Origin of the sequence: Parablautia sp. Marseille-Q6255 (genome assembly GCF_951230155.1) — a bacterium.
In the GTDB taxonomy this organism is placed as follows: domain Bacteria; phylum Bacillota; class Clostridia; order Lachnospirales; family Lachnospiraceae; genus Choladousia.
This window is the reverse complement of sequence record NZ_CATNVD010000005.1, coordinates 1-115,343: the sequence shown is the minus strand read 5'-3', so window position 1 is coordinate 115,343 and position 115,343 is coordinate 1. Positions and strand designations below refer to the sequence as shown.

Annotated in this window: 104 protein-coding genes, 2 riboswitches and 1 other annotated feature (1 of these 107 running past the window's edge); of the genes, 18 read left to right on the top strand and 86 right to left on the bottom strand. The window is 49.7% G+C overall.

Annotated elements, in window-relative coordinates:
* From QOX44_RS05135 to QOX44_RS05115, 5 genes are all read left to right on the top strand, one after another.
* On the top strand, positions 1-908 hold the 3' portion of the coding sequence (locus QOX44_RS05135) for an ABC transporter ATP-binding protein (RefSeq protein WP_283681810.1). It extends 19 nt beyond the left edge of the window; 908 of the gene's 927 nt are visible here — the last part of the coding sequence; its start codon lies off the left edge, out of view; it ends in the stop codon at positions 906-908.
* Positions 901-1,692, top strand: a complete 792-nt coding sequence (locus QOX44_RS05130; RefSeq protein WP_283681808.1) for an ABC transporter permease — start codon at positions 901-903, stop codon at positions 1,690-1,692. Before QOX44_RS05135 ends, QOX44_RS05130 begins: the two co-directional genes overlap by 8 nt.
* Complete coding sequence (locus QOX44_RS05125) at positions 1,689-2,459, top strand: ABC transporter permease (protein ID WP_283681806.1); 771 nt, start codon at positions 1,689-1,691, stop codon at positions 2,457-2,459. The genes QOX44_RS05130 and QOX44_RS05125 overlap by 4 nt, the downstream gene beginning before the upstream one ends.
* Positions 2,460-2,782: 323 nt before the next feature.
* Complete coding sequence (locus QOX44_RS05120; RefSeq protein ID WP_283681804.1) at positions 2,783-3,097, top strand: PadR family transcriptional regulator; 315 nt, start codon at positions 2,783-2,785, stop codon at positions 3,095-3,097.
* Between the two features lies 1 nt (position 3,098).
* Positions 3,099-3,635: a DUF2812 domain-containing protein gene (locus tag QOX44_RS05115; protein WP_283681802.1), complete on the top strand. Its 537-nt coding sequence runs from the start codon at positions 3,099-3,101 to the stop codon at positions 3,633-3,635.
* Between the two features lie 102 nt (positions 3,636-3,737).
* Here QOX44_RS05115 and QOX44_RS05110 read toward each other — a convergent pair whose 3' ends face one another.
* The 4 genes from QOX44_RS05110 to QOX44_RS05095 all read right to left on the bottom strand — a co-directional run bounded on the left by QOX44_RS05110 (position 3,738) and on the right by QOX44_RS05095 (position 7,993).
* Positions 3,738-4,799: a helix-turn-helix domain-containing protein gene (locus tag QOX44_RS05110; RefSeq protein WP_283681800.1), complete on the bottom strand. Its 1,062-nt coding sequence runs from the start codon at positions 4,797-4,799 to the stop codon at positions 3,738-3,740.
* Between the two features lie 223 nt (positions 4,800-5,022).
* A complete protein-coding gene (locus tag QOX44_RS05105; protein WP_283681798.1) occupies positions 5,023-6,876 on the bottom strand; it encodes a serine hydrolase in 1,854 nt (617 codons plus the stop codon).
* A gap of 72 nt (positions 6,877-6,948) precedes the next feature.
* Positions 6,949-7,623: an HAD family hydrolase gene (locus QOX44_RS05100; RefSeq protein WP_283681795.1), complete on the bottom strand. Its 675-nt coding sequence runs from the start codon at positions 7,621-7,623 to the stop codon at positions 6,949-6,951.
* A gap of 91 nt (positions 7,624-7,714) precedes the next feature.
* Positions 7,715-7,993, bottom strand: a complete 279-nt coding sequence (locus tag QOX44_RS05095) for a hypothetical protein (RefSeq protein ID WP_283681793.1) — start codon at positions 7,991-7,993, stop codon at positions 7,715-7,717.
* A 313-nt stretch (positions 7,994-8,306) separates the two neighbouring features.
* Between QOX44_RS05095 and QOX44_RS05090 the strand changes: the two genes are divergently transcribed.
* Positions 8,307-9,872, top strand: coding sequence for an ASKHA domain-containing protein (locus QOX44_RS05090; RefSeq protein ID WP_283681791.1), 1,566 nt, complete (start codon positions 8,307-8,309; stop codon positions 9,870-9,872).
* A gap of 102 nt (positions 9,873-9,974) precedes the next feature.
* Here QOX44_RS05090 and QOX44_RS05085 read toward each other — a convergent pair whose 3' ends face one another.
* The gene (locus tag QOX44_RS05085; RefSeq protein WP_283681789.1) at positions 9,975-11,669 is read right to left on the bottom strand and encodes a MutS-related protein; all 1,695 of its coding nucleotides are present in this window, start codon (positions 11,667-11,669) and stop codon (positions 9,975-9,977) included.
* 89 nt (positions 11,670-11,758) lie between these two features.
* Entirely contained in the window at positions 11,759-12,517 is a 759-nt protein-coding gene (locus QOX44_RS05080; protein ID WP_283681788.1) for a GNAT family N-acetyltransferase, read from the bottom strand.
* A 137-nt stretch (positions 12,518-12,654) separates the two neighbouring features.
* On the opposite strand from QOX44_RS05080, the gene QOX44_RS05075 reads away from it, so the two are divergent.
* Positions 12,655-13,623 (top strand): ABC transporter substrate-binding protein, encoded by a 969-nt coding sequence (locus QOX44_RS05075; RefSeq protein WP_283681786.1) that lies wholly within the window; start codon positions 12,655-12,657, stop codon positions 13,621-13,623.
* Positions 13,624-13,633: 10 nt separating this feature from the next.
* On the opposite strand, the gene QOX44_RS05070 is transcribed toward QOX44_RS05075, so the two are convergent.
* A complete protein-coding gene (locus QOX44_RS05070; protein ID WP_283681785.1) occupies positions 13,634-14,509 on the bottom strand; it encodes a YitT family protein in 876 nt (291 codons plus the stop codon).
* 254 nt (positions 14,510-14,763) lie between these two features.
* Between QOX44_RS05070 and QOX44_RS05065 the strand changes: the two genes are divergently transcribed.
* The 5 genes from QOX44_RS05065 (at position 14,764) to folK (ending at position 19,389) form a co-directional block, all read left to right on the top strand.
* Positions 14,764-16,227, top strand: a complete 1,464-nt coding sequence (locus QOX44_RS05065) for a phospholipase D family protein (RefSeq protein WP_283681783.1) — start codon at positions 14,764-14,766, stop codon at positions 16,225-16,227.
* A 94-nt stretch (positions 16,228-16,321) separates the two neighbouring features.
* Positions 16,322-16,426, top strand: a riboswitch (THF riboswitch).
* 109 nt (positions 16,427-16,535) lie between these two features.
* Positions 16,536-17,090 (top strand): GTP cyclohydrolase I FolE, encoded by a 555-nt coding sequence (folE, locus tag QOX44_RS05060; protein WP_283681781.1) that lies wholly within the window; start codon positions 16,536-16,538, stop codon positions 17,088-17,090.
* Positions 17,087-17,617, top strand: a complete 531-nt coding sequence (locus QOX44_RS05055) for an HD domain-containing protein (RefSeq protein ID WP_283681779.1) — start codon at positions 17,087-17,089, stop codon at positions 17,615-17,617. Before folE ends, QOX44_RS05055 begins: the two co-directional genes overlap by 4 nt.
* A gap of 81 nt (positions 17,618-17,698) precedes the next feature.
* The gene (gene folP, locus QOX44_RS05050; RefSeq protein ID WP_283681778.1) at positions 17,699-18,505 is read left to right on the top strand and encodes a dihydropteroate synthase; all 807 of its coding nucleotides are present in this window, start codon (positions 17,699-17,701) and stop codon (positions 18,503-18,505) included.
* A 68-nt stretch (positions 18,506-18,573) separates the two neighbouring features.
* On the top strand, positions 18,574-19,389 hold the full coding sequence (folK, locus tag QOX44_RS05045; RefSeq protein ID WP_283681777.1) for a 2-amino-4-hydroxy-6-hydroxymethyldihydropteridine diphosphokinase: 816 nt from the start codon (positions 18,574-18,576) through the stop codon (positions 19,387-19,389).
* A gap of 27 nt (positions 19,390-19,416) precedes the next feature.
* On the opposite strand, the gene QOX44_RS05040 is transcribed toward folK, so the two are convergent.
* The 10 genes from QOX44_RS05040 to QOX44_RS04995 form a co-directional block, all read right to left on the bottom strand.
* The gene (locus tag QOX44_RS05040; protein ID WP_283681775.1) at positions 19,417-20,691 is read right to left on the bottom strand and encodes a chloride channel protein; all 1,275 of its coding nucleotides are present in this window, start codon (positions 20,689-20,691) and stop codon (positions 19,417-19,419) included.
* 107 nt (positions 20,692-20,798) lie between these two features.
* Entirely contained in the window at positions 20,799-21,773 is a 975-nt protein-coding gene (locus QOX44_RS05035; RefSeq protein ID WP_283681772.1) for a putative ABC transporter permease, read from the bottom strand.
* A gap of 53 nt (positions 21,774-21,826) precedes the next feature.
* Positions 21,827-23,347, bottom strand: coding sequence for an ATP-binding cassette domain-containing protein (locus QOX44_RS05030; protein ID WP_283681770.1), 1,521 nt, complete (start codon positions 23,345-23,347; stop codon positions 21,827-21,829).
* A complete protein-coding gene (locus QOX44_RS05025; RefSeq protein WP_283681935.1) occupies positions 23,344-24,384 on the bottom strand; it encodes a sensor histidine kinase in 1,041 nt (346 codons plus the stop codon). Before QOX44_RS05025 ends, QOX44_RS05030 begins: the two co-directional genes overlap by 4 nt.
* Before the next feature lie 51 nt (positions 24,385-24,435).
* On the bottom strand, positions 24,436-26,106 hold the full coding sequence (locus QOX44_RS05020) for a response regulator (RefSeq protein WP_283681768.1): 1,671 nt from the start codon (positions 26,104-26,106) through the stop codon (positions 24,436-24,438).
* 92 nt (positions 26,107-26,198) lie between these two features.
* Positions 26,199-27,227 carry an ABC transporter substrate-binding protein gene (locus tag QOX44_RS05015; protein WP_283681766.1) on the bottom strand — a complete coding sequence of 343 codons (1,029 nt, stop codon included), beginning with the start codon at positions 27,225-27,227 and terminating at the stop codon, positions 26,199-26,201.
* A 57-nt stretch (positions 27,228-27,284) separates the two neighbouring features.
* Positions 27,285-28,304, bottom strand: a complete 1,020-nt coding sequence (locus tag QOX44_RS05010) for an ABC transporter permease (RefSeq protein WP_283681764.1) — start codon at positions 28,302-28,304, stop codon at positions 27,285-27,287.
* A 16-nt stretch (positions 28,305-28,320) separates the two neighbouring features.
* Positions 28,321-29,832, bottom strand: a complete 1,512-nt coding sequence (locus tag QOX44_RS05005) for a sugar ABC transporter ATP-binding protein (protein WP_283681762.1) — start codon at positions 29,830-29,832, stop codon at positions 28,321-28,323.
* Between the two features lie 240 nt (positions 29,833-30,072).
* Positions 30,073-31,029, bottom strand: a complete 957-nt coding sequence (locus tag QOX44_RS05000; protein ID WP_283681760.1) for a bile acid:sodium symporter family protein — start codon at positions 31,027-31,029, stop codon at positions 30,073-30,075.
* Between the two features lie 78 nt (positions 31,030-31,107).
* Positions 31,108-31,351, bottom strand: a binding site (T-box leader).
* Positions 31,352-31,406: 55 nt separating this feature from the next.
* Positions 31,407-31,976 (bottom strand): GNAT family N-acetyltransferase, encoded by a 570-nt coding sequence (locus QOX44_RS04995; protein WP_331488322.1) that lies wholly within the window; start codon positions 31,974-31,976, stop codon positions 31,407-31,409.
* A 138-nt stretch (positions 31,977-32,114) separates the two neighbouring features.
* Here QOX44_RS04995 and QOX44_RS04990 point away from each other — a divergent pair, with 138 nt between their 5' ends.
* Positions 32,115-32,936 carry a Cof-type HAD-IIB family hydrolase gene (locus QOX44_RS04990; RefSeq protein WP_283681759.1) on the top strand — a complete coding sequence of 274 codons (822 nt, stop codon included), beginning with the start codon at positions 32,115-32,117 and terminating at the stop codon, positions 32,934-32,936.
* 34 nt (positions 32,937-32,970) lie between these two features.
* Here QOX44_RS04990 and QOX44_RS04985 read toward each other — a convergent pair whose 3' ends face one another.
* The 22 genes from QOX44_RS04985 to QOX44_RS04880 form a co-directional block, all read right to left on the bottom strand.
* Positions 32,971-33,825 (bottom strand): NifB/NifX family molybdenum-iron cluster-binding protein, encoded by an 855-nt coding sequence (locus QOX44_RS04985; protein WP_283681757.1) that lies wholly within the window; start codon positions 33,823-33,825, stop codon positions 32,971-32,973.
* Positions 33,826-33,889: 64 nt separating this feature from the next.
* Complete coding sequence (locus tag QOX44_RS04980; RefSeq protein WP_283681756.1) at positions 33,890-35,002, bottom strand: aldo/keto reductase; 1,113 nt, start codon at positions 35,000-35,002, stop codon at positions 33,890-33,892.
* A 137-nt stretch (positions 35,003-35,139) separates the two neighbouring features.
* On the bottom strand, positions 35,140-36,219 hold the full coding sequence (locus QOX44_RS04975) for a hypothetical protein (RefSeq protein WP_283681754.1): 1,080 nt from the start codon (positions 36,217-36,219) through the stop codon (positions 35,140-35,142).
* Between the two features lie 79 nt (positions 36,220-36,298).
* A complete protein-coding gene (locus tag QOX44_RS04970) occupies positions 36,299-37,912 on the bottom strand; it encodes a recombinase family protein (protein ID WP_009300057.1) in 1,614 nt (537 codons plus the stop codon).
* A gap of 111 nt (positions 37,913-38,023) precedes the next feature.
* Complete coding sequence (locus tag QOX44_RS04965) at positions 38,024-38,251, bottom strand: hypothetical protein (protein ID WP_021391127.1); 228 nt, start codon at positions 38,249-38,251, stop codon at positions 38,024-38,026.
* A gap of 648 nt (positions 38,252-38,899) precedes the next feature.
* Positions 38,900-40,066, bottom strand: a complete 1,167-nt coding sequence (locus QOX44_RS04960; protein ID WP_283681750.1) for an XRE family transcriptional regulator — start codon at positions 40,064-40,066, stop codon at positions 38,900-38,902.
* A gap of 325 nt (positions 40,067-40,391) precedes the next feature.
* Positions 40,392-40,661 carry a winged helix-turn-helix domain-containing protein gene (locus QOX44_RS04955; RefSeq protein ID WP_227097444.1) on the bottom strand — a complete coding sequence of 90 codons (270 nt, stop codon included), beginning with the start codon at positions 40,659-40,661 and terminating at the stop codon, positions 40,392-40,394.
* 196 nt (positions 40,662-40,857) lie between these two features.
* Positions 40,858-41,049, bottom strand: a complete 192-nt coding sequence (locus QOX44_RS04950; protein ID WP_009320126.1) for a DUF4177 domain-containing protein — start codon at positions 41,047-41,049, stop codon at positions 40,858-40,860.
* Between the two features lie 16 nt (positions 41,050-41,065).
* Positions 41,066-41,287 carry a hypothetical protein gene (locus tag QOX44_RS04945; protein ID WP_009320125.1) on the bottom strand — a complete coding sequence of 74 codons (222 nt, stop codon included), beginning with the start codon at positions 41,285-41,287 and terminating at the stop codon, positions 41,066-41,068.
* A gap of 239 nt (positions 41,288-41,526) precedes the next feature.
* Positions 41,527-42,048 (bottom strand): ABC-2 transporter permease, encoded by a 522-nt coding sequence (locus QOX44_RS04940; protein ID WP_283681929.1) that lies wholly within the window; start codon positions 42,046-42,048, stop codon positions 41,527-41,529.
* A 94-nt stretch (positions 42,049-42,142) separates the two neighbouring features.
* Positions 42,143-43,870 (bottom strand): IS1634 family transposase, encoded by a 1,728-nt coding sequence (locus QOX44_RS04935; RefSeq protein ID WP_283681748.1) that lies wholly within the window; start codon positions 43,868-43,870, stop codon positions 42,143-42,145.
* Between the two features lie 87 nt (positions 43,871-43,957).
* Entirely contained in the window at positions 43,958-44,209 is a 252-nt protein-coding gene (locus tag QOX44_RS04930; RefSeq protein ID WP_283681747.1) for an ABC-2 transporter permease, read from the bottom strand.
* On the bottom strand, positions 44,206-45,057 hold the full coding sequence (locus QOX44_RS04925) for an ATP-binding cassette domain-containing protein (RefSeq protein ID WP_004611556.1): 852 nt from the start codon (positions 45,055-45,057) through the stop codon (positions 44,206-44,208). The genes QOX44_RS04930 and QOX44_RS04925 overlap by 4 nt, the downstream gene beginning before the upstream one ends.
* Positions 45,058-45,060: 3 nt before the next feature.
* Entirely contained in the window at positions 45,061-45,432 is a 372-nt protein-coding gene (locus QOX44_RS04920; protein WP_004611555.1) for a GntR family transcriptional regulator, read from the bottom strand.
* A gap of 192 nt (positions 45,433-45,624) precedes the next feature.
* On the bottom strand, positions 45,625-45,795 hold the full coding sequence (locus tag QOX44_RS04915) for a helix-turn-helix domain-containing protein (RefSeq protein ID WP_283681739.1): 171 nt from the start codon (positions 45,793-45,795) through the stop codon (positions 45,625-45,627).
* Positions 45,796-46,062: 267 nt separating this feature from the next.
* Positions 46,063-46,794, bottom strand: a complete 732-nt coding sequence (nagB, locus tag QOX44_RS04910; protein WP_283681737.1) for a glucosamine-6-phosphate deaminase — start codon at positions 46,792-46,794, stop codon at positions 46,063-46,065.
* A gap of 35 nt (positions 46,795-46,829) precedes the next feature.
* A complete protein-coding gene (locus QOX44_RS04905) occupies positions 46,830-48,179 on the bottom strand; it encodes a glucose-6-phosphate isomerase (RefSeq protein ID WP_283681735.1) in 1,350 nt (449 codons plus the stop codon).
* A gap of 144 nt (positions 48,180-48,323) precedes the next feature.
* Complete coding sequence (ptsP, locus tag QOX44_RS04900; protein WP_283681733.1) at positions 48,324-49,928, bottom strand: phosphoenolpyruvate--protein phosphotransferase; 1,605 nt, start codon at positions 49,926-49,928, stop codon at positions 48,324-48,326.
* 1 nt (position 49,929) lies between these two features.
* The gene (locus QOX44_RS04895; RefSeq protein ID WP_176850670.1) at positions 49,930-50,193 is read right to left on the bottom strand and encodes an HPr family phosphocarrier protein; all 264 of its coding nucleotides are present in this window, start codon (positions 50,191-50,193) and stop codon (positions 49,930-49,932) included.
* A 171-nt stretch (positions 50,194-50,364) separates the two neighbouring features.
* Positions 50,365-50,655 (bottom strand): septation regulator SpoVG, encoded by a 291-nt coding sequence (spoVG, locus tag QOX44_RS04890; RefSeq protein ID WP_283681729.1) that lies wholly within the window; start codon positions 50,653-50,655, stop codon positions 50,365-50,367.
* 50 nt (positions 50,656-50,705) lie between these two features.
* Positions 50,706-51,824: a glucose-1-phosphate adenylyltransferase subunit GlgD gene (glgD, locus tag QOX44_RS04885; RefSeq protein WP_283681727.1), complete on the bottom strand. Its 1,119-nt coding sequence runs from the start codon at positions 51,822-51,824 to the stop codon at positions 50,706-50,708.
* Positions 51,821-53,095: a glucose-1-phosphate adenylyltransferase gene (locus QOX44_RS04880; protein WP_283681725.1), complete on the bottom strand. Its 1,275-nt coding sequence runs from the start codon at positions 53,093-53,095 to the stop codon at positions 51,821-51,823. Before QOX44_RS04880 ends, glgD begins: the two co-directional genes overlap by 4 nt.
* Before the next feature lie 350 nt (positions 53,096-53,445).
* Between QOX44_RS04880 and murC the strand changes: the two genes are divergently transcribed.
* The 4 genes from murC (at position 53,446) to QOX44_RS04860 (ending at position 58,480) form a co-directional block, all read left to right on the top strand.
* A complete protein-coding gene (murC, locus tag QOX44_RS04875; RefSeq protein ID WP_283681724.1) occupies positions 53,446-54,822 on the top strand; it encodes a UDP-N-acetylmuramate--L-alanine ligase in 1,377 nt (458 codons plus the stop codon).
* Positions 54,823-55,114: 292 nt separating this feature from the next.
* Complete coding sequence (locus tag QOX44_RS04870) at positions 55,115-56,197, top strand: DnaD domain protein (RefSeq protein ID WP_283681723.1); 1,083 nt, start codon at positions 55,115-55,117, stop codon at positions 56,195-56,197.
* A 13-nt stretch (positions 56,198-56,210) separates the two neighbouring features.
* Complete coding sequence (locus QOX44_RS04865; protein WP_283681721.1) at positions 56,211-57,209, top strand: ATP-binding protein; 999 nt, start codon at positions 56,211-56,213, stop codon at positions 57,207-57,209.
* A gap of 89 nt (positions 57,210-57,298) precedes the next feature.
* Positions 57,299-58,480, top strand: coding sequence for a ribose-phosphate pyrophosphokinase (locus QOX44_RS04860; protein WP_283681719.1), 1,182 nt, complete (start codon positions 57,299-57,301; stop codon positions 58,478-58,480).
* 77 nt (positions 58,481-58,557) lie between these two features.
* Here QOX44_RS04860 and QOX44_RS04855 read toward each other — a convergent pair whose 3' ends face one another.
* The 26 genes from QOX44_RS04855 to QOX44_RS04730 all read right to left on the bottom strand — a co-directional run bounded on the left by QOX44_RS04855 (position 58,558) and on the right by QOX44_RS04730 (position 89,299).
* A complete protein-coding gene (locus tag QOX44_RS04855; protein WP_283681718.1) occupies positions 58,558-59,394 on the bottom strand; it encodes a deoxyribonuclease IV in 837 nt (278 codons plus the stop codon).
* Between the two features lie 19 nt (positions 59,395-59,413).
* Complete coding sequence (locus QOX44_RS04850; protein WP_283681717.1) at positions 59,414-59,938, bottom strand: histidine phosphatase family protein; 525 nt, start codon at positions 59,936-59,938, stop codon at positions 59,414-59,416.
* A 47-nt stretch (positions 59,939-59,985) separates the two neighbouring features.
* Positions 59,986-61,485: an ATP-binding protein gene (locus tag QOX44_RS04845; protein WP_283681715.1), complete on the bottom strand. Its 1,500-nt coding sequence runs from the start codon at positions 61,483-61,485 to the stop codon at positions 59,986-59,988.
* A gap of 32 nt (positions 61,486-61,517) precedes the next feature.
* Entirely contained in the window at positions 61,518-62,570 is a 1,053-nt protein-coding gene (locus QOX44_RS04840) for a metallophosphoesterase family protein (protein WP_283681713.1), read from the bottom strand.
* A 20-nt stretch (positions 62,571-62,590) separates the two neighbouring features.
* Positions 62,591-63,193 (bottom strand): GNAT family N-acetyltransferase, encoded by a 603-nt coding sequence (locus QOX44_RS04835; protein WP_283681712.1) that lies wholly within the window; start codon positions 63,191-63,193, stop codon positions 62,591-62,593.
* A 154-nt stretch (positions 63,194-63,347) separates the two neighbouring features.
* Entirely contained in the window at positions 63,348-64,628 is a 1,281-nt protein-coding gene (locus QOX44_RS04830; protein WP_283681710.1) for an O-acetylhomoserine aminocarboxypropyltransferase/cysteine synthase family protein, read from the bottom strand.
* Between the two features lie 67 nt (positions 64,629-64,695).
* Positions 64,696-65,358, bottom strand: coding sequence for a J domain-containing protein (locus tag QOX44_RS04825; RefSeq protein ID WP_283681709.1), 663 nt, complete (start codon positions 65,356-65,358; stop codon positions 64,696-64,698).
* Positions 65,359-65,436: 78 nt separating this feature from the next.
* Positions 65,437-66,294 carry a DUF5685 family protein gene (locus QOX44_RS04820; RefSeq protein ID WP_283681707.1) on the bottom strand — a complete coding sequence of 286 codons (858 nt, stop codon included), beginning with the start codon at positions 66,292-66,294 and terminating at the stop codon, positions 65,437-65,439.
* Between the two features lie 5 nt (positions 66,295-66,299).
* A complete protein-coding gene (locus QOX44_RS04815) occupies positions 66,300-66,695 on the bottom strand; it encodes a zinc ribbon domain-containing protein (protein WP_283681706.1) in 396 nt (131 codons plus the stop codon).
* Between the two features lie 99 nt (positions 66,696-66,794).
* Positions 66,795-69,128, bottom strand: a complete 2,334-nt coding sequence (locus QOX44_RS04810; protein WP_283681703.1) for a HAMP domain-containing sensor histidine kinase — start codon at positions 69,126-69,128, stop codon at positions 66,795-66,797.
* A 78-nt stretch (positions 69,129-69,206) separates the two neighbouring features.
* Positions 69,207-69,905 carry a response regulator transcription factor gene (locus QOX44_RS04805; RefSeq protein ID WP_283681701.1) on the bottom strand — a complete coding sequence of 233 codons (699 nt, stop codon included), beginning with the start codon at positions 69,903-69,905 and terminating at the stop codon, positions 69,207-69,209.
* Positions 69,906-70,012: 107 nt separating this feature from the next.
* Complete coding sequence (gene pyk / locus QOX44_RS04800) at positions 70,013-71,449, bottom strand: pyruvate kinase (protein WP_283681700.1); 1,437 nt, start codon at positions 71,447-71,449, stop codon at positions 70,013-70,015.
* Between the two features lie 33 nt (positions 71,450-71,482).
* A complete protein-coding gene (locus tag QOX44_RS04795) occupies positions 71,483-72,223 on the bottom strand; it encodes a sigma-70 domain-containing protein (protein WP_283681699.1) in 741 nt (246 codons plus the stop codon).
* Between the two features lie 36 nt (positions 72,224-72,259).
* Positions 72,260-73,630, bottom strand: coding sequence for a S41 family peptidase (locus tag QOX44_RS04790; RefSeq protein WP_283681698.1), 1,371 nt, complete (start codon positions 73,628-73,630; stop codon positions 72,260-72,262).
* Between the two features lie 210 nt (positions 73,631-73,840).
* Complete coding sequence (locus QOX44_RS04785; protein ID WP_283681696.1) at positions 73,841-74,929, bottom strand: PucR family transcriptional regulator; 1,089 nt, start codon at positions 74,927-74,929, stop codon at positions 73,841-73,843.
* A 146-nt stretch (positions 74,930-75,075) separates the two neighbouring features.
* A complete protein-coding gene (gene lon, locus QOX44_RS04780; protein WP_283681695.1) occupies positions 75,076-77,346 on the bottom strand; it encodes an endopeptidase La in 2,271 nt (756 codons plus the stop codon).
* Positions 77,347-77,526: 180 nt separating this feature from the next.
* Complete coding sequence (locus QOX44_RS04775) at positions 77,527-79,638, bottom strand: glutamine synthetase III family protein (protein ID WP_283681693.1); 2,112 nt, start codon at positions 79,636-79,638, stop codon at positions 77,527-77,529.
* Between the two features lie 211 nt (positions 79,639-79,849).
* Positions 79,850-80,812 carry an allose kinase gene (gene alsK / locus QOX44_RS04770; protein WP_283681692.1) on the bottom strand — a complete coding sequence of 321 codons (963 nt, stop codon included), beginning with the start codon at positions 80,810-80,812 and terminating at the stop codon, positions 79,850-79,852.
* An 11-nt stretch (positions 80,813-80,823) separates the two neighbouring features.
* Positions 80,824-81,843, bottom strand: a complete 1,020-nt coding sequence (locus tag QOX44_RS04765) for a Gfo/Idh/MocA family protein (protein ID WP_283681690.1) — start codon at positions 81,841-81,843, stop codon at positions 80,824-80,826.
* The gene (locus QOX44_RS04760; RefSeq protein ID WP_283681688.1) at positions 81,815-82,852 is read right to left on the bottom strand and encodes a Gfo/Idh/MocA family oxidoreductase; all 1,038 of its coding nucleotides are present in this window, start codon (positions 82,850-82,852) and stop codon (positions 81,815-81,817) included. Before QOX44_RS04760 ends, QOX44_RS04765 begins: the two co-directional genes overlap by 29 nt.
* A gap of 103 nt (positions 82,853-82,955) precedes the next feature.
* On the bottom strand, positions 82,956-83,696 hold the full coding sequence (locus QOX44_RS04755) for a DeoR/GlpR family DNA-binding transcription regulator (protein ID WP_283681686.1): 741 nt from the start codon (positions 83,694-83,696) through the stop codon (positions 82,956-82,958).
* 95 nt (positions 83,697-83,791) lie between these two features.
* Positions 83,792-84,697 (bottom strand): ribokinase, encoded by a 906-nt coding sequence (locus tag QOX44_RS04750; protein ID WP_283681684.1) that lies wholly within the window; start codon positions 84,695-84,697, stop codon positions 83,792-83,794.
* Positions 84,698-84,710: 13 nt separating this feature from the next.
* Complete coding sequence (locus QOX44_RS04745) at positions 84,711-85,682, bottom strand: ABC transporter permease (protein WP_283681683.1); 972 nt, start codon at positions 85,680-85,682, stop codon at positions 84,711-84,713.
* Position 85,683: 1 nt separating this feature from the next.
* Positions 85,684-87,183, bottom strand: a complete 1,500-nt coding sequence (locus tag QOX44_RS04740; RefSeq protein WP_283681682.1) for a sugar ABC transporter ATP-binding protein — start codon at positions 87,181-87,183, stop codon at positions 85,684-85,686.
* A 93-nt stretch (positions 87,184-87,276) separates the two neighbouring features.
* On the bottom strand, positions 87,277-88,329 hold the full coding sequence (locus QOX44_RS04735; protein WP_283681680.1) for a substrate-binding domain-containing protein: 1,053 nt from the start codon (positions 88,327-88,329) through the stop codon (positions 87,277-87,279).
* 49 nt (positions 88,330-88,378) lie between these two features.
* A complete protein-coding gene (locus QOX44_RS04730) occupies positions 88,379-89,299 on the bottom strand; it encodes a sugar phosphate isomerase/epimerase family protein (protein WP_283681678.1) in 921 nt (306 codons plus the stop codon).
* A gap of 385 nt (positions 89,300-89,684) precedes the next feature.
* On the opposite strand from QOX44_RS04730, the gene QOX44_RS04725 reads away from it, so the two are divergent.
* Positions 89,685-90,371, top strand: coding sequence for a 5'-methylthioadenosine/adenosylhomocysteine nucleosidase (locus tag QOX44_RS04725; protein ID WP_283681676.1), 687 nt, complete (start codon positions 89,685-89,687; stop codon positions 90,369-90,371).
* A gap of 443 nt (positions 90,372-90,814) precedes the next feature.
* Here the strand turns inward: QOX44_RS04725 and thiC are convergent, their stop codons facing one another.
* The 21 genes from thiC to QOX44_RS04620 all read right to left on the bottom strand — a co-directional run.
* Complete coding sequence (thiC, locus tag QOX44_RS04720) at positions 90,815-92,119, bottom strand: phosphomethylpyrimidine synthase ThiC (RefSeq protein WP_283681674.1); 1,305 nt, start codon at positions 92,117-92,119, stop codon at positions 90,815-90,817.
* Entirely contained in the window at positions 92,116-92,946 is an 831-nt protein-coding gene (thiD, locus tag QOX44_RS04715; RefSeq protein WP_283681672.1) for a bifunctional hydroxymethylpyrimidine kinase/phosphomethylpyrimidine kinase, read from the bottom strand. Before thiD ends, thiC begins: the two co-directional genes overlap by 4 nt.
* A complete protein-coding gene (gene thiE, locus QOX44_RS04710; protein ID WP_283681670.1) occupies positions 92,943-93,608 on the bottom strand; it encodes a thiamine phosphate synthase in 666 nt (221 codons plus the stop codon). The genes thiD and thiE overlap by 4 nt, the downstream gene beginning before the upstream one ends.
* Positions 93,595-94,416 (bottom strand): hydroxyethylthiazole kinase, encoded by an 822-nt coding sequence (gene thiM, locus QOX44_RS04705; protein WP_283681667.1) that lies wholly within the window; start codon positions 94,414-94,416, stop codon positions 93,595-93,597. The genes thiE and thiM overlap by 14 nt, the downstream gene beginning before the upstream one ends.
* Before the next feature lie 14 nt (positions 94,417-94,430).
* The gene (gene thiW / locus QOX44_RS04700; protein WP_283681665.1) at positions 94,431-94,946 is read right to left on the bottom strand and encodes an energy coupling factor transporter S component ThiW; all 516 of its coding nucleotides are present in this window, start codon (positions 94,944-94,946) and stop codon (positions 94,431-94,433) included.
* 69 nt (positions 94,947-95,015) lie between these two features.
* Positions 95,016-95,124: riboswitch (TPP riboswitch) on the bottom strand.
* 42 nt (positions 95,125-95,166) lie between these two features.
* A complete protein-coding gene (gene mmsB, locus QOX44_RS04695; RefSeq protein WP_283681663.1) occupies positions 95,167-96,342 on the bottom strand; it encodes a multiple monosaccharide ABC transporter permease in 1,176 nt (391 codons plus the stop codon).
* Positions 96,343-96,345: 3 nt separating this feature from the next.
* Positions 96,346-97,884: a multiple monosaccharide ABC transporter ATP-binding protein gene (mmsA, locus tag QOX44_RS04690; RefSeq protein WP_283681662.1), complete on the bottom strand. Its 1,539-nt coding sequence runs from the start codon at positions 97,882-97,884 to the stop codon at positions 96,346-96,348.
* A 95-nt stretch (positions 97,885-97,979) separates the two neighbouring features.
* The gene (gene chvE, locus QOX44_RS04685) at positions 97,980-99,035 is read right to left on the bottom strand and encodes a multiple monosaccharide ABC transporter substrate-binding protein (protein ID WP_283681660.1); all 1,056 of its coding nucleotides are present in this window, start codon (positions 99,033-99,035) and stop codon (positions 97,980-97,982) included.
* A gap of 152 nt (positions 99,036-99,187) precedes the next feature.
* Entirely contained in the window at positions 99,188-100,420 is a 1,233-nt protein-coding gene (locus tag QOX44_RS04680) for a substrate-binding domain-containing protein (protein WP_283681657.1), read from the bottom strand.
* A 27-nt stretch (positions 100,421-100,447) separates the two neighbouring features.
* Complete coding sequence (locus tag QOX44_RS04675) at positions 100,448-102,043, bottom strand: response regulator (protein WP_283681656.1); 1,596 nt, start codon at positions 102,041-102,043, stop codon at positions 100,448-100,450.
* Entirely contained in the window at positions 102,028-103,563 is a 1,536-nt protein-coding gene (locus tag QOX44_RS04670) for a sensor histidine kinase (protein WP_283681654.1), read from the bottom strand. The genes QOX44_RS04675 and QOX44_RS04670 overlap by 16 nt, the downstream gene beginning before the upstream one ends.
* 15 nt (positions 103,564-103,578) lie before the next feature.
* Positions 103,579-104,601, bottom strand: coding sequence for a sugar ABC transporter substrate-binding protein (locus tag QOX44_RS04665; protein WP_283681653.1), 1,023 nt, complete (start codon positions 104,599-104,601; stop codon positions 103,579-103,581).
* A gap of 13 nt (positions 104,602-104,614) precedes the next feature.
* Entirely contained in the window at positions 104,615-105,664 is a 1,050-nt protein-coding gene (locus QOX44_RS04660) for an aldose epimerase family protein (protein WP_283681651.1), read from the bottom strand.
* Positions 105,665-105,909: 245 nt separating this feature from the next.
* A complete protein-coding gene (locus QOX44_RS04655; RefSeq protein ID WP_283681648.1) occupies positions 105,910-107,394 on the bottom strand; it encodes an L-fucose/L-arabinose isomerase family protein in 1,485 nt (494 codons plus the stop codon).
* A gap of 97 nt (positions 107,395-107,491) precedes the next feature.
* Positions 107,492-108,109, bottom strand: coding sequence for a DUF4867 family protein (locus QOX44_RS04650; protein WP_283681646.1), 618 nt, complete (start codon positions 108,107-108,109; stop codon positions 107,492-107,494).
* Positions 108,110-108,189: 80 nt separating this feature from the next.
* Positions 108,190-109,659 (bottom strand): xylulokinase, encoded by a 1,470-nt coding sequence (xylB, locus tag QOX44_RS04645; protein ID WP_283681644.1) that lies wholly within the window; start codon positions 109,657-109,659, stop codon positions 108,190-108,192.
* Positions 109,660-109,677: 18 nt separating this feature from the next.
* A complete protein-coding gene (locus tag QOX44_RS04640; RefSeq protein WP_283681642.1) occupies positions 109,678-110,601 on the bottom strand; it encodes a diacylglycerol/lipid kinase family protein in 924 nt (307 codons plus the stop codon).
* 107 nt (positions 110,602-110,708) lie between these two features.
* Positions 110,709-112,541, bottom strand: a complete 1,833-nt coding sequence (locus tag QOX44_RS04635) for a glycoside hydrolase family 2 protein (protein WP_283681641.1) — start codon at positions 112,539-112,541, stop codon at positions 110,709-110,711.
* A 229-nt stretch (positions 112,542-112,770) separates the two neighbouring features.
* On the bottom strand, positions 112,771-114,264 hold the full coding sequence (locus QOX44_RS04630; protein WP_283681640.1) for a sodium-dependent transporter: 1,494 nt from the start codon (positions 114,262-114,264) through the stop codon (positions 112,771-112,773).
* 272 nt (positions 114,265-114,536) lie between these two features.
* The gene (locus QOX44_RS04625; RefSeq protein ID WP_283681638.1) at positions 114,537-114,869 is read right to left on the bottom strand and encodes an ABC transporter substrate-binding protein; all 333 of its coding nucleotides are present in this window, start codon (positions 114,867-114,869) and stop codon (positions 114,537-114,539) included.
* Positions 114,870-115,024: 155 nt separating this feature from the next.
* Positions 115,025-115,343: SPOR domain-containing protein (locus tag QOX44_RS04620; protein WP_283681634.1), on the bottom strand; the 319-nt coding region annotated here is incomplete at its 5' end.

Below are 115,343 nucleotides of genomic sequence, written 5' to 3'. Positions count from 1 at the left end.
TTGAAACAAAGCATCTGACAAAACAGTACGGCTCTCAGAAAAGCGTCGCCGACCTGAATATCCATGTGCAAAAGGGGCGGATCTACGGCCTGCTTGGAAGAAATGGCGCCGGAAAAACTACCACAATGAAAATGCTGCTCGGATTGACAAAGCCTACGTCCGGATCGGTCCGGCTATGGGGAAATTCTCTGCAGGGGAATGAAAAGGAGCTGCTGCCCCGCATCGGCAGCCTGATCGAGTCACCCGGATTTTATCCGAATCTGACTGCGTCAGAAAATCTGCGTATCTTTGCAGCTTTGCGCGGAGTACCGAACCGCCACGCGATCAGGGACGCTTTAGACCTGGTCCGTCTGCCCTGTCAGGACAGAAAACTGTTCTCACAGTATTCACTTGGAATGAAGCAAAGACTTGCCATTGCGCTTGCCGTTATGCATGACCCGGAGCTTCTGATCCTGGATGAGCCGATCAACGGGCTTGATCCGATCGGAATCGCAGAGGTTCGCTCTTTTATCCGCGAGCTGTGTGACAGTAAGGGGAAGACAATCTTAATTTCCAGCCATATACTGTCGGAGATCGCTTTGCTGGCAGATGACATTGGTATTATCGACCACGGAGTATTGCTGGAGGAAGAAAGTCTCGTTGAATTAGAGAAGAAAAGCAGCAGGCATATCCACTTTACGCTTTCTGACACTGCACAGGCGGCAAGGATCCTGGAACATATCTTCCACGAAACTTCTTTTTCTATACAGGATGACCATAATCTGTGTCTGTATAACCTGGATCTGCCTGTAGGAAAAATCGTAGCTGCTTTCGTAGAAAATGGTCTGGAGCTGTCAGAGGTCCACACCTGCGAGGAAAGTCTGGAGGATTATTTTAAACGCGTAACGGGAGGTGAGGGAATTGCTTAAACTCATCCCATGCGAATTCTGGAAATTAAAACGAAAAAAATTTATCCCACTGGTTATTTTATCTGCCTTTCTCTTTCCGATCCCGCTGACCTTTCTCATGACAACGCCATCTGTGATGGAGCGGTATACCGATCGGGCAGACGCCTTTGACGGCCTTTTCAACATGGTGCTTGGATATGGCGTCCAGTTTTTACTTCCCTGTGTCATTGGGGTGATCGCTGCCATCCTGTTTTTTATGGAGCGGGATAACGGCACTTTCAAAAATCTGCGTGTGATCCCTGTAACCAGCACGCAGATGGTACTCGCCAAAATCCTTGTGCTGTTCCTGTTTGGAATCCTTTTTTGTGTGTCCTCTACTGCTGCTACAATTTTCTGCGGTCTGGGGACACTGAAGGTTTACGGCATCGGTTACAAACTTTTCCTGGCAGTCGAGACAGGAATTTTTATTACGGCAGGTACGCTTCCGCTTGTTGTCCTTATTGTCTTTTCCAGCAGGACCTATGTTTTTTCTGTTCTGCTGTGCGTCTTTTACAGTGTGCTCAATATGAGCGCAACCGCATTATTTGACGCGCTTCCAAAAGCAGTGCTGTGGATCCTGCCCGCGCCGCTTACTACTTTCTGGAGCGCCGGAGACATGGCTGCGCATGGGATAAAAATGGATCTGGAACAGATGACAGGTCTCATTCCTTCCACCGCACAGGTCGCACTGATCCTGGGGAGCATGGCTGTCATCTCATTGCTTCTGATTGATCGATTCTATAAACAAAGGGGAGGCTTATCATGATCTGTATCGTAAAAACTGAATTTTATAAACTGAAAAGATATCGTATCCTCTGGGCAGGCGCTGCACTCATGCTGCTTTGTGTTGTACTGACTCTGTTTACATCCATGGCAAACGACGGCTCTGTCTGGGATTTTACCTATCTCACCGAACAGGTGATCAAAAACAATATGTCCATGATTTTTCCTGCATGCATCAGTCTGATCGCCGGACATATGATCTCCCGGGAGGAGACAGATGATACCCTGAAAAATATCCTGACCGTACCGGTTTCTTTTAAGAAGCTGCTGACTGGAAAACTGATCGTATGCGGCGTATTATCCATTGTCTTTGGTCTGATATGCAGCCTGTTTACCATATTGGCAGAAATGATCGCAGGATTTCCGGGCTTTCAGCTCTCATCTGCCTTAAAAGCAGGCTTCCAGATAACTGCGGTCAACTTTTTCTTATACCTTGCAGTCCTTCCCGTCATCGTGATCACCTGCCGCCAGGCAGGCGGCTCTTTCATCGGTGTCATTCTTGCCTTTGTGTACGGATATGGCGGAATGTTTGCTGCCGGAAATATGACACTGGCAAATCTCTATCCGATAACAGCAAGTCTTGGAATGGTCAGCTACCGCAGCTATGACGCCGCAGTCTGTTGGAACAAAATGATGTGCCTGGGCAGTCTTGCATTTTCAGTTGCTCTTTCAGCAGTATTTTGCAGCCTTCAGTGCAACAATAAGAATAATTTTTACAAGAGCCGGGCAAAAAACAAAAGTGGAAAATAGGAAGGGAATGGATACGAACGAAGAATATGAGTTAACCTCTTATGAGACAAGGGAAATCCTGTTTTATAAAACTGATAATGGTGAAGTTCGGGTTGAAATCCTTTGATATCAGGAAAAATATCTTTGAATCCGGCGAATTGTATAAAGAAGCAGCTATTTCCAAAATGAAAACAACTGAGGCAGACGGAAAAATGGTGGCAGGGAGAATTTTCTCTCTGCCATATATTTATTTTACGAAAGTTATTGACTTTCATATTACACTGTGATATCTTTTCTATATCGAAGTGCGATACATCGCACTGAAATTTAAGGAGATGAGTAAAGTGGATCAACATATAAAAAAAGTGTATGTTCCTATGACTGAAACTGCTTTTTTCATTTTACTGTGTTTACGAAAACCTAATCATGGATATGGTATTGTTCAAATGGTTGAAAAAATGACTGATGGTGCTGTCAGACTTACCCCCGGCACGATGTACGGAAGTTTATCAAAAATGGAAAAAGACAATATAATCCGTTTTATTCGTGAAGAAGATAAACGAAAGATCTATCAAATCACAGATCTAGGATTAGAAGTTTTATATCTTGAACGAAAACGAATTGAACGCTTATATAAGATAGCCCAGGAGGAGATGTAGAATGGAAGTAAAAAAACAGTTCAAATGGTTTTCAATATTTGAATATGAAAAAGAACAAGATTATTTACGAGAAATGCAAAAGGCAGGTTGGAAATTTGTTAAAGTAACTGGATTGGGAATGTACCATTTTGAAAAATGCCTTCCTCAAGATGTGGTCTATCAGCTGGATTATAATAAAGATGGACTTGCTCATAAAGATGAATATTTGAAAATGTTCGATGATTGCGGTTGGGAATACATACAGGATTATTTTGGTTTCAGTTATTTTAGAAAGATTGTTTCTGACGACGGTATAGAAGAAGAAATTTTTTGTGATGATGAATCGAGACTTCAGATGAAGAAACGGATATTAAAAGGAAGAATGCTGCCGCTGTCGATTATATTTTTCCTCGTATTGTTACCGCAGTTTCTTACTAACTTGTTTGACACACACAATTATTTTATAGCTACATTTATTGGTGCTGTTTTAAGCATGTACATTGTGATATTCACCATATTCATTGTGAAATATAGTCAGTATAAAAGTGACAGAAAATAATTTAAGTAAAGAGGACACATATAAATGATTCTGTATGCCGCCGCTATGGGAGATGCCATAACGGCGGTTTTGAACTAAACTCAGAAAATCCATACTATTCCGTTACTCTTGCTCCATATCAATTTCCTTTATTAGTTCATGCCATTCTGGACTGTCTTTTAAAAACTCGGTTTCTTCATCTAAGTTAATTGACTGAATAATAGCTTTTTGAAGTTTTGGTCCAAATGCTTTATCAACTTCTTTTGTTTGGATGTGCCGGTATAATGGCGATTTATTAATATCCCATTTTTTTGTGAGCGATTTTAGCATAGGCAATAGTATCTTCAAAAATTTAACCCTGTTTTTCGTAGCTTCATACAGCTGAAAATGTGCAACATAAGAATTATATTCCCACAAATCAAATACTTGAGCCGCCTGCTTATCAACATCAGCGATATACTCTGCATCGTCCATTCGTTTTTCTTTAAGCGCAATCTCCATTAAAGTCCCCAACGCTGCATGAATTTCATTTGTGGCAGATAATAGTTTTTCCTCTATCATTTTCGCTGCCTTTTCTAAATCTCCTTGTGCAATATATATATTTGCCTGAAGCTGCTCTTTGTCCACAGGACTTTTCCCGGGGAGTGCATTAAGCATTTCCTGCGCTTGCTCATAATCTTGTTTCCCCATCAATTTAGAAATCAGACACACTTGTGCCTGCTCTCTGATAGCTGCATCTTCACTTTGTGCTGCACGATAGTATAAAGAATCAATTTTTTCCCGATACATTTCGTTTGACTTGTTTTTGCTGCCATAAAGCATCAATGCACCATCTAACAGCATGGCTAAATTGCTTACCAGTAAATCACAGGTAGGGTATTCTTTTAACTTTTCAGTAGCAAGCAAATATCCTTCTTCAAAACCGTTTTTATCCATCTTTTCAGAAACTTCATTCATAAACAGTGCGACTTCTTTTTCTGACAAATCATCCTGAAAAGATAATAGCGTATTCAGGTCTGTATCGAGCAGTCGGGCAAGTGCTGGTAATAGGATTATGTCAGGATACGAGGTTCCTTTTTCCCACTTATTTACAGCAGGTGCAGAAACCCCAAGATAATTGGCAATCTGTTCTTGAGTAAAGCCCTTCGCTAAACGCCGATCGCGAATTATTTCATTTATTTTCATAACGCTATCCCCTTTACGATCTAACTTTTTCGTACCTTTATGGTAGCATTAATTACTTACATTTTCTATTTACCGCTTATTAACTTTCGAGAAGAAATATTAACCGGTAATTAAATTCTGATCAAACAAGCGGTGTTCCTGCTCTTCAGACAGAAACACCGCTATGATTTTATTGATAAATAATTTTCTGCGTGGAGCTTTTCTGTCACCTTTCTGTCTTATGTCATCGAATGTCTGTGACTGTCTCGCTGCCACATTCCAGCTCGTATACAGCTTCTGAAAGCGCTGCGATCTTTTCGATAGCTGCGCCGTTGTCCTTTAAATCGCTGCTAAATACACACAGCACGTACGCACAGTCTCCACTTTCCACAATTGCAATATCATTTTCCACATAATCTCCGTAATCACCGGCAAGTTCTCCCGTCTTATTTGCGACAACAGCCGAAGTACCTTCTAACCCTGCCGGTATCTTGCTCTGTCTTGTCTGAGCAGCCAGATACTCATACATTTTCTGTGACGCTTCTTTATTTACACAGGTACCGTTGTAAATACTCTCCAGCAGCCGCAGACAGTCGTTGGCAGAGGTGACATTATCTCCGGAAGGGTTTTCCTCCAAAAATGTCCTGCCAAGTCTGGTCTTTGTGTACCCGTTTTCCTGGCAGAACTGGTTCACGATCTCCATCCCCTTTCGGGCATCTCCCAAGCCCAGCCACTCGATGATCGTATTCGCCGCATCATTATCGCTGTACGTGATCATATCGGTGATCAGCTGCTTTAATTCTCCATCGCCGGACTCTTCAAATGGAATGTAGCGGTCTGGAGAGGATGGATAGCAGACGCGGTCATAGACTGCTGCCATGATAAAGACCTTGATCACACTCGCAGCCTTCATCTGCTGATCCCCGTCAATGCTCCCCTGCGCTCCTGTGACCAGATCTTTTATGCCAAATGTCCACGTCTCCGTCTCCTTTGCCGGATAAATATAGTCCTCACCGATCTGCTCGATCAGCGCGTTCATCCGGTCCTTTTCCTGCGCGGACACTTCTTTTTTCTTCATTCCCTTTTCGGTAAAATACCGGTCGATCCCATCCGCAATGCCCTCTGCCATAAGCGGCTGTACTGATGGATCTGCCATCCTCGCGTCGTCCGACTGATTTGTCATAAATCCCATCTCAAGGATCATAACCGGGATCTGGCTCCAGTTGATCCCCGTCATATTGTCGTAGTACTGGACCCCAAGTGACTCAAAGGACGCCTTGCTGCAATAGGCTTCGAGAATACACTGTCCCAGCAGATAGGAATCCTCTGCCAGATATCCCACATACGGATTCTGTGCGGACGGCACCATGGCAAGCGCTCCGCTCACACCAGGATCATCGGAGCCATTTGCATGAATCCGCACATAAATATCACCGCCCTGCTCGTATGCCATCTGCGCACGCTCTGCATTGCTTATGGCGGTATCGTGGTCCTCGCGAGTCAGGATGACCTCATATCCACGCGCTTCCAGCTCATCTCTAAGAAGCAGGGAGATCTCAAGGTTCAGCTCATACTCCGTCTTGTCGGAAAAAGAGCTCTGCGTACCTGTTGTCGCTTTTGCCTTCATCTCCAAAGAGCCCGGCCCATTCGGCTCGGTATCGCTCATATTCACCCAGCTTCCCTGATGCCCCGGATCGATCGCCACAACGAGCCGTTCCTGCGGCTCTGTTTCCTGTTCTGTTTCTGTTTCCTGCTCTGTCTCCTGCGTCTGTGGTTCCGTGGCCTGTGGCTCCGTGGTCTGTGATTCTGCGGTCTGTGGCTCCGTGGTCTGTGGTTCCGTAGCCGTCTGCGCCATTGATGAACGGTCCGTTTCCTGCTCCTGCCCAAGCGCCCCGGTCTCCTGCTGCGCATGACCTGGCCCGCCCGCTCCCTGCCCTTTTTCCTGACCGCCCTGATGCCAAACCGCCCAGGCTAATACTCCTGCACACAAAAGCAGGGCTGCGACGGCGACGGCAAGAATCGCCGTAACCGGAAGGTCTTTCTTATTTCTGTGCTCTTTCTTATTTTTATGCTCTGTCTTATTTTTATGTTCTGTCATTTCTTCACCTCACCAGTGCGGCCGTATGCAGACTGCGGCTGCCGCCGCACTGCAGCTTTCCTTCCTGCATGATCACTGCCCTTCCAGAATATTCCACAGCTGCTGCGTATCTGCAGCGATCCTCTCCGGCTGCGCTCCATGTGCAAGCAGAAATCCGCGATCCCGAAATCCCCAGCTCACTGCTATGCAGTCAATCCCTGCATTTGCCGCAGTGAGGATATCCACATCCGAATCACCGACATAAACGGTGCGGCTGCGCTGCGCGCCAAGCTCCTCCAGCGCCTCAAATACGGAATCTGGAGCCGGCTTTTTTTGTATCCCCTCTCTGTCGCCGATCGCAACCGGGATGTCTGCCCCGAAATAGACATCCCGGAGCTTCTTTACTGCAAAATCGGCTTTATTGGAGACAATACCGACTGCATAGCCGCCCTCCTTCAGCCTGTGCAAAAGCTCGCCTATCCCCGGATAAGGAGCTGTCTCTTCCATACAGTGTTCCCCATAATATGCAAGAAAATCTCTGTACACTGCATCGAAGTGCGGATTTTCCTCTCCATCAGGCAGCAGCCTCGCGATCAGGCGCCGGATCCCATTTCCGACAAAGCTGCGTATCTCCTCTCTCGTCCGCTGCAAAAATCCATACCGGGCTGTTACTGCATTTGCACTGTTCGTCAGATCGGAAAGCGTATCAAGCAGCGTTCCGTCCAGATCAAAAATCACCGTATCGTACGATCTGTTCTTTTCTGTCATAAATCCTCCATCCTGTCAGGAACAAACGTGTTCGTTATAGTTTCCGCTACTATCATACCTTCCCGGCGCATAAAATACAACTGTTTTTCCGTTATATGCTTCCCTGTCCAACCCGGCACCCGGCAGACAGCATACGTCTCGCTCTCCGGCCTGCCATCCTCCACACAGTGCGCAGGTGGTCTGCCTCGATAAGCGCCGATCCCGTCAGAAGCGCAAACAAAAACCACAAAAAACACAGTACGATCACCGGCGCTGTGCTGATGCGGATGTCCAGCCAGCCAAGGACAGCCGCCTCCTCCAGAAGTCCTGCTATCACGCAGAACCTTTTCCCATACACAGTCAGCTCCGTACACCACTCTTCTCTTTTCATATCCCCCGTCCTCCCATATCTTATGTAGTCTTTGCGAAGACACACTGCTTCTTTTCTTATGCTTCCTTCTTTCCCTGCATCACATACCAAACAAGCATTCCGAACATATGTTTGTTTTGTTATTTTAATACAGATCTGCTCTTTTTTCAAGACCTGATGGCAAATTTTTTTCAAATCCTCCCTTCCATATGCTATAATGGGGACACGAAAAAATCAGAGCCGTGCAGGCAGAAGTATCCATCTGCGGACTCTTCCTGCAAAAGCGGCTGATCCGGCTTCATGATCCGGCTTCATACGGAAAGGACAAAACATTATGAACAGCTTCAGCGAAAAAATACATCTGACACTGGAAGCTCCGACAGAAGAACATCCTCTGTCAGATCAGGAGCGCATACTGCAGGCGCTAAAAGACCTCGGTTATCCGTCTGTTTCCATGACGCTTGCAACACTGCGCGGGCTCTATCCGCTTTGCCGCACACAGGACTGGGATATTACCGTTACGCTTGTCCACACGCCGGGCCAGACACTGCTGACTGCAGTCGAAGGCGGAGATACGACGGCAGCTCACTACGGTCTTGCCGTCGATCTGGGTTCTACGACAGTCGTGATGCAGATGATCGATATGAATACCAAAGCGGTCCTCGCTGAAGCAAAAGCGATGAACGGACAGATCCGTTTTGGAGACGATATCCTGACGCGTATCATTTATGCAAAGGACGATCCTGCACATCAGCAGGAGCTGGCCGCCGCGACACAGGATACCTTTCTTACTCTGTTTCAGACGCTGGAGGCACACTGCGGCATTTCGGCAGACCACTGCGCCGTTATGATCCTGTCCGGAAACACCACGATGATCCATTTTCTTCTGGGACTGGATGCCTGGACCGTTTTTTCTTCTCCCTATGCCCCGGTCACAACGGCTCCCGGAGCCTTCTTCGGACATGAGATCGGTCTTGCATTTTCCGGCGTGGTCTATATCATCCCTGCCATTGCCAACTACCTGGGCGGAGATATTACGAGCGGACTCTTGACGACTGATTTCTATAAAAAGGATGGCTTGTCTGTATTTTTTGATATCGGAACAAATGGAGAACTCGTGCTTGGCAACAGCAGCTTTCTGATCGCAGGCGCAGGCGCTGCCGGACCGGCTCTTGAAGGCGGCATCAGCAGATACGGTATGCGCGCCTGCGACACAGCGATCGACAGTATTCGGATCGAAGGCGCCTCTCTTACCTTCACAACGATCGGAAACACCCGGCCAGCCGGGATCTGCGGCTCCGGCATCATCGACCTGATCGCCCAGATGCGTCTCAATGGTTGGATCGATATTTCGGGAAAGCTGGATCCTGAGGCATCAGACCGCATTGTCTTCCTTCCCGAAGCACAGGAATACGCCGCCGTCTATGCTACGGCAGAGGAGTCCGCGCACGGTGAAATGCTGTATTTTTCACAGACCGATATCCTGCAGTATCTTGACACAAAGGCAGCCGCGCACACGATGGTCGACTGTCTGCTGGAAGCATCCGGCTTCACAGAGAATGATATTACTGCCTTTTATACGGCAGGCGCGTTTGGCACATACGCTAACCTAGAATCGGCTGTCACAGTAGGGATCTTTCCCGACCTGCCCCGCGAACGTTTCCATTGTCTGCAAAACAGCTCCCTCGCCGGAGCGAGAGAGCTGCTGCTTGATAAAAGCCGTACGGACGATATCCAGTATCTTCTGGATACCGTCTACTGCATACAGTTTGCCTCCATGCCTGACTTTCTGATCAAAATGCAGGCATCCAAATTTATCCCGCATACTGATATGCGGATGTACCCGACAGTAGAAACTACGCTTAGTACACAGACTCATAAAAATAACCCTTTTTTATAAAAGAAGGATATCCCTATGTATATTTTATACCGCCACCCGAAAATGCGGGGGCTGATGTTTATCGGTGATAATGAATCTCCAGAGCCCGGCCGGGATCACTGTTCAGCGTGATCCCTTAAACTCTTCCCTGGCTGCCATCGCTTCTGCCTTTTCAATGATCGAATCTTCAAATCCCATCAGATGCAGCAGCCGGATCGCATTTCTCGTCATCGCTCTGCCTTCCTTGAGCAGATAATCAAACAGTACCTGGTCATCTGTAACTTCTTCTTCAAAATGACAGTTCCGATAGGTATCCTCCAGAATATAAGTCAGCTCAATATCATGTGTGGCTGCCATACACAGCATCCGCTTCTCTGCCATATAAAGAAGGATCTGTGAGGAGGCTGCAATACGCTCTACCGTATTTGTACCGCGCAGCACCTCGTCCACACAGCAAAAGATCGGGATTTCCCCTTCTATCCTGTCAAGGATCCGTTTCAGCGAGCGGATCTCTACCATATAATAGCTTTCTTCTCCGGCCAGGTCGTCGCGCAACGCCATGGACGTAAACACCCGAAAACAGCTTGCCTCATACGAAGCTGCCAAAACAGTATGGATCGTCTGCGCCAGGATCACCTGAAGCGCTGCCGTTTTCAGAAAGGTAGATTTTCCCGACGCATTGGAACCGGTCAAAAGCAGGCTTGATGTCAGCTCGATAGAATTTGGCACCGGATGTGTGATCAGCGGATGGTACATCTGCTCTGCCCGAAAACAGGGGCTTCCTCCCTCACGAAATACAGGGATCGTATGCTGCGGATAAAGCCTGCGGAAGGACGCCACCGCGATCGCCGCTTCAATACGCCCGATCTGGTCTACCAGATACTCAAACTCAGAAATATGTCCTGATACTTCCTTTACGACAGTCTTAAACTGGATCAGATCAATATGAAACAGATTGTTCAGATAAATAAAAAGCGTCTGCTCCAGTCCTCCTCCCTGCATTTCTCCCGCAATGAGCAGCGTCATATTCCTGCGCAGCTTTCCAAAGGAGGCTACTGCTTCCTTTATCCCTTTCTCAGGAAGCTTCCATACGCCCATTTTCCCGATCTGAACAGCTGCATCCAATACCTTCTGGATCGCAATGCAGGATGTGACATACGGCGCCACCGGTCTTTTATAATGCTCATACGTCCCGATGCTGACCCCCATTGCAGCCAGAAGCAGCAAAATCCCCGACTCCGGACTCGCAAGCAGCAGTCCCACCGCTCCAAGGATCATGGCGATCATCCCAAAGTGGACCAGATTACTCCCGCTGTCTGCCTCTGCCAGATTATAAACGTAATCAAATACCGAATTTCTCCCGGTCTTTCCGATCTTTGCAAAAAAATACTCCAGCTCCTCCCGCTCTTTCTCATGGGTATCCAGCCAGGTGACAAGCTCCTCGAACTCCTCCTGCGCTGCGTCCTGAAGCTGCGGGGTGCGCAGCATATAATAGAGATAGCTCTCCCCCAGAAAGGATCTCGTATGGTTCATCTGCGCAAACACCTGGTCCATGTCAAGGTCATTCCACGTAATGTCATCAATTTGGAACTGATCCGACTCTTTGTTCAGGTAATAGTGGCTGATACAGTCAAATTCTGTAGGATCGTATTCCCGTTCGGGAACCTGCCCCCACTCTCTGCGTATCTTGTTCATCAGCATCCTTCTCTGTTTGCGGCGCTGATAAAGGATCACTGCCGCAAATACTGCGATCATCATTCCCGCAAGCGCCACCATAGCAAGCAGCTGACTCATCCCGTAGGTTTCATATCCGCTCATACCGTTCCTCCTCATACTGTACGCAGCCTGCCGTCTTCCGGCCAGCCGCTATCTTCCCTGCACTGCTTATGCCGGTCCGGCATCTGCCGCTATTGCAGGATATATACCTCATACGCTCCCGCATCGTGATAGCCAAGCTGCTGTGCCAGATGGGCAGAGACCGGATTCTGCGCATCCCAGCTTGGATAAAGCCCCCGCTTTTCACACTCCAGGATCAGCTTCGCCCCGCAGATACTGGCAAGTCCCTGCCGCCGGAACGCTTCCTTTGTCACGATCTCTACCTCGATCCCTCCGCGGTAGGCAGAATAAGAGGACGCACCTGCTACCGGCTCTCCGTCCTTTAAGATCACAGCGCCAAGCGCATACCTGCGAAACAGCTCATAGTCCTCAAAATTTGCCACCCAGTCCCTGCACCATGCCAGCGTCCGGCATTTATGGTACAGCGGCTCATCGATCATGACAAGCTCATACTGCTTTGGAAGTGCGGCTACTATATTTTCAAGCTTTTGCAGATCAAATATGCCGGGCTCCTTTTTAAGCGCATAGCGCTTCGCCAGTTTTACCCGCCCCTGGCATCCTGCCCTGACGGCAGCCGCCCATGATTCATTCTGGAGCATAAAAATCCTCCCGGGAGCGCTTTGCCGCGCCAGATCTGCGACAAATTCCTCCTGCGGCTCTCCTGCAAAGCAGCAGAAATCCCCGAGTACCGCTGCCGCACAGGACGGCGTCTGTGCACAGTCGGCGTAGAGTTCTCCCATCACTCCCTGCAGGCACGACCAGATGATCGTCTCCTGCCAGTCCCCAAACAGCGCCTTCACACGGTCGTTCGCTTTTATTTTAACTGCCATATAACCTCCATTTTTGTTTTTCATTTTCCTCCTATTATACGAGTTTTGCCGCAGCATTTCCAGAAAAATATTTGACTGTATGATAGAACCTGTGTATAATTTTTTTCAGATAAATCTGGATCAGGGAGGAAATGATTATGAAAAAATGTCACGTTGCATTACTGAGTGCTGTACTCTTTGCCGGTACAGCCACACCGTGCCTGGCAGAGGAAAGCAGGACATTTACAGTCGGTATCTGTCAGTATGTCCAGCATCAGGCGCTCGACCTTGCCACAGAGGGATTTATGGATGCGCTCACAGAGGCGCTTGGAGATCAGGTGGATTTTGAGGTGAGCAACGCCCAGGGCGACTCTAATACATGCACAACGATCATCAATGGATTTGTTTCACAGAATGTAGACTTGATTCTTGCAAATGCGACAACTGCTCTTCAGGCTGCCGTGACTGCGACCGCCGATATCCCGGTGCTTGGCACCTCGGTCACGGAATACGGTGCAGCGCTCCAGCTGGAAGACTTTCACGGTACTGTAGGAGGAAATGTATCCGGCACCTCTGACCTGGCGCCGCTGGACGAACAGGCCGCCATGGTAAAAGAGCTCTTCCCGGACGCAGAGACGGTCGGTCTCCTCTACTGCTCCGCAGAGCCAAACTCTCAGTATCAGATAGAGGTCGTTCAGGAAGAGCTGGAATCGCTCGGACTTGCCAGCAAAGTCTATACCTTTGCTGATTCTTATGATATTTCCGCCATCACCACAAACGCAGCCGCACAGTGCAATGTGATCTATGTCCCGACGGATAATATGGCAGCCTCAAATGCAGAGCTTATCTACAATATCTGCATGCCCGCAGGCATCCCTGTTATTACGGGAGAAGAAAATACCTGCCGGCTGTGCGGTGTGGCTACCTTTTCTGTTGATTATTACGATCTCGGCTATACGACCGGACAGATGGCTGTGCGCATCCTCCGGGACGGCGCGTCCATCTCCGAAATGCCGATCGAATACGCCTCCGGATTTACCAGACGGTATAATCCTCAGATCTGCAAGGAGCTTGGCATCACGCCCCCAAAAGACTACGTGGCGCTCGATGCACAGGACGCCCGGTAGGGCAGTCCGCTTACCGGTACTTCTTTTTCTTGGAAAATCCGCGTCCGCGCACCTCGCTGACGCGGCTTACCACCATCAGACTGTCCGGATCGATGTCATGAACGATCTTCTCAATCTGCGGAAGCTCCCGGTTGGAGATCACGCTGAAGACCATCTGCGTCTGCTTGCCAAGATAACCGCTCTCGGCATTCAGCATCGTCACACCGCGGTCCAGCCCCTGCAGGATTTCCTGCCGGATCTTTTCATGGTACTTGCTCACTATTTTCACTTCTGTCCTCGTCGTTCCGATCAGAAGCAGCTTATCCAGAACAAACGTATAGATCACTACCAGAAGGACCCCGTACAGGACCTTCTCCGGCGGGTTGTATACCGCCTGCAGCAAAAGGATCACACAGTCAAACAGATACAGCCCGACAGAGACCGGTATCCGAAAATAATGGTTCAGCACCAGAGGGGGGATATCCATACCTCCTGTAGACGCTCCTGCCCGGATCACCAGCCCGAGCCCCACGCCGATGCCAAGACCGGAAAATACGGTACACAGCCAAAGATCCTTTGTCAGAATCATCTCTCCCAGCAGCAGATCCAATATCTCCAGCGCTGCCGGATATGCAAACGTACTGATCACTGTCGTCACCGCAAATTTTTTCCCGAGTATCGCGAGTCCCAAAAGCAGCATGACAATATTAAATGCAAGCACAAAATAAGAGACGGGACATCCAAACGCATGCTGGACCGCCAGAGCGATCCCCGTAGTCCCGCCGGTCATCAGATCCGCAGGCATCAAAAAAAGCTTGACCGTCAGCGCATACAGAATATTGCCCAGTATGACCAGCAGAAGCGAAAACCATTTTCGTGTTGCAAAAAAGCTGTTTTCCTTTCCCATAACCTTTTCTCCTTCTTACCCCGCGTCACTACCACTGCGCTTCTTTTTCGCTTTATCACAGTAATTTTCCCCATGACGCAAAACACGTCTGTCAGGAACTTAGTCCCGACAGACGTGCATTCAGGTTTTCCCTGATACTTTTTTATTTTACTATATCATTTTAAAAATAGCAATACGTATTTCATGTCCAAATAGGTACTTGCAAATATGTGATAATGTTATATAATACTTAGAAATATCTGGAGGTGTCTTACTTGAAACAAAAACAATCATCCCAACCACAGACCGGGCAGACGCAGAAGAAAAAAAGCAGGACCTGCCGCAGGGCCATTCTTGTGTTTCTCCTGCTTTTCTTTTTATATCTCGGCATCGGTGCGATCGCACCTTTTACGAAACAGCCCGAGGTATCGGAGTCGACAAAGGCAGCCTTTGATCCCAGTGATTACTACGGCTCGGGATACGGTCCGGACCGTGCGCGTATCATAGAAAATAACGGGGAAGCGCTGGATACGAGACTTCAGATGATCCGCCACGCAAAGGAGCGCATCATCATGTCTACCTTTGACTTCCGCACAGACGAAGCGGGAAAGGATCTCCTTGCTCTGCTTTTGGACGCTGCGGACCGCGGCGTGTCAGTAGAGATCTTTGCTGACGGTTTTAATTCCTGGATACGGATGGAGGGAAATGAATACTTTTATGCCCTCTCCTCTCATCCAAATGTAAAAATCATCCTTTATAATAAGATCAATCCGCTCAGGCCGTGGACAATCATGGGCCGCATGCATGACAAATATCTGATCATTGATGATACTGCCTACCTGCTGGGCGGCCGCAATGCATTCGGCTACTTTCTGGGTGATTACAAAGGACATAAAAATTATGACTGGGATGTCCTCGTCTACAACACAGGCTCAAAAGACAGTTCCCTGTATCAGGTTCTTTCTTATTATAAAGCCATTACTGCGCAAAAATGCTGCTCTATCTTCCATGATAAAGCTTCTCTTGCAGAACGCTCTTCTGTGCAGGAAGCGGCAGACGAGCTCCGAAGCCGCGCTGCTGATCTGATGGAGAAAAAGCCTGGTGTCTTTGAAAACGAGTACGATTACGCAGGAAAGACAGAGAAAACGCACAAAATATCGCTCCTGCACAATCCAACCCATATCTTCGCCAAGGAGCCTGTCGTTTTTTATCAGCTCATGGAGCTGGCAAAGGCTGCAAAGGAGCGTGTGACGATCCATACGCCCTACGCCGTCTGCAATGACATGATGTATGAAGCCTTTACACAGCTTGGCGATAAGGCAGAGATCATGTTCAACTCCGCTGCAAATAATGGAAATCTCTTTGCTGCGGTTGACTATCTGCGGCAGAAACAGCGGCTGCTCGATACCGGCATGACGATCATGGAGTACGAGGGCGGCGTCTCCTACCATGGCAAGACTATGGCGATCGATGACGAGCTGGCGATTGTCGGATCCTTTAATATGGACATGCGGAGCACTTACATTGATACGGAGCTGATGCTTGTTATCCACAGCGAAGAGGTGACCCGCGATCTGCGTGAAAAAATGAACGAATACGAGCAGTACTCTGCCATAGCGGATACGGTCGATACATACCTGCCCTCCAAGCTGGAGAAAATGAAGGAGCTTCCCTTCAAAAAGAAGGCGGTGCGCACCTGCTTCGGATGGCTGATGGATCAAGTCCGTTTCCTGTTCTGATCTGCCGTTTTTTCTGTTTCCTGTAAAATTTTTCTGGAATAGCACTGGTATATTGATATCAGAAGTGCTATACTGTCAGCACAGATAAATAATATGCAAAATAGGACCTCATGCGTTAAGTGTTTTGTGAATGGGGAGTTGTCACAGAAACGAAAAACTGCCGCCGGCAGTTTACGATATGAAGTCCGCACCCGTTGCAACATAAGATGATTACATCTCGATTGTGAAGGGATATTATTATTTATTCCGAGATTTCATTCACGTCGGGATGTTTTTTTGTTGCCAGCATACAAAGGAGGTACAAAAATATGGACTACGAAAAAATCAAAGAAGGCGTCCGCCTGATGCTCGAAGGCATCGGCGAGGACATTACGCGGGAAGGACTTCTGGAAACGCCGGACCGCATCGCCCGCATGTGCAGCCAGATCTACGGCGGACTGACTGAGGATGCAGGGGAACACCTGCGCAAGCAGTTTCACGCCACCTCAAACAATATCGTGCTCGAAAAGGATATTACCTTTTACTCCGTATGCGAGCATCATCTACTCCCCTTCTACGGAAAAGCACACGTCGCATATATCCCAAAAGATCATGTCGCAGGTCTCAGCAAGCTCGCACGGACGGTAGAGGTCTTTGCCCGCCGCCCGCAGATCCAGGAAAACATGACTGCCCAGATCGCAGATGCTCTGGAGACACATTTAGATCCAAAGGGCGTGATGGTCATGATCGAAGCAGAGCATATGTGCATGACTATGCGCGGCGTTCAAAAACCCGGTTCCAAAACAGTGACTACCATCGTCCGCGGCGCCTTTGCAGAAGATGTTTCTCTGCAGCAGACCTTCTATCAGATGGTAAAAGCATGATGAGAGAGTCTGACATGCACGACACGGACCGCGCAGACCGCATCTGGCGCCATCCCGTTTATCAGGAACACTTTTTGCAGCTGCAAAAGGCCGAACACACACGGGAATTCTGCCGCCATACACTGGCACATTTTCTCGATGTAGCAAGGATCGCCCATATATGGAACCTCGAGTACGGTCTTGGGATCCCGAAGGATATTCTGTACGCCGCAGCGCTGCTCCACGATATCGGCAGGTATCTGCAGCTTTCAGAAGGAATCCCGCACGATCAGGCCAGCGCTTCTCTGTGCGCCCGGATCATGCCGGAATGCGGCTTTACACCAGAAGAGATCCTGCGCGTGCAAAATGCCATTTTGCACCACAGAGGGCACAGCCCCGGCAGCAGCCTGGAAACGTCCGCTTCACAGGATCCGCTTTTTGAATGTCTCAGGCGCGCAGACAAGCGTTCCAGAAACTGCTTCGACTGCCCTGCCGCGCGCGAGTGCAACTGGCCTGCCGACAGGAGAATGCACGGGATCTGCACATAGCGCGCTCCTTAAAAGAACCCGCCGGAAAAACACAGCAGTACATACAATACCTGTTTATCAGCAGAAATGGAGGCATCTGATATGATCATTGGAAACAGAACCTTTGACACAGAACATAAATGCTATATCATGGGCATCTTAAACGTAACCCCGGATTCCTTTTCAGACGGAGGCCGGTTCAATACTCTGGATGCCGCTCTGCGCCATGCGCAGGAGATGATCGCAGACGGCGCAGATATCATTGACATTGGCGGTGAATCCACACGCCCCGGTCATCAGGTGATCACCGATGAGGAGGAGATCGCCCGTGTAAGTCCGGTCATCGAGGCTGTCAAGGCACGCTTCGATATCCCTGTCTCAGTGGATACCTACAAGGGCGCTGTCACAGAGGCTGCTCTGCAGGCAGGCGCAGACCTCGTCAATGATATCTGGGGCTTTTTGCACGACGGGCGGGTGGCACAGCTTACCGCAAAATACAATGCCGCATGCTGCCTGATGCACAACCGGAAGGAAGCCGTATATGATGATTTTTTAACAGACGTGCTTTCCGATCTCAAAAAATGTGTGCGCAGCGCAAAAGAAGCCGGCGTCCCGGACGATAAGATCATCCTGGATCCCGGAGTCGGCTTCGGAAAGACGCTGGAGATGAACCTTTCGATCACGCACCACGTTGATCAGCTTCGCAGTCTGGGCTATCCGGTTTTGCTTGGCACCTCGCGCAAGTCCATGATCGGTCTGACGCTGGACCTGCCCTCCGATCAGCGGCTGGAGGGGACGCTTGCCACAACCGTCATCGGCGTGATGAAGGGATGTTCCTTCGTGCGCGTCCATGATGTAAAGGAAAACCGCCGCGTCATCCAAATGACAGAAGCCATTCTCGCAAAATAATACCATACAAAACAGCCGCCTCACAGAGGCGGCACAGTCAGATATTTCTTTCTTACAGCAGGTGAATTATGGATAAAATTACAATACAAAATCTGGAAGTCTTTGCAAATCATGGAGTCTTCCCGGAAGAAAATGTACTCGGACAGAAATTTATCATCTCAGCCGTCCTGTATACGGATATCCGCAAAGCCGGATGGACCGACGAGCTGGAGTATTCCACACATTACGGAGAGGTCAGCCATTTTATCGAAACATTCGTAAAAGCCCATACCTTTAAGCTCATCGAAAGCGTCGTCCATCAGCTGGCACAGGAGATCCTTCTGTCCTTCCCACTGGTTGAGCAGATCGATCTTGAGATAAAAAAGCCCTGGGCGCCCATAGGGCTTCCGCTGGATACGGTCAGCGTAAGCGTCCACCGCGGCTGGCACACGGCTTATATCGCGCTCGGCTCCAATATGGGAGATAAAAAAGCATACCTCGACACTGCCGTAGAAATGCTGCGGGTCAACAGATACTGTCAGGTAGGCCGCGTTGCAGATTATCTCGTTACCAAGCCGTACGGAGGAGTGGAACAGGATGATTTTCTCAACAGCGCGCTTGAGCTGCGCACGCTCCTCTCACCGGAAGAGCTGCTCGATACACTCCATGCCATCGAGCAGGAGGCCGGACGCGAACGTCTGATCCACTGGGGTCCCCGGACGCTGGATCTTGATATCCTTTTGTATGATGATCTCGTACTCGATACAGAGGATCCGCATATCCCGCACATCGAGCTGCACAAGCGTGACTTTGTGCTGATCCCGCTGTGCGAGATCGCGCCGTACCGCAGACACCCGCTTTTACACAAAACAATGACAGAGCTGCTCGATGCACTCCGTCAGTAAAGGCCGGACACCGTCAGCTCTGTCTTTTTATTTCGTATGATCATTGACATATTTAGCCTTGTATTTGGAGTAGACGATCCTCTGCTCCTTATACAGGCTGTAATGTCCGGAAAACGCATAGCTCACCGCCACAGCGATCAGGAAAAACGACTCTCCCTGAAATCCAAACAGCTCAAATGCAATTAAAATAGAAGTGATCGGGCAGTTTGTTGCCCCGCAGAATACCGAGATCATCCCCACAGCGGCACAAAGCGAGGGGGAAAGTCCCACCGCCTGTCCCATCAGACAGCCAAATGTGGCTCCCACACAGAATGCAGGCACGATCTCTCCGCCCTTAAACCCGGCTTTCATCGTGATCGCCGTCAAGAGGATCTTCCACAGAAAATCAAAATATCTCACCTCTCCATGCTCTACCGCCCGCTGGATCAGACCGGTCCCGGCACCCATATACTCCTGTGTTCCCAAAAGCAGCGTGATCCCGACGATCAGTACCGACGCTGCCACCACTCTCTGATAAGGATTGGCAAGATACCGCGCATAAAGCTTCCCGACATACTTAAGCACCATGCAAAAAACCATGCTTATCACGGCACATCCGATCGCCACCACGACCATCTTCATCCCCGCCTCTACCGTAAATTCCGGGATGCTCATGATATGAAACGCCTCTGCATGGACACCGAGCGCTGCCGCGATCTGCGCAGCAATCAAAGAAGCGATCACACTCGGCATCAGCGCTGCATAATACATGACGCCGACGCTCGTCACCTCCAGAGAGAAAATAGCGGCAGCCATAGGAGTGCCAAACAGCGCCGCAAACGCCGCGCTCATACCGCACATGACGATCATATGCCGGTCAGCCTCATCCAGGTGGATCCATTTGCCGATCTGATTCGCAATACTTCCTCCAAGCTGAAGCGCCGCTCCCTCTCTTCCCGCCGAACCGCCGCCCAGATGCGTCAGTGAGGTAGAAATAAAAATCAGCGGTGCGCTGCGAAACAGCACATCATCCGCAGAGCGGATCGTCGCCAGCACCTGATTCGTCCCTCCGTCATTTTGTCCGAATTTCCGGTATAAAAATACAATACATACGCCGAAAACAGGCAGCAGCAGGCATATGTTCGCATGTGCTCCCCGAAATCCGGTCACTGCCGTCAGCGCCCAGGAAAATACGCTGCTCGAAACGCCGACGACACAGCCAGTCACTATGCCCAGCAGGATCCACATCCCCAGCTGCCGGACCTCCTCGCTGATCCGCTCTACCTCTGTTCCATCGCCTTCTCCCTGCCAGTCCTTTTTCATACTCTCATCCCTCTTTTTCCTCATCTCATACTCTTTCCGCGTGTTCTCCGGCCTGTCGCCTGTATCTCCTGCTTTATATTTCCGCTTTTGCCGCCCCCTGTGCCGGCCTATTTCCTTTTGCGTTCTCTGCGCTGCCTCCGGTGCTCCTTCAGCCTGTCAAACTGCTTCTCATACCGGCGCGGCTTCATAGTCGGAAACGCGTCCAGCAGTCGTCTGCTCACAGGAGGGAGATTCTCTGCCAGCTCCTGATAGCGTGCCCGCAGCTCCTGATACTTTTCACCCAGCGTATCCGTATACTGCTCCACCCTCTGTCTGGCTTCTTCCACCGTACGCTCTCTCCTCTGGCGCACCTCTTCTACCGCGCGCTCCGTCCTCTGACGCATTTCCTCTGTTGCGCGCTCTGTCCTCTGACGCATTTCCTCTGTTGCATCCTCCGCTTTCTGACGGATCACCTCTGCCCGCGTCTTCACACGGTCCTGAAGCTCCACACCCTCCATGGTATTTTTGTAGATATTTTCTCCGAGCTGATCGGAGATCCGGTGAAGCTCCTGCGCGATCGCCTCCATATGCGCCAGTCTGCGGTTGAATTTGAGGATCCCTGTCACCGTCACATACAGATCAGACACCAGCACAAAGCCAAAAACCGCAAGTATCGTCCAGCCAAGCCAGACCGGGACAAAGGAGACCATCCACCGGACAAACGGATGCACCCAGTGTACGATCGCCACGCACGCCACACCCCAGATCACAGAAAAAAGCAGGCAGACATGCCCGCCGATATTCAGCGGCATCCCCGTATAATCCCACCATCTGTGATGAAACAGCTTTTCCAGCAGATACCCTGTCACGCCTTCCAGCACGGTCACAAGCAGCACAGACCAGAGGTACAGTACAAGTATCTGATCCTTATACGGCATCAGAAGGCTCACAACGACGGTGACGCCAATCCCGTAGATCGGACAGATCGGACCGTTCAAAAATCCTCTGTTCACAAATTTTCTCTCTTTTACCGCTGCAAAGGCTACCTCTGTGCACCATCCGAAAAAACCGTATATAAAAAAATTCAGCAGTATCTCATACATATTCCTACCTCCGTTTTCTCCTTCTGCAGTCATTTGTATCTTCGTCAGATATTCTAACAGATTTTTTCCGGAATTTCCACCGATCCAGTATATTCCGGACTGCCATACAAATGCGTCCACGGAACCTTTGCTGAGATTGTATCGAACCTCTCCCGGGGAATCTGCGTCTGCGTTCCGCCCTTCTCCAGAATGAGAAGGCGGTCTGCAAGCGCAAGTGAGTCGGACAGGCTGACTGAAACGATCACCACCGCGATCCCCTGATCCAAAAGCATTTCCAGCATACTCCACACAAACATCCGGTGCGCCACATCGGCGCCCTGAAAGGGATGAATACAAAATACTACCCGGGGCTTTTGCAAAAGGACTCTCGTATAGATCATCTGATATTTCTGCTTTTCACTCAGCTCCTCCACGGGAAGGTCAAACACCTCTTCACCAAGATATCCGGCATATTCTTTTCTGATATTCCTTCGTATTTTTCTGCCTGCCCAGAGAAACGGCATTCTCCTTGCCAGACACATGCACAGATTTTCCATATAAGACAGCTCCGGGAAAATCATCGTTCTCGCAGCCAGCTCTGAGACAACAGCCACGCGGCAATCCGCGGGCACGCAGCGTATGCGGCGCTCCCCCATCTTTATCTGTGTATCTCCCATCGGACATCTGCCGGTCAAAATATCTGTAATATGTCCAAACTGTCCATTTTCTGCCGCCTGCACCACGAGGCATTCGCCCTGATATACCTCAAAAGAACAGCCGCTGTTTTCCTGCACTGCAGGCTCCTGCCAGACCAGAACCGGCTCTCTGTGCTTTTCAACCCGGCTCTTTTCCCGGTGGCAGCGTACCATCATCCAGTACTCATCCGGACAAATCCGCATAATCTCTGCTTCCATCTCGTCTTTTCCCGTGATCTTTTGTATCCTGCCGTTTGACAGCCGCGCCACCCTGTCACAGATTCTGGCTATTTCCTCCAGGTGAGAGCAGATATACAAGAAGGTAAAGCCCTGCCCGGCATAATGGCGGATGATCTCATGAAGCTTTCCAAGCTCCTCATAGCTGATCAGAGCGCCGATCTCGCTTAAGACGATCAGCCGGTTTCCGAGGATGACTGCCCGCAAAAGCTCTACAACAACGCGTTCAAAGACTGTCAGCTCCTCCACATAGCGGCTGCCTGGAATATCCATTCCGATATCCTCCATAAAGGGCTGCATCTGCTGCCGGAGCAGTCTGGAACGGATGATCTCCTGGTGGAACCCCTGGCGCAGCACAAAAATATTGTCTGTCACAGTCATCCGTTCGACCAGCGAGCTCTTTGCCTGAATGACGCTGATCCGGTTGTACGGCCTGCACGGCCCCATCCAGGAATTCACTTTTTCCCCGCAGTAATATACATATCCGTCATGCAGAGAAAGATTGCTGCGCAAAAGCTTCAAAAAAGAGGACAGGCCGTGATTGTTGAGCGGGACCATGCCCATGATCTCCCCCTGACAGATCTGCAGATGAAAATCCTGCAGCATTACCACTCCATTTTCTATATAAGTCACACGCTCCATGCGAAAAATCTCCTGCTTCATGACAGTACGCTCCGATTTCTGACCTGACGGTCGCTGGATGTGACAGGAAGCGTGATCTCCACATCTGTTCCGCTTCCCTGTACCGAATATACATGCATGCCGTATTCATCGCCAAACAGCAGATGGATCCGGTTATTGACATTTTCCAGTGCGATACCTCCGCCTGCATCCTCGGAGGCAAACGCATCCGGACTCTTCCCAAGCTTATGATTCAGGCGGGCAAGCGTCTCTTCATCCATCCCTACCCCGTCATCACAGATCCTGATCAGCAGCCGATCCTGCGTACATTCAAAATGAATATAGAGATTTCCCGCACCCAGCTTCAGCTCCGTGCCATGGATAATACTGTTCTCCAGCACAGGCTGCAGCGTAAGCTTTGGGATCCTGCAGTTCATGATCGTATCGAAATCCTCTGGCTCATACTCTATATGCAGATTCAGTCGGTCACCGAAACGGTATTTCTGGATCCCAAAATACGTTTCACAGTTATCCAGCTCTTCCTCCACAGATACCAGATTTTCTACCTTTGTGATCGTATAGCGAAAAAACTTTGCCAGTGCTTCTGTCATATCTGCCACACTGTCAAGCCCTGCGATCAATGCCTCGCCGCGGATGCTCTCCAGTGTATTGTACAGAAAATGAGGATTGATCTGATTCTGAAGCGCCAGATACTGCGCCTGACGCTTATTCAGATCGATCCTCTGCGGTGACCGCAGGATCTGCGCCACAGACTGCATCTGGAGCTGCAAAGACGGCGTGAGGACTGCCTGCTCCATCTCCTCACTTTCTGAGAAAATATATCCTTCGATAAAATGGCGGATCATCTTTTCTGATCTGAGATACGGGACAACAACCCCAAACCACAGCGCCGGCAGAAAAAGAAGCGCAAGCACTGTCATTATGACTGCCGGCCACACAGGGGCCTTCCCAAAAAGCGCGAGGACAGACTGTAAAAGCGCGGTCAGCACAAACACTGCCCACGCTGCAAACAGCAGAAGCAGCGCCCGGTTAGAAATATATTTTAATCTCTGTCTGATCTTCACCAAAACCTCTCCTTTATGATCTGCATTTCTTTGCAGCCGCCTGCCTTACCCATACAGCTTTCGGTACGTGGAAGGCTTCACACCGGCTGCCTTTTCAAACGTATGTGTAAAATGCTTCAGATCATTATAGCCCACCTTGCGGCACACCTCTGATGTGGGAAGGTTCGATTCACGCAGCAGCAGCTTTGCCTGCTCCATGCGCACACGGATCAGATATCGGGCAAAGCCCTCCCCCTGCGTCTTTTTAAACAGTGTACTAAAATACGCAGGACTAAGTCCCACTGCGTCGCTGACCTCCTCCAGCGTGATCTGCTCGCTGAAATGATCCTGGATATATTGCTTTGCCTTTCTCACCGGGCGCACTGTCTCATTTTCGTGCCGGTCGATCAACGTCCGCAGATGCTCTCTTTGAAACGCGGCAAATGCGTCAAATACTTCTTCTATACTGCTGCGCCGTTCGCACTGCGCGTGAAACTGCTCCAGGGCGGCGCTGCGGTCCGAAAGCTGTACCCGCGCAGCAAAAAGATCCGCAGCCGCATAGACCAGATTGATGATCTCGCTGCCCCTCACATCCGGTACACTGCGCACAGCCATCAGAAGCTTTTTTGCGCCCTCCTCTGCGGGAGCCGGGTCCAGCACCTCTGCTGCTGCAGTCACATCACTCAGATACGTGTCCAGGAGATTTTTCCAAAATGGCAGCTTCCTTGTCCCCTGGCGCTCCAGAAGCCTCCCGGTCCCTCTCACCAGGCGTTCCCAGATCAGCTCTTCTGCCTCCCGAAAAGACTCTCTGATGTCTTCGCACCGTGTTTTTTCACCGCCCAGCGATGCAGAAAAGGCCACGGGCTGAAACAGGTTTTTCTGCGTCTCCAGCGTACCAAGACAGTTTTTTAATGCTCTTCGTATCTCCTTCTGATCCTGTCTGCGGTAATTCATCACACCGACCGCCTGATAACCGCGCACTGCCAGCACAAATTCCAGACACTTATCACGCAGTCCGCGCTCCAGAAAGCCCCTGGCCTTTTCCATCATGATCTGTGCAGATGCTTCACTCATCGTCTGCGTTCCAGAATCCATATGCAGCAAAAATACCTGAAACAGCCCCTCCTGCACCCTCAGATGGTAGCGCTCCTGCAGGATCTCTCCTGACAGACTCAGTCCCTCCTTATCCTGAAGGTCAAAGATCAGGCTTTGTCGCAGCTGCTCATCATCCTGCTGCGCCCTTCTTAAAAGCTCCTTGCGGTCCTGCTCCGATTCCTTTCTTCTGGATATCCTCCCGGACAGCTTTTGCAGCGTAGAATTCAGCTCTGCTTTGCTGATCGGTTTCAGAAGATAATCTCCCACGCCGAACTTGATCGCCTGCTGCGCATATTCAAAATGTGCGTATCCACTGATAATGATGATCTCAATCTCCGGCTGACTGCGCTTGACCTGCTCTACGAGCTCCAGCCCGCTGCATCCGGGCATACGGATATCCGTGATCAGAATATCCGGTTTCACCTGCTCCACGATCTCACATGCCTCTACGCCGTTGTGCGCCACGGCCGCTATTTCAAGCCCCAGCGTCTCCCAGTCGATCAGCGCCTCGATCAGCCGGCAGATCCTCTCCTCATCATCTGCGATCACAACCTTCTGTATACTCATCGTCTCTTCTCCATCTACTGTCAATCCCTGTATTTCCTCTTCTATATTTTTACCACAATTTCTCGCAAACTTCAAGAAAACCGCCGGTTCTCCCGGCGGTCTTCCCCCGGCTGCTGGTCCGCAGCCTCTCACAGTTCAAAATGGTTATCACATACTTCTTTTAGCAGTTATTCAGCCTCTGTCTCCAGTGCTTCTGTCTCTGCTTCTTCTGCCGGAGCTTCTGTCTCTGCTTCCTCTGCCGGAGCTTCTGTTTCTGCTTCTTCTGCCGGAGCCTCAAGTGCTTCCTTTGTAAGTACAGATACGCCTGTGTCTGTCACTTCGCCGCCAAGCTCCTCGCCGCCGATCGCTCTCACTGCTGCCTTTACGCCTTCAGATCCCATTACGTCCGGGTTCTGAGCCATTGTGCAGTAAAGATATCCGTCAAGGATCAGATTCTGGATCGCATCTGATTTATCAAAGCCTGCACCGATGATATCTGCATTTCCAGAAGCCTTGATCGCATTTCCTGCACCTGTCGTGGATCCCTCGTTGCATCCGAAGATACCGACTACGCCCTGTGTAATGTAGTTCTCAGCAATGCTCTGTGATTTTGCAGCATCGCCTTCCCCGTACTGTGTCTCCATGATCTCAAACTCTGTTCCATCAAATGCTGCACGGAAGCCTTCCTCACGCTTTACCGTAGAGTCTGTAGCCGCATTTACATTAATGATACCGATCTTGCCCGATGTGATGCCCTTTGCCTCAAGAGCCTTGATCATCTCTTCGCCGGCTTTTGTGCCTGCTGCCTTGTTGTCTGTAGAGAAGGTCGCCTCTGCCTCAACATTTGCCGGGGAATCTACGTACACGATCTTGATGCCTGCATCAGCTGCCTCCTGCAGTGCAGAAGAGATCGCATCCGGTCCGTTTGCCGCAACCATAATCGCATTGTATCCGCCTGCTACTGCGTTGTTGACGCACTCGATCTGCTGCGCGTCATCCTTTGTATTCGGGGACATGAAATCCACCGTAACTCCAAGCTCCTCTGCCGCTGCCTGTGCGCCCTCGTTCAGAGTGATCCAGTGCTGGTCGATCGAATCCATTGTGATCAGAGCGATTTTTTCATCTCCTGTTGCCTTTACTTCTTCCGCACCTGCGGTAGCTGCCATAGATGCAACCATAGACAATGCACACGCTGCTGCTAACATTTTTCTTTTCATTTCAAAGTCCTCCTTAAAATTATATAGTTTTATGTAACCATCCGTAATTGCTACGGCTTAGTTCTTCTTTTTGCGCTTGCCGAACTGACCGTTTCGAACAACCACATCCAGCAGTACCGCTGCCACTACGATGACGCCGATCACTACTCTCTGGATACCAACCTGCGCGCCGATCATATTCAGACCATTCTCCAGTGTCTGCCATACTGCCGCACCTGCAAAGGTACCAAGCAGGATACCAGTTCCTCCAAGAGGAGATACTCCGCCGATCACGCCTGCGGCAACACCGTACATCTCATACATATTTCCTGCTTCCATATTTCCCATGCCGGCCTGTGCACAGAGGATCCAGCCCACCAGACACGCGCAGCCTGCGCTGACCAGATACGTCTTGATCGTGGTCGCTACCACGTTGACACCGGAGAGCTTTGCCGCCTCTACATTCGAACCGATCGCATAGATATGACGTCCCGTCCTTGTTTTAGAGAGCAGGAAGAAGAAGATCACAAATACGATCAAAGCGATCCAGAAAGTATTGTAAACGCCAAAGGTTTTTCCATAGTAAAAGAAGTTCTGGAAAGCATCTCCCGTCTCTTTTCCGACACCCGTCGCGATCGCATCTGTATTGCGGTTTCCGTTTACCATATAGGCAATTCCTCTTGCCACAAACATCGTACCCAGAGTGGCAATAAACGGCGGAAGCTTAAACTTTCCTACCAGATAGCCGTTGATCACGCCGATCACCAGACAGCACAGCAAAGTGATCAGGATTGCCGGTACCGGATGCATCCCGCCTACCATGAGCGTTGCTGTGATCATAGCGCTCATACCAGCCACAGAACCGATGGAAAGGTCGATATTTCCTGTGATAAGCACGTAGCTCTGCGCGATACCGATCAGCAGATATTTTGACATGGAGCGGAGCAGGTTCAGGATATTCTGCCCGGAAAATACTGCCGGATTGATCACGCCAAACGCTATATAAATAATGATCAGCCCCACAAACGCAGTAAGTGCCGCTCCCATCCCCCTGATTCCTAAAAGCTTTTTCAATGGGCTTTGCTGCTTATTATTCATTTCTCTTTTCCTCCCATCAACTCTTCTGGATATTTTTATTTTCAAATGCAGTCGCATATTTCAGGATCTCATTCTGTGTCGTCTCCTGCGCCAGAACCTCTCCTGTGATCCGTCCGTCGCACATGACCAGGATACGGTCTGCGATCCCCATGACCTCCGGCATCTCTGATGATACAAACAGGACGGCAATGCCCTGCTTTTTCAGCTCGTTCATCAGATTATAGATCTCTACCTTGGCCCCTACGTCAATCCCCCTCGTAGGCTCATCAAAAATGACGACTCTGGAATTTCTCGCAAGCCACTTGCCCACAACGACCTTCTGCTGATTTCCACCGGAAAGATTACCCGAATCAATCTCCACATTCGGCGTTTTTATCAGGAGATCCTTTACTGCCTTTTCACACAGTGCCTCCTCCTTTTTGCTGTTGATCACGCCAAATTGATTGCACACAAGATCCAGGTTCGGCAGCGCCAGATTCTGTCGGATACTCAGTTTTGTGCAAAGCCCGTCCTTCTTGCGGTCCTCCGGCGCCAGGACAACGCCGTTTTTGATCGCGTCCATCGGACAGGTGATCCTGACCGGCTTCCCATCCACATAGATCTCGCCGCTTTCCTTCGGATCTACTCCGAAGATCGCCCGCGTCGTCTCCGTTCTTCCGGCTCCCATCAGACCTGCAATACCTACGATCTCGCCCTCATACACAGAGAAATTGATATTGCGCACCATGCGCCCGGCATTTAAGTTTCTGACCTCAAAGACCTTCCTGCCCTTCGGACATGCCACCCTCGGAAATTTTTCCTTGATCTCACGTCCTACCATATTTGTGATAATAGTATCCATCGTCATCTCTGCAAAGCTGCCGCTCGTAATATACTGACCGTCACGCATGATCGTCACGCGATCTACGATATGCGCCAGCTCCTCCAGACGATGAGAAATATACACGATTCCGCAGCCGTCTGCTTTGAGCTTGCGGATGATCCGGAACAGATCCTCGATCTCCTTTGCCGTAAGCGCCGAGGTCGGCTCATCCATGATCAGTACCCTCGCATTGATCGAGAGCGCTTTTGCAATCTCCACCATCTGCTGCTTGGAAACCGGAAGCTCACCTACCATCTGATTCGGATCAATATCCATGTTCAGGTCATCGAGGATCCGTTTTGCCTCTTTTTGCATTGCCGAATTGTTCAGAGAAACTCTGCCCTTTACCTCTCTGCCCAGAAACATATTTTCCGTTACAGACAGGTGGCGGCACATATTCAGCTCCTGATGGATGATCGCCACTCCGACCTCCTGCGCCTGCTTCGGCGTCAGATTATCGTATTGCTTTCCAAAGATCTCCACGGTCCCCTCATCTCTGGTATAGACGCCGCTCAAAATCTTCATCAGCGTAGATTTTCCTGCGCCGTTCTCTCCCAGAAGCGCCATGACTTCACCGGAACGCAGCTCAAATTGTACATGATCCAGCGCCTTTACGCCGGGAAAGCTTTTGGTGATGTCCTTCATGGAGACAATGACTTCATTCATATGCCTTCCTCCCTTTCCTGTATAGCCGGGGAATACTCCGCTTATACAATTTTCACAAACATTTCTGATCTGTCTTTATTATAGCCCAGATCTTTTTTGTGCAAAAGAGGGGAGATTTTTTGTTTTATCGGGGATTTTTTATGCAAATCATAAAAAGAGCTGCCGCGGCAGCTCTTTTTATCCGTAATCCTTCTTATATTTAACCCTGCTGATATACCGGCGGGTCCCATCTTCGCAACCTTACCGCTTTGCGTCAGCCTTTTTTTCCGTCCATCTGCTGTAGATATTTGCCAGCACTGCACCGGAAATATTATGCCATACAGAAAAGACTGCGCCCGGGACAGTCGCCATAGCCAGCTCCGGGAATGCCGTGCCTGCCAGGGAGGTAGCCAGTCCGGAATTCTGCATACCGATCTCGATCGAGATTGCCTTTGTCTTTGGCACGCTTAAATGCAGCAGCCTTCCGATGCCGAAGCCGCAGGCATATCCCAGAAGATTGTGCAGGATCACGACAACAAATACAATAGCGCCTGTCGTCATGATCTTTTCGGAATTGTGGGACACGACAGCCGCAACGATCAGGCAGATCGCCACTACAGAAACAGACGGGAGAACACTCACCAGCTTCTGTGTAAATTTTCCAAAAAGCTTATTGATAATAAAGCCAAGCGCGATCGGCACGATCACTACCTTGATGATCGACAAAAACATGCTCACCGGATCTACCGTAACTGTCGTTCGCAGCAAAAGATAGGTGATCGCCGGCGTCAAAAATGGAGCCAGAAGCGTATTCACGCTTGTCATGCCGACAGACAGAGCCACGTCTCCCTTGGAAAGGTATGTGATAACATTGCTGGAGGTCCCTCCCGGACAGGTTCCCACCAGGATCACGCCTGCCAGAAGCGCCGGATCAAGCTGAAATACAGTGCCCAGCAGCCATGCCAGAAGCGGCATTACCGTAAACTGTGCCAGGCAGCCGATGATAATATCCTTCGGTCGGGTAAACACCAGCTTAAAGTCCTCCAGCTTCAGTGTCAGACCCATGCCAAACATCACAACCATGAGCAGATAATTCACCCAGGAGGTCTGTACCCACAGACAGGAGGACGGTACAAATAAGGCCAGGGCTGCGATCACCAGAACGATGAACGCCATGTACTTTCCAAAAAAGTCACTGATTTTCTCTAATACTTTCATTTCTCTTCTCTCCTTTGCAAAAATGTTAACCAGACACGAAACGCCGTCTCCCGGGCAACAAAAAAACCTCTGTCTCGATCAAGAGACAAAGGTTCTGTTCCTCTGCGGTACCACTCTTATTGCCGGCAAAGCCGACCACTCGCTCACATATCATAAAATATGGGATAAGATAACGATTATCAGTCGTTCAGACTTACCAGAGCAGCTCGTTCAGCCTGAAAGCTCAGAGGTGATCTTTACAGGATACTCCGGCTGCTTCGCACCATCCAGCAACTCTCTGACACTTCATATTCCTGCTACTTTTCCCCGTCAGCGCTATGTCTTTGTTATTTGTCCTTTACTCTAGCACCGCAGCAAAGCTTTGTCAAGAAGATTTTTTAAGAATTTTTGCGGACGGAATTTTTGCAGATTTCATCCGGATCTGCCAAAGCTGCCTCCTTTTCAAGCAGCCGCTCCATCGGCACATAAGCCAAGCAGCCATGCGCCTTCTCTTCTCCCGTCTTTTTGAATCCGTTTTTGGTCCAGAAGGCTTCGCTTTGCGGGTTGCCGCGGTCAATAGCCAGACGCAGCTTTCTGTATCCAAGCTGCGAAACATACTGTATGCACTCCTCCACCATCGCGCTGCCATAGCCTCTGCCCTGGAGCTTTGCATCTACCATGAAAAATCCGATATACGCGGTTTGTTCTTCTGGATAGTCCAGGATCAGATCCAGCACTGCGGCAAGAGCATCCCCTTCAAAAAATCCAAGATAGTATTTATCCGTCTGATCCTTCCCGGGCGGCAGCGCCCTCTGATCCTCTAAAATGCTCTCCTTCGTGACAAACGGAGGATGAAAACGGTAAAACTGCTCATTCCCGCTGCACAAAGAAAAAATCTGGTCTACATCTTCTTCGCCCAGCCGTCTGATCCTATACTGTGATGATAATCTTTCTATCTCAATATCCATACGTTTCCTCCACAGGCGCCCGCAGCGCCTTTCTATCTTTACAGCTGTATATTTTTTCCTGTATAATACACGCAGACATCCGTTCCCGATTGATGGATACGGGTCTCATACTTTCACAATCATACAAGGAGATTTCACATGAATACTTATCAGCTGATCGCTTTTGATATGGACGGTACACTGTTAAACAGCAAAAAACAGATCGCTCCGTCATCGCTGACCGCGATAGAACAGGCCCGGGCCGCCGGAAAGACGGTGATCCTGAGCACCGGACGCTGTCTTGCCGAGTTGTCCGAATACATGGACCAGATCCCGGGACTGCGCTATCTCGTATGCGCAAGCGGCGCTCTCGTGTACGACCTTTCCCGGCAGACCGCCCTTTTTTCTGAGCCGCTCCCGCCAAAGCAGGTCCGTAAGATCCTTGCTCTTGCTCAGGCAGAAAAGCCAATGATCCATATGCTTGCCCTGCGCTCCATTGTCGACCAAAATGATTTTGAGCATATGGAGGATTTTCATATGGAGATGTTCCGAAGCTTTTTTGAACAGGTCGCCGACAAATATCCCGGCCTCGCACAGTCTTACTGTGCAGATCCCTTTCCGATCAACAAGCTGAATCTCTATCATACGGACGCGGCTTCCTGTGCAAGGACCGAAGCGAGCCTGCGTGCTGCCGGCATAGACGCGACCATGGTATACGAGCAGGGAACCTCGATCGAGATCTCACCAAAAGGTATTTCAAAAGCGTCCGGTCTGGAACGCCTCTGCACGCATCTGGGGATCCCGGTTTCTCAGACAATTGCGGTCGGTGATTCCGAAAATGACTTTGAAATTTTAAAAAAAGCCGGATTTTCCATCGCAATGGGAAATGCAAGGCCCAATATAAAAGCCATCGCAGATGCAGTGGTATCCGACTGCGACCACGATGGCTGTGCAGAAGCGATCAGACAGTATTTGCTGTAAATCCCTTCCAGAATCCGGGAGCTGTTTTTCTGCCTTATTTTACTTCTACCAGTTCAATATGGAAATTCAGCTCTTTGCCTGCCATTTCATGGTTGGCATCAAAGGTAATGGTTTTTTCATCCTTTGCCACTACCTTTACAGGAAACGGCCGTCCCATCTGATCTGACAGATACACCTGCTGTCCTGCCTCCAGCCCCTCTGCGCCCGGAAGCTGCGCGATCTCTACGGTAAAGATGGCATTTGGATCCGGCATTCCGTACGCTTCCTCCGGCGTCAGATGAATATCCACACTCTGGCCGACCTCCATATCTGCCACTGCCGCATCAAAGCCGCGGATCATCTGGCCAACGCCGCAGATAAACTCCAGCGGTTCACCGCGGTCATAGGAGGAGTCAAACTGGCTTCCATCGTTGAACGTCCCTCTATAATGTGTGCGGCACGTTTTTCCGACATTCCGTCCGCTCATCGTCGGCTCCGGTCTGGAACCGCAGGAGCCTCCGCAGTGCCCGCCGCAGGAATGACCGTCTCCATGATCGCCGCAGCTATGTCCTTCTTCATGGTGATGGTCACAGTTCGCACCGGTCGATACCAGCTCGCCCTTCAGATATGCTTCTACAGCCTCATCCACATCTCCTTTTGCTCCGGCGCACAGCTCCACGCCTGCATCTGCAAGCGCAGCCTGCGCTCCGCCGCCGATACCGCCGCAGATCAGGACGTCTACGGACGCTTCTGCCAGAAGCCCTGCCAGAGCGCCGTGTCCCGTGCCATTGGAGCTGATCACCTCACTGGAGACCACCTTCTTATCTTCGACCTCATATACCTTAAAAAACTCTGTCTTTCCAAAATGCTGAAATACATTTCCGTTGTCATACGTTACTGCTATTTTCATTTTCTGTTCGTTCCTTTCCTTTCTTATATCTGCTGTTCATGAGATGCTGATTTCTTTTCTCATCCTACAGCTTCTCCAGCATTTCCTGCAGCTCTCTCATGTACTCAAAAACTGCAAATTCCTGCGGGCAATGCTCCGTGCAGGCCCCGCATCCAATACAGGATGCCGGCTGCTTCTCCTGCGGCATATCCTTCAGAGCACGGATGCGCCATGCGCCTCCCATCTTTGCCTTATTATACTGTTCAAGCAAAAACGGAATATCCAGCTCCTGCGGGCAGTTCGGACAGCAGTACCGACAGCCTGTGCATGCGACGGAAATAGAGTCAAACTGTGCCCGCGCCGCCCGTTCAATCGCCTCCTGCTCCTCTTTGGTAAGCGCAGCTTCCCCGGAGAACGTATGGATATTGTCCTCGATCTGCTCCCTGGCCGACATACCGCTTAATACCACCTGCACCTGGTCAAGACTCTTTACCCAGCGCATGGCCCACGAGGCAAGAGAGACATCCGCGTCAAGCGCCCGAAGCGCCTCTGCCGCCTCCTTTACCGGAGCGGCAAGCAGACCTCCATGTACCGGCTCCATCACCATCACCGGAATGTCCGCCTCCCGCAGTATCTCATACAGCTCCTTTGCGTCGCCGCAGTACCAGTCATAATAATTGAGCTGGATCTGTACAAAATCCCAGGGATAAAGCTTCAGAAGACGATGCAGCGTCTGCGCGCTTCCATGGAAGGAAAAACCCAGATACCTGATCCTGCCCTCCTTCTTTTTTGCGTCAAAATATGCAATACAGCCATTTGCCAGCATCTCATCGACGAAATGATCCTGGATCCCGTGAAGCAGATAAAAATCAATCCGGTCCATCTGCAGCCGGTCAAGCTGCTCTCCAAACTGCTTCCTGTAATCCGCCTCTGCCTGAAAATTATACTTATCTGCCACGTAATAAGTATCCCTCGGGTACTTTGCCAGAGCCCTTCCCAGAAATTCCTCTGACCTCCCCCCGTGATAAATATAGGCAGTATCATAATAATTGACACCGGCATCCATACAGCACTCGATCAGCTTCATTGCTTTTTCTTCATCAATACGCGCATTATTCTGTTCCAGCACCGGAAGCCTCATCACGCCCATCCCAAGCCGTGACAGACGGATCCCGTCCCTGAATGTCCTATACTCCATACGTATTCCTCCCTCCAAAATCAAATAGCCGACTTTCCACAAAAATCCCTTCCCTGAGAATTATAACATAAAATTTAAAAATTTCTACCACATACGCAGGATTACTCCAAAGAGCAGCCCCGGTTCTTTTATCCCTCTTATTTCTTTCTTTTCTTTATCAGCCCCGCGCCCGCAAGTCCCACACTAAAGGCAAAACAGCCAACCCATATGATCGCAAAGACATTGATCGCCGCCTGATTCCCCTCCCAGCAGGAAAAGTCAAATCGGGTCCACATCCAGAGTGTATACGGATTATAGATGGGACCTCCGTACTGCACGTACAGAATATATTCCAGCACGAGTGGAAACAGCCAGAGCCAGCCTCCGCTCCATGCGACCGCAGCTGCGGCGCGAAACCAGCCATTTACCGGAAGATAACGTACTGCCAACAAAAGTCCCCACGGAAGCACAATGCAGGCAGTTGTCACAGGGAGTCCAATACTCCAGAACATGTCGCTTCCTGACCATGCGTATGAGGTAGCGACAACAGCAAAAAGCAGTACAGTCTGCCACAAAAAATACAGCGCCGCCTTATGATCTCTGAGCCCCTCCGGGAGCGGAAGCTGGTGAAGAAGCACCGGAAAGATCACAAATCCAAGCCCGAACAGCACGCTCGTGGCAGCTACAAAAAACCAGTCTCCTCCTGTATAGATACAGCAGATCAGCAAAAGCAACAGCAGGAGCACGGTCTCTGTACACAGATACAGGGATGTCTTTCGTTTTTCCCAAAATGCAGGCAGCAAAAGCCCCGGAAGGAGAAACGGCAGTCCCACAAGCGTAAGTCCAAACAGCACCGATATCCCTGCCACTGCAAACCAGTCGCCGCCACTGTAAATACAGCAGATCAGAAGCAAAAGCTCCAAAGACACCGTAAAGCACCCCATCGACAGTCCTGCCTTGTAACGGCACAGCTTCGGGTACAGCGCAGCGATCGCAGGCAGGAGTGTCAGGGAAGCTGCCATCATCACACTGGCAAGTGCAATAAAAAACCAGTCTAACGTATGACAGGCGATCAGATTCCCGATCGCACATCCCAGCAGGATCAGTCCGTAAAGTACGTATTGAAAAATACGATAATTGCGCGTAATGCGCTGGTACTTTTCTGCAAGTATCTGCGTAGTGCGCTTACTCGTATCCTCGCCCCCGCTCAAAAGCTCATGCTCTGTGATCTCAAGCACACCGCATATCGTCTGCAGCAGTGTGATATCAGGATACGAAAGTCCAGTTTCCCTTAGTTAAAGATATGCCCCCTCATTATCAGTCTACTTTTCCAATAAATCGATAGTATATCTCTATTTCCTGTATTCTTTCGTTATCCTCATTCGTTGTTGCTTCGTGAATAAGGATTTTTTCTATCATTGCATTTAACAACGGTGCTGTCAGTTCCTTTGGTACGGAATACTCCTTAATTAACTCAATCCACTTTTCAGCACCTATCATATCCTGTTCCATTTTACTTAATTCTTCTCTTAGGTTGGTTATCTGCTGTTCCAGTTCTATCTGTTCTTTTTGATATTTCCCCGACAGCATGATGAAGTTTCGTTCCGTTATCTTCTCACAGGCTCTATCTTCATACATTTTCGTAAACAAGCGGTCAATCTCATTTTGTCGGTTCTCGGCTTTCTTCAAGGCACTTGCCTTTTTCTTCTTTTCCCGTATTCGCTCTGCATTCCCAGCCTTTTGTATCTTATTCAACACCTTTTCTTCGTCCTGCTGTACTGCCTTAGCCCAATACTGCAATCGTTCCAATACGGCTTGATACAACACATCATAACGGATATAGTGCATAGAACAAGTACCTTTGCCAAACTGTCCGTAGTAACTGCAAGCATAATAACTGTATGGCGTTTTATTTGCCTTATTTGTCGCAAACCGCATAGACCAGCCACAATCCGCACACTTGACAAGCCCTGCAAATATCGGCGTTGCTTTTTCCTTTGTCTGTCTACGCCTTGATTTTATCTGTTCCTGCACACGATAGAACACTTCTTTGTCAATAATCGGTTCGTGGGTATTTTCTACTCGAAACCATTCACTTTCGGGCTTACGCACTTTTTTCTTGCTCTTGAATGAAACTGTTGATTGTCGATTATGAACGCTGTTTCCGATATAGACTTCACTTTTTAAAATTGCCTTGACATGAGCAATCGTCCACTCATAACGCTTGCTTTCGGGCTTTCCCTCAAAGATATGTGCAAAAGTACCATACCTTGTAAAATTCAACCAAGACGCTGTCGGGACTTTTTCTTCTCGCAGTATTTTTGTGATTTTTGCACTACCGTAACCTTGATAGGCTAGGGAGAAGATTTTTTCAACAATCCATTTTGTTTCCTCATCAACCAGCAGTTTTCCTTTGATGTCGGGGTGTTTCTTATATCCTAACGGAGCATAAGCCCCATAATACGCACCCTCTGCAAATTTTGTCTTAAAGGCTGATTTCACTTTACGGCTCGTATCTCTTGCCACCCATTCATTGATAATGTTCTTAAATGGTGCAATCTCACTTTCGCCCTTTTCGCTGTCTACACCGTCGTCAATCGCTATGTAACGGACATTATGGCTGGGAAAATACAATTCTGTATATTGTCCTGTCATAATATAATTTCTGCCAAGTCGGGAAAGGTCTTTCGTTACAACACAGTTGATTTTTCCTGCCTCTATATCTTCAATCATTCTTTGAAAACTCGGTCTTTCAAAATTTGTTCCCGACCAGCCGTCATCAATATACTCATCAATCACATTCAAATGATGTTCTTTTGCATATAGACGCAACATACTTCTTTGTGTGGTAATGCTGGAACTTTCGCCCTGTAATTCATCATCTCGGCTTAACCTAAGATAAAGTGCAGTATTGTAAATCTGTTGTTTCATTGTCAGTTATCCTCCTCTATAACTAACCCATGTTTACAATACCTGCTTGCAAGTAAAGTATAACACGGGTACTTTTTGCCATTCAATCTATTTCTTACAACTGCACCGAATTTATGCGATTGTCTGCTTTGCTTTTTCCAGCATAACATCAGTCAGAAGTTCTTCCATTGTCTTTCCCTTTTCAGAAAAATGCTCTTTTACAACAATCTTTGTTTTTCCTCTGTTGCCAATGCCACGCTTATTATTTGTCTTTTCTTGCCTTGTTTTTACAATATCAGCAATAACACATACCCCCTTTCTGTAAAAATCTTTTCTAAGCAATTCAACGGCATTTGTCATAGCCCACAGGAGTTCCACCTCTGCATAGTTCTTATGTAGCCGTACCCATTGCGTGCGACGCTCTGAACGCTCAAGCTGTGGCTGTACGGGAGTATCATTATCAGACAGGACAGGTCATGGCGATAAAAGAGGACAAATCTTTTACAGGAACACAAATAGGTTGTCGCTCGTTTTTGCAGGGAAAAGGTCATGGCGTATCTGTTTCAACGGCTCGCTGTCTGTCAAACGTATTGAATTGCTTTATTCAGTTGTCAAAGAACATGAAAGAAGAAAATCGTCTTTCCTGTATACCGCGTTGGAAAAGAGCAGAAGCGTAACCAATATTCAAAACTTTTTTCTTTTCCTGTACCATATAGGGAAAGAAAGTGTCATTCTGCTAAATTGATGATGAAAAGATTTCTTTTCACCCCCTAACTACCCATGCAACACCGTAACTGCCAACTGTGGAATAAAAGATTTTCTTTGCTCCATATAGGGAATGGAAACTACGGATTGTTAAGTTGAAATTGAAAATCGTTTCTTCTTTCACATCATATAGGGACAGCAACCACCGATTTAATGACCTGTTTTCAAAAAAAAGTTAGATTTCCTTTCCTCGCACCATATCTGTACGCAAGTAGCCGTTTTGTTGCAGATTTTTTGAAGAAATTAAAAAATACCGTCATTCCCTTGTGGAACAGCGGTATCTTTCTCAATCATATCTGCTATGTCTGTTGTCATTTGTTTAATTTTTAATTCCTGCCTTTCTGTTAGTCTTGTATGTCTGTCGATTTCTTCCAGATAATTTGCTCCTGTTTGCTTTTCAATCTCTTTTATCATCAATAAAGAGGGCATGACCTGTCTTTCTAACCAACGTTTTGTTTTATCCATATTGACAGCAACAGGCGTCATAATAAACGGAAGTGAAGTCGTTACATTATCTAAAAATATATCCCATAAAATATAAACGGGAAAATCTATCTGTGTGAGGATAAGGCTTGCTATGGTCTGTTCGGGATTTCTTGAAAAAACAAGTTGTTCTATCGTTTGTTCTGCTTTTCCACTTTTTAAACGAATTTCAAATCGGTTCTTAATGTCTGTTTTTATGCCTTTGCTTTTTTGTTCCTTTTCTTTTTCATACAAGCAAAAGTAAATAGAACTATTCTTTGAACCGATATAAAAAGTTTTTGCAGTATCTCCATGTGTACCCGATAATTTTCCGCTGTCTACTGCTTCATGGGTTCTTGAACGTTTCCATACCTTGTTGGCATAATAACGTTCCCTTAGAATTTCTATATCCAGCAATCCGCCCATATCATTGACCGCCAAATCTATGCGTTTAAAAACACCTTGATAATCTATACAACTGCTTAAAAAGTAATACCAGTCTATCCCTCTTGCCTGTAAAACATATTCCAAGTTTCGACACCCCATACCTCTTAATTCCAATAAAACACCCATAGAACTATCTTTAGAAGCATTTACACTAATAGCCCCATAGATATACTGTTCTTCATAACCAAACATTCCGTAATCTTCATGTATAAAATATTCGCTTTTCATTGCCAGTACATTTTTTATAATTTCCAATGCGTCTGTGGTAGGAAAACGAACACGCAGATAGTCAATCGTTAAAGTGAAAGGCTGTGTACAATTACAATAATCAAGATAATGTAAAAGTATATGTTTCATTTCTTTACTGGCTTTTGTTTTTCCGTTTTCAATTTCATTTAAGTTCTGCCTGCTAATTTGCAATTCCTGTGCCAGTCGTGATTGAGAATAATCACAGGCATTTCTCTTTTGCTTTAATGTTTCAATAAATTCTATATCATTCATGCTTCATTCCTCCAATCAAAAAAGGCATATACTCATAGGAGCATACACCTTGTATCTTATATTTATTTTCTATTGATATGCTGTTTTAGACCTGTCGGGTAAAAAGAATATGGTGTGAAGTGAAATAAGTTCTTATAACCTTATAAATCGTTGCATATCAGCAGTTTTGTATTTATTTTTTCTCTTGTCTTTTGTAATAGTACCCCCCTGTTAGATAACGGGGGCTTTATGGCTCGCTGACGCTCGCCCCACCGTCAGAGTGAACCAGCCGTTTGCCAGCAAAACTGGCATGGCTTGATGTCTTACGACCGCCACCACGTCTGGATCACTCCGGCGGTGTTGCTGTCTTGCCTACCATTTCCTCATTTTCCGTGTACTTATATCCAACACCTCTGACAATGACGATATAGCGTGGTCTGTCCGGCTCCGGCTCAATCTTCTTTCTTAATTTTCGTATGAATGAAGTCAGATTATTAGGGTCTGCCGGATAGTCATATCCCCATACATTTTCATAAATCTGTTCTTTGGTAAAAACCTGCTCCTTATGAGAAATGAGAAAATAAAGTATATCAAACTCTTTTGCTGTAAGCTGTATGATATTGCCTGTTTTGTGTGATACAGTACGAGTAAAAGGATTGATTATAAAATCTGTCCTATCTTGTTGTATATAAGCAGGAGTGGTACATATCTTTTTCGATAGCCATTCAACTGTTTGCTGGAAATAATGTTCTTCATTATCCCAAAATTCTGCTACTAATATCTTCCCATAGTATCACCTGCGCTTTTAAAGATTATTTTTCAAATATCAAATCAATTCTTCTAAAACCGCCATGTGCATCTATTAAAGTAGGAATAAAACCAACATAGGAATATCCCTCTTTAGCATATTTATTGATTATTTCTTTTGGTTCAGAAGCAGAATGGAATAGCACACCTTTTGCCTCAAATTTCACTTCTACATACTTATATTCTTTCATAATCATCAATACCGCCTTTCAATTATCTAAATGTTTTTCTAATTTCTTCTAATTCTTCTTCGTTTTCAACCCAATTTTCTGCATATCCACATGAACAACAAACATAACGTATTACAGGGATTTTCCCAAATAGCGTATAAGTGCTTGTGTAAATATTATTTCCGCTGGCATGGCGGTTAGGGTTATCTGGAATACGAACAATATCGGTTGAGCCACATTTAGGACATGATTTAGTATTTTTCATTTATATTCTCCTCACAACAGCAATTATTTTTTGTTACGTTTGATAAAAAACCAATATGCAAATACAATCAAGGCAAGAACACATAAAATACTATCCATGAAATCACCCACTTTATATACCTTTCTTTTTATCCTCTTTTTTCTTTTTGCGTTCCTTATATATCTTATTCCTTAAAGGAATACCACCGCACAGCAGTAGTACAACAGCCAATATTGTAAAGTCCATATGATTGCTCCTTTTTAAAATTCTTTTTTGTTCATAATTGACAAACTGATTTTCATTGAAACCAATAACATCAACAAAGCGATAATAATTGCAATAGCGATAAGAACTCCCATGCTTACAGTTGGCATATTATCTAACAGACTAACTAAATCAATATTGAAAATGGCTTCTGCTCCTTTCACGATAACGAGAGTGATTACTGCCAGACCGCCAAATGCACCAATCATAGCAATTCTTCCTTTATCTCCACCGAATTTTAGCTGAAAAGGAAGCATGATTGCTTGAACGACAATCATAATAGGTAAAATCATCAATGAACTCTGTACTAAGTCTGTAATAGGTAATGTATCTTTCAATACAGTTGTAATTATTCCTAAAACAGTTGCCAAAACCCAAGCCATACACCCTAATAATAGACCAAGAAAGTATTTTTCACTCACATAATGATTACGTGTAATAGGTAATGTAAACAGAAACGCATTTCCATTATCAAAATCATCATAACTGATTGTGCTTACTGTAAAAAGTGATACAATCCCATCTTTGACAGTTAGAAAAAGAAAAAATCGCTGTATCCCTCATGTTTACTGGGGTATAGCGATTTTTTCCGTTGTTACGGACTTTAGTATTTTATTCTTTCCCTTTACTTTTTTTCTGGATATTTCTCATCTTACTTTTTGTTATGAACTGATAATCTGTTCGGAAACCGCAGACATCATGAAGAGCATCCGTAATTCTTTCCCGTTTGTATAAAGGAATAAATCCCTGTTCCTGTATTCCGGCGAAATTCATTTCTTTTAGAGCATCTAATAATTCTTCACATGTATATTTAGCATTCAGTTTTTTCTCAAGGAAACGGTATATGGTCAATGCAAGAAAACAGATTAGAAAATGTGCTTTGATCCGGTTTTCATCCTGTAAATAGACAGGTCTTGCAGAAAAATCTGTTTTCATAATCCGGAAACATTCTTCTATCTGCCATCTTCCTTCACTTACCTTTAAAATATCATTGACTTCGTCATCCAAAAGATCTGTGCATACTGCGTAAAAGCCATCATACTGGGATTCTTCGGAAATCTTGGCTTCATCCAGATAATGCTTTACATCAGCAGCTTCTCCTTCTTCTGTTACAGCGATCGTTCCGATGTAACGTGCTGGATCATTTGGATTTTTGCGGTTCTTTTTTGTGCTTCCTGAATCCAGCATCTTTTGTGCCCGCTCGATCTGTTTGTCTCGAATAGATTTTTGGTAAAGGGCATATTTAGGAGAATAGGTAATGATCAGGCGCTGATGCAGCTTCTTTGTGGTGTAGGGCTCGTCTTTATAATAAAGTCCTTTGTCATCTTCGGGTAGTTTTGTGATATCAACAGGGGTTCCGTCTGATACTTTTTTAAATCCCTGTAAATTTAATGCCCATTCCTTTTCTTCTTTCTTCAGCTTTTTGATGGACTGGGTTACGATATAAGCCCGTTCTCCCATGTGATTGTACTCTCGGATTGATTCAGAGCCGAGCCCGGCATCGCTACAATAAATAAATTTCTGACAACCAAAATCTCCAAGGACTTTCTTTTCTAACGGTTTGAGAGAGGTCTGCTCGTTTGCATTTCCCGGAAAAAGAGAAAAAGCCAGGGGGATCCCATCTCCATCCATAAACAATCCCATTTGGATGATTGGGTTTGGCCTGTGTTCTTTACTTTTGCCGTACTTTTTATTTTCATCTTCTTGTTCAATTTCAAAGTAATAATTCGAGCAGTCATAATAAAGGATCTTATCATTTCTTTTTCCAAGGAAGTGGGAGTTTTTATAAACCTCAGACTGAATAAGATCACATTCCGTACCAAGTACATCCAATGCCCGGTAAACATCATGAAGCTCGTAGGATGGTTTTTCTAAGAATTCAGATGCAACTTTGTAAGAAGAACGTTTGCTGCAAGGTTCTAAGATTCTTGCATAAATCAGATCCGAAAGGATCGCATTGATATCATACTTGAATTTATATTTATGTTTCAATTTCCGACAGATTTTATTCATTTGTAGTTGATAATAAATGGATTGGAGAAACAGATAGCCACCACGGAAGAAGGCCTGCTTGCCATAATCTAAGTGTCTATCCGCATGGAATGGTATCAATACTGTCTGTGCTTCTTTTTCCTTTTTATATTTTTCAGTTTCTATTTTCACTTCATTTTTCGCCCATGCAATGACATCATCTCTTGTAGGTCCATGTTCAGGCAAAAGTTGTTCTAAGGTTCCCAGCTTGCGGACAATAGCTGAAGTAGTGCTGCCATTTGCTTTTGTATAAGATTTGCAGATATAAAAGGACTCTGCATTTTTTGATTTTGTTATATGAAGATTCATCTGTCATCCCTCCTCCCTTATTATATCATACAATAACATAAAATAACAGATATAAAATCAAAAAAATTGACATAAAAAAAGCAGGTTTTATGCGACCTGTGAGTACTTTTTCCGATATTCAACTGTCAAACTCCCGAACAGAAACGCATTTCCATTATCAAAATCATCATAACTGATTGTGCTTACTGTAAAAAGTGATACAATGAAACTCAGAAAACCTAATGGGAATATCACATCATCAGTAAATATCATCATACCGATTACAATCGCCAAAATGAGCAACAGAAAATTTTTCTGTAACATCATCAATTTCAAATCTTTTACGAATAAGCCTTTCATTGTTCTGTCCCCCTTATCATCATGGTAATGACTTCATCTATTGTACCTTTTTCAATGGCAATTTTAGGATAATTCTCCATATAATACTGTTTCTGATTTGTCAGACAGCTATATCCATATGTTTCTTTTTTGGAACGCAATATAAACTGTTTATCCAGCTTGCTGTATTGTTCTGCGTCTACTTTTAATAAAGCATAGTCACTAAGAAGAACGTCCGTATCTTCATGCAGAATAATTTTTCCGTCATGTATCATATAAAGGTCATCACATAGCGACTCCAAATCACTGGATATATGAGAGCTGATTAAAATGGAGCGTTCTTCATCTTTTTCCAGAAATTCTCTTAACATTTCAAGCAATTCGTCTCTTGCGATTACATCTAAACCTGCTGTCGGTTCGTCCAGTATCAGCAGTTTTGCATTGTGTGAAATTGCAACCAGCACTTTTAATTTTGCTTTCATTCCTGTTGAAAATTCTTTTATCTGTTTATTCATAGGTAGTTGAAATTTCTGTACCTGTTCTATAAATAGTGATTTGTCGAATTTTGAGTACATATTCTGCAATATAGGGATAATATCTTTTATCTTCAGATACCCACTAAAACCAGAATCCGACAATACTACACCCAATTCCTCTTTATCTTTTGCTGTGAAGTCTTTTCTGTCCTTTCCAAGTATGGTAATATTTCCGCCGTCAGTTGAAATCAAACCTAATATCGCCTTAAATGTTGTGCTTTTTCCAGCACCATTTTGTCCAATCAAGCCTGTTACACATCCAGACATAAGCTCTAATGAACAATCAAGAGAAAAATTATCATAATGCTTTTTCAAGTGTTCAATTTTTAACATACATCAACCCTCCAATATCAACTCAAATAAACTTTTTATATCTTCATCACTAATACCACATCGTCTGCCTTTTTGGATAGCCTGCTCCAAATCCGCTTCCAATTCTTTTTTCTGTTCTTCCAAAAGCAGTTCTGTATTTGTAGCCGCTACATAAGTGCCTTTTCCATGTACTGTAACCGTAAAACCCTCACTTTCCAAATTGTCGTAAGCTTTTTTTACAGTTAAAGCACTTATTTTTAGTTCCTTAGAAAGTGTACGGACAGATGGAAGATTGTCGTTTTCCTTTAGTTCCCCGTTGCGTATGAGCATTTTAATCTGGTCAACAATCTGTTCATATATGGGAACCATTAGGGAAGTATTGATTATAATTTTCATTCTTTATATCCTTCCTTCTTTTCTTGATAACAGTATATAACAGTTACAAACTGTTGCCAAGCGTTATATAGTGTTTATTTTAAATTTTCTTTTGAAATTAAAAACATGCAAATCAATATAGAAATGCATGTTAAAAAATATAGTATTCTATTGTAATTCCTTTAACGCAAGCAGGTGTTTCATGGATTGTTTCTAATATCCTTTTGTTGGGGAAACTCCTCTCTCCCACTTGCTCACCGCCGACTCTGTGACATAGAGCTTTGCCGCAAACTGCTTCTGTGTCATGCCAAGCTCCCTGCGCCGTTTCAAAATATACGCACCAAAGGTCTTCTTATTTTTGTCACCTTCATTCTCTTTCATCATTGAATGTTCCCCTCCTTATTAATGGTAAGTTCCGTCTTGCAAGCCTGACTACACCTTATCTTTACCACCAAAAAAAGTCAATAAAAAACCGGGATTTTCCGACTCGACCATTAGGAAAGTCCCGGTTCTCAGGCAAAATATTCAATGGCACAGCAGATAATAGAAAAGCTGCCGAAAAACAGGTTTCTGCAAAACACTGTTTCCCGGCAGCCTCTGCTGGTCATCTCTTAAAAATAAAAATGATGCGCTCTGATGATCGGTCTCTGATTACAGATCACACTTGGAAAGTGCAGCCTCGTCTGCTACTACGACTACATCCGGATGGAGCTGAAGTACAGATCCCTGTACCTGCGGAGTGATCGGTCCAAAGAAGGATTTGTAAACAGCGTCAGCCTTGTCAGCTCCTGACGCAACGACAAGGATCTTCTTTGCGGACATGATCGTCCCGATACCCATTGTATAAGCCTGACGCGGAACATCCGCCTCTGATGCGAAGAACCGTGTATTTGCCTTGATCGTGCTCTCTGTCAGATCCACGCAATGTGTGTTCTTTTTGAACACATCGCTCGGCTCATTGAAGCCGATGTGTCCGTTATGGCCAAGACCGAGAAGCTGAATATCTGCTCCGCCTGTCGCGCGTACGATCTCGTCGTACTCTGTGCATGCCTTTTCTGCATCCGGCTGTGTGCCGTCCGGCAGGAAGGTGCGGCTCTTATCTACATTGACATGAGAAAACAGATTATCATTCATAAAGTAATAGTAGCTCTGATCATTCTCCTTCGGAAGTCCCTTGTACTCGTCAAGGTTCACTGTCGTCACCTCTGAAAAATCAAGGTCTCCGCTCTTATACCACTCTACGAGCTGCTTATACAGGCCGATCGGTGTGGAGCCTGTCGCCAGTCCCAGTACACAGTCCGGCTTTGCCACGATCTGAGCAGCCATAACAGCTGCTGCTTTTCTGCTCATTTCCGCATAATCCTTTACTTTGTAAATCCTCATCGCCATCTTCTCCTTTTGATTTATGATATGTTTTATTACAGACGTTTCAGAAGCTCTTCTCTTTCTTTCTCGTAGCCCGGCTTTCCAAGAAGCGCAAACATATTTTTCTTGTAGCTCTCTACACCCGGCTGATTAAACGGATTTACACCAAGCACGTAGCCGCTCACGCCGCAGGCAAACTCAAAGAAATAAAACAGCTCTCCGAGGCTCTCCTCATCCTGTCTCGGAATATCAATGCGCAGGTTCGGTACATTTCCATCCGTATGTGCCAGGATCGTACCGTTCATCGCACTCTTATTTACGAAATCAACCGTCTTGCCTGCAAGGTAGTTCAGACCGTCAAGGTCTGCCGCCTCCTCACCGATCGTGAGCTCGCACTGAGATTCTTCTACATTGAGGACCGTCTCAAACAGGATGCGGTTGCCGTCCTGGATAAACTGTCCCATGGAGTGAAGATCGGTTGTCAGATCTACAGATGCCGGGAAGATACCCTTCTGATCCTTGCCCTCGCTCTCGCCGTAAAGCTGCTTCCACCACTCGGATACATAGTGAAGGCTTGGCTCATAGTTCGCAAGAACCTCGATCGTCTTGCCCTTTCTCAGAAGAATGTTGCGGACTGCCGCATACTGCAGCGCGTCATTTTCCTCAAAGTCTTTCTCGAGTGCACGCTCTCTGGCGGCCGCCGCGCCTGCCATCAGCTTATCAATATCGGTACCGCTGACTGCGATTGGCAGAAGACCTACTGCTGTCAGCACAGAGAAACGGCCGCCGACATCATCCGGAACGACGAAGGTCTCATAGCCCTCCTCTGAAGCAAGCACCTTGAGCGCTCCTCTTGCCTTATCTGTTGTGGCATAGATCCGCTTTGCAGCCTCTTCCTTGCCGTATTTCTTTTCAAGCATTTCCTTGAAGATACGGAACGCGATCGCCGGCTCCGTCGTTGTCCCTGACTTAGAGATCACATTGACAGAAAAATCGCGGTCTCCGACTACGTCGATCAGATGCTTCATATATGTACTGCTGATGCTGTTTCCGACAAAATAGATCTCCGGCGTCTTGCGGATCTCTTTTGAAACAGTGTTGTAGAAGTTGTGGCGCAGAAACTCGATCGCCGCTCTCGCTCCGAGGTAGGAGCCGCCGATACCGATCACCAGCAGCACCTCGCTGTCGCTCTTGATCTTCTCCGCCGCTTTCTTGATCCGTGCAAATTCTTCTTTATCATAATTTACCGGAAGATCGATCCATCCAAGGAAGTCATTTCCCGCACCTGTTCTCGATGTGAGGAGCTCCTTTGCATCCGTCACGATCTTCTTCATAGACTCCACTTCTGCTTCTGAAATAAAGCAGGAAGCCTTGGAGTAGTCAAATGTCACTCTGTTGCCCATAGCCAACATCTCCTTATATATTTTTTCTATCCTGTTTCTGACATTGTATATTCTAGCAAAAGGATCGTATTTTGTAAACAGAAACCCCTTTTATCGGACTGATCGATCCGACAAAAGGGGATACGCTCCTGTCTGCGGGCAGATTTAGTCTCTGTTCAGGATCTGCTCTCGCACATAGTCAATGCTTCCAGCTGACATACTGAACTCATCCAGGCCCAGATCCAGCAGTATCTCCACTGCCTTCTGATCTCCTGCCATCTCGCCGCACATGCCTACCTTTATGCCCTCTTTGTGTCCTGCCGCGATCACATGACCGATCGCACGCAGCACTGCCGGGCTGAAATAGTCATACTTATTTGCAATTTTCTTGTTGCCGCGGTCTACCGCAAGGATATACTGAGTCAGGTCATTCGTCCCGATACTGAAGAAGTCTGCTTCCTTCGCAAACTCGTCTGCCAGCATCACACTTGCAGGCGTCTCGATCATCATTCCGACCTCGATCTTCTCATCAAATGCCTTGCCCTCGGCACGAAGCTCTGCCTTGCACTCCTCTACAACTGCTTTTGCATCAAGCAGCTCTTCCATGGAAATGATCATCGGGAACATGATGCGTACGTGACCGAATGCACTCGCACGCAGGATCGCGCGCAGCTGATCCTTAAACATGTCCTTCATATCAAGTGAAATACGGATCGCTCTCCATCCGAGGAACGGATTTTCCTCTTTTTCAAACTCGTAGTAGGAAAGTTCCTTATCGCCTCCGATATCCAGGGTACGGATCGTCAGCTCCTGCGAAGCCAGCTGTGCCGCCTCTTTGTATACTGCAAACTGCTCCTCCTCTGTCGGGAAGTGTGTATTCTGCATATACAAAAACTCACTCCGGAACAGTCCTACACCGTCGATATTCATCGGAAGCGCATTCTGGATATCCTGTACGTTTCCGACATTTGCACACAGATAGATCCTCTTTCCATCCTTTGTCACAGCCGGAGTACTGCGCAGACTCTCCAGACGCGCTCTCTCGCTCTCATAAGCCGCAAGCTTGTCCTCGTACTCTTTTACTGCTGCCTCGTCCGGATCTGTAATGATCACGCCCTCTGCCGCATCCATGCAGACAGTCTGGCCGTCCTCGACCTTGGAAAGGATTCCCTTTACGCCGACAAGTGTCGGGATGCCCATGCTCTTTGCGATGATAGATACATGGCTTGTCACACCGCCCTCTTCGGTAAGGATACCTTTGACAAGAGACGGATCGATCTTTACGGTATCAGACGGATACATATCCCTGGCTACGACAACAACCGGTCTGGTCAGTCCGCCAAGGTCCGGGCGCTTTACACCCTTGAGCGCCGCCATCAGACGCTTTCCGATGTCTTTAATATCCGCAGCGCGCTCCTTCATATACGCGTCATCCATAGCTTCAAAGATCGCTGCAAATTCATCGATCGTCTCGCCTGTCGCCTGCTGCGCATTTTTCAGGTCGCCGTTTATCTTTCCTTCCACGCCGTCCTGAAGCATGAAGTCCCCTGCGATCTCCAGGTGAGCCGCAAAGATCTCGTTCGTCTCGGCCAGAGTCTCAAGCTCTTTTACCACAGCTTCCTTCGCTGCAAGGAAACGGCCGATCTCCGCCTCGCGATCCTGCGCCGCGATGCTTCCGGTCTCCGGCGTCAGATCCGGCTCCAGATACAGATATACCGGAGCGACTGCGATACCTCTGGAGGCCGTCTTTTCCACTGTTACACGTTCCATATTATTCTCCCAGTCCACTTTCGATCGCTTCTACTACCTTCTTAAGAGCTTCTTCCTCGCCCTCGCCGTCGCACTCGACTACGACCTCTGTGCCTGTCTTGATCGCTGCTGCCATAAGGTTGAGAACACTCTTTGCCTGAACCTTCTTATCTCCGACTACAAGAAAAACGTCGCATCTGCAGGAACCTGCCACCTTGCAGAGATTGGACGCCGGTCTTGCATGAATTCCTGACGGGTTTGTGACTGTTACTTTCTGTGATACCATGTTGTACTCCTCCTTATTTATCCTGTTTGTGTCCTTAGCTGTCATAAAGACGCATATGATCGTCCTTATTCTACCCTAAATCGGCCATAAATGGAATAGGTATTTACAATTTATTTACAAACAATCGAAACAATCATTACCATCTCCTGACATACCGGCCGCAGCGCACGGTCATATTGCCTCTTTGGCGGTCTCCTCTTCCGGCTCCCGCGCAAGGCTCTCATATGCATCAAGAATGCTCTGCGCAATGCGCTCCCTCGTCGCAGAATTGATGGGATGTGCAATATCGCGATATTCTCCGTCCGATGCCTTCCTGCTCGGCATCGCAATGAACAGTCCCTTCTCACCTTCGATCACTTTGATATCGTGAACCACAAATTCTTCATCAAAGGTAATAGACACTACTGCTTTCATTTTTCCGTCCTTCGCTACTTTTCTTATCCTTACATCCGTTATCTGCATAATTCTTCCCCCATAGTTTTCCGTGTTTTTTATCTTTTATGCGCAGCTGCCTACAGCACGTAGCGCTCGTTTGATTCGATGACGATCCTGATCCCGTCCTCCCCCACATACCGGGAGTTTGCACGGAGCGTATCGCGGCTCTCCACGATACAGTTTTCAAGGTAAACGTTGTCGCCAAGATACACATCATCCAGCACGATGGAATTTTTGATCACACAGCCGTCACCGACAAAGACTTTTTTGAAGATCACAGAATTTTCCACATAGCCGTTGATGATAGAACCGTTGGCGATCAGACTGTTTTTAACCTTGCTGCCCGGATTGTATTTTGCCGGAGGATTGTCATCCACCTTGGAATGGACATCCGGATACTGCCGGAAAAAGTAATCTCTGACCTCCTTTTTGAGAAAGTCCATATTGGTCTGGTAATAGGATTCCACCGACGCGATATTGCTCCAGTAATCTTTGATCTTATAGCCAAAGATCCGTTTTACGTCCTTGTACCGGATCAGCACATCCTTTACGAAATCATGCCTTCCCTCTTCGATGGATTTTTCGATCAGCTCGATCAGCTGCCGTCTGCGGATCACATAGATCCCGCAGGACACCGTATGAGACGATGCCGCCATCGGCTTCTCATCAAACTGGACGATGCGGCTCTCCTCGTTCATGCGGATAAGTCCGAAGCGCGTCGCGTCCTCCGTGCTCGGAAGATCCTTGCACACGACGGTGATGTCTGCTTTCCTGGCGATGTGGTATTCCAGCACCTTTGCGTAGTCCAGCTTGTACACACCGTCACCGGAAGCGATCACGACGTACGGCTCATGGCACTGGCGCAGAAAATCCAGATTCTGGTGGATCGCATCTGCCGTACCTCTGTACCAGAAGTCATTGTCAGAGGTGACCATCGGCGGAAATACGAACAGACCTCCCTGCTTTCTTCCGAAGTCCCACCACTTGGAAGAGCTTAAATGCTCATTTAAGGATCTCGAATTGTACTGAGTCAGCACAGCCACTTTTTGAATATTTGAATTTGACATGCTGCTGAGCGCAAAGTCAATGCCGCGAAAGCTGCCTGCGATCGGCATCGCCGCGATCGCTCTTTTATTTGATAGTTCCTTCATCCTGTAGCTGTTGCCTCCAGCCAGGATCATACCTACTGCTCTCATTGCACGTCACCTGCCTTATCTAAAGTCTCGCCGCTCTCCAGAACTCCATCCGGATAATCCTCCGGAAGTGTCTTTCCGGTCACTGCCGTATTTTTTCCGATCCGTACATCCGGCGGGATCACCGTATCCTCCCCGACGACTGCCAGACCGAACGCATAGACGGAAGGCTTCACGCGGTTCGGGCGCTCCTCTCCGATGCCAAGCTGCGTACGCGCGCCGATCACGCTGTTTTCCGCTATGATGCCGCGCTCTACGACTGCTCCCTCCCGGATCACCACATTCTGCATGAGGATCGAATCCCGCACGACTGCGCCCTTTTCTATCACAACGCCGCAGCCGATCACAGAATTGTATACTTCCCCGTAGATCTCCGAGCCGTCTCCCACAAGACAGCGCTCTACTACGGAATCTTCCGCCACATACTGAGGCGGGAGAATATCATTTTTCGTATAGATCTTCCAGAATTCCTCGTAAAGATTAAACTCCGGGATAATGTCAATAAGCTCCATATTTGCTTCCCAGTAGGAGCCGAGCGTGCCGACGTCCTTCCAGTAACCATTGTACTCATATGCGACCAGCGTCTGCCCCTTTTCATGGCAGTACGGGATCACATGCTTGCCAAAATCACAGTTCCGCTGATCCTTCAGCGTAAGGAGCGCCTCCTTTAAAACCTTCCAGGAGAATATGTAGATCCCCATAGAGGCAAGATTGCTCTTTGGGTGCTCCGGCTTTTCCTGGAACTCCAGGATCCTGCCGTTTTCATTTGTCACCACAATGCCAAACCTGCTCGCCTCCTCCTGCGGGACAGGCATCACGGCAATGCTGACGTCCGCTTTATGCGCCTTGTGATAGTCAAGCATTACCTCATAATCCATCTTGTAAATATGATCACCTGATAAAATCAGGACGTATTCGGGATTGAATGATTCCATATATGCCAGATTCTGGTATATGGCATTTGCCGTTCCTGTATACCACTCTGCCTTTCCGACCTTCTCATACGGCGGGAGGACGGTCACACCGCCAACATTTCTGTCAAGATCCCACGGGATGCCGATGCCGATATGGGTATTGAGCCGAAGCGGCTGATACTGCGTCAGGACACCTACGGTATCGATACCGGAATTGATACAATTACTTAAAGGAAAATCAATGATCCGGTACTTTCCGCCGAAAGCGACTGCCGGCTTTGCCACTTTTGAGGTCAGAACCCCCAGGCGGCTTCCCTGACCGCCTGCCAGCAGCATGGCTATCATTTCTTTCTTCACCATGTTATCACCTCTTGCTGTTTTTTATTTGAGTTGTATTATAGCACAACTTTTGGCAATAGTGAACATTTTTTTGCAATATTTTTTCTTTCTTTTTATGATATTTAACTTATTTTATGTTTCGACAAAATTTTACCCTCTATTTTTCCTGTATTTTTGCCTGATATCGCATTTACTTTTTTGTTTATTTTCACCATTTTTCGACTTTTTTCACTACAACGACTGACGCCAAAGCTTCCATCCGCTCTCCCCGGCGCGCCAGATCGCAGATCCCGGGAGAAAATCCTTGGAATTTTATCCTGATAATAGTATACTGTATGCAGATATAAAATAAATTTGAAGGAGTTTTTTCTATGTATCAGATAAACTACGATAAACCGGTACATATCCACTTTATCGGGATCGGCGGGATCAGCATGAGTGGTCTTGCCGCTGTTTTGCTCAAACGCGGATTTACGGTAAGCGGCTCGGATGCGCGCAGGACGCCTCTGACACAGTGGCTTACAGAGCTTGGCGCATCGATCGCCTACCCGCAGAGCGCAGACAATATCACAGACGATATTGACGTGGCTGTATACACCGCGGCTATCCATCCGGACAACCCGGAGTTTCAGGCGGCACAGAAAAAATCTGTCCCCATGCTTTCCCGCGCGCAGCTTCTCGGGGAGCTGATGAACAACTACGAATCATCCATTGCCGTAGCCGGGACGCATGGCAAGACAACGACAACCTCCATGCTCTCACATATCCTGATGCACGCACAGCTTGATCCGACGATCTCTGTCGGCGGCATCCTGCCTGCGATTGGGGGCAATGTGCGCATGGGAAAATCAGAATACTTCCTGACCGAGGCCTGCGAATACACAAACAGCTTTCTTGAGCTTTCGCCCACGCTTGGCATCATCCTGAATATTGACGCAGACCACCTCGACTTTTTTAAGGATCTGGAGGATATCCGCCATTCCTTCCGCCTGTTCGCACAGAAGATCGCTTCGGATGGCTTTCTTGTCATAAACGCTCAGATCCCCCGGATCGAAGAGCTGACAAAAGACCTTGCGTGCCGTACAGTGACCTTCGGCATCGGATGCGGGGACTATCAGATCACAGACCTTTCCTACGATGATATGGGCTGCGGCAGCTTTTCGCTCACGCACGACGGAAATACGCTGGGACATTTTACGCTGCGCGTCCCCGGCAAGCATAACGTGGCAAACGCTGCGGCTGCGCTCGTTTCCGGTGCGCTCCTTGGCATCCCCGCCGACGTCATGGCGGAGGGCATTCTCGCCTTCACAGGAACCGACCGCCGTTTTCAGAAAAAAGGCGAGCTCGGCGGCGTGACGATCATAGACGATTATGCGCATCACCCGACGGAGATCCGCGCAACGCTCCATGCCGCAAAAAAATACCCGTGCAAACACGTCTGGTGTGTATTCCAGCCGCATACCTATACGCGCACAAAGGCATTGCTCGATGAGTTTGCCGATGCGCTGTGCCTGGCCGACAGGGTCGTACTCGCTGACATTTATGCAGCGCGCGAGACAGACACCCTCGGAGTCAGCTCAGAGGATCTGCGCGAAAAGGTCGCTGCGCGCGGCACGCAGGCATGGTATTTTTCCACATTTGACGAAATCGAGAACTTTCTGCTCGAAAATTGTATCCCCGGAGACCTGTTGATAACTATGGGGGCCGGGGATGTAGTAAAAATAGGCGAAAATCTGCTTGGACAATAGTTATCCACATTATCCACATGTTTATTCACACATTTTGTGTGTTTGCATGTGGATTTTTTTGTGGACAACCCCGTTTACATAATTTTTCCTGAAAAACCGCGTTTTTCCTACAATTTTTGCAGAACGGCACACGCCTTGTCAACTTTTTATCCACATTATCCACACCCCTGTGTATATTAATGCTGTGTACCTGTGTGAAAAAATCTCCTGTTCTCATTTTGCCCCGGATATGCTATACTGAATACCTGAGAAATCTTACGCAAAAATATTCGGATAAGTGGGAGTAGATCTGATGAAAATATATACCGGAACACCGGAGGGGATGACCGTCATCCACAATTTTTTTATTGACCAGTACATGCCTCGCGCAAACGGCGAATTTGTAAAAGTATACCTGTATCTGCTGCGCTGTGCGGACTCTGGACGGGAGCTCTCGCTCTCTTCCATTGCCGACGTCTTTGACTGTACAGAAAAAGATATCCACCGCGCACTGCTATACTGGGAAAAGCAGGGGCTGCTTTCCCTCTCCGGCGCCGGCAGCGGTCTTTCCGGCATCACCTTTCTGATCCCGCCTGCACAGCACAGCCCGCAGACGCTTTCTACCGCTCCGGCTGCCACGCAGGAGCCGTCCGGCAGCATGGGCAGCATGACAGGCGCCAAAAAGCAGGAGCAAAAGGCAGAGACAGCCGCAGCTGCTCCTTCGCCGACCCGCGAACGCATTGCCACGGCACAGGAACAAAAGGAGATCCGTCAGCTTTTTTATGTCGCAGAGCAATACCTGCAGCGCCCGCTTACCTCAGCAGAGCAGAGCGATTTTATCTATTATTATGATGATCTGCAGTTTTCTGCCGACCTGATCGAATATCTGATCGAATACTGCGTCTCAAAGGGAAGCGCGAACCGCCATTATATGCGCACGGTCGCGCTTGCGTGGGCAGAGGCCGGTATCTCCACCGTTCTTCAGGCAAAAGAAGAGACAAATACATACAACAAAAACTTCTTTGCCGTGCTCAATACCTTCGGGATCCGGGGCCGCGGACCTGCCGCGCCGGAACAGGAGCTGATGTCCAGATGGTTCCAGGAATTTGGGTTTTCTGCTGATATCGTACTGGAAGCGTGCAGACGTACCATCCGGCAGACGCACCAGCCCAATTTTCAGTATGCTGACAGGATCCTGGAGCAGTGGAAGGAAGGCGGCGTGCGCTCCCTTTCCGACGTCGAGCAGCTTGACAGACGCCACCGCGCGGAACAGAAAAAATCCTCTGCTTCCACTCCTGCCCCCAGACCATCCAGGCCTGCCGCAAACCGCTTCAACAATTTCTCTCAGAGAGAATACGACTATAATCAGCTTGAAAAACAGCTTCTTAATAATTAAGTGAGGTACTGCTATGGGACTGACCAACTCACAATATAATACGATCATGCGCGGCTACCAGCAGCAGCAGGCGGAGGATCATGCAGACCAGATGCGCCGCACAGAGGAGATCTATTCAAAATTCCCGGAATTTTCCGAGATTGATGCGCAGATCGCCTCCATGAGTACCGCCTGCGCACGGAAGCTGCTGGATGATGAGCCGTCCTCCGTAGATGAGCTGCGCACCCGGATCGGCAAATGCTCCCGCAAAAGAGAGGAGATCCTGACCAGACACGGCTATCCCGCCGACTATCTGTCGCCGCGTTACCGCTGTCCGGACTGTCAGGATACCGGATACATCGGCACAAAAAAATGCCACTGCTTCCTGCAGGCGGCGATCGATCTGCTCTATACGCAGTCAAATCTGCGCGAGGCCTTAAAAACAGAGCATTTTGGCGCATTTTCACTGGACTATTATTCGGAAAAGATCACCGATCCGGTGACCGGGCAGAGCGCTTCCGCAACCGCGCTGCGCACATACGAAGAATGCCGCCGCTTCGTCCGGGAGTTTGACGATAAATTCGAGAATCTCTTTCTTTACGGCGACACAGGACTGGGAAAGACTTTTTTGTCCCACTGTATCGCCAAAGAGCTTTTGGAGAGCGCACATTCTGTCATCTATTTTTCGTCGTTCCGCCTTTTTGAGCTTTTTGCCAACTCGACCTTTGGGCGCAGCAGCGCCTCTGATCCGGATGATCTGGAGCAGCATATCTTTGAATGCGACCTTCTGATCATCGACGACCTCGGGACAGAGCTCGTAAACTCCTTTGTCTCGTCTCAGCTCTTCCATGTGCTGAATGAACGGATCCTGCGGCGAAAAAGCACTCTGATATCCACGAACCTCGCGCTCGCTACGTTCGCGGACACGTATTCGGAACGTATCTTCTCGCGGATCTCCAGCAGCTACACGATGCTGAAGCTGATCGGTGACGATATCCGCATTCAGAAAAAAATATCTGCTATCCGGTCTTGATCTCTTTGTTTTTTGTGGTAAAATCGGGTAGGCAGTAAAATATCTTTACACTATTTCACGGCTGTATAACAGCAACAGGAGGATAAAGTATGGATTTCCAGTCTGCAAATGAACGAAACCTTGAAACGATCCCGGTCGGGGAGCTTGGCATTATCGCATTAAAAAGCTGCGAGACGCTCGGACAGAAGATCAACAACTACATCGTACAGTGGAGAGGCGAACGGGAGCATGAGCACAGGGACAGCCCTCTTCTGCGTTCCTACGCGCAGCCGTCCTATCTGATCGACGCGAAGATCCCGCGTTTTGGTTCCGGAGAGGCCAAGGGGATCATTAATGATTCCGTCCGCGGCGCTGACCTCTATCTCCTCGTGGATGTCTGCAATTACAGCCTGACCTATCCGATCTTCGGAAAAACAAACCACATGTCCCCGGATGACCATTTTCAGGATCTCAAGCGTGTGATCGCGGCAGTCGGCGGAAAAGCGCGCCGCATCAATGTCATCATGCCGTTCCTGTATGAGAGCCGGCAGCATAAGCGCTCCGGGCGCGAATCTCTGGACTGTGCACTTGCACTGCAGGAGCTCGTAAAAATGGGCGTGGACAATATCATCACCTTTGACGCGCACGACCCGCGTGTTCAGAACGCGATACCGCTTCACGGCTTCGAGACCGTCACACCGACGTATCAGTTTATCAAGGGACTTTACCGCGCAGCGCCGGACATCCAGACGGACGCCAGACATCTGATGATCATCAGCCCGGACGAGGGCGCCGCAAGCCGCGCGATCTATATGGCAAACATCCTCGGCGTTGACATGGGTATGTTCTACAAGAGACGTGACTATGCACACATCGTAAACGGCCGCAATCCGATCGTTGCCCATGAGTTCCTCGGCGCTGATATAAACGGCAAGGATGTCGTGATCATCGACGATATGATCTCCTCCGGCGACAGTATGATCGACGTAGCAACAGAGCTCAAGAAGCGCAATGCCGGCAGGATCTTTATCTGCTCTACCTTCGGTCTGTTCACCAACGGACTGGAGAAATTCGACCGTGCGTACGAGCAGGGGCTCTTCCACTCTATCCTGACGACAAACCTCGTCTACCAGTCGCCGGAACTTCTTAAAAAACCGTACTATACCGGCTGTGATATGAGCAAGTTCATCGCGCTCATCATCGACACGCTCAACCACGACGGCTCGATCAGCGAGCTGCTCAATCCGACCGACCGTATCACAAAGTTTTTGGAAAAGCACAGAAACGCATAAAAACGGATTCTGATATAAAAAATACTTACTTCGGCAGCATTTCTCCCGAAGTAAGTATTTTTTTGTGAATACCGGTTTTATGATAACTGCTTCTCCTCCCGCAGCAGACGGATCTCCGCCGCGTAGCCCGGCAGCTCATTCGGCGTCTCCAGGCAAAATGGCAGATTCTTTAAAAGAGGATGATGTACGACCCGGTGCAGCGCCTGTGTTCCAAGGAAGCCCTCGCCGATCTTTTCATGTCGGTCCTTATGGCTGCAAAACGGATTCTTTGTGTCATTGACATGGATCGCCTTCAGACGCTCCAGACCGATCACACGGTCAAATTCTGCAAGCACTCCGTCCAGATCCTCCCTGATGTCATAGCCTGCGTCATATACGTGACACGTATCGAGGCAGACGCCCATCTTCTCTTTGCACTCTACAAGCGAGAGGATCTGCGCCAGCTCTTCAAATCTGCTCCCGACCTCGCTTCCCTTTCCCGCCATTGTCTCCAGCAGCACCGTTGTGTGCAGCTGCGGCGTAAGGATCTCATTTAACAGCTCTGCGATCAGCTCGATCCCTTTTTCTACTCCCTGGCCCACATGACTTCCAGGATGGAAATTGTAAACATTGCCCGGCAGATATTCCATCCTTCTTAAATCATCCGCCATTGCCTCTTTTGCAAACTCACGCACCTTCGCATCCGCAGAGCACGCATTCAGCGTATACGGAGCATGCGCCACGATCGTCCCGATCCCATGCTCCTTCGCATAGGCAAGGTACGCCTCAATATCTTTCTCATCCAGCGCCTTCGCTTTGCTTCCGCGCGGATTGCGCGTAAAAAACTGAAACGTCGTTGCTCCGATCGATACAGCTTCCTTTCCCATATGCAAAAATCCCTTTGAAGAGGATAGATGACATCCTATCTTTAACATAGTTCCCGCTCCTGTTCTTTTAATATTCAAATGTGACTATTTCACCGTTTTTCACAAGACTGCCTCCACAGACTGCGCGGATCAGCAGACCATGACATGCGACAGCCACCTTCGGATAATGTTTATATTTCTCAAGGATCGGAAAAACTCTGCTTCGCATTGCGCTCATATCCTCCCAATCCAAATTTTCCCCCGCAGGGTATACGCCGTTATTTTTCACAAACTCGAGATAATTTTTCTCAGTACTCTGTTCATCCTCATAAATATAAGCTTTATTCGCCAGCCATTCGTGCAGATCTGTTTCTATCATAATATCTGCCTGAAGCTCTTTCGAAAGGATCGCCGCCGTCTGTGCCGCTCTTGTATACGGAGAGGATAAGATTATACTTACACCCCGCAGCCGCTCGTCTTTTGCTGTACTTCGGATCTCCTCAATTCCCTGTTCGCTTAACGGAGCCAACTGAACGCCAAATCCCTGATACACCTTTTCGTTCCGCTCCGAATAATCGGTTTTCCCATGTCTGATAAAATAGAAAACTGCCATTTCCACTCCTTATCTGGTCTTCCAATTTCACCGCTTTTCCTGAAACCTTACAGCCTCGCCAGTATTTCCCGCTCACGTTTCTGACACGTAAACAAAATGACCTGCCGCCCGCTCTTTTTGAGCCAGCGAAGCGCCGCCTCAAGCCGTGTATCATCATACATCGCAAACGTTTCATCCAGTACGACCGGAGGCTGCAGACCGGCGCACAGCAGCTCTCCGGCGGCCATACGCAGCGCAAAATAAATCTGCTGCATCGTCCCTCCGCTCACCTGCCGCAGCCCCAGCACGCGTTCAGGCGTGTAGATCCGTACCTCCATTGTCTCATCCAGTATCACGCGGCTGTATGCCCCTCCTGTCAGCTCACAGAGGATCTCTGAGGCTCTCTCATTCAGTCTGCCGCCTGATCTTGCATAGATGCCCGAGGACAGCTCACAGATCCGGTCCATCGCCATCGTGACTGCCGCCAGCTCCGTATCCGTGCCTGCCGGACCGACATGCCTCTGATACAGCGTCTCCAGTTCATCCTGCAGCCGTGCATACGTTTCCTCACGCACGCTGATCTCTTCGATCAGATAATCCTGTGAAGCCCTCCTGCGCGCTTCCTCCCGCTGTCCTGCGGCTTTTTCCTGCCGCCCCCCGGTATTGCCCGCAGTCTCGTCCGGCTCCTGAAGCAGCCTGTATGCCGGCGCGATCAGAATCAGAAAAACAGCTCCTGCCACGCCAAGGAACAGACGCAGCTTCAGATCTGTCAAAAAAATTGCCCCGGCCACAGCCAGTATACCAGCCAGGAGCAAAAGACTGATGATGATCCATCTCCACCGTGCAACAGGCTGTGCCTCATCCTCCACAGACTGATCCGCCCGGTTGTCCGCCGGTCCGCGATGTACGTCCTTTTGCCGCTTTAAAAGCTCCAGCTCGGTGCGGATCGCCTCTGCCTTTGCCAGCTTCTTCTCGATCTGCGCCTCCAGCTGCTCCTCCTCTTTCTTTTTTTTCTGTTCCAGCTGTTTCTTCTTTTTGCGAAGTGTCTGCAGCGCCTGTGCCACATCCAGCTGCGCATCCATCGTTCCCTCACTGTTTACCATAAATCTGCGCAGCTCCTCTGCGAGCGCGTCATCCGTCTGTGCCTGTGCCTGAGGGATAAACACCGTATTGACAAACGCCTGCTCACTGATGCCGCCAAGCAGCTCCTCCATCGCCCGCTCCGGCTGCGCTGCGCTTCGCAGCTGCGTCTCACAGGTGACGGTAAGCGGCTGCGCGCTGCGGTCAAAGCAGCGGTCAATGCGATAGATCTCCCCGTCCTTTTCTATCCTCATGCTTCCCAGAAAAACGCCCGGTGCGTCCCAGGGCTGCCGCAGCTGATATTCATCCATCCTCGCCGCTCTTCCTCTGGCGCGCCCCAGACCGAAAAACATCGCGCGGATAAACGAATGGATCGTCGTTTTTCCTGTCTCATTTCCGCCATATATAATATTCATCCCCGGCTTTAGCGCAATTTTATGATTTTCAAATTTTCCATAGCGTTTCAGCCAAAGTTCCAGTATTTCCATGCTGTCCTCTTTCTTTCCAGATTCTCTGAGCGCTACTGTTTCGGATAGAGCAGCGCCTCCAGACCATAGCGCAGCGCCTTCTCCTCTACTATGCTCCTTTGTCCGTCACCAAAGCTCTCGATATATTTCCCGATCAGCTGTCCCCGGTACCTCTCCGCCAGCTCTTCGAGATGAAAGGCGGGCACGGTTGTATCCACCACCTCAAAAATACGTCCGCACTTCATATATTCCCGGATATCCGGCCGAAGCCTGGGATCCCGCTCTCCTATAAGCGTGATCCGGTACATGTGCTGCGTACCGCCTGCGTGTACCGTCTGCGCAACCTTTTCACGGATCGAATACACCGTATCGTTCTCGGTCACCTCCACCGTCTCATGGCGGTATTCCCGGCAGCACACCTCAACAAAAGAAAGCTTCACCCTCCTGCGCTGCACATCTCCGATAATATAGCCGTGCGCTCCTGTGTCATTGCAGTCGACAGGCTCCAGCGCGCCTGCATACATGGCAAGATTCTGAATCACCATCTGAGGCTTGTGGATATGTCCGAGCGCAATATAATCAAAGCCCGCGTCCTGCAGCCGCGCTTTGCTGATCGGGACATGCTCTGCGTCTCCTCCGTGTGCCAGCAGGATCTTGAAATAATCATTCGGTTCCGCTTCCAGAGAATCATATACAGGTTCTCTGATCTCCTGACTGTGATAGCTAAAGCCGTATATCTCTGTCCGCAGCTCCGGCAGACGCACGCGCTCACACTGCGGAGCAAACAGGCAGATCACATTCTCGTTCCAGGGGAATTTCAGATACGGTGACGACGGCTTCAGATAGTCATGATTCCCCGCGATCAGCACGACTACCGTCCGCTCCAGCGTAGAAAACAGGTAATTGACCTCCCGCAGCTGCGAAAGCTCCGGCTGCCTGTGGAACAGATCGCCCGCGATCAGCAGCAGATCCACCTTTTTTTCATTTGCATCCGCAATACAGCGGCGAAAGCTCTCCCATATCTCACGTCCCCGGTCCTTTGCCCACAGAAATCCGTGATCCGGCGCTGCCCCAAGATGTACGTCCGCAATATGCATAAACCGCATAGCATCCCTCCTCATTCTTATTATTTAGCCCTGTGTTCCGCAGCTGTATTTTTGACCTCGTGTACGATTCCCTGATTGCCGCAGCCGTTCCTTTTCCACTGCTCTTTTGTCATATAATTCGTATGTCCTGTCCTTATTTCATTCATGCACGGAACGGGCACCTCCGTACAGGTGTGATGATATACAAATCCCAGCTTTTCCTGTACTCTTTTTGATTTCTCATTCCCATCATAGTACCCGCACCAGATCGTAGTCATCCCGAGCTCTTCAAAGCCGCGGCGCAGCACCTCTTTTGCTGCTTCCGGTACGTATCCTCTGCCCCAGAATGGTTTCCCGATCCAGTAGCCCAGCTCGCATTCGTCATCCCGCTTTGTCATGTCCGTAGCGCCATTTAAGCGCAGCTCGATCGCTCCGATCGCTGTGCTGCTGCCTTTTTCACAGATTGCATAGCACTCTGCGCCGTTTAGGACATGCCGGATCACCTCCAGGCTCTCCTGCGTACTTTTGTGCGGCAGCCATCCGGCAACAGGACCTACCTCCGGATCTTTTGCGTATTCAAACAGACTTTTTGCATCATTCTCCGACCACGGACGAAGTATCAGTCTTTCCGTGTACAATATCATTTTGTCATTTCCTCCCTCCGCATCTTCTCCTACCAGAACAACTATAGTAAAATCAGCAGATAAAATCAACCTTTTTATTCGTGCAAAAAGGCAGGACGCCTTCCTTTTTACGGGAATGTATCCTGCCTGATGCTTCACAGCTGCTCCGGTCGCATCACGCCTGTAAAAGCGCCTGCTCCAGATCAGCGATAATATCCTTTATATTCTCGATACCGACAGACAGACGGATCAGTCCGGGTGAAATACCTGCCTGCACCAGCTGCTCATCCGTCATCTGACGGTGCGTATGGCTCGCCGGATGCAGCACACACGTCTTTGCATCTGCCACGTGCGTCACGATCGACGCCATCTTCAGAGAATCCATAAAACGTACGGCCGGCTCTCTGCCGCCTTTGAGCTCAAAGGAGATCACTCCGCACGTGCCGTTTGGCATATACTTTTTCGCAAGCTCATGGTATTTATCTCCGGGAAGTCCCGCATAGTTGACCTTCGCCACTTTTTCGTGCGCCTGCAAATATTCTGCCACCTTCTGCGCATTGTAGCAGTGGCGCTCCACACGCAGCGGAAGCGTCTCCAGCCCGACATTGAGCAAAAAGCAGTTCATCGGAGACGGGACGGCTCCCAGATCACGCATCAGCTGTGAGGTAGCCTTTGTGATGTAAGCCGCTTTACCGAACTTTTTCGTATAAGTAATACCGTGATACGACTCGTCCGGCGTCGTCAGCCCCGGAAATCTGTCTGCATGTGCCTCCCAGTCAAAATTCCCGCTGTCTACGATCGCGCCTCCGACCTGCATCGCATGTCCGTCCATATATTTTGTCGTAGAGTGCACCACGATATCTGCTCCCCACTCGATCGGACGGCAATTAACCGGAGTCGCGAAGGTATTGTCTACGATCAGCGGAACTCCATGCGCATGGGCAACCCTTGCCATCTTTTCTATATCAAGAACGACAAGCGCCGGATTGGAGATGCTCTCGGCGATCACTGCCTTCGTATTGGGACGAAATGCCTTCGACAGCGTTTCCTCATCGGCGTCCACATCCACAAAGGTGCACTCGATCCCGAGCTTTCCAAGCGTCACGCCAAGCAGATTGAACGTGCCTCCGTAAATGGCGGATGCACAGATCACATGACCGCCTGCCTCACAGATATTAAACACTGCGTAAAAGTTTGCCGCCTGTCCGGATGAGGTCAGGATGGCTGCCACTCCGCCCTCCAGATCGGCGATCTTGGCTGCCACCGCATCATTGGTCGGATTTTGCAGTCTTGTATAAAAATATCCGTCCGCCTCCAGATCAAAGAGCTTTCCCATCTGCTCTGTGGTATCATATTTAAATGTCGTGCTCTGATAGATCGGCAGCATCCGCGGCTCTCCTGTCTTTGGCTTCCAGCCGGACTGGATACATTTTGTCTCGATCTCGTAGTTGCTCATGTCACTTCCTCCTCTTCACAAAAACCCTGTCTCAGCAGCCCCTGTCTCACGGGCTGTATCCCGGACGTCAACAGCAGCAATACAGCGGCATCATCCGTCCTCCGCAGCAGCAGCTGCAAAATGCGTTCAGAAGACACAGCCTCATGCACCAGTCTCCCTGTCCGCCGATCGGGCTTCCGTACATGTCGCCCATGGACTGATACCACTGACCGCCGTTTTCAATCTGCTGCAAAAGCTGACGGTACACCATATTGTCCGGCTCCATCGCCGCCGCTTTCTGCGCATGCTCTTTAGCGAGCACATTATTTCCCTGTCCGGAATTTGCCATCGCGCTGAGGTAATACCAGCGTGCGTTTCTCGTCTGCAGTTCAGAAAGCACGTGCAGCGCCTCTGTAAAATGACGGCTTCTGATATAGTTTTCCGCCGCCTGCATCCGCACATCCTCCTCTGACCATGAGCTGCTCTGCCCGGCATTGCCGCCAAAGCCTCCAAAGCCGCCGAAACCGCCCTGATAACCGCCGCTCTGATAGCCTGCGCCGCCCTCCCGTTCACGCATGATCTGCTGGTATGCCTGCTGTATCTCTTTAAACTTTTCCTCTGCCTGTGCCTTATTTGGATTATTGATATTGGCATCCGGATGATACTTTCTGCTGAGCGCCCGATATGCCTTCTTTATTTCTTCCTCAGAAGCATTTTCCGGTACTCCCAGCACCGTATACGGATTTTTCATAATTTCCTCCGATGCTGCATCCTCTGCAGCATTTACCCGACCTGTCCTTTTCCATGGCCGGTCCTCTTTTTCTCTTTATTAATTCTTATTTTTCTTTTCCCCGTTTTTTGACTCTGCCAGATCCTTCAGCGCCGCATATTTGCACCACACGCCGGAATACAGGATATTTCTGAGGATCTCTGCATTCTCGAGCACTGGAAGCCGCTCAAAAGCGCGCGATGCTTCTATCATCATATCTGTGAGCATCATACGGATCTCCTGTTCCCTCGGCGTGCCCCAGATTGCTCCGTCTCTGGAAAACAGATTATAATTTTCATGCTTTCTGTCGCGCTCGACATCCTCCAGCGCGTCCATCAGATAAATGAACTTTCCCATATAGAAGCCCATTTTCCCCAGATCCTCTTTCCAGACGTCATCCTTCCATATAAACAGCTCCGCCAGAAAGTGCCCGGTAAGCCCTGCAACGTAATCTATATCACGACAGTCTCTGCGCTCTGCCTCATGGAGGAGGCGGATATTTTTCTCGATCGCCTGCGTCTGCCGCGGATACTTCTGCGCTACCTTCGTATAAGCAGACCGAAGCAGCGCGGCTGCCGCGCGGCGTGTCTGCTTATGCTCATCCTCCCAGTCATCGCGCAGCTTCTGGTAAGACAGCAGGACGCACATATCTGCCGCATAGTCTACCGCCTCATTCTCCACGGTCGGATGCTTCCTCAAAGGATGTACCACACACCGGTGCGCTTCCTTGTGCGTATCCGGCTCATACAGCCCGGTCATCAAAAGCGCGAGGAACGTCAGGTCATAGTTTAACATCATCTGAGCCGTACGTCCATACCTGTGATGCAAATTACGGCATAATCCGCAGTAAAAACTGCGGTATGCCGTATATTCTCTCAATTTCAGTTCCTGCTCATTTACATAAATATATCCAAACATCTCTGTCAGCTCTTCTTTTCGAATTCGTGTCTGCACTTCGGGCACGTAATGCGGATCTTCCCTTTGCCGCGCGGGATACGGATCTTCTGTCCGCAGGAAGGACACTTATAAATATGAAAGTCCTTACTCTGCTGCGCATGGTTTTTCATCTGCCCGAAACGCGCCTTTACCTTCCACACCATGTTGAGATATTTCTGATTCTCAGCGCTGCGCTTTGCATAATTTCTCGAAAACATGCGAAAATAACACAGCCCGAGGACCACCAGTGCCAGCAGATACAAGATACGGTATCTGGTAAAAATATTCAGCACCAGGCACACAAGACAGACACCGAGCATGAATTTGGAAAGCTGATCTGCCCCGTATCTTCCGTTCATAAATTCCATAAAACGCCTTTTCATTTCAATCTCCTCGCTCCTTTGTCAGATTCTTCAACTTTACCGCCAATCGCGAAGAATGTCAACGGATGTACCGGCAAATTCAGAGAATTTTTAGATACATTATGGTTTATTTACTTCTTCCTCCGGTATGACCGGAAATGTGACAGTCACCTGAAAGATATCGTTCTCCACGGACAGATCAAATGTCCCGCCCTGCATCTGCACAAGGCTCTGAGCGATGGACAGCCCCAGTCCGCTGCCCTCTGTCGTGCGGCTCTTATCTCCCCGCACAAAACGTCCCATCAGCTCCTTTGCATCTACGGTCAGCGTCTCCTTTGTCGTATTTCGCAATGTCAGATACGCCGTGCGGTCCTCGCGGCCAAGCTCCACGTAGACGCGCGTCCCCTCGAGCGCATATTTATAAATATTCCCCAGCAGGTTTTCCAGTATCCTCCAGAGCTGCCGCCCATCCGCCATGATGCAGATCGGCTCCTTTTCTACCTCCCACACCACGCAAAGCGCGTGCTCCTCAAAACGCTCCGCAAACTCTCCGTACGCCTGCTGCAGCATACTCTGAAACTGCAGCTTCACCATCTGGAGCTCGATATTGCCTGAGCTGATCTTGCTCGCCTCGACAAGATCCTCGGTAAGCTGGCGCAGACGCTGCGATTTCTGGTCCAGCACATCAATGTAATGCCGGATCCTCTCATCCGGAAGCTGCTCGCGCTTGAGCAGATCTACATAGTTCACGATCGAAGTCAGGGGGGTCTTGATATCATGCGAAACATTCGTGATCAGCTCTGCCTTTAGCCGCTCGTTCTTCACGATCGCATCGACTGCCTCGCGCAGTCCGTCGCCCATCTCATTGACCGCCTTTGCCATCTCGTACGTCTCGCCCTGCAGCGTAGAGGTGTCGATCTTATAATCAAAATCTCCTTTTGAGATCTGCTGGATCCCCTCATAGACACTCTGCTTTCCTGTCATGTCCCGCATCAGATACAGCAGGACTGCCATATCAAGCACGAACATCAGGAAGATACCGACTCTGCCAAAGAGCAGAAACAGAAAGTTCAGGATCACAAAAATAATATATGCAAACAGGAGCTGGCCCGAGGCTGCTCTTGCCGAGGTCACCTTCCGCCAGGTGCGGATCAGCATCAGGCAGATGCTGTTCGACCACAGCGTCCTCGTACGGATGCGGCGCACAAAGCTCTTGCAGACCACGAGCGCCACAAAATACGCGGAGGCCCCGATCGCCGCCACGAGGATACGGTAGTGTCCTGTGATGCGGTCCGGCGCCGGGATCACTGTCGTAAACAGCATCAGATACAGCACCGCGACTGTCATCGAGAGCGCCACAGCAAGCTCTGTAGGCACCCGGTCCACGCCGGCCGAGCGCGGCGTGCACCTGCCTTCCTCCCAGCCGGCTCCCAGCATCGTAAATACGAATCCCATAAGCAGCAGTACCGCGCAGACTGCGATCGCAGTCACCGACTGCCAGATCGTCGTCTCCCTTCTGGAAAATGCGTCCGCATATTCCCGCAGCTCATCATTGACCGGGTACTCCAGGTCCACTGCGACATACACCTTCTCATTTACATTTACCAGTCTTTTGTGCATAAACCACCTGGCCGCCTCTTCATTGAGCGCCTCTGCCGGCCCTGCCACCATGATATCAAAGCTGCGCTCGCCCTCATACAGGGGCGTAAATGCGTCGTCCTTTTCGATGCTCTCTACCGCAGAGTCATAGTCGTCCTTTCCTGTATTCGTGAAGATCTCCCCTGTCGTCATGTTTACGACACAGTACCTGAGATTCGAGGGCGCCTCCTGCGACCATCTCTGCGTCTGCACGGATCTGTATTCATCGTAGCGCTTGTAGATCTCCCTGCTCACCTCATCGAGCTGCTGATACGTCTCAAATATAAAGTTTGCCGAGTCAAGATACCACTTGGAGCACTCCGCGATCGTGATCCCTGTCGCAGGCAGGATCGTCTCCAGCTCATCAGATTTCTTTCCAAGAAGCTCTCCCGCCATTCGGCGGTTATTGTTCGCCTGCTTCATGGCCTCCGTGATCTTTGCATGCAGCCGCTCCTGCCCGCCGTTTTCTACAAACTCCAGCAGATCAGAAAGCAGATAGGTCGTATTCATATCGCTGACATAGCTTCCGGTCGTGCCAAAGGACTGGATATCAATCTCCTGGCTGCCGTCAAACGCACCGTTCGTCTCAAACAGATCCGTATTCTTCTTGCCTCTGATCTTGTTTGAAATGATCGTATCCATCTGCCTGAAGAACAGGTCGGTCGCCTCATATTCCTTTGACATCTCCTGCAGGCTGTAATTATCCTCCATCCAGAAACCGATCGTGAGCAGCGCATACACCATGATGCCTGCGAGAACCGTCTGGAGCAGAAGCACCACGGCCTTCATCCGCTTATTATAAATCAGTTTTCCCACGCACATTCCCCTCTCTTTTCCTGCCGGTCCGGCGCTGTCGCGTTTCCCACAGCCGCATGCGCGCTTTGTATACCGCGCTTAAAGCTTTTCCACCTTGTAGCCGATCCCCCAGATCACCTTCAGATATTTCGGATTTTTCGGGTCGATCTCGATCTTTTCACGAATATGCCGGATATGTACGGTCACCGTATTATCCGCGCCAAATGCATCCTCCTTCCAGATCTGCTCATAGATCTGGTCGATGGAGAATACCTTGCCTTTATTTTTTACGAGAAACAGCAAAATGTTGTATTCGATCCTCGTCAGCTTCACGATCTCTCCGTCCACCGTGACCTCTTTCCGGTCATCGTTGATCACCAGGCCGCCGGTCGAATATACCTGCTCCGATGGAACGCTTTCCGGCGCTGTGCCAAAATTGGTGTAGCGCCGGATCTGTGACTTCACGCGCGCCAGAAGCTCCAGCGGATTGAACGGCTTCCCGACGTAATCATCCGCTCCCAGGTTCAGGCCGAGGATCTTATCCGCATCCTGCGTTTTTGCAGAGAGCACGATGATCGGAATGCTGCTGTCTTCACGGATCTTCATGATCGCATGGATGCCGTCCATCTTCGGCATCATCAGGTCAAGGATCAGCAGATGGATCTCCTCCTTTTTCAGGATCTCAAGCGCCTCCTCCCCGTCGTATGCCTTGAGCACGCGAAACCCTTCCTGCACCAGATAAATCTCTATCGCGTCAACAATCTCTTTTTCATCATCACAAACCAGTATGGTAAACATCCTTTTCTCCTTTCCCTAAAAAAAGCTTCTGCCAGATGCACAGTATCGCTACCATTCATTTTAGCAGGAGCTTTTTAAATTCTTGTCAATAAATTATTAAAACTTTCTTATTTTGCCTGAATGACATGCATCATGTTCGTCATCGGCCCCTTGCCCTTTACCATATTGGTCGCCGGGTCGCCGGCAGTGAACACGACCATATCCCCCTTCTCGACAAAGCCCTCCCGCATGACTACATACATGGCGTGCGAGATAATGTGCTCTGTTGTGTCTTCCTCATATCCCTTTAACGGCGTAACGCCCCAGTAGATCTGCATTTTGCGCTGTGCCCACGCATTCGGCGTCACTGCATATACCGGAATATTCGAGCGGAAATTGGACATCGTGCGCGCGGTCTGTCCGGACATGGTCGGAGTGACGATACACTTTGCCTGTACATTTGTCGCCGTGCGCACTGCCGCCACGCCGACTGCGTTGGATACATTGGCGTCTCCGCGGATCGCCCGGAATACCGGAAGTGTCTCATAATCAAGATACATCTCCGTCGTCTCTGCGATCTGAGCCATCATTTTCAGCGCTTCTACCGGATATTTTCCGGCAGCTGTCTCCCCGGAAAGCATGATCACACCCGCTCCCTCCCGGATCGCATTCGCTACATCCGTCACCTCTGCCCTGGTCGGACGCGGATTGCGGATCATCGAATCGAGCATCTGCGTAGCAATGATGACCGGCTTATAGTGGCGGTTGCATTTATCCACGATTATCTTCTGTACATGCGGCACCTCATATGCCGGGATTTCTACGCCGAGATCTCCGCGCGCCACCATGATGCCGTCTGCGGCGTGGATGATCTTGTCAATATTGCGGATTCCCTCTCTGTTCTCGATTTTGGCGATCACATCAATATGCTCCGCATGATGCTCCTTAAGGATCGCCTTGATCTCCCGGATTGCATCGGCGTCACGGACAAAGGAAGCCGCAATAAAGTCGATCCCCTGGGAAATACCAAATATAATATCCTCCCGGTCCTTCTCCGTGATCGCCGGAAGCTTCACGCTCACATCCGGCACATTGATGCCCTTTCTCTGTCCGAGCTCTCCGCCGTTCTTTACTGTGCAGACGATATCCCTGCCTCTGATCTCTTTTACCTCCAGCGCGATCAGCCCGTCATCGATCAGGATCGTCGCGCCCGGCTTTACATCCTCGCACAGCTGCGGATAGGTCAGGCTCACTCTCTTTTCATTGCCCACTACCTCTTCGCCGGTCAGGATAAATTCGTCTCCGTCATGCAGCCTTACCTTTCCGTCATTTTCCAGAAGCCCGGTCCGGATCTCCGGTCCCTTTGTATCAAGCAGGATCGCGATCGGCTTTCCGACCTCCTCGCGCACACTCTTCAGCAGATCCATACGCGCTTTCTGCTCCTCATAATCTCCATGGGAAAAGTTAAAACGCGCAATATCCATGCCGTTTTCTGCCAGTGCTTTTAATATCTCTCTATCGTCCGCATTCGGACCCATCGTACAAATAATTTTTGTGCTTTTCATAAATCTCCTCCAACTTTGCGCAAATGTTCTGTTTTACTGATTTCCTTCCAGTTCAATCTGGTCGCCTGACATCCGCAGGACATCCCGTATCTCCTCCAGCGGCATCTCCAGATAAGCAGACAGCTCCTCTGCCGATACCTTATGCCCCAGATCACGCTCAAGATTATCCGCCGCTTCTTTTAAGTGATTTACCCGGCTGACGATCCCTTCATCCATCTTTCTGCTTTCCTGGCTGGCCTCGATCGCCTGCTCCATCGCCTGATTGATACTGTTTATGATGTGCGCCCGTCCTGCCGCCGGATTTTCAAACTGCGACAGTTTCCGCACTGCCATCAGCAGTCCGAGATTTCCCTCCTGGATCAGGTCCTCTGCCGGGATCTGTGTTCCATTGTATTCCCCTGCCATCTCACAGATCAGCGGAAGATACGTCTCGATCAGACGATCCCTTGCAGCTTCATCTCCTGTCATAGCCTGACGGATCAGCTCCTGCTCACTTTCCAGCTCCTCGCCCTCCAGAGCCGTCAGCTCTTCAATGTACAAAGACAGACTCTTCTCCGGTGTCTCCAGAAGCGCTTCCTGCGCCTCCTCCTTTGATTCCACCACCTGTATGCTCTGGCTGTCAAGGTACTGATATACCATCTCAAAATGCTCTTCCTCCAGCGGAAGTCCGGACAGCAGCGTCCGCACCTCTTCCTTTGTGATGATATTTCCCGCCTCATCCGCAGCCTTTTTTATCTCACTTAACATTTCCCGAAATATGATCTTGTTTTCCATACTGTCTCCTGTCCCTGGATGCTGCGCGGCTTTGCTTTATTCCCGGAGCACCTCCATTGTTTTCTCCAGCACCAGATCCCGCGTATCGGGAAGCGCCTCCTCCTGCACGGTCGTCTCCGAAGGACTGTCCCCGGGCGCCTCCGTCTGAGAAGCCTCTGATCCTGTCTCTTTTTTCCCGGCAGACTGCTTTTTCGGCGTCTGTGCATCCTCGATGACTACATCTGGTGTGATGCCATTTCCATTGATGTCCTGCCCCTTTGGGGTGAAATATTTTTCTGTTGTAAACTTGACCGCAGAGCCGTCCGAGAGAAAGTAGGTATTCTGTACGACTCCCTTCCCGTACGTCTGCGTCCCTGTCACCGGTCCAAGCCCCAGATCCTGCACGGCACCGGCAAAAATCTCAGATGCGCTCGCAGAATACCCGTCTACCATCACCGCTACCTCGCAGGAGACAAGACGGCTGTCATCGGTATAATATTTCTCCTGTTTTCCGTTTTTATCCTCCGTATAGACCACAAGCTCCTTCGGGAGAATATCGTCAAGCATGGAAAGCACGGAGTCGAGCAGTCCTCCCGGATTGCCCCTCAGATCAACGATCAGCTTTTCCATCCCCTGTCCGTCCAGCTGCGTAAGCGCATCCGAAAACTGCTCCGCCGCCAGAGAGGTAAACTCTGAGACGCAGATGTACCCGATCCCGTCGTCCAGCATCTGTGCCTCCACATAATCAAGCGCCACCTCGCCGCATTCCAGCGTAAGCTCTAACGTCTCATCCGTTTCTTCTCTGTATACCTCGACTGGGAAGGCGCCCTTCTTTGATTTGATCTGCGCTACTGTATCGTCCAGGCTCCTGCCCGCAACGCTCTCTCCGTCGACAGACACCAGCACATCTCCTGCCTGCATTCCTGCTTTCTCTGCCGGACTTTTCTTGTACACCTCCACGATGACGCTCTCGCCTGTATCTCTTGTCTGCATCAGGGTCGCCCCGATGCCAAAGTACTCTCCGCGGCTCTGATCCAGCACCGACTGCAGCTCCTCTTTGGAATAATAATTTGCATACGGATCATCCAGTCCGGCAGCCACGCCCTTAAACAGATAGGAGGAAAGCATATCCCCATCTACCTCGTCCAGATAATTTTCCTCGATCAGGTCCTGTATCTCATACAGCTTATACAGCGTGTCATGATCCGTAAGTACTTCCGCTGTGCTCCCCGCATCCTGCGCGCTGTCCTTCTTTCCAAACAGTCCGCGATCCGCAGCGATCCATCCCACACGGAAAACGATCATACAAAGCAATGCTGCTGCCACACCCGCCAAAAAAGCGCTTCCACGTCCGCTTCCCCGGCGGCCCTGTGCGCTCTCCTGTGGCAGTGTGCTCTCTTCTTTGTCCGTTTCAGGCAGCTCTGCCATTCCTCGGCCTCCTTTACGATCAGGTGATCCTTCGCCTGATCTCTTATACTCTTTGTTTCATTCTATTATTACAGCTGTTCTTTTATAATTTAATACACTTTCCTGTAATTTTCAAGCGTCACTTTCCGATACCAGCGGTTTCCATAACAGAAACGGGGCGCTGCAAAATCTGCGGAATCCGTATTTTGCAGCACCCCATGGCAGGCAGGATCAGTACTCCTGATGTTCCATATATTTCATGTATTTCACAACCATCAAAGCGATCTTAAATGTGATCGCATCCTCAAAGACACGCAGATCAAGCCCTGTAGACTTCTGGAGCTTATCCAGGCGGTATACCAGCGTATTCCGGTGGATATAGAGCTGTCGGGACGTCTCAGAGACATTCAGGCTGTTTTCAAAAAACTTGTTGATCGTGACCAGTGTCTCCTCGTCAAAATCATCCGGAGACTTTCCGTCAAAGATCTCGCGGATAAACATCTTGCACAGCGGAATCGGAAGCTGATAGATCAGACGGCCGATCCCCAGAGAGCTGTAAGCGATCACCGAGCGCTCTGCAAAGAAGATCTTGCCGACGTTTAATGCCATACGCGCTTCCTTATACGAACGCGACACCTCCTTGATCTCGCCTACGATCGTGCCGTATGCGATCAGCGCCTCCTGCTTTTTCTCCTCTCCAAGAGAATCCAGGATCATCTCGGCGATCTTGTCCATCTCCGCATAGCCATCCTGGGGCGCAAGCTCCTTCACGACAATGATGCTGTGCTCATCCACCGCTGTGATAAAATCGCCGGATCTGGAATTAAACAGGCAGCGCACCGTCTCCAGAGAGCTGTTTTCCCTCTCGTTGTCAATTTCAAGAATAAATACCACGCGGCGGGCCTCTGTATCAATATGAAGCTTTTTCGCACGGTTGTAAATGTCTACCAGAAGAAGATTGTCAAGCAGGAGGTTCTTGATAAAGTTGTCCTTATCAAACCGCTCCTTGTACGCAACCAGAAGATTCTGGAGCTGGAAGGCGGCCATCCGCCCGACCATATGGACATCATCGCTGTTGCCGTTTGCCAGAAGAATGTATTCCAGCTGGTGCTCGTCAAAGACCTTATAAAACTGGCAGCCTGCAACCACCTGGCTGTCTGCCGGCGAGTCCACAAAACCCAGCACAGAGTCACGGAAATCTTCCGCCTCTGCAAATGTCGTTGCCAACATGATCCCTTCCGTATCAAGCACACACAAATCTACCCTGCTGATTGTCTTTAATCCGTCTAATGTCGCCTGTAAAACTTGATTCGATATCACCCGTAGTCCTCCTTTACCTTCTCTCCAACACCCAAAAATACAATATCTCGTCTTTTTATTTCCCCTCTGACATCTGTCAGATTACCCAACTGGTATTATTCTAATATAAGCGACAAAAAAAATCAATCATTATTGTGAAAAATGCACTATTCCTTCCAGACTTCTTTGAATACGTCTGAAATCTCATCGACCGGAAGGATCGTAAGCTTCTCTTTTATCTCCTGTGCAACCTCCGACAGGTCGGAAAGATTCTCCCGCGGGATCAGTACCTTTGTGATCCCTGCGTGCTGCGCCGCCATCAGTTTTTCCGGCAGACCTCCGATCGGTAAAACGCTGCCGCGCAGCGAGATCTCTCCGGTCATCGCCGTGCGTGTGCTGACCGTTTTTTTGCAAAGCAGCGATACGATCGCTGTCGTGATCGTAATCCCTGCCGACGGTCCGTCCTTTGGCACTGCGCCCGCCGGTACATGGATATGCAGATCGTTTTCGCGAAGCTTCTGCGCCTCCTCCGGATACAGCGATTTTGCCAGGCTGACTGCAAGCTGCACAGACTCCTTCATAACGTCGCCCAGCTGTCCTGTGATGATCAGCTCCCCGTTCCCCGGGACAAGTCTTGCCTCAATAAAGAGGATCTCCCCTCCTGCGCTCGTCCAGGCAAGCCCCGTCACCACTCCCGGCACTGCGGTGCGTATCTTCCTGTCATGATGTGCGCTTCTGTTCCCGACAAAGGTTTCCAGCTTTTTGCCTGTTACCGTAATGCGCTTTTCTTCTTTTCGGACGAGGCGTACTGCCGCGCTCCGGCACAGCTTTGCGATCTCCCGTTTCAGTCCGCGCACCCCTGCTTCCATCGTATAGTCGTCGATCAGCCTGCGCAGCGCAGCGTCCGTCACCTTCAGATCTCCCGGCGCGATCCCGGTCTCCTTCATCACTGCCGGCAGGAGATGACGTCTGGCGATCTGGAATTTCTCCACAGCCGTATAGCCCGGAAATGAGATCACCTCCATGCGGTTAAGCAGCGGCTCCGGGATCGTATCGGTCGAATTTGCCGTGCAGACAAACAGTACGTCCGACAGATCGTACGGCACATTCATATAATGATCCGTAAATGTGGCATTTTGCTCCGGGTCAAGCACCTCCAGAAGCGCGCTCGCCGGATCTCCGCCGTAATCCTTTGCCAGCTTGTCCACCTCGTCAAGCACCATGACGGGATTGGACGCTCCGCTCCGCCTCATTCCTTCCATAATGCGCCCCGGCATTGCGCCGATATACGTCCTGCGGTGTCCTCTGATCTCAGCCTCATCGCGGATACCGCCAAGGCTGATACGCACATAGCTGCGTCCAAGCGCTTTTGCAATACTCTGGCCGATGCTCGTCTTGCCGGTGCCCGGCGCTCCGACCAGAAGCAGGATCGAGCCGGACTGCTTTTTGTTTAACGCCATCACCGCGAGCTGCTCGATGATGCGCTCCTTGACCATTTTAAGCCCATAATGGTCCTCATCCAGAATCCTCTGCGCCTGATCCAGATCGATCGCAGAGGGCTCCTCCTTCTTCCAGATAAGCCCTGTCACAAAGTCAAGATAATCATAGAGCATCCCGTATTCATGGCCTTCTCTGCCTTCCTGCTTCATCCGGTTTAACACCTTGCGGGCTTCTTTTTCCGCGGTCTCATTCATACCGGACTGACGGATCCGCTCCTCCAGCTGCTCCGTCTCGGAGATTGTTTCCGGGTGCATATCCTCCAGCTGCTTTTGCAAAAAGCCAAGCTGCTTTCTGATCGCCGCTTCGCGGTAAGCCTGATCGTGGCTCTCCTGCTGCGCTTCCTGCGCCTCCTGCGCCACACGGCTCTCTTCCATAAAGGCATACACTGCCTGCTCGATCAGGCGGCTGCGCTCCCTTAAAGAGTCCGTCTCCATCAGAGCGTATTTTTCCTCCCAGCTAAGATTCATATAGCCGGATACCGCACAGATCATCTCCTCCAGGGAGCTCCATCGCTGCACCGTGCTGCGCACGAACACGCCCCACTGAAATCCCCTGATAAACTGCAGGATCTCTCCCCGCAGACGCTCCAGCAGCTCTTTTCTCTCCTCTTTTGGCATATCGTCTGTATCCGGGCGCACAGAAGCGCTCGCGCGCAGAGTTCCGCCGTCATTTTCAATGTCCGTCACATCGACCCGGGCACGGATATCGACCTGCACCAGGCCTTCCGCGTCCACACCGGACGTCTGTGCCAGAAAACCGATCGGATAAAAGCTCTCCTGCACCGCTTCCTTTACATCCGTCGCTTCTCTCTGGAGCAAAAACAGGATCTCCTCCTGTGTGACCTCCTGCTTCCCGCTCCACTGCTGATACGCTTCCTTCTTAAAGTAAAAGTGAACCCCCGGAAACAAAATCATATCGTGAACTGGTATAACAATCATTTCTATCGCCCCTTTTATCAGCACTCTTTTTCATCGAGTGCTAATCGTTCTGTAAAAAATAACAGTCCGAAATATCTCCTGTCTGTTATTTCAAACTGTTATTTTAATTTTAATCTATTTTACTGAGAAGTCAATAGATTTTATGCAATTTTTAGCCGGGTCTCTCTTATTCTCTTTTTCTCAGACCTCAAAGATCAGATCTCCATAGGACGGCATCGGCCACACATCCTTGTCGACGATCATTTCCAGCTCATCGACCGGAGTGCGCAGCGCATTCATCGCAGGCATGACCGCCTCATAATAATACCTCGCCTGCGCCTGCCCTGCCTCCATCTGCGCTGCCTGCGCTGTCACCTGTGTCAGCTTTGCAAGCGCTTCCTTTGTCTCGCCAAGCAGAGTGCTCGTTTCCTTTAAAAGCTCTGTCTGGACTGCTGCCTCCACTCCTGCCGCAGTGACAGAATTAACAGTATCCGCAAGGCTCTTTGTATATCGGATAACTGCCGGGATGATCTGCTTGCTGGCGATGTCGATCATTGCGCGCGCCTCGATATTGATCGCCTTCGCGTATGCCTCATACTGGATCTCCACACGAGACTCCAGTTCTGCCTTCGTAAATACGCCAAATGTCCCAAACAGTCTGACCGCCTTGTCTGTTACGAGCGCGGGGATCGCGTCTACCATTGATTTGAGGTTCGGCAGACCGCGCCTTGCAGCCTCCTCCACCCACTCCTCCGAGTAGCCATTTCCATTAAAGACGATCCGCTGATGCTCTCTGGCATACCGCTTGATGAGGTCATGGACTGCCTCGTCAAAGTTCTCCGCCTGCTCCAGCTCGTCGCACGCCTCTGAAAATGCCTCTGCCACGATGGTATTGAGCACTACGTTCGGCGCCGCGATCGAATCACGGGAGCCTACCATACGAAACTCAAATTTATTTCCCGTAAATGCAAACGGTGAAGTACGGTTGCGGTCCGTCGCATCCTTTGCCAGGTTCGGCAGCGTCTTTACGCCTGTCTCCAGCACGCCGCCATTTAAAGAATGGGTCGCTGTACCCGTGCGGATCAGCTGCGTCAGAACGTCCTCCAGCTGCTCTCCCAAAAATACGGAAATAATCGCAGGCGGCGCCTCATCCGCACCGAGTCTGTGGTCATTGCCCGGATCCGCCGCTGACTCGCGCAGCAGATCTGCATGCCGGTCAACTGCCTTCAGAATACAGGTCAGTACAAACAGGAACTGTACATTCTCATGCGGCGTCTTTCCCGGATCGAGCAGATTGATCCCGTCATCCGTTGTAAGCGACCAGTTGTTGTGCTTGCCGGAACCGTTCACACCCGCAAACGGCTTTTCGTGGAGCAGACATTTCATCCCATGTGCAGAAGCTACTCTCTTTAAGGTCTGCATGATGATCTGATTATGATCGACCGCAACATTCGCCTGCGCATAGATCGGGGCAAGCTCATGCTGTGCAGGAGCAGCCTCATTGTGCTGGGTCTTCGCTGAAACGCCAAGCTTCCAGAGCTCCTCGTTGACGTCCTTCATAAAGGAGGCGATCCTCTGCCGGATCGCGCCGAAGTAGTGGTCATCCAGCTCCTGTCCCTTTGGCGGCATCGCGCCAAAGAGCGTACGTCCCGTAAAGATCAGATCCTTTCTCTGCCGGAACTTTTTCTCATCCACAAGGAAGTATTCCTGCTCAGGTCCGACGCACGGCGTCACCTTTTTTGAGGTTGTGTTGCCAAAGAGGCGCAGCACACGGAGCGCCTGCGTGTTGATTGCTTCCATCGACCGCAGCAGAGGCGTTTTCTGGTCAAGCGCTTCCCCCGTATAGGAACAGAAGGCAGTCGGGATACACAGGATCGCTCCCGCCGCATCATGGCGCACAAAGGCCGGGGAGGTACAGTCCCACGCAGTATAGCCTCTCGCCTCAAAGGTCGCCCGAAGTCCTCCTGAAGGGAACGAGGAGGCGTCCGGCTCGCCCTTTATCAGCTCCTTTCCTGAAAACTCCAGCAGGATCCGTCCTTCCGCATCCGGAGCGGTGATAAATGAATCGTGCTTCTCCGCCGTCACTCCTGTCAGCGGCTGGAACCAGTGAGAATAATGCGTTGCTCCCTTCTCGATCGCCCAGTCCTTCATCGCAGACGCGATCACATCCGCAGTCGCCAGATCAAGCTCCTTGCCCTCCTCGATCGTCTGCCTGAGCGCCCGGTAAACCTTTTTGGGAAGACGCTCCCGCATCACACGCTCTGTAAACACATCCTCACCGAAGATATCCGCCACGTTAAAATACTCGCCCATACTCTCTCCTCTTTTTCCTGTTGTCGGTTTTTCCGTCTTTTCTCACAGTTTATCGAAAAACGGGGCATTCCGCATCTTCATGCGTGGAACGCCCCTCTTTTTTATGCTCTTAAAATACTCCTTTCTTTTCTAAAAATCAAGGAAAAATAAGATGCACCTGATGTTTTCCATATTTTTTACAAAATTCACTGCAAATTGGCGCAGCAGTTATTCAATGCGCCAAAGCATCCTGCATGCAGTCTCCGGCAAACAGCGCCGCCCCGATCACTGCTTTATCCTTCTCATCCTCCGCAAAGATCAGCCGCAGCCCGGCAGCCGGATACGGCTTTCTTGTGTGAAAAATGATCCGCTCCCGCAGATACTCCTGCGGAAAGTCTTTCATATTCGGAACTCCGCCGCCGACTATCACGACATCGGGATCAAGGAGGTTGATCTCTGTAGCCACAGCCACCGCCATCCGGTCAACAAACCGGCGAAGCTCCGGTTCATCCCTGTAGCCGGAAAAAAGCGCGCCGGGCTCTGTCTGCGGATACGCCTCCCGGCACAGACGTACCAGATACTTCCCGCCTGCCAGATTTTCCAGACAGCCCTCGTTTCCGCACCCGCATTTCGAGCGGTCTGTGTCAACGGGGATATGTCCGAGCTCTCCTGCCGTTCCGTTCTTTCCTTGCCATACCTTCCCGTTTATAAAGATCGCATTTCCGATCCCCGTCCCGAAATAAATGCCGCAGAGCATCGGACAGTCGCCGATCCCGTATTTCACCTTATCATACAGAAGCGACAGGCTGACATCCTTCTCCAAAAGGACCGGAATACCGAGCGCGCGCTCCAGCACGTCCGCGACCGGCAGCTGTTCCATAAAAGGGATATTCGGCGCCTGCAGCACCATCTTTCGCGACCGGTCAAGGGTAGCCGGAAAGCCGATCACGACAGCCGCCGCACGCTTTCCCTCCCGGCCAAGCATCTCGCAGTACTGCTCCAGATACTGCGCAAGATCCTCCAGTACGCGCGCTGTACGAAGCACTGTGCCGACGGGAACCTTGCGAAAATGCGACCGGTATACGCGGTATGCGCCCAGCTCCCCCTTTGTCAAAGCAGCATGCTCCAGACGCACAGCCGCGATCCGGAAATTCGTCCCGCCGATATCAATGCCGATCACATAGTTTTCTTTCACTGTGCGCCTCCTTAATCTCCCGGGAAAAGGATCCCTGCGTCTTTGCGCACCTCCTCCAGCACGCCGATCACATCCAGCATGACGTCCAGCCGCCTGTAAATCTCCTCATAATCCTCCGCAAGCAGCAGCTTCGTCAGCTTCTGCACCTCATACAGCCAGCGATCCGCATGCTCCTGCTCATTGTAGAGCTCCTCGGAATCCTTTGTCACCACCTTCACCTGCGCAAGCCCGTTGCTCCCGCCGCTGACATAAATATATCCCTGCTCGCCCTCGATCTGCACATAGTTCTCTCCCCAGGTATCCTTCGCTCCCGCAGCCTCGCTTACAAAGCCGTCATACTGCATCATCAGGATACCGGAGGTATCGGCCAGATCCCTGAACCGATTCGGATAATACACTGCCTTTTCCGGTTTTCCAAACAGCGCTACATTCAGATACAGATTGTAAAAATTGATATCCATCAGACAGCCGCCCGCATACTGCGGATTGAAAATGTTCGGCAGCTCTCCCTGCAAAAGCAGATCGTAGCGACTGGAATACTGGCTGTAATTGCTCATTACAAGCCTGATGCGCCCGATCCTTGGAAGCTCACGCTTTAGGATTTCAAAATTCGGCAAAAATGCGGTCGGCACGGCATCCACCAAAAACAAATGCCGCTCCTTTGCGATGCGCACCAGCTCTGCCGCATGCTCCCGTTTTGTACAAAACGGTTTTTCACAGATCACATGCTTCCCTGCAAGCAACGCGCGCTTTGCCTGCTCATAGTGCAGCAGATTCGGCGTCGCGATATAGACGAAATTGATCTCATCATCCGCAAGGAATGCATCCATATCCGTATATACCTTAGATACGCCATAGCAGTCTGCCAGCGCCTGCCCGCGCTCCTTCGTCCTCGAGTAAACAGCCACGCAGCGAATCCCCGGCGTCGCCTTTACTCCGTCAAGGATCGAATGTACGATCACGCCTGATCCGATCGTGCCAAGTCTGATCTCTTCCATCATATCATCCTTCCCTTTTCTCTTTTTCTGCATGCGAGCCTGCGATCTGCGTCGCTTCCTCGAGGATTTCCAGTACGCGGATGACCTCTTCATCCTTTACACACTTCTCCTCCCCATGCTCGATCGCGGCTACCAGACTGTCGTAGATCCGCTCATAATGTGCGCATCCCACCGGTACCTTTTCTGTCACCGTCCCGCCCGCATCATTTTTATAGACGAGTGTGCCCCAGCGCTCCTCTGGCGCCGGCTGCGTGCTGATCACATGGCGGCCTACGGTCTTTTTCCTGCCCGAGTTGTGGATCACCGGAGGCAGAGTAAAGCTCCCTCTGGTGCCATGCACCGTAAAGCGCGGGTAATCGATCAGCACGCACATGCTCGTATTGACCGACGCCTTGCTGTTGCCATAATAAAACTCCAGATCATAATAGTCGTCTCCGACACCGGGATGATGGATGCTCCTGACATCAAAGTGCGTATCATCCGGCATGCCAAGCAGGCTGATCACCTGATCGACCGTATGGACTGCGAGATTATACAGCGTTCCCAGATGGTCATACCATCCGTTTTCTCTGAAATAGTCGTAATGGCTCTCAAGCCGCACGAGCTTCCCGAGCTTTCCGCTCTCCAGCACCTCCTTTACAGCAAGGAAATCGGCGTCAAAACGCCGGTTCTGATTCGGCATGCAGATCAGCCCCTTTTCCTTTGCCAGGGCAAATACCTCTGCCGCCTCCTTCGCAGTCGGCGCAAACGGTTTTTCTACGAGCGCATGCTTTCCCGCCTCCAGGATCTGTTTTGCATACGGCACATGAAAACGGTCCGGTGTATTGACTACCACCAGATCCACCTCATCATCGCCCAGCACCTGCTCCAGATCCGTGGTAAAGATGATCTCGGGATAATACGGCTCATATTCTGCAAACTGTGCGATATCCTCCTGCCGGCGATACACATATTTCACCTTTATATCATCCCTGTTTTCCACATAAGGAATATGATATTCCCTCACACTTACACCAAACCCGATATATGCAACTGTTACCATCGTGCTCCTCCTGTTGTCATTTCACAGCCATGTCCTGTCACAGTATCCCCTGTCGTATCAGCTGCGCACACTTCCGGCGCAGCCCCTTTTTCTGTACTGCGTACTATCTCGCTATCAGGTAGTTCCCGCATTCTTTTAAAAGCTCGGTCTCCTTCTCCGTGATGACCTCTACCTCATCCAGCTTAAATACCTTGCACATGGTCGTCACGCCTACCTTCGAGCTGTCTACCAGAATATAGGTATGTCTGGAATTCTGCTTCACCACCTGCTTCTTTCTCGATTCCTTAAAATCAGGCGTACTGAATCCTGCCTTTGTAGAAAATCCTGTGATCCCCAGAAATGCGCGGTCAAAAAACATATTTTCAAGCGTTGAAACGGTCAGATCGCCCATCACAGAACCCATGTTTACATTGACGCTTCCGCCTATAATGATGCACTCCGCCTTTGCGCCTGCCAGCTCCTGAAAAATCAGGACGTTCGTCGTCACGATCGTGATCCTTTTGTCACAGAGATACCGTGCCATCTTGAGCGGCGTCGTACCCGCGTCGATGTAGATCACCTCTCCGTCCTGAACGAGATCGGCGGCGCATTTTGCGATGCGCTCCTTCGCCTCTGTATTCAGGATCAGCTTCGAGTCCACCGGCGTATCCTGCGAGCTTCCACGCACCCGCGAGGCGCCTCCGCGCATCAGGAGGATCTGACCTTCATCTGAAAGGACCTTCAGATCTCTGCGCACGGTGGACTCGGAAACTCCCTCCAGTGCATGCACCAATTGTTCCGTTGACATAAAATCATTTTCTTCCAATGCCTGCAGTAGCTGCATCCGTCGTTCATAAGGAATCATATATACCATCCTCCTGCCTTCTCCATAACTCTACCGTTATTTTACCACAAAAGGATACGCAAGACATCCATATTTACAAAAATAGCCATATTGTTTCATATTTCTTCCAGCTCTCCCAGCGTCGGCATCGACGGCTGCGCGCCGGGCCTGCAGACCGTAACCGCGCTGCATCTTGTGGCAAAGCGGCAGGCGTCAAAAATATCCATGCCTGCCAGCACTGCATACCCCACACCGCCGATAAAGGAATCCCCCGCGCCCGTTGTCTCGACCGCCTGCACTTTGCAAGACGGGATCTGCTCGCTCTTTTCCCCGTCGCCAACCGCTGCTCCAGCTGCTCCCATGGTGATGATCACCGTATTTCCATACGCCTGCGCCATGCGCCCGGCCTCCTGCTGCGCCTTTTCCATCGTGTCGATCGCCCGTCCTGCATAAAAGGAAGCCTCCACCTCATTTACAACGAGAATATCACATTTCTGCAGATACTCCTCCTCCAGTGGGGCGGCGGGAGCTGCGTTTAGCAAAACGCGGCAGCCATGCTTCTTCGCACAGTCGATCGCATAGCGATTCATCTCCTGCGGGATCTCCATCTGAAGAATCAAAAGCCCCGCTTCCTCCATCAAAGGAGCGATACGATCTATGTCCTCCCGGGTGATCGCAAAATTCGCGCCGCGCACGATCGTGGCAAACACACTGCCGTCCTCCATCGCATTTACGATCCCCATACCGCTGGGCTCCTGCGCCCGCCTGATATAAGTCGTATCCACGCCGTATTTTTCTGCCGTCTCAAGCAGAAAATCTCCCATGGCGTCATTGCCGACACAGCCTGCCATATACGTTTTTACGCCGAGCTTTGCCGCCTGAACAGCCTGGTTCGCCCCTTTTCCTCCTGCGGAAAATGCCACATCATCTGCCGGGAGCGTCTCTCCCCTCGCAGGCAGCTTCGCCAGCTTCAGGATAATGTCATAATTCAGACTGCCGATTACAATGATTTTGTCTCTCATAGTTCACCTTCCATTATTTTGCCGCCTTTTTCCGTGCCATCAGCCCTGCAATATCCTCCTGGATAAACTCAAAATAGGATGCCACAATGATGATCAGGCCGGTAAAAATATACTGCCAGAACGAATCCACGTTGATAACGACCATTCCCACCTTCAGGACGGCCAGAAGCAGAGCGCCAAAGAAGGTACCAAGGGCAGTACCCTTTCCTCCTGCCATACGTGTTCCGCCGATCGCTGCCGCCGCGATCGCATTTGTCTCGTAGCCAGTACCCGCAGTCGGCTCCGCGGAGCCGAGGCTTGCCAGCATGACCAGTCCTGCGATCGCCGCACATGCGCCGCAGACGATATATGCGATATACTTTACTTTTACTACATTTACACCGGAGAGCTTCGCAGCCTCCTCATTGCCGCCCACCGCATACAGGTATGCGCCGGTCCTCGTTTTCGCAAGAATGATATAGGCGATCACAAATACCGCGATCATCACGATAATGTAATAGCGGATGTCCAGAAACATCTTGCCGTTAAAGATATTCCGAAAGCTGTCCGGTACGCTCGTGACCGGACGGCCTCCCGTCACCACGTACGCGATACCGCGATACAGGCTCATCGTACCGAGTGTTGCGATAAATGGCTGCAGCTTCATCTTCGTGATCAGAAATCCGTTAAATGCACCGAGAATGATACCGATCACCAGTCCGAGCAAAATCCCCAGAAATGGATTCACTCCGTTTACACAGCAAAATGCCACACTGATCCCGGTGATCGCAAAGGTACAGCCGATCGAAAGATCGATCCCTCCCGTGATGATCGTAAACATCATACCAACTGCCAGGATCCCGTTCAACACCATCTGCTGCAGGATCGTCAGAATATTTCTCCAGGTAAGGAACGTCGGGTTCATGATAGTAAATACGGCTGCCATGGCGATCGTAGCGATTCCGACAACAAGTTCCCGCTTATACTTTGTTATGATTCTATTCACTTTAATTCCCTCCAATCGCTAAATTAAGAATCGTATCTTCATCGTAATCCTGCCCGCGTCTGAGCTCTCCGTTCAGATGCCCCTCGCACATGACAAGAATACGGTCACTGATCCCCATGACCTCCGGCAATTCCGAAGAAACAACGATCAGGCTCTTTCCGTTTTCTACCAGCTCTTCCATCAGACGGTAGATTTCCGCCTTGGCAGCCACATCGACGCCCTTGGTCGGCTCGTCAAAAATAATGATGTCCACATCGGTTGACATCCAGCGCGCCAGGATCACCTTCTGCTGGTTGCCGCCTGACATATTCTTTGTCAGATAATCAATCCTGCGCGGATGCACGTCCATCTCCTCAAAAAAGTGCTCGGCATTTTTCTCTTTCTTTTTCTCATCCACAAAAACACCGCTCATATACTTCTCCAGACTGGAGATTGATACATTATCTGTATTACTCGAAAGACTCAAAAATCCCTGTGTCTTTCTGTCCTCCGGTACGAGACCGATCCCTGCCCGAAGCGCCTTTGTTGTATTCCAGAAGCCTGTTACCTTCCTGCCTTTTAAATAGAAGGAACCTCCCGTCTTTCCATCCGCTCCAAAGATCGTCCGCATCACCTCAGTACGCCCTGCACCGACCAGACCAAAGAATCCGAGGATCTCTCCTTTGTGGAGTTCAAAGCTGACATTCTCAAAATGCTTTCCGTTGGAAAGCCCCTCTGCCCTCAAAACGACCTCGTCTGTCATCGGACTTGGCTTTTGGCGTGACGCCACGGCAGCCACGCTGCGGCCTACCATAGAATGGATCAGCCCCTCGCGATTTGTGTCTTTTACATTTAAGGTCTCGATAAACTCTCCGTCACGCAGGATAGTCGCTCTGTCGCAGATCTGGAAGATCTCCTCCAGGTGATGGCTCACATACAGAACCGTCACGCCTGCTTTTTTCAGATCCCGGATCACCTCAAACAGCGCCTCTGTCTCTTTCAATGTCAGCGACGCCGTCGGCTCGTCCAGAGAAATAATACTGGAATGATGATACAGCGCTCTCGCGATCGCCAGCATCTGCATTTCGCCCGATGTCAGCGTACTCACCAGATCCTCCGATTTAAATTTGCAGTGAAGCTGTCCAAGGATCTCATTTACCTCCCGGTCCATCTTTGCAAAATCTACAAACCCGCCCTTTTTCGGCTCGTATCCAAGCGTAACATTCTGTCCCACGCTCAGATCCTTTACGACCAGCGTTTCCTGATGTACCTTGGAGATTTTTCCACTTACGATCGCATCGTTTACATCCTTAAACCGGACTGCTTTTCCGTGCAGCTTCACGGTTCCTTCATATTCCGTGTAAACGCCGTGCAGGATATTGAGCAATGTGGATTTTCCCGCACCATTTTCCCCCAGCAGGGCATGCACCTCTCCCTCTTCCACGGAAAAAGAGATGTCCTTTAAGACATGTGCACCTGGAAAACGTTTATTAATCCCGATAAATTCAACCGCCTTTGCCATTCTGTCCTCCGCATTTTTGAAAAGGGGTGCTGCAGCCTGCAGCCGCAACACCTCCTGTCTTAATCAGACACTGCCTGTCGTTTTTTACAGCGATTATTCTGCTGCCACGTATGTAGCATCTGTCCAGCCAATGATTTCTGCCGCTTCCGTATCAACATTCTCAGAATCGATCAGCGCCTGCGGTGTGGCAACGACTCTTGGCATCTCCTGTCCTGCCAGAACACGCAGCGTACATTCTGTCGCTACCTGAGCCATATACAGCGGGAAGGAATCAATCGTAGCATCCAGCTTGCCATCGCGGATCGAATCATACGCTTCTCCGATGCCGTCCACGCCGACTACCAGAATATCAGCCTCTGCTTCTTCTACTGCCTCTACCACGCCAAGTGCCATCGTATCATTATTGCAGAAGATCGCCTTCATATCAGGATACTGCTGGATCCATGTCGCAGCCAGCTCTTTTGCCTTCTGGCGATCCCAGTCTGCATTCTGCTCTGCTACTACCTCAAGTCCGGAATCATTGTCCTTGATCCAGTCCTTAAATCCGTCTGTCCGCTCAACGGCTGCGAATGCCTTCGCCATACCGATCACGATACCTACCTCGCCTTCATCACCAAGCTGCTCAGAGATCCACTGTGCTGCCAGCTGTCCGTTCTGGTATGCGTTCGGTCCTACATAATAATCCGCTGCCGCGATCAGACCGTCGTTTACATTTACAGTCGCAATGCCAGCTTCCTTTGCCGCCTCAATAGAAGCCGTCAGGTTTGCATCGGAGATCGGGCTTGCCATGATCGCATCATAGCCCTGATTTACCATGTTGTCCGTCATGGTCTGCTGGCCGATCTCATCGTTCTCATCCGTCGGTCCGTCAACCTGGATCGTCACGTTTACACCTGCCTCATTTACTTTTTCCTGTGCCACACCGTAGCCTTCCTCCAGGGTACGCCAGAATTCATTGGAAAAGGATTTTGCAATCGCGCCGAGCGTCAGGTCAGCAGCCACCGGAACCTCCGCTCCATTCTTTTCACGAACCTCCTCAATGCTCATCGCATCCTCTACCTTGTCCGGGTTGAACTCCTCCGCCATTGCTGTCGTGCCAAATACCATCGACATTCCAAGTGCCAGTGCTAATACTCTTCTTTTCATTTTTTCTTCCTTCTTTCTTTTTGTTTTTTATAGTTTCTGCTTTTCGTTTCTATTTCAACATGTCGAGAACCAGCTTCTGGGCACTGATTCCGTCACATTTTGAAATCACATTCTCAATGCTTTCCATTCCTGTATCCTCCACCAGACGGAGCAGCTTTTCAAACGCGTCGATATTGGCCTGTGTCTCCGGCGCCGCCGCTTCCCGGATCGGGAAGGTATCAAAAAATACGACATCCTCATAATGATACTTTTTCAGATAATAGACAAATTCCAGAGAGAGCCCCAGATGAATGGAGGAAAAGATCATCCCGCTGTCGATCCTCCCATAGCCATCATTCATATGCAGGCCAAACAGCTTTCCTCTGCTGGCTGCCATCGCAAGACCGCAGGAGGGACTGTCATTTTTCATCAGCATATGACAGAAGTCCAGCGTACATCCGACATTGTCACGATCTACATCATTAATCAGCAAAAGGGTCATCCCCGTGCTGTCCACAAGCTCAAAATTGCGCTCCTCATACGGCTTGTACTCAATGCTGATCTTCATATCCGGCGCATAATCTGCCACCTCACGAATACCCTCTACCAGATTGTCCCAGCTCTTCTCATAGTCGATCTGGAACGGATAATCATATCCATCATTTTCAAACCAGAGCGTGACCACCTTCCCGCCAAGCTCTCTGCAGATATCTGCGCCGCGCTTTGCCATTTCGATCGCCTCACGGCGAAGCCCGGAATCCGGATTGTTGAAGTTTCCGTTTGTAAACCGCTTTCTCCACCGGATCGCAAAGCCATTCACCTTCAGGTCTCCCATCGCTTCCCGTATTTCATCCAGATCATAGCCTTCGATATGCTCCGGGTAATTAAACTCCAGATGTGTCAGACCGCGCATCTTGCGGTATTCCCTGATCGCATCCAGAACATTTCCTCCCTTGAAAATGAATGAATTAATTCTTCCTGCATAATTCATATTCTCATTTCCTTTCTTTGCTTTCTTTCATTTATTTTCATTATTTTTCATTTCTTGTCATAATAATATATTATCTTTCTTTTATTGTCAATATTAATTATACAAATCGCTGTTTTGCACAGTTTCTATCTCCTATTTTTGTGCATAACATCCAATATACTTTCTCTGTTTTTTCTTTTTCATTCATTTAATTTCAAATATTTTCTTTTTTTATACGTATAGGTGGGTCGATAAGCCTCAAAAATCCGGGGAATAACGCAGATTCTGCTTCCGTAGAGTCTATTTTCATTGAAGCGTCCAGAAAGATATGATAAAATAGCGCCATCCGCATCCACGTACAAAATCTGCACAGATGCCGGAAATAACAGTTGCAGGAGGTGTCCGTATGCCAACAGGTATCTTATGCGCAAGTGATGAAGAACTTGCCCCGTTTTTACCAATGATAGAGCACCGCGCCGTTTCCAGACGGGCGATGCTGGATTTTTATACAGGAACCATCAGCGGCACAGATGTCGTTGTGCTTTTTTGCGGTGTATGTAAGGTGAACGCCGCAATCGCCGCTCAGATCCTGATCGATCACTACGGCTGCAGCCGCATAATCAATGCCGGCACCGCAGGCGCTATATCCAGTCAGGTCCGGGTATTCGATACGATCGTTTCTACTGAAGCCGTGTATCACGATGTAGACGCAGAAATCCTGACAGAATTCCATCCGTGGATGGATACGCCCTGCTTTCCGGCAGATCAAGCACTGCTCGCATGTGCAAGGCATACCGCGCAGACGCTCGCAGCTACGCACCGGACACTGTTTGGCCGAATGGTCACCGGAGAAGCATTTATCACAGATGAGCGAAAAGATCAGATCAGCGAAGCGTACGCACCGCTCAGTGTCGACATGGAGACCGCAGGCATTGCACACGTATGCTATGTAAATCAGATCCCCTTTATTGCAGTGCGCTCTGTCACAGACGGGGCAAACCCGGACAGCAATGCAGATTTTGAAGCAAACTGTGCCAAAGCCTCCGGACTGTCCGCAGAATTTGTAAAAGAAATGCTGAGAAACCTGAAATAAGAATAATCTTGCGAAGCGATGCAGTACATAAAAAGAGCTATCTGACTTTCTCGTCATCAGATAGCTCTAACAGTGAATAATCTGAAGTTTCACTATATAACCTCCTGTTCTTTTAATTTTTCTCATCCGTTATGGGTCTCTACCTTTCATCGGAATCTCCTCCTTGATCTGTAAAGAGATTTTTGATCATCAGCCATTCATCCCATTGGACTGTCCTCCCTGTTGCCTGTTTGTAAGTTACGTGTTTGTAAGCTTGTTTCTTTAAGCTTATTTTGTTTTCCTGTTCCTTTTTGTTGACTTTAGTATAATCTATATTCTCGGTTTTGTCAATACTTTTTTCAATTAATTTTTATTTGTTTTCTTTCTTGTCTGTTAATATTGTCTGCATTTTTCTGATAACAGAAAATTTTCAGACAATATTAACGTAAGTGTATCCTTCTCCTTTACAGAATATCAATGTATTCTCCAGCCAGCGCCTTGTTCATACTGCGGACTGCGCAGAATTTGCCGCACATAGAGCAGCTGTCCTCATGCTCCGGCGCGCGGCTCTCCCTGATCATTTTTGCCGTTTCCGGATCGATCGCGCACTCCCACTGTTTTTCCCAGTCGAAGGTACGGCGGGCATCTGCCATTGCGTCGTCTGCATCTCTTGCGTGAGGGACTTTCTTGGCAATATCAGCAGCATGCGCCGCAATCCGGGCTGCGATGATCCCCTGCTTTACATCGTTCACATCAGGGAGGGCCAGATGCTCCGCAGGAGTCACATAGCAAAGGAAGGCTGCTCCGCTTGCCGCTGCAATCGCTCCCCCGATAGCAGATGTGATATGGTCGTAGCCGGGAGCGATATCCGTAACGATCGGGCCGAGAACATAGAACGGCGCGCCCATACAGATGCTCTGCTGAAGCTTCATATTGGCTTCGATCTGATCCATCGGCATATGTCCGGGACCTTCCACCATCACCTGTACATCCTTCTCCCATGCGCGCTTTGTCAGCTCGCCAAGACGCACAAGCTCTTCGATCTGACATACGTCGCTCCCATCCGCGAGGCAGCCGGGACGGCAGGCATCGCCAAGAGATATGGTCACGTCATATTCCCGGCAGATATCCAGGATTTCATCAAAATACTCATAAAATGGATTTTCTTCCCCTGTCATGCTCATCCACGCAAAAACAAGAGACCCTCCGCGGGAAACGATATTCATTTTTCTTTTGTGCTTTTTGATCTGCTCGATCGTCCTGCGGGTGATGCCGCAGTGGAGCGTCACAAAGTCTACACCGTCCTGCGCATGGAGCCGGATCACATCAATAAAATCCTTTGCAGTAAGTGTCGCAAGGTCTCTCTGATAATGAATGACACTGTCATACACCGGAACTGTGCCGATCATGGCAGGACACTCGCCCGTAAGCCTTCTGCGAAACGGCTGCGTATTACCGTGAGAGGAAAGATCCATAATAGCCTCAGCTCCCATATGAACGGCCGCCATGACTTTCTCCATTTCTGTATTATAATCTCTGCAGTCACGGGAGACGCCAAGATTTACGTTGATCTTTGTACGAAGCATGGAACCCACGCCGTTTGGATCAATGCAGGTGTGCAGCCTGTTCGCACAAATAACAACCTGCCCCCTTGCAACCAGGTCGCGGATCTCTTCTTCCGTTCTGTATTCTTTTCCGGCAACCGCCTTCATTTCAGGGGTAATGATCCCCTGTCTTGCAGCATCCATCTGAGTTGTATATTTTCTCATAATCCCTGTTTCCTTTCAAACTGATTTTTTCCTTCATCAAAAAGAGCGCCTGGCGCAAAATGATGCAGTATCGGACCGGAACCTTTTCCCAGATCCAGCCCGGCCGCCAGCGCACCGGAAAGATAGTCCTTTGCCATCTGCACAGCCTGTACAAGTGGAAAACCTTTCGCGAGGTTCGATGCGATCGCGCTGGAAAGCGTACAGCCTGTTCCGTGCGTATTCGGATTGTCGATACGTCTCCCCGGAAACCATATGAGCTCTCCGTTGGCATAAAGCAGATCATCCGCATCGCTGATCCTGTGTCCGCCTTTTATCAGGACCGCGCAATGACAGCTCTTGCCAATCTCCTGCGCTGCAGCAGCCATGTCTTTTCTGGTCTCGATATTTCGTCCGCAAAGGACCCCGGCTTCAGGAATATTCGGTGTTACGATCGCCGCCACAGGCAGTAATTCATCCATAAGGATCTGTACCGCATCCCTTTTCAGCAGCGCAGAGCCGGAGGTTGCCACCATAACCGGGTCTACGACCACATTTTTTGCGCGGTAGAAGCTCAGTCGATCAGCGATCACACGGATCAGATCGCCAGACGCTGCCATTCCGACCTTTACTGCGTCAGGATAAATGTCCTCAAATACCGCATCCAGCTGCTGTCTGAGAAAATCAGGGGTTGACTCCTGGATCGCTCTCACACCGGTTGTGTTCTGAGCAGTAAGCGCCGTAATCGCACTCATGCCATAAACACCATTCATGATCATCGTCTTCAGGTCGGCCTGGATACCGGCGCCCCCGCTGCAGTCGCTTCCTGCAATCGTCAATGCTGTTTTCACTGTATATTCTCCTCCTGTTTTCCTCCATGTACCATCTCTTCCGACAGCCGGCAAAGCACACGGCACTCCCCTTCAATATCAGCAGCTCCAAAAATTGCGCTGACCAGTGCAACGCCGTCAACGCCCGTACCAGACAGCTGCGCAATATTGTTTTTGCCAATGCCGCCGATAGCGACTACCGGGATATCTACAGCAGCGCAGATATCGCGAAGCACTTCCTTTGGCAGAACACTTGTGTCCGCCTTAGTCGAAGTAGAAAACACCGCTCCCGCGCCAAGACAGTCTGCCCCGTTTTTAACTGCCTCCAGAGCTTCTTCCACCGAATGGACAGACACGCCGATGAGCATATCGCCGCCAACGATCTGACGCACCTGCGCGGCCTGCATATCCTTTTGTCCAACATGAACGCCATCCGCTTTACATTTCATGGCAATTTCCACGTTGTCATTAATAAAAAACAACGCATCATACGCCTTGCACAGCGCGCGGATCCTGATTGCTTCTGCCAGAAAGCTTTCATCGTCCAGTTCTTTTTCTCTCAGCTGCACACAGGTCACTCCGCCTTTTAGCGCAGCCTCCACCTGTTCATACAGGCTTTGTCTGCCGGTCCACGCCCGGTCTGTCACAGCATAGAGCAGCATTGCTCTTTTATCGCACTTCATATTTTGCACCTTTCTCCAGCATCTCTGGCGTCATACGGCAGATCGCGTCTATGATATAGTTCCTGTAGGAAGCATTACCATCCTGCTGCGTAAGTCTGTCCTGCGCGAGCTCTCCGGCATATCCCATTGCACAGACAGCCCCTGCAGCAGCCTCCAGCGGGTGATCCGGATTTGCTGCCACGAACGCTGCGGTCAGAGCAGAGAGCTGACATCCGGTCCCTGTGACAGAAGCCATCATCGGATGTCCATTGTAAATGCAATACGCCTTTTTGCCGTCTGCAACAATGTCAGTCGCTCCAGTGACAGCGATCACAGCTCCCGTTTTCTCTGCAAATGCCTTAGCCAGAGCAACCATTTTATTCAGGTTCTCTTTTGTTACTTTATCTGAAGCATCGGCATCCACGCCCTTCGTTGTCCCGCTGCCGGATGCGAGCGTCCTGATCTCTGAGCTGTTTCCGCGGATAACCGTAACCTTCACCTCTTCAAGAAGCCGCATAGCCGTCCCTGTCCTGAACCTGGATGCACCGGCGCCAACGGGGTCCAGTACAACGGGATGATGCAGCTCATTTGCCCGTTTTCCGGCAATCAGCATAGAGGCAATCTTGCGGCTGTTCAGGGTGCCGATATTGATATTCAGACCGGCGCACAGCTCTGTGATCTCTGCCACTTCCTCCTCATCGTCAGCCATGACAGGAGAAGCACCGCAGGCAAGCACCATATTGGCACAGTCATTGGCTGTCACATAATTTGTGATGCTGTGGATCAGCGGATGCTTCATTCTTACATTTTCAAATATCTTCTCAAACATCGCTCATACTCCTGTCAGGAAAGAGACGCCTGCATCGTATGCAGGATACCTGTTTCCTTTAAGCTGTAAATCAAAACGGCGCTGATCATGGCTCCGCCGGCAGTAGAGATCAAAAACGGAACAATATACGCATAAAAGGCAAGTCCCGCAGCACTTTGTCCCATGCACAGCACAGCTACCGGGTAAGCACATAAACCGCCAAGAACCGCAGTACCAAAGACTTCCCCCAGCAGCGTAGCAAAGACATGTTTCGTCCTGCAGTAAACTGCCCCGCAGACCAGCGCGCCAAACATACTGCCCGGAAACGCCAGCAGACTTCCAAGCCCCAGCAGATTGCGGATCAAGGATGCGCAAAATGCTGTGCCCAGACCATACCAGGGCCCCAGAAGCACCGCACACAGGATGTTCACCATGTGCTGAACGGGGGCGCATTTGCTTCCAAACACCGGGAAGGAAAACAGACTCCCCACAACTGCAACAGCGCAAAAAACACTGGCAACCGCTAATTTTTTCGTATTCGTTTTTGTCATATTCCTTTTCTCCTTTGCATCGGTTGACATGAAAAAACAGGAGACACCATCCGAGATGCCTCCTGTAAAAAATCCTCACATATGACTTCCTACGGCGGCATTACCCGCATCAGGTTATAGGGTCGAAGTTTGATTACTTCCTCTCAGCCTGCCAGTACAAGCTCCCCTGTTTTTATTTTTTTCATATTATATACCTGTTTTTTGAAAAGCACAAGCGTTTTCATGAATTTTTCTTCTTGGATACTACGTCGAAGATTACGGCTGCCAGCAGCACGAGGCCTTTTACAACCTTCTGCATATTCTGGTCTGTACCCATGATCGACATACCCTGATTGATGATACCCATGAGCACGGCGCCGATGATAACGCCCGGGACGGTTCCGACCCCGCCGTATGCCGAAGCTCCGCCGATGAAGCAGGAGCCGATCGCATCCATCTCATAGTTCTGGCCGTAGGTCGGCTGTGCACTCGTCATACGTGCGATCGTAAGCATACCTGCCAGCGCTGCGAGGAAGCCCATGTTCGTATACGCGATGAAGTATACCATATTTGTATTGATACCGGAAAGCTTTGTTGCCTTTTCATTGCCGCCGACTGCATAGAAGTAACGGCCGATCGTTGTCTTGCTTGTAATGTAGCCATAGACGAGTACAACGATGATCACCCATACGAGGGAGGTCGGGATGCCCTTGTGCTGAGCCAGCTTATAGGACAGAGCCATGACAACCGTACAGATCACTGCCATCTTTATATACATCATTGCTACATTTCCTGTCTCATATCCCTTTTTCACACGGTTCATATGGCCGCGCACCGTAATGACTATGTAAAGGATACATGCGATCGCACCGGCTGCCAGAGCCACGCGGTTGAGTCCCTCACCGCCGCCGAGGAAATCCGGCACATAGCAGTTTGCACCGCCGCCAAACATTCTGATAAATGCCTCAGACTTGATCGGAAGTGTCTTACCGCCAAGCACAACATTGGAAAGACCACGGAACACGAGCATACCGGACAGAGTCGTGATAAATGGCGGGATACGCAAAAATGCGATCCAGAATGCCTGCCATGCACCGATCAGGGCGCCGAGCGCCAGCATCAGCACTACGGAGAGCGCTACCGGAAGATGCATCGTCTCCATCATGATACCGCCGACTGCACCTACAAAGCAGACCACCGATCCTACAGAAAGGTCGATGTTTCCACCTGTCAGGATACACAGCAGCATACCGGTTGCCAGTACAAATACGTAAGCGTTCTGTGAGATCAGGTTTGTGATGTTCTGCGGAAGCAGGATCTTGCCCTGTGTCCCCCAGGTAAAGAACAGCGTTACGAGCACCAAAACAATTATCATTGTATATTTTTGAATTCCAACCTTTACTTTTGCCTTATCCATTGCTTACTCTCCTTTGCTTGACTTCAGAATACATGACATGATCTTTTCCTGAGAAGCCTCCTGAGCAGACAGCTCTCCGGCAATCCTGCCTTCATTCATAACGTAAATCCGGTCAGACATGCCGAGGACCTCCGGAAGCTCGGAGGAGATCATGACAACGGATTTTCCTGCTGCCACAAGTTCGTTGATGATACAGTAGATCTCATACTTCGCTCCGACATCAATACCGCGCGTCGGCTCATCGAGGATCAGCACATCCGGATCCGCGAACATCCACTTTGCGAGCAATACCTTCTGCTGGTTGCCGCCGCTTAAGTTGCCGACGTTCTGTTCGACTGACGGACATTTTGTTTTCAGTTTTTCTTTGTACTTAACCGCAACTGCGTACTCCTTGTCCCTGTCGATCACGCCTTTGCTGCTGACTGCCTCAAGATTGGACAGCGTCGTATTGATCTTGATCGGGTTGCCAAGGATCAGTCCGTCGCCCTTTCGGTCCTCTGTCACATATGCCAGCTTGTGCCGGATCGCATCCTTTGCGTTTTTCAGATGCACCTCTTTTCCGTCAAGCAAAAGCGTTCCTGTGATATGGGTTCCGTAGCTTCTGCCGAAAATACTCTTTGCAAGCTCCGTACGTCCCGCTCCCATCAGACCGGAGATGCCTACCACCTCTCCCTTATGCACCTTGATGGATACGTTATCGACCACCTTTCTCTCTGCATAGATTGGATGATGCACCGTCCAGTTCTTTACCTCCATATTCACCGCGCCGATCTTCACGCCGTGACGCTTCGGGAAGCGGTCTGCGATCTCACGTCCTACCATACCCTTGATGATACGGTCCTCAGAGAAATCATCCACGCCTTTTGTCATGGTCTCGATCGTAGATCCGTCACGGATGACCGTGATCTTGTCTGCCACGTAGGAAACCTCATTTAACTTATGGGAAATGATGATACATGTCATCCCTTCCCGCTTAAACTTCAAAAGCAGCTCCAGAAGGGCCTGTGAATCGGATTCATTCAGGGACGAAGTCGGCTCATCCAGGATCAGAAGCTTTGCCTTCTTTGCCAGTGCCTTTGCAATCTCCACAAGCTGCTGCTTGCCGACGCCGATGTCCTTGATCAGTGTCCTCGCGGACTCTGTAAGCCCCACCTGCCTCATATATTTTTCTGCCTCACCGTACGTCTCATCCCAGTTGATGGCAGCTTTTTTTCCACGTTCATTACCAAGGAACATGTTCTCGCCGATCGACATATACGGGATCAGCGCCAGCTCCTGGTGGATAATAACAATCCCCTTTGCTTCACTTTCTTTGATATGATGAAACTTGCATACTTCACCATTATAAATAATATCTCCCTCATAGGAACCGTACGGATATACGCCCGAGAGTACATTCATCAGAGTGGACTTGCCTGCGCCGTTCTCTCCTACGAGCGCGTGGATCTCACCCTCAGCCACCTGAAGATTCACATTATCAAGTGCCTTTACACCAGGGAATGTTTTGGTGATATTTTTCATTTCCAACAGTATCTTTGCCAAAATTGCTCCCTCCAGACTATACTATGTAAGATGACGAAACAACAGGCGGGCGAAAGGGCCCGCCTGGATATCATTGCTCTTATTCAGGTTCTGTCTTATTTGATCTGATCCTCTGTATAATATCCAGAGTCGATCAGCATTTCCTGATAATTTTCAGCTGTAACAGCTGTCGGCTCGCAAAGGTAAGTCGGGATCACGCCTGTACCGTTGTCATAGGACTCTGTATCATTTACCGGTACCTCTGCGTCTGTCATGATCGCGTCAACCATCTCAACAACCTGTGCTGCCAGAGTACGTGTATCCTTGAATACGGACATGCCCTGTGTGCCGTCTACGATGTGCGGTACGTTTGCAACGTCACAGTCCTGACCTGTGATCACCGGATACTCTCCTGTGTAGTTTGCTGCCAGAGCGTTGATCACGCCGAGTGCTGTAGAGTCGTTGGAAGCAAGCACTGCATCCAGATTTGTGCCGTCTGCATAGTAGGAGGACAGAATGTTCTCAAATCTGGACTGAGCTGTTGCTGTATCCCAGTTTGCTGTAGCTACTTCATCCTTTGTCATCTGGCCGGACGGAACCACGAGCTTGCCCTCATCAATGTACGGCTGCAGTACATCCATCGCGCCGCCGAAGAAGAAGTTTACGTTGTTGTCTCCCGGGTCTCCAGTTACCAGCTCAAGGTTAAACGGTCCCTCTGCGTTCTCAAGATCCAGAGCTTCTACGATGTACTCGCCCTGTGTTTTTCCTACAAGGTAGTTATCAAAGGTTGCGTAATAGGAAACTGCGTCTGTATTCATGATCAGACGGTCATAAGCGATAACCGGAATGCCTGCTTCCTTTGCGCTTGCAAGAACTGTTCCAAGGGAATCTCCCTCGATAGATGCAACTACGAGAAGGTCATCGCCGTTTGCGATCATGTTCTCTACCTGAGATACCTGTGTCTGTACGTCATTTCCTGCGTACTGAAGGTCTACGGTATAGCCTTTCTCCTCAAGAGAAGCCTTCATGTTCTCGCCGTCCTGATTCCATCTCTGCAGATCCTGTGTCGGCATGGCAACACCGATCGTCCCCTTTGACTCCTCTGCATTTGCAGCAGTTCCCATAGCTGCCACACAAAGTGCCGCTGTCATGATAGCAAGTTTCTTGTTCATACTGTGTTCCTCCTTTATGATCTGTTTCTCTCTTTTTAAGTTGGCTTTACTATAGCACAGCTTCGTCTGGACATGTTTGCCATTGACTGTATTTTTTTATACAAAACAAAAATCTCCCGATAAAAGCAGGAGATTTTTGCACCAAAAATTTACTATTGACTTTTGCTGGTATTCAGATATACGTCCTCTTCCGTATGGAAGCCACTGTCGATGATCACCTCATCCATATTTTCTGCCGTCACGGCGATCGGTTCGACTGCATAGTACGGAGTCTCCTGATCGGAAAGCTGTTCCTCCGGCCGTCCCTCCTGCCACTGCTCGTAGCTCTTTACGCCGTCCTCCGCAGTGAAATACCTGTCGGCTCTGCCGCCAAAATCCATGCTGTTTGCCCGGATACCGGGAAGCTCCTGATACTCCTTTAACCGCTGCGCTGCGACCTTCGGAATATCCTTTTCGTCGATCCGTCCTTCCTGCGCCATTTTTTCATATCCCAGCGCAGCTGCAAACTCTGCCGCCGTTTTGGAGAGTGTCTCTACCGGCTTGTAGACGGTCATGGTCTGCGTACCCTCCACGATCCGCTGGCAGGCCGCCAGGTCTGCGTCCTGCCCGACGAGGACCGCCTTCCCGGCAAGACGGTTTTCCGACAGCGCCCGAAATGCCTGACTGGCCAGATCGTCATTGCCGCACATCACGCCTGCCAGATTGCGCGGCGTGATCGAAAGTCCTTCCTCCACCGCATCGTAGGCAAGCTCTGCAAGCCAGTTTTCACAGTATGCCGTATAGACCACGTTCAGACCGCTGTCGGCAATCCCGTCGTAAAACCCTTTGGAAAGCAGCGTGACATTGTGGTCTGTCGGAGAGCCGTTGATCATAAAAATATTGCCGCCCTGCGGAAGCGCTTGTGCAAGCGCCTCCGCCATCAGCCTGCCCACCATCTCATTGTCAAAAGAAATATAAAGATCTGCGTCGGCATTCGTCAAAAGCCTGTCAAACGCGATCACCCGGATCCCCTGCGCCTTCGCCTCGTCCACAACCTGCGAAAGCGCTTCCCCGTCCACAGCGATCACGACGATCACATCCATCTTCTTTTTGATAAAATAGCGGATCTGGGAGATCTGTTCCTCCACCTCGCCGTTTGCAGTCTGCACGTTGACTTCCGCGCCAAGGTTCTGCGCGGTCAGGGTAAAGAAATCCCGGTCCCTGATCCATCTCTCGATCACAAAGGAATCAAAGCTCATCCCTATGCGCAGCTTCTCCGGCTCTTTCGGAAGCTCTGCCTGTGTCTGCGGCTGTTCCCTCCTGCATCCGCCTAAAAGGAGCAGCGCGGCAACAGCCAGCAACAGCACCATTACCTTTTTTCCTGTCTCTGTCTTTCGTTTTCTCACTTTTTTCCTCTTTTCTGCCGCACGCTGCTACAACCGGTCGCGGTATTCACTCGGAGTGACGCCCTCCTGTTTCTTAAAAATCCGGCTGAAATAATTCGGATCACTGTAGCCGGACATAATGCAGATCTCCTTGATACTGAGCGCCGGATTCCGCAAAAGCTCCTTCGCATGTGTGATCCGCACCTTTGTCAGGTACTCAATAAAATTTTCTCCCGCCTCTTCCTTAAACAGCTTGCTGAAGTAATACGGACTGATATTCACACTCCGTGAGACGTCGTCCAAGGTCAGTTCTCTGGAGAAATTCTCATCAATATAGCTCTTTGCCTTTGAGACGACGCTCTCGGACTGCTCCTCCCGCTTTGTCGCGATCTTGTGGCATACTTCCTCAAGCTTTCCAAGAAACCATTCCCGCAGCGCCGTGTAATCCGAGCATGACAGCACTGCCGACATATAGTCCTTTCTCGAATGAAAGCTGTACGACTCAAGGTTTCCGTTCATAAATGCATCCCGCTCTGCCCAGATCACAAATTCAAGCACCTTCAGCTGGATGTCTTCTCTGTCATCATAATAGTTGCGTACCATCCAGTCAAAGATCTCATTCGCCGTCCGCTTTGTCCCCGGCCAGTCCGCCTTTGCTACAAGCGAGAGCAGCTTGCGCTCCTTATCTGCCGGATAGTCTCCCTGATATTCGCCGTGCAGCGCCAGGTCATCGACATGCGCAACGCTGCTCGTGCTCTGACAGAGCGCGCGGTACGCTTCGTTGTAAGAAAGCTTCAGCTCCTCCATTCGGTAGGTCTTGCCGATACCCGCGCGAAATCTCGCCTCGAGCCTGTTCCCGAGCTTTCTCGTCAGATGGCGCGCCTGCTCGATGATCTGGATACGCCTCTGATACTCCTGCACTCCCGGCTCACACGGCACGACCACTACGATGCGGTTCGTGAGGATCGGCCCTACGATGCACGGAAAAAACTCCTTGCAGATCCCGCAGCACTCCGGGTAAAAGCTCTGCGCCCGCACGCTCATATTCACAGAGGTCGTCAGGATCCCTTCTTCATTTGGCTGTCCGAACTGGATCAGCATGACGTAGGCGTATTCTTCTTTGATATCGAGCAGCATTTTATAATAGCCAAGGTCACTGCCGCCCTCCTCCTGAAAGATCATGCTGTTGACAAAACCATTCTCAACGATCGGTATGACCGTCTCCAGTTTTTCCTGGATCTTCAGATTGTCGCTGCGTTTTTTCCGCTCCAGGTCGATCTCCTCCATCGCCCGCTCCAAAACGTTTACCACCGCAGAGCGCTTCACGGGCTTCGTCAGATACTCCATGACTCCGAGATTAATGGCTTCCTTCGCATAATCAAACTGGTCATACGCGGTAATGATAATAAAACGCGTGGTGCTGTTGAACTTGCGTATCTCCTTGATCGCCTGTATTCCATTGATCCCCGGCATCTGGATATCCATAAATGCAATATCCGGCCGGAAGCTCTCTGCCAGCTCAACCACGGCGCGTCCCGTCTTTGCAAATGCCAGCTCACACTCATTTCCAAAATTGCTCGTAATAATATTTTTCAGTGCTTCCAGCATAATGCCTTCATCGTCCGCCACTAATACTCTGTACATAGCTCTCCTCTCCCGTCCTCATCGTTTTTTTCTTCTGCCGGAATGCGGATACATACCTGCGTCCCCTGCTTTGGTCCTGCACTGCTGATCTGCAGCAGATCCTTTCTGCCAAAAAACAGCTCCAGCCGGTTGATGACATTATCCATCCCGATCCCTGAAGAATCTGTCCGGCTGTCCGCCTGGCGTACCCGGCGCTCAAGCACCTCCAGGATACGCTCCTGCGTCATGCCCTGTCCATTATCACGGATACTGATCAGCACTGCGTCCTCCTGTCTGGTCACAGTAAGCCAGATATGCCCCTCCCACTCCACGTTTCGTATTCCGTGGTTGACCGCATTTTCTACGATCGGCTGGAGGATCATACTTGGCAGGCGCACATCGCCTACGTCTGCCGCGACCTGCTTTTCAAAATGGATATCCCCGGCAAAGCGCACATTCAGAATATATACGTAATTGTCGACTGTCTCGATCTCCTCTGCCAGTGTCGCCGCTTCCTCCGTCTTGCGTACATTATAACGGAAAAAATCAGCCATCCTTTCCAGAAAAATACTGGTCTTTTCCGCATCCTCCATCATGGCGAGCTGTACGCCGGCATTGAGGGAATTGAACAGAAAATGGGGATTGATCTGTGCCTGCAGATATTTCAGCTGCGCATCCTTCAGGTGCGTCTCCATCAGAAGCTCCCGCTCCTTCATCTGCCGCTCCTTCTCCATGCTCTCGCGGATCTTTGCGATGTATTCCCGTATACTCTCCAGCATTTTCGCAAAGGCGTGCGTCACGACTCCGATCTCATCCTCGCTGTCATATTCCGGACAGGCGGTGTCAAAGTTGCCGCCTGCCACCTCATTCGCCGTCCGCGCCAGCATACGCAGCGGCTCTGTGAGCGTCCGGATCACAAGAATGAGCGCCAGTATATTGAGCAGCGCCACGATCACCATGATCACCGAGCTCAGGATCTCCATAAAGTTCAGGGAGCGCTGCATAATCTCATAATTGTCCGAGTTTGCCTGAAACCGCAGGTTATTCAGGTTATATACCGCATATTTAATATACTGATAGTTCCGGGATTCCTCCTCAAAGGCTGCTTTATACCGCTCGACATTGCGCCCGCGCTTTGCCTGTATTGTCTCTTCGGCAAGATCCAGATAAGTCTCAGACATATTCCTGATATTCTTTTCCAGGATCCTGCTCTTACTGTCCACAATGCTGTCGTTTAGCTGCTCCATCATATCGCGGTATTCCTGCACATTGCGGTAATAGTCCTCCAGGGAGTTGCTGCTCTTTGTATTCAGATATTCCAGCACATTCTCATGCGTCTCATCGAGACATTCTGTGAATTCGTTTAAGCTGATGTTCGTTGCGTATACCTGATTCAGCTTCTTCATGGAATGATTGATCTCACTGTACAAAAGAATATTGACCACAAACATCAAAACAGCAGTGAGCGCAAAGGTCACAAGCAGCTTGGTCCGGATAGACAGCCGCCGAAACAGGGATTTTCTGTGCTTTCGTTGTCTCATCTGCGCCTGTCCTCCTCACTCCTCTTCTTTTTGCATAAACTGGCTGCAGTTGCTTCTGGTGATCGTCTCCAGATCTACACTGAAAAAGTTGCTCACGTAGCCCATGCTGTGATACTCCTCCAGCGCCTCTATACTGCTTCGCCCTGCCTGCTGCGTATCCAGCGTGATCACCATCGGGACCGTCCCCTTTTTCACCGCATCCAGCATGGTCTCTGACTGATAAAATCCGATCACGTCAATATCGCCGACCAGGTTGTAGTCTACCATCGCATGATACGCAGACACGCTGTCTGTCTCGTTCATGCACACCAGAATATCCGGCGGCTCCTGTGTATTAAACAGATCCCGGATCGCCTCCTCCGCCTCAAATGTACTGCCTGAGCGTATCGTTACCGGGCTGATCTTGATCTGCTCTCTCTGCTTTTTCGTCAGTCCCGCCTGGACAGTCGACTTAAGCTCCTTAAAAATAATATCCTTCCCGGTATCGCTGTCTCCCAGCAGCACCGTGATCCTGCGCGTATCCTCATCAATGCACGAAAGGATCTGATGTCCATATGTGGTACCCATCTGATAGCTGTTGATCCCTACAAAGCTCTTCCGGCTGCTCGCCATATCGTCATCCAGCACCGTCACGACCGGGATATCCGCTTTCCCCGCTGCGTCGATCGCCTCCCGCACTCTGGCGCTGCCATCCGGCTTGACGATAATCCCGTCTACCCTGGCTGCGATCGCAATATCAATATAATCTGCCGCCGTATATTCGCCGGTCGACCAGTCGGCAAGCAGCTCCACGTAAGCATCTGAGTCTGCCGCCTCCTGCTTCGCGCTTTCATAAATATCCTGCCACATCAAAGAAGAGGCATCCTCCGGTATCATGACGTAATGCCGACTGTACTGCTTTGCACTCAGGAGCTCTCCCCATTCCTTTTTTTCTACTGATTTTATATAGCCGCGCCAGCCGATCCCCACGATCGCCATGACCGCGCACAGACCGGCCAGCACGATATGTATGGCATACTTTTTTCTCTCTTTTTTCATAGACTCCCGCGCGCTATTTTACAAAAAACCGATAGCTCGTCTGTGTATCGTACGCTTCTCCCGCCTTTAATACAGGGCTTGGAAAACGCTTTTCATTTACTGCATTCGGATAGTACTGTGACTCCAGACAGAAGCCCTGTCGCTTTGTATATCTGGCTCCTCCCTTTCCGGTCTGGTCTGTGATAAAATTGCCTGCATAAAACTGCATGCCGCAGCAGTCTGTGAACGCCTCCATCGCAATCCCCGTCTCCCGGCAGTAAGCCTGGGCCATCTTTTTCCTGGTGCCTGCCGCATCAGAGAGCACAAAGTTGTGATCATAGCCTCCCACAAATACCATCTGTTCAAAATCTGCCTCTATATCCCGGCCGATCGCCTTTGCTGTGCGGAAGTCCATCGGCGTCCCTTCTACCAAAGCAAGCTCTCCGGTCGGGATCGCCTGAGAATCGCGCACCGGTGTATAAGCATCAGCAAAAATACACAGCTCCTGTCCCTCGATGCTGCCGCTGTCGTGACCTGCCAGATTGAAGTAGGAATGATTGGTCATATTTGCCACGGTATCTGCATCAGAGCGTCCCTCATAGTGAAGAATGATCTCGTTGTCATCCGTCAGCGTATACGTCACTGACACATTAAAATTTCCCGGGAAGCCCTGGTCTGCATCCGGGCTAAAGAGCGCAAATGTAATGCTGTTGTGCGCCTCATCTACGGACCTCACCTCCCATTTCCGGCTGTCATATCCATTGTTTCCGCTGTGCAGATTGTTTTCATTATCATTAATGTCCATCTGATACGTGTTCCCATTGATCACAAAGCGTCCTTTGTCGATCCGGTTTCCGCTTCTTCCGATCACGGTACCGAAAAAGCACGTATTGTCAATATACTCCTGCGGGCTGTCGTAGCCCAGTACCACATCGCGCCGTACGCCGTCCTTATCCGGTACCAGTACGCTCACCAGCGTTGCCCCAAGCTCCGTCAGTACCATTGTCATATTCTTCCTGTTTGTAAAGGAGTACAGATAAAACTCTGTCCCATCGTTCGTCCTGCCATAAAATCTTTTCTCCATGATAGCCTTCCTCTCTTTCATCCTGATCTGATCTCTTCTGCCGCCGTGCACCTCACAGACAAAGCGCCCCCGACGGCAGTGGAAAAGAGGCTGTTGCAAAATACCTCCTGCTGGACGCTTTCGGGTATGTGTTTCTGCGAAAACGAAACGGTTTATCGCGAAACACACACCGAATGCCCACTGGAATCAGTGTTTTACAACAGCCTCCGCTGCATTTCATTTACATGTGTCCCTGTCTGCGCCCTTTATGCAAACGGATTCTCTGTTCTGTACGGTACGCCTGCCGGATGATTGTATCCGATCTCGTCCGGGCATACGCCGATGAGCTTGAATACCTCATACAGTGCCTTTCCGAAATGACCAAACGCAACTGCACCATGATGCGGATAATTTCCTTCGATCAGCACATGGCGGTAGAAACGTCCCATCTCCGGGATAGCGAATACGCCAATGCCTCCAAAGGACTGTGTCGCTACCGGAAGCACCTCGCCCTGTGCCACATATGCGCGCAGGATATTATCTGCTGTGCTCTGCAGACGGAAGAATGTGATGTCGCCCGGAATAATATCTCCCTCCAGCGTTCCGTTTGTCACTTCTACCGGAAGGTTTCTTGCCATGATCTTCTGGTATTTCATATTGAAGCTTGCCAGCTTGGAAGAGCATGTATTTCCACAGTGGAAGCCCATGAACGTATCCTTGTGCGTATAGTTGAATTTGCCCTTGATCGACTCTTCATACATATCTGCCGGTACGGAATTGTTGATGTCAAGCAGCGTCACTGCATCGTTGCTTACGCATGTTCCGATAAACTCTGACAGCGCGCCATAGATATCTACCTCGCAGGATACCGGGATCCCTCTGCCAGTCAGACGGCTGTTCACATAGCACGGTACGAAACCGAACTGTGTCTGGAATGCCGGCCAGCATTTTCCTGCGATCGCAACGTATTTTCTGTAGCCTCTGTGCTCCTCTACCCAGTCAAGCAGCGTCAGCTCGTACTGAGCCAGCTTTCCGAGAACCTCCGGCTTCTTGTTGCCTGCGCCAAGCTCTGCTTCCATGTCTTTTACCACATCCGGGATACGCGGATCGTCTGCATGCTTGTTGAATGCTTCGAACAGGTCAAGCTCTGAATTCTCCTCGATCTCAACCCCGAGATTGTAGAGCTGCTTGATCGGCGCATTGCATGCGAGGAAATTGAGCGGACGCGGACCAAAGGATATGATCTTTAAGTTCTTAAGTCCCACAACTGCGCGTGCGATCGGCACAAACTCATGGATCATATCTGCGCACTCCTGCGCTGTACCTACCGGATACTCCGGAATATATGCTCTGATATTGCGCAGCTTCAGATTGTAGCTTGCGTTTAACATGCCGCAGTATGCGTCTCCTCTGCCATCACTTAAATCATTCTGGCTCTCCTCTGCTGCTGCAACGAACATCGCCGGTCCGTCAAAATGCTTTGCGAGCAGTGTCTCGGAGATCTCCGGTCCGAAGTTGCCAAGGTAAACAACAAGGGCCTCGCAGCCTGCTGCCTTTACATCCTCAAGAGCCTGTACCATATGGATCTCACTCTCAACAATGCAGATCGGACATTCATAAATATCTTCTGCATTGTATTTTGCCTTATAAGCCTCGACCAGAGCCTTTCTTCTGTTGACAGACAGAGATTCCGGGAAGCAGTCCCGGCTCACTGCAACGATACCGATTTTTACGTTTGGAATGTTAATCATTTTTTCATCCTCCTGTTTGCTTTTCTTTGTACCGGCACTGCCGGTGATATATGATCCCGGTCGCCCCGGGAGATATCCTTATGAACGCTTTTGCTGTTTATATGTGCAGGTTTTCCCCTACAAGCCCCATCGGAGAGCCTTCCGGCAGTCCGCCCTGCGGATGGCCGATCAGCCATTTATTCTTTGCTGTCAGATGCGCGTCCTCTCCGCCCTTATGTTCTCCATCAAGCGGAAGGTTCGTATCCTTCGGAAGTACGATCGCCACGCGGAAGCCGCCCTCACAGCCATTGCACGGAGCATAGTGAAGTGTGGTCGCATACAGCTCCACCGCCGTCCCCGCCGGAACGAAGAACGCCTCAACCAGCGCTGTATCATATGTAAACTCCTGCGTCACATCCGGCTGCCATCCAACGAGAAGGACTGCATCCGTTGCCGCCACGTTGATCTCAGACGAGCGATGATACTCCAGCGCATTGAGCATATGATTGTTGCCATTACAGTATCCGATCTGGATCGGCAGCTCTCCGTATACCTTTGTCTGAAGCTCCTCAAATACCGGAAGCGCCTCCAGCGCTTCTACCGACGGCTCATACACTACGTCTGCCGGGCATGGCGTCTGCGTCTTCAGCGCATCGACCAGTCCGGAAAAGTCGATTTCCTCTACGATACGGCCGTATTTGCGAAATGCCGCATCCGTTACCTTTTTAATCTGCATCTAAATTCCTCCCATTTCATTATATATCATATATATCTGTCCCGGCATGCTGCCACAGTACAGCCGGGACTGCCCGCGCGTTACCGGATCACGTCAAAAATCCCCTTACACGCCGGATAAATCTGCCTGAACTGCTCATATCGTTCTTCGTATTTTGCAACCAGCTCCGGATCCGGGTCTACCGTATCCACGATCTTTACAAGCTTTGCCGCTGCCTCCTCTACAGAAGCATACTCTCCGCATGCCACTGCTGCCAGCATCGCGCCTCCAAGTGCCGGTCCCTCTTCACTTTCGATCACATCGACCTTGAGATTGAGCACGTTCGCAATGATCTTTTTCCACAGCGGACTCTTTGCTCCGCCGCCGCAGATCTTCGTCCGCTCGATATGTATGCCGAGCGCTCTGGCGATCTCCAGAGAATCTCTCAGTGCAAAGGCAACCCCCTCGAGAACTGCCTGCGTCATATCCGCTCTCGTCGTATCCATTGTCATACCGATAAATGTCGCTCTGGCATTTGGATTGTTGTGAGGAGAACGTTCACCCATAAGGTACGGAAGAAAATATACGTGGTTTTCCCCGAGCTTTTCGATCGCCTTCTGTTCTCCCGCATAGTCCTTTGTACCAATGATCTCATCCATCCACCATTTATTGCAGGACGCCGCGCTCAGCATGCAGCCCATCAGATGATAATGTCCATCCGCATGTGCAAACGCGTGGAGCGCATTGTATTTATCTACACCGAATTTTTCGGAGGAGATAAAGATCGTACCGCTCGTTCCCAGAGAAATATTGCACATACCGTCGCCTACCGTGCCTGTGCCGACTGCTGCCGCCGCATTGTCGCCTGCTCCGGCTACGACCTTCACACTCTGCGGGATATCAAGCTCTTTCGCTATCTCCGGAAGCACATTTCCGACTGCCTCATAGCTCTCATATACCTTCGCCATCTGATCTTCGCGGATGCCGCAGATATCGAGCATCTCCTTTGACCAGCAGCGGTTCTTTACATCAAACACCAGCATACCGGAAGCATCGGATACATCCGTACAGTGTACGCCGGAAAGCCTGTATGCGATGTAATCCTTCGGAAGCATGATCTTTGCGATCCTTGCGAAATTCTCCGGCTCCTTGTTTTTTACCCACAGGATCTTCGGCGCTGTAAATCCGGTAAAGGAGATGTTTGCCGTATACTCGGAAAGCTTTTCTTTACCGATCACATTGTTCAGATAATCGCACTCCTCTGAGGTTCTTCCATCATTCCACAGAAGCGCCGGGCGGATCACCTGATCGTCCTTATCAAGGATCACCAGCCCATGCATCTGCCCGCCAAAGCTGATGCCCGCCACCTGACTTCTGTCGCAGTCCGCAAGGAGCTCTTTTAAGCCTTCCATCGTCTGCTCATACCAGTCCTGCGGTCTTTGCTCTGACCAGCCCGGATGCGGAAAATAAATCGGATATTCCCGCGAAACGATTTTTTCAATTTTACCTGACCCGTCCATCAGCAGCAGCTTGACCGCTGAGGTCCCAAGGTCCACACCCACATACAACATAGTTTTTCCTCCTAATATCTATTGATCCAGCGCGCGATCCGGCACCGGCTGTGCCACAGACTCCGTCATAACGTCGAGCGCCTGCGGCAGGTTCTCCATCTCCACATACGTATGCTTTCCGCCATTCTCACCATCCTGCGTCCATGCGACCGGTTCATTCGAGGTGATCGTCAGGCGTTTTGTCTTGAAACGGACAACATTTTTGCTCGTCTCATCCTGCATGATCACCGCCCCTATCACCTGCTGCCAGTCCACAAGATTCTGCGGGGTCCGTATCAGCATGACCTCAAAAAGCCCGTCATTGAGCTCGACATTTTTTCCGGTCAGCATCTTGAATCCACCGACAGAGTTCGAGTTTGAGATCATGCCATACATGAACTCACCCTCATCGCAGAACTCCTCGCTCTCTATCTTCATAAAATAGCTTTTCCAGGATCCTACCCGCTTCATTCCTTCGATCAGATAGGCGGTATGCCCGAGCACATTTTTCAGTTCCTGATTTGTCTGGTAAGAAACGTCTGTCAAAAATCCGAACGCTGCCACATAGACAAAGTAATCATCATTAAACCTGCCAATGTCACAGGCGAACGGTGTGCCGCTTACGATCAGATCGGCCGCCTGCTCCATCTGCTTTGGAATGCCCAGGCTGCTCCCGAAATCATTCGTACTGCCTGCCGGGATATAGCCGATCGTCCGGCGGACGCCGCTTCCCATCATGCCGGTCACGACCTCATCGAGTGTCCCGTCTCCTCCGCTGCAGACGATCATATCATACTGCGCCGCACGCTCTGCTACTGCCGTGCAGGCGTCCTTTCCCTGCCTCGTCGGATATACGGTTACCTCATAATCAGCCGCCGCAAATGTCTCCAGGATCGCTGAGAGATGATTTTTGATCAGTCCTTTGCCTGATCGCGGATTATACACAAACAACATTTTCTTCATATTCAGAATCTCCTGTAATTTTACTACTTTGCAACACAAATCACAAGTAAATTATTGCTATGTTATATTAAATTTTAGTCCTGATACTTCATTGTCGGATTATTATTTCACCCGATCACCTTGCATTTTTTGCGGTCATACGTGTACAGCCCGTTCATTTCCTCTTCTACATCTGACAGCTGCGTATATACCGCGCCGCTCAGTCCCTTTTTCTCCAGAGCCCGCAGCTTTCGCTGCTGCTGCCTGAAAGCCTTCGAAAATCCTGCCATCGTCTCATAGGAATGGTATCCGTAAACAGCCTTTGTACTGGTATGTCCGCGTACCGGACAGGTAAATCCCCCGTATTCTGAAATCACAAACGGACGCCCGTCCCCGCTTACGCGCAGCGGCCGGAAGTAGTTGTGGACGCTTCTGACGTCACCGCCGCCCTGATCAAACCAGCCGCTCGCATGGTCGATCAGACGCGTCTCATCCAGCCTTCGCAGCCTTTCTGTGATACGCAGCGCGTCAAACTGCCCCCATCCTTCATTAAAAAGCACCCACATGCCGATGCACGGACAGTTGTAGAGCTGCCGCACCATAGCCATACAGTCTCGCTCCCACTCTTCCCGCCCGGCGCGGTCTGTGCGCCCAAAAAAGTGATAATTGTCATCCCGGATCCGCTGTGTCACCGCAGGCAGAACGGTCGGCAGATAGCACAGACGCCCAAGGTCCGGCTTTCCTCCCCCGTTTACCATATCCTGCCACACGATCATCCCCAGCCGGTCACAGTGATAGTACCAGCGCATCGGCTCTATCTTGACGTGCTTTCGTATCATATTAAAGCCAAGCGCCTTCATTTTCGTAATGTCAAATACCATCGCTTCCTCACACGGAGGCGTATACAGGCTTTCCGGCCAATAGCCCTGATCCAGCACTCCGTGAAAGAAATACGGTTTATTGTTGAGAAGCAGCCGCGGGTATCCCTGCTCGTCCTTTCCCACAGAGAACTTTCTCATTGCAAAATAGCTGTCGATGCAGTCCCTGCCCGCCGCGATCCTCATGCCGTACAGGAAGGGATCCTCCGGGCTCCACGCACACAGCTCCGGCAGCGCTATTGTGACAGTCGCCACAGCTCTCTGTGAGGTGTGCCCGTTCACAAACCCATCCACCCGGTCTGCCCTGCGGTGGGTCACACATACAAACTCCTCACGGCTGACCCTGTGCGTATAGGTACTGTTTCTGCTCTGTATCTGCACCTTTACATCCATCGCACAAGTCATCCCGATCTCCAGCCGGATTTCTCCTTCCTCGTACAGGGGCGTCACTCTCACATCCTCGATAAAGTTTTCCGGGACTGACTCCAGCCATACGGTCTGCCAGATCCCGCTCTGCGCGGTATAGAACATCCCTCCAGGCGCAAGCGACTGCTTGCCGCAGCATGCGCCTCCGGTATCCGTATCATCCTGCACCCGCACCCAGATCGTATTCTTTCCTTCCCGCGCAAGCTCCGTCACATCAAAGGAAAATGCCAGATAGCCGTTTCTGTGACTGCCCAGAAGCTTGCCGTTCCACCATACGATACAGCGCTCATCGACTGCGCCAAAGTGCAGCAAAAGCCTGCGTCCTTCCGGAAGAGCCGGAAGCTCCACGCTTCGGAAATACCACAGATATTTTCCGGGCTCAAGCTGTTTTCGGACACCGGAACGCGCGGATTCAGGAGAAAACGGAACCAGGATTCTCCCGTCAAATGACTCCGGCCTGACCCCCTTATCCGTCAGCGCATAATGCCAGTAGCCATTCAGGCACAGCCAGTCGCTGCGCCGAAGCTGCGGGCGGGGGTACTCCGGCAGCGCCGGCTTTTTCTCTCCGTTCTCACTCCAGACCGTTGAAAGCTCTGTCAGCGTCCGTTCCTTTTCCCGTCCTGCTCCCGCGGCTGAAAGCGCATCAAAAACACGCATATGAATACTCCTTCCTGTCCCATCGTCACGTAAACCCATTTTGGTTTATTATAATCCCTTTTAGAAAATGAACCAAGTATAATTTTACAGTTTATGCAATTTTCACATTTTTTCATTCCCACGTATCCTGCAAAACGCTCCGGCCGCATCAGGCTTCCCTGCATCATCGGAGCAAAAGAAAACCGCTGTGTATCCGCACAGCTTTGCACAGTATACACAACGGTCTTTTTTATTTTCTGTATTTCTTCCTTCCGCTCAGCGTGATCCAGCCGATCAGCACAAGGAATGCCACTGCAACACACATCCATCCGATCAGAAGCATCGGATTATTCTGTGCGGCAGCCTTTGGCGCGAACATATCCCAATAGCCTTTTAAATAGATCACCACGATCAGCACCGGAATGACACAGGTAACATAGCCGCGCACGAACAGCGGGAACTTCTTTCCGCTGCCTGTATTCGCCTCTTTGATAAAATTGCTCCAGCCCCATCCATGCTCCTGCGTACAGAACATCAGATATACAAGGGAACCAAGCGGCAGCAGATTGTTTGATACGAGGAAATCCTCCAGATCCATGATTCCGCTGCCTGCGCCAAGCGGCTGGATCCCGGAAAGTACGTTAAATCCAAGGATCGCCGGCATAGAAAGCACGATTACCAGCACGATATTGACTGCCACTGCCTTTTTTCTTGAAACGCCGAACAGATCCATTGCAAAGGAAATAATATTTTCAAATACGGCAATGACTGTTGAGAGCGCCGCAAAGGACAAAAACAGGAAGAACAGCGTTCCCCAGATCCTTCCGCCTGCCATCTGATTAAAAATCTGCGGCAGTGTAATAAAAATCAGAGAAGGACCGGAATCCGGCTCCACCCCAAAAGAGAAGCACGCCGGGATAATGATCATCCCCGCCATCAGAGCGACGAACGTATCGAGAATACCGATATTCATCGCCTCCCCGGTCAGCGAACGCTCTTTGTCAAGATAGCTGCCGAAGATCGCCATTGCGCCGATGCCAAGGCTTAAAGTAAAGAACGCCTGGGACATGGCTCCAAAGACTACATTTCCGATACCGACCTCTTTGATCTTTTCAAAATCCGGAATCAGATAAAACTTCACACCCTCGATCGCTCCCGGCAGACGCACGGAATTGACTGCCAGTACAACGATCAGAGCCAGCAGAGCCAGCATCATCACCTTTGTGATGCGCTCCACGCCCTTTTGCACGCCGAAGGCGCAGATGCCAAAAGATAAGAGCACAGCCACAACCATCCAGAAGGTCAGGATCTGCGGCGATGCAAGCATGCCGTTGAACTTATCCACTACGACCTGCGTATCCATCGCCCCCTGACTGAACTCTCCTGTCAGACAGCGGTAGCAGTAATACATCATCCAGCCTGCCACCATCGTGTAAAACATCATCAGCAGATAGTTTCCGGCCATGCCGAACCATCCATAATGGTGCCAGCGCGTCCCCTTTTTCTCCAGCACGCGAAATGAGGTCGCACAGCTTTTCTGACTGCCGCGCCCTACGGCAAATTCACTTACCATGATCGGCCAGCCCATCAGCACAAGGAACGCCAGATAAATAATAATAAACGCAGCCCCGCCGAGCTGTCCCGCCATGTACGGGAATTTCCATACATTTCCAATACCGATTGCACAGCCGGCCGAGACAAGAATAAATCCCAGCCGGCTGCCGAATTTTTCTCTTTCTTTCATTTTCTTATCTCCCAGTTATTTTTTATATCCTGTCCAGTATAACTGTTCTGCTGTGCAGTGTCAACGTTTTAGCACGTACTTTTCGTATGTTAGAGAAATGTTCGATCCTATCAATTCCGTCTCCCTCCCCAGCCGCATCTGCCGAAAATAGAATAAGCCAGCCCTGACAGCTGACTTATCCCCAATAACTTGATTTTATCCAGTTTACACAAAAAGCCTTTTAAGCAAGAAAACTTCCGTTTTTCTGACTGAAAACAGAACCGGGAGAATTTCTATCGCGCCTTTTTCTGCGATGCCTCCTGTGCAAACTGTGTAGTCACCAGCTTATCATACGGGACCCTCTCTTCGAGTTCTCCGGCATCCTCCAGAATATCCTGCAAAAGCTCAAAGCTCTCTTTTTCAAAGATCAGATCTTCTTTCCAAGTATCCTGTTCATAATAGCGTGTTACGATAGTCTCGATCGTCTCAGTATCTGTCTCTGCAAACTGCGGCGCGATCACCTCTGCAATCTCCTCCGGTGTATGACTGTTCACATAATCCATGCCCTTTTGCAGTGCATTGGTAAATGCCTGCACCACCTGCGGATGTTCTTCCATAAAGCTCATTTTTGTACAGTACGCCGTATACGGCACATATCCGGAATCTGTTCCGAGCGATGCGACAACGTATCCGACCCCTTCTTTTTCAAGTGTTGTGGCTCCAGGCTCAAATTCTACGGAATTTAATGTATTACTACACCTATCTAATATGAAGAAATTATTTATTTAATAATAGCACTGAAGCCTGCCTTCTTCAACTGTTTTGCCAGTGCCTCCGCGTTTTTACGTACGCTAAACACGCCGCACTGAACTACCCACTGACCGCTGCGCTTTTTAACGATGGCATCAAATCCTCTCTTTTTAAGTTTTCGGAACAGCTTCTCTGCGTTTGCTTTTACCGCAAATACTCCGGTCTGCACGATATACTCGTTGCTGCTCGCACGCCGGCGGATGATGTATCCGACACGCTGGTTGTCATACTGGCCGTCACCGTACCAGCTCTTGTAGGTTGCACCCTCGCCGGATCCTTTACAGTATGCG

Coding starts and splice junctions, on each gene's coding strand:
- QOX44_RS05035 (WP_283681772.1), bottom strand. CDS start 21,773: ATGTATGAGATACTGCTGAATTTTTTTATATACGGTTTTTTCGGATGG.
- QOX44_RS04790 (WP_283681698.1), bottom strand. CDS start 73,630: ATGGCAGAGCTGCCTGAAACGGACAAAGAAGAGAGCACACTGCCACAG.
- QOX44_RS04895 (WP_176850670.1), bottom strand. CDS start 50,193: ATGGTATCACAGAAAGTAACAGTCACAAACCCGTCAGGAATTCATGCA.
- folK (WP_283681777.1), top strand. CDS start 18,574: ATGGATAAAATTACAATACAAAATCTGGAAGTCTTTGCAAATCATGGA.
- QOX44_RS04625 (WP_283681638.1), bottom strand. CDS start 114,869: ATGAGCTTTATGGAAGAACATCCGCAGGTGGTGCAGGCATTTACCAAT.
- QOX44_RS05010 (WP_283681764.1), bottom strand. CDS start 28,304: ATGAATAATAAGCAGCAAAGCCCATTGAAAAAGCTTTTAGGAATCAGG.
- QOX44_RS05015 (WP_283681766.1), bottom strand. CDS start 27,227: ATGAAAAGAAAAATGTTAGCAGCAGCGTGTGCATTGTCTATGGTTGCA.
- QOX44_RS04765 (WP_283681690.1), bottom strand. CDS start 81,843: ATGCAGAAAAAGAGAAAAGGGAAGGATGATATGATGGAAGAGATCAGA.
- QOX44_RS04990 (WP_283681759.1), top strand. CDS start 32,115: ATGAATACTTATCAGCTGATCGCTTTTGATATGGACGGTACACTGTTA.
- QOX44_RS04950 (WP_009320126.1), bottom strand. CDS start 41,049: ATGATTATGAAAGAATATAAGTATGTAGAAGTGAAATTTGAGGCAAAA.
- thiM (WP_283681667.1), bottom strand. CDS start 94,416: ATGTTTGAGAAGATATTTGAAAATGTAAGAATGAAGCATCCGCTGATC.
- QOX44_RS05000 (WP_283681760.1), bottom strand. CDS start 31,029: ATGAAAGTATTAGAGAAAATCAGTGACTTTTTTGGAAAGTACATGGCG.
- pyk (WP_283681700.1), bottom strand. CDS start 71,449: ATGAAAAGCACAAAAATTATTTGTACGATGGGTCCGAATGCGGACGAT.
- thiW (WP_283681665.1), bottom strand. CDS start 94,946: ATGACAAAAACGAATACGAAAAAATTAGCGGTTGCCAGTGTTTTTTGC.
- QOX44_RS04630 (WP_283681640.1), bottom strand. CDS start 114,264: ATGAAAGAAAGAGAAAAATTCGGCAGCCGGCTGGGATTTATTCTTGTC.
- QOX44_RS04735 (WP_283681680.1), bottom strand. CDS start 88,329: ATGAAAAGAAGAGTATTAGCACTGGCACTTGGAATGTCGATGGTATTT.
- QOX44_RS05040 (WP_283681775.1), bottom strand. CDS start 20,691: ATGAAAAAGGACTGGCAGGGAGAAGGCGATGGAACAGAGGTAGAGCGG.
- QOX44_RS04665 (WP_283681653.1), bottom strand. CDS start 104,601: ATGAAAAAAGAGAGAAAAAAGTATGCCATACATATCGTGCTGGCCGGT.
- glgD (WP_283681727.1), bottom strand. CDS start 51,824: ATGAGAGCAGTAGGTATGATCCTGGCTGGAGGCAACAGCTACAGGATG.
- QOX44_RS05090 (WP_283681791.1), top strand. CDS start 8,307: ATGAACAGCTTCAGCGAAAAAATACATCTGACACTGGAAGCTCCGACA.
- QOX44_RS04935 (WP_283681748.1), bottom strand. CDS start 43,870: ATGAATCTTCATATAACAAAATCAAAAAATGCAGAGTCCTTTTATATC.
- QOX44_RS04850 (WP_283681717.1), bottom strand. CDS start 59,938: ATGGCAGTTTTCTATTTTATCAGACATGGGAAAACCGATTATTCGGAG.
- QOX44_RS04755 (WP_283681686.1), bottom strand. CDS start 83,696: ATGATTCCTTATGAACGACGGATGCAGCTACTGCAGGCATTGGAAGAA.
- folE (WP_283681781.1), top strand. CDS start 16,536: ATGGACTACGAAAAAATCAAAGAAGGCGTCCGCCTGATGCTCGAAGGC.
- QOX44_RS05105 (WP_283681798.1), bottom strand. CDS start 6,876: ATGACAGAACATAAAAATAAGACAGAGCATAAAAATAAGAAAGAGCAC.
- QOX44_RS05100 (WP_283681795.1), bottom strand. CDS start 7,623: ATGACAGAAAAGAACAGATCGTACGATACGGTGATTTTTGATCTGGAC.
- QOX44_RS04830 (WP_283681710.1), bottom strand. CDS start 64,628: ATGAGCAACTACGAGATCGAGACAAAATGTATCCAGTCCGGCTGGAAG.
- QOX44_RS04915 (WP_283681739.1), bottom strand. CDS start 45,795: ATGATGAAAGAGAATGAAGGTGACAAAAATAAGAAGACCTTTGGTGCG.
- QOX44_RS05055 (WP_283681779.1), top strand. CDS start 17,087: ATGATGAGAGAGTCTGACATGCACGACACGGACCGCGCAGACCGCATC.
- QOX44_RS05030 (WP_283681770.1), bottom strand. CDS start 23,347: ATGAAGCAGGAGATTTTTCGCATGGAGCGTGTGACTTATATAGAAAAT.
- QOX44_RS04860 (WP_283681719.1), top strand. CDS start 57,299: ATGGATTTCCAGTCTGCAAATGAACGAAACCTTGAAACGATCCCGGTC.
- QOX44_RS04945 (WP_009320125.1), bottom strand. CDS start 41,287: ATGAAAAATACTAAATCATGTCCTAAATGTGGCTCAACCGATATTGTT.
- QOX44_RS04660 (WP_283681651.1), bottom strand. CDS start 105,664: ATGGAGAAAAGATTTTATGGCAGGACGAACGATGGGACAGAGTTTTAT.
- QOX44_RS04760 (WP_283681688.1), bottom strand. CDS start 82,852: ATGGTAACAGTTGCATATATCGGGTTTGGTGTAAGTGTGAGGGAATAT.
- chvE (WP_283681660.1), bottom strand. CDS start 99,035: ATGAACAAGAAACTTGCTATCATGACAGCGGCACTTTGTGTGGCAGCT.
- QOX44_RS04640 (WP_283681642.1), bottom strand. CDS start 110,601: ATGAAGAAAATGTTGTTTGTGTATAATCCGCGATCAGGCAAAGGACTG.
- spoVG (WP_283681729.1), bottom strand. CDS start 50,655: ATGCAGATAACGGATGTAAGGATAAGAAAAGTAGCGAAGGACGGAAAA.
- QOX44_RS04825 (WP_283681709.1), bottom strand. CDS start 65,358: ATGAAAAATCCGTATACGGTGCTGGGAGTACCGGAAAATGCTTCTGAG.
- QOX44_RS04855 (WP_283681718.1), bottom strand. CDS start 59,394: ATGTTAAAGATAGGATGTCATCTATCCTCTTCAAAGGGATTTTTGCAT.
- QOX44_RS04925 (WP_004611556.1), bottom strand. CDS start 45,057: ATGTTAAAAATTGAACACTTGAAAAAGCATTATGATAATTTTTCTCTT.
- QOX44_RS04725 (WP_283681676.1), top strand. CDS start 89,685: ATGCCAACAGGTATCTTATGCGCAAGTGATGAAGAACTTGCCCCGTTT.
- QOX44_RS05095 (WP_283681793.1), bottom strand. CDS start 7,993: ATGAAAAGAGAAGAGTGGTGTACGGAGCTGACTGTGTATGGGAAAAGG.
- QOX44_RS04740 (WP_283681682.1), bottom strand. CDS start 87,183: ATGGCAAAGGCGGTTGAATTTATCGGGATTAATAAACGTTTTCCAGGT.
- lon (WP_283681695.1), bottom strand. CDS start 77,346: ATGATTGTTATACCAGTTCACGATATGATTTTGTTTCCGGGGGTTCAC.
- QOX44_RS05080 (WP_283681788.1), bottom strand. CDS start 12,517: ATGGCAGTTAAAATAAAAGCGAACGACCGTGTGAAGGCGCTGTTTGGG.
- QOX44_RS04805 (WP_283681701.1), bottom strand. CDS start 69,905: ATGTTTACCATACTGGTTTGTGATGATGAAAAAGAGATTGTTGACGCG.
- QOX44_RS04655 (WP_283681648.1), bottom strand. CDS start 107,394: ATGATTAACATTCCAAACGTAAAAATCGGTATCGTTGCAGTGAGCCGG.
- mmsB (WP_283681663.1), bottom strand. CDS start 96,342: ATGGATAAGGCAAAAGTAAAGGTTGGAATTCAAAAATATACAATGATA.
- QOX44_RS05115 (WP_283681802.1), top strand. CDS start 3,099: ATGGAAGTAAAAAAACAGTTCAAATGGTTTTCAATATTTGAATATGAA.
- QOX44_RS04970 (WP_009300057.1), bottom strand. CDS start 37,912: ATGAAACAACAGATTTACAATACTGCACTTTATCTTAGGTTAAGCCGA.
- QOX44_RS05075 (WP_283681786.1), top strand. CDS start 12,655: ATGAAAAAATGTCACGTTGCATTACTGAGTGCTGTACTCTTTGCCGGT.
- ptsP (WP_283681733.1), bottom strand. CDS start 49,928: ATGGAACGTGTAACAGTGGAAAAGACGGCCTCCAGAGGTATCGCAGTC.
- QOX44_RS04880 (WP_283681725.1), bottom strand. CDS start 53,095: ATGGTGAAGAAAGAAATGATAGCCATGCTGCTGGCAGGCGGTCAGGGA.
- QOX44_RS04750 (WP_283681684.1), bottom strand. CDS start 84,697: ATGAGAGACAAAATCATTGTAATCGGCAGTCTGAATTATGACATTATC.
- QOX44_RS04670 (WP_283681654.1), bottom strand. CDS start 103,563: ATGAGACAACGAAAGCACAGAAAATCCCTGTTTCGGCGGCTGTCTATC.
- QOX44_RS05005 (WP_283681762.1), bottom strand. CDS start 29,832: ATGAATGAAGTCATTGTCTCCATGAAGGACATCACCAAAAGCTTTCCC.
- QOX44_RS04980 (WP_283681756.1), bottom strand. CDS start 35,002: ATGGAGTATAGGACATTCAGGGACGGGATCCGTCTGTCACGGCTTGGG.
- QOX44_RS04650 (WP_283681646.1), bottom strand. CDS start 108,109: ATGCAGATTAAAAAGGTAACGGATGCGGCATTTCGCAAATACGGCCGT.
- QOX44_RS04795 (WP_283681699.1), bottom strand. CDS start 72,223: ATGGAAAACAAGATCATATTTCGGGAAATGTTAAGTGAGATAAAAAAG.
- QOX44_RS04930 (WP_283681747.1), bottom strand. CDS start 44,209: ATGAAAGGCTTATTCGTAAAAGATTTGAAATTGATGATGTTACAGAAA.
- QOX44_RS04865 (WP_283681721.1), top strand. CDS start 56,211: ATGGGACTGACCAACTCACAATATAATACGATCATGCGCGGCTACCAG.
- QOX44_RS04835 (WP_283681712.1), bottom strand. CDS start 63,193: ATGATATTGTACACGGAAAGACTGATACTTCGTCCGTGGTCGGAGAAT.
- QOX44_RS05110 (WP_283681800.1), bottom strand. CDS start 4,799: ATGAAAATAAATGAAATAATTCGCGATCGGCGTTTAGCGAAGGGCTTT.
- murC (WP_283681724.1), top strand. CDS start 53,446: ATGTATCAGATAAACTACGATAAACCGGTACATATCCACTTTATCGGG.
- QOX44_RS04905 (WP_283681735.1), bottom strand. CDS start 48,179: ATGGGCAACAGAGTGACATTTGACTACTCCAAGGCTTCCTGCTTTATT.
- xylB (WP_283681644.1), bottom strand. CDS start 109,659: ATGTTGTATGTGGGTGTGGACCTTGGGACCTCAGCGGTCAAGCTGCTG.
- QOX44_RS04775 (WP_283681693.1), bottom strand. CDS start 79,638: ATGGGCGAGTATTTTAACGTGGCGGATATCTTCGGTGAGGATGTGTTT.
- QOX44_RS05085 (WP_283681789.1), bottom strand. CDS start 11,669: ATGAGCGGATATGAAACCTACGGGATGAGTCAGCTGCTTGCTATGGTG.
- QOX44_RS04985 (WP_283681757.1), bottom strand. CDS start 33,825: ATGAAAATAGCAGTAACGTATGACAACGGAAATGTATTTCAGCATTTT.
- thiC (WP_283681674.1), bottom strand. CDS start 92,119: ATGAGAAAATATACAACTCAGATGGATGCTGCAAGACAGGGGATCATT.
- QOX44_RS04815 (WP_283681706.1), bottom strand. CDS start 66,695: ATGAAAAGGCGTTTTATGGAATTTATGAACGGAAGATACGGGGCAGAT.
- QOX44_RS04730 (WP_283681678.1), bottom strand. CDS start 89,299: ATGAATTATGCAGGAAGAATTAATTCATTCATTTTCAAGGGAGGAAAT.
- QOX44_RS04840 (WP_283681713.1), bottom strand. CDS start 62,570: ATGCGGTTTATGCATATTGCGGACGTACATCTTGGGGCAGCGCCGGAT.
- QOX44_RS04965 (WP_021391127.1), bottom strand. CDS start 38,251: ATGACAAATGCCGTTGAATTGCTTAGAAAAGATTTTTACAGAAAGGGG.
- QOX44_RS04870 (WP_283681723.1), top strand. CDS start 55,115: ATGAAAATATATACCGGAACACCGGAGGGGATGACCGTCATCCACAAT.
- QOX44_RS05125 (WP_283681806.1), top strand. CDS start 1,689: ATGATCTGTATCGTAAAAACTGAATTTTATAAACTGAAAAGATATCGT.
- QOX44_RS04920 (WP_004611555.1), bottom strand. CDS start 45,432: ATGAAAATTATAATCAATACTTCCCTAATGGTTCCCATATATGAACAG.
- folP (WP_283681778.1), top strand. CDS start 17,699: ATGATCATTGGAAACAGAACCTTTGACACAGAACATAAATGCTATATC.
- nagB (WP_283681737.1), bottom strand. CDS start 46,794: ATGAGGATTTACAAAGTAAAGGATTATGCGGAAATGAGCAGAAAAGCA.
- thiE (WP_283681670.1), bottom strand. CDS start 93,608: ATGAAGTGCGATAAAAGAGCAATGCTGCTCTATGCTGTGACAGACCGG.
- QOX44_RS04675 (WP_283681656.1), bottom strand. CDS start 102,043: ATGTACAGAGTATTAGTGGCGGACGATGAAGGCATTATGCTGGAAGCA.
- QOX44_RS04635 (WP_283681641.1), bottom strand. CDS start 112,541: ATGCGTGTTTTTGATGCGCTTTCAGCCGCGGGAGCAGGACGGGAAAAG.
- QOX44_RS04820 (WP_283681707.1), bottom strand. CDS start 66,294: ATGTTTGGATATATTTATGTAAATGAGCAGGAACTGAAATTGAGAGAA.
- QOX44_RS04845 (WP_283681715.1), bottom strand. CDS start 61,485: ATGGAAATACTGGAACTTTGGCTGAAACGCTATGGAAAATTTGAAAAT.
- QOX44_RS04960 (WP_283681750.1), bottom strand. CDS start 40,066: ATGAATGATATAGAATTTATTGAAACATTAAAGCAAAAGAGAAATGCC.
- QOX44_RS04995 (WP_331488322.1), bottom strand. CDS start 31,976: ATGGATATTGAGATAGAAAGATTATCATCACAGTATAGGATCAGACGG.
- QOX44_RS05070 (WP_283681785.1), bottom strand. CDS start 14,509: ATGGGAAAGGAAAACAGCTTTTTTGCAACACGAAAATGGTTTTCGCTT.